This window comes from Collinsella aerofaciens (genome assembly GCF_015558785.1).
GTDB classification, from domain to species: domain Bacteria; phylum Actinomycetota; class Coriobacteriia; order Coriobacteriales; family Coriobacteriaceae; genus Collinsella; species Collinsella aerofaciens_P.
This window is the reverse complement of sequence record NZ_JADMOP010000003.1, coordinates 1-115,343: the sequence shown is the minus strand read 5'-3', so window position 1 is coordinate 115,343 and position 115,343 is coordinate 1. Positions and strand designations below refer to the sequence as shown.

Sequence of the window (115,343 nt, the reverse complement as noted above, 5' to 3'; positions counted from 1 at the left end):
CGAAAAGACTGGCATTGTCTGTGAGAAGCTCCAGCAGTCCGGGTAGAGTGCTCTGCGTTGCATAAACGGTGTCGATGGCGCAGGGGGCATTTTCGATATAAACCAAGCGCGCAACTCGTTGCACTACGGTTCCGTTGTCAATTTTGAGCTCCCGTGCAATGTGGGCATCAGCCTTGATTAAGCCTGTTTCCAAGATGGACTTGGTTGTTTTATCGCCGTATTGGGGGTCGGCGCTCAAATTGAAAATGGTGCTTGTTCCTCGTTTCAGGGTGAGCTTCGATGGGTTTACGAATGTTCCCTTGCCTCGCAGGCGGTAGAGCAAGCTTTGGTCAATGAGATTCTGTACGGCGCGTCTTACGGTGATCCTGCTTACTTTGTATTGCTTGCAAAGCTCGGTTTCGGTGGGAATCTGACTGCCGCCGGGGAGTTCGCCAGAAACTATTTTCTTGAGGATGTCGTTTTCAACGGTCTGATAGAGAAGTTCTGGCTGAGTGAACTCGTCTTTTGCTGCAGGCATGGTGGACCCCTTGGTTTTCAGTTTCTTTAGTACATAGATATACGACAACTGAGGACATCATAAGCCGTTATCTCAAAAGTTATGGAAATATCGATTTGGCGTTATTGCCGAGAGGGGATTTAAGATGGGTAGACAATACGACGAGGCGTTGATTGGTGCCATTTCCAGTCGCTCGTTTATAACCGAGAAGAGAGGGCTCGAGGTTCAAATTCGTCCGGTTCCTGATGATGAAAGAGAGCATGTGCTTGACCCACGAATTCTCGAGGTATCCCGCAAGAAGATGCGGAATGTTAGCATGTCTCCGAGCTGGACGAGCCTTATTGGAATGCGTCATCGCCCGGATAAGCCGACATACCGCCTACTCGATGGTGAGGTTCAGCGCGATGAGATCCTCATGGAGGCGGCCGATCGCTACATAGATTTATTCGTCTGGACGCCACCAAATCATAAGGAGGCAAGTCCGGCGCTTGTTTACCTGCACGGCGGCGCGTTTATGGCGGGGAATGTTCTGCAATTTGAACATCAGCTCGAGTTCATCGCCGAAAAGTCTGGTGCAGTGGTGGTTTATCCGGAATACCGCTTGGCGCCGGAGACGGCATTTCCGGGGCAGATCGAGGATTGCGTTCTTGCTCTTGATTATGTGCGCGAGCATGCCGCGGATCTCGGAATCGATCCTCATAAAATAATGGTCGCCGGCGACTCCGCGGGAGGAAGCCTTACTAATGCGTGTGTTCAGCTCAGGGGTGCTGGAGCTGTAGCCCATGCCTTCGAAATCTATCCTGAAGTCGACCTTGCGGGCGAACAGGGCGAGGGATATGAGGATTTTCCTGCGATAGCCGATCAGGAGGACGTTGCGCGTTTTCGCATCGACCATCTTCGCGATTCGGACGGTCCGATGGTCGAACTTTGCGCACACGGAAAAATGTCTCCTCATGACCCGTTGATTTCTGCGCTAATGCTTGAGGACTGCACTGATTTCTCCCCGGTGACTATCGTGACATCCGAATACGATCCGCTTCGTATCCCCGATGAAAAATGGGCTACAAAATTACGGTCTTCAGGAATCGATGTTGAGGTCATCGAATATGCCGGGTGTGACCATGGTTTTTTCGATCATTTTGGCGTGTACCCGCAATCGGAAGACGTGTGTTTGTTGATGGCCGAGAAGCTTAAAGAAATGGCTGCACAATAACGTCTCTCGGCGATAAGGGACTGAAGTCGCCTGTGTTTCTGCGTTTGTGGTTCTCGGTCTGATTATAAAAATGAGGCTTGCTCCTTGCCCGAGTGGGTGGGGAGCAGTTTGTTTTTTGTAGCGATGCGAGGCGAATGCCGCGTGCTTTAGATTGCCATTTTGCTTCGCTGTATACCACTTGACGTAATAAAAGAGGCAAGGGCGGTGCGAGGGCCAACAGTCATTCTAAGCTCGGATTCGTATCCTAAAAGGTTGTTTCTGTTGCGCGGCACAATATAGCAAAAAAGAATGATAAAATGAATTCGAAAAAGAATTCATTTTTAGGAGGTATGTATGCCTGCCTTGCAGATGCTCGACAACCTTGTTCCAATTAGCGATTTCAGCCACGGTAAGGGCTCGGCTGCCTTTTCGAAGGTTGGGGACGACAATCCTGTTGTGGTCCTCAAACACAACAAGCCAGCATTTGTGATTGTGACACCCGATGAATACAGGGAAGCGAAGCAAGCGGAGGAGGACCTCGCCTTGTTAACGTTGGCGCTTAAGAGAGTGGCTGCGACAGGTGACGATGCGCTTGTTTCCCTGTCTGATGTTATGGAAGAGCTGGGTGTGAGCCAGGACGAACTCGATCAGATGGATGAGGTCGAGTTTGAATGAGTGGGTACGAAGTCGCTTTCTACCCAGATGCTCTCAAGGATATTAAGCGTCTGGACGGCTCCCAACGAAAGATTGTCCTTAAGGCTATAGAAAAAATCAGAACGAACCCATTGCCGCAGAACGAGGGTGGATTTGGCAAGCCTCTTGGAAACAAGGCGGGTACGGATTTGACTGGCTTTATGAAAATCAAGCTCAGGGGAAGTGGCATTCGAATCGTGTACCGTCTCATCAGAATTAAAGAAAAAATGGCCATCGTAGTGGTAGGCGCTCGCGAAGACATGGAAGTCTACCGAACTGCTCAGAGACGAACACTCGATTTCGAGAAATGGGCGGAAGAGAATATCTAGCTTTAACGATGAACGACGAGTGAGCGTTGGTAGGGCCCTGACGAATTAGATTCGTCAGGGTTTTTTCTGGACCAATTGCCTTTCAGCCTCCGTTAACCTTTCTTTCCAATTCATCAGCCAACGTACGTCATGGCAATCCCCGGTAGGTCGCAGGGTGGCGGCTGAGCCTTTCCCTCGGGAAACTTCGCGAAGCCCAGTTCCCGAGGGAAAGGCTCAGCCGCCACCACAAAGACCGCAGGGACGGGAGCGGCTATACTACTCTCAGTAGTTAAGGGTCGCGGATCCGCCGCGTCACCGCTCTCAACAGGAGGTCTTTGTTTATGGCAGATCAAAAGCCGGTTGTCGGGATCATCATGGGTTCCAAGTCCGATCTGGGCGTTATGGAAGGCTGCACCGCCGAGCTCGAGGCGCTGGGCGTGCCCTATGAGCTCGTCATTGCGAGCGCACACCGCACGCCGGCGAAGGTCCACGAGTGGGCTTCGACTGCTGCCGATCGCGGTATCAAAGTGATTATCGCCGCCGCCGGCAAGGCCGCTCACCTGGGTGGTGTCGTGGCTGCCTTTACGCCGCTGCCGGTCATCGGCGTGCCTATGAAGACGAGTGACCTGGGCGGTATGGATTCGCTGCTGTCGATGGTGCAGATGCCTTCGGGCGTGCCCGTGGCCTGCGTTGCCATCAACGGCGCCAAGAACGCCGCCATCTACGCCACGCAGATTCTAGGCGCTTGCGACCCCGAGTACCGCAAGGTTATCGAGAAGATGAAGCAGGAGATGGCCGACGCCTAGGCGTTCTGCCGTTTCACCGCAGTATAAGGAGAGCCATGTCCGACTATCAGGGAAAACGATTCAAGGCTTCTCAGATTCCCGATCCGTCGAAGCCGGGTGCTGCCCATGCGGCGCAGCAGGGTCGGGCATCCTCTCCTCAGCAGCCGCGCGCGCCGCGCCCCGTGACACCGGCGACGCATCGTCGACAGGACGCGCCAGCCGCATATCGACCTTCATCTTATAGCAACGCTAAGAAGCCGCCCCGGTCTTCATCGCATGCCGCGCCGTCGGATTACACCGAGCCGCCGCGCAAAAAGCGCCGCTCCATTATTCCCATTCTGCTCATCATCATCGGCATCGGTCTGATTGTCGCCGCCGCCGCTATCTTTATTAATGCTCAGATTGGCTATAAGCAGGCGAGCGAGTCGTATCAGAAAATCGAGAAGCAATATGTAAGCGATAAGGACGCCAGCGGCGTGCCGATTATCGACTTCGATGCGCTTGCTCAGACAAACCCCGAGATTGTGGGTTGGATTTACGCGCCGGGAACCAACATCAACTATCCCGTGGTGCAGTCCAATAACAACTCCAAATACCTCAACACGCTGTTTGACGGTACGTCCAATGCATCGGGTGCGATTTTCTTGGACAGTGACGATACCGCGCCGGGAATGGTTGACCAGCAGACCACGATCTACGGCCACCACATGAACGACGGATCGATGTTCAATGTGATCTCGGATACGACCGATCAGGCGACGTTCGACAGCATAGAGTACGTGTATTACATCACGCGCGACGCCACCTATAAACTGCGACCACTGGCGACCAAAGTTGTCGAGGACACGTATGCCAAGGCGCGCACGCCCAATTTTGAGGGCGACGACGGGCTCAAGAACTACCTGTCCGAGATGCTCGACGGTGCCTCTGCCGTGGCGAGCGATGCCATCGATCGTGCCGCTTCGGCAACCAAGGTGGCAACGCTTGTGACCTGTCGTTCGTTATCGCTGAGCAACACGCGTGCCGTCATGGTGCTCACGCCGGTCGAGGAATAAGTTGTTCGAGAGTAGCTAAAAAAGCCCCGTTCCAAATTGGCTACTCGATGACGGTAAGGGAGAAATGATGCTTGAGAATGGCAAAACGATGCCTTCGGTTGATGCTTGGCTGCGCGAGGCCAAGGCCGATTCGTCGGCACCTGCGTGCGGTATGTATCTGACACATAACGGTGTGGTGCGCGCGACGCCCAAGTCCGAGGTCCGCGGGATCGAAACCGATGGCGTAGCTCCCGGGCGCAGGGTGGGCGGCATGGTGTTCGGCTTCGATGCTCAGAAAGTGCAGGCTGCTATCGAGGCCACGCGCGCGATGCCGGGTATCGGCTATGTGCGCGTGTGGCTGGCAAGCGGCGAGCTTGCCGTAGGTGACGACATCATGCTCGTGCTCATTGGCGGGGACATTCGCCCGCATGTGGTCGATGCGCTGCAGTCGCTCGTCGGCACCATCAAGAACGAGTGCGTGAGCGAGGTCGAGCGCGAGGTGTAAGGCCTCGTCGGCAATCCGAGTCTGTCTATAGCGAAAGCCCGCCGGCAGTTCATGTAGATCTGCCAGCGGGCTTTGATGTGTTGGAGCTATTTTGCTCTGGCGTTTGCTACACGCGTGTGGCGTCCTTGGGGCTCATGGTCATACTCTGAAAACGGTTCTCCATATATTCGTTATCGAAATGCTTGTCATAGAACTGTGCGACGGGAATATTTCGAACGGTTCCGTTGACGCGCTGATACCAATAGTCGAGCGATTGCAACGTCATGACGCCGTCGATCAGCATGACGGCGGTCAGGATGACGGTAGCAGAGTAGCGGCGTTTCCATGGAATCATATTGATGAGCTTAAGCAGGCGCGGCAGCAAGACCTTGATCCAGATGAGGCCACCCAGGCCCCACATGCAGGCAAACGGCGTGCATGTGCGTCCCCCGGTCAATACCGCGATGGGATCGGGCATGCCGAATAGCCTAATGTGTGAATAGCTCCACGACACCACGCCAAATGAGGTCTGCATAAACCAGCCTACAAACACCTCGAAAGCGCCGCCGATCAGGGCACTTACCAGGAAAATGATCAGAGGATTCTTTTTATAGAAGCGGTTGAGCGCCATGGTCATGAGCACCGCGCCAAATCCGTAGATGGGGCTAAAGGGGCCAAATAGCATACCGGCACGGTCCTGATAGACGCCGGGATCGACGACGACCATATGCCAGACTTCCTCGAGAATGAGACCTAACACGCTGCAGACGAAGAATACCCAGAACAGGTTGAAGTAGTTGAGCTTGATGTAGCCCTCGCCGGTTTCGTCGCGGCCGAGCATCCCCTCGGCGGCGGCATCGCGGTCGAGCACCTCTTGCAGACGGCGCTGCAGTTCGCGCTCCTGGCGTAGCGTGGGGTCGACGGCGGCCGACAGCACAATGAGGATGACAAGCTGGACGGCGGGGCGCAGCAGGAAGGGTCCGATGCCCTGGAGCATCACGTCAACTAAAAGCTCCACGACGGTAAATGCGATGAGGACGTAAGACAGGCGGGCGGCATTGCGCCGCTGGTCCTTGATGAGGTCCAGGCCAAAGACGATCAAGATGATCGCGCTTGCCGCCGAGAGCATAATGCCGGCGACGATAAGGCCAACCGCGACCAGGGTGTTATCACCGAGCTTAGCGGCGACGTTGCCGTTAATGAGTGCGGTGATGACCTGCCACATAAAGACGGCGACTGACGGGAGCGTGCCCACGCCAGATAGGGTGCACAGGACTGCGTAGACCTTGATGATAAGGGGGATCTTCTTGGCCTCCGTGGTGCTGGGGACACTGGGGTCGAGTTGATTTCGATCCATACGCTACCTTTCTCGTCTTGTAGTAGCCTACAAGGATACGCCGACGACCAGCTAAAAGACAGGACGAACGTCCCAATTGCAACAATGTAGCCCCTAGCGCGGGCGAGACACGGCGCACGGGAAGTCTTCGAGGCCGTTGCCCCTGAGAGTGGACTACCCAATAAAATGTTTGGTCGCAAAACGGATAATAAGCTCGGTGGGCTTTTAAAAAGCGCTGCTCATGCGCGGGGGAGCGCGTCGCGCCGTGCGTATAATAAGGCGGGTAACGCCAAAATACGAGGCTCTGAGGGGATGCCATGTCTCAAGAAACCATCCGCGCGGCCGAGCGTGCCGCGGGACAGGTGAACGCCATGTCGACGTATGATCCGGACTCTGACCAGCTGCATGAGGAATGCGGCGTTTTTGGTGTCTGGGCGCCCGATCGCGACGTGGCTCGACTGACGTACTTTGGCCTGCGTGCACTGCAGCATCGCGGCCAAGAATCGGCGGGAATCGCCGTTGGTGACGGCGGTACGGTTATGGTCCGCAAGGATCTGGGCCTGCTCGACCGCGTGTTCTCCAATGCCGACTTGTCGACGCTCTCCGGTCAGCTGGCCGTGGGTCATGTGCGCTACGGCACCGCCGGCGCCAAGAGCTGGGAAGCCTCTCAGCCGCACCTCTCTACCATCAATAGCGTCATTATCGCGCTCGCGCACAACGGCACCCTCGTCAACACCGACGAGCTGCGTCGCCAGCTGATCGAGCTGGGCGTACCGTTCCTCTCCAACTCGGATTCCGAGGTCGCGACCAAACTCATCGGCTACTTTACTCAGCGTACTGGCCATCTGCGCGAGGGCATTCGCAAGACCATGGAGCTCGTGCGCGGCGGCTACGCCATGACGCTCATCAACGAGCAGGCGCTCTACGCATTCCGCGATCCGCACGGCATTCGCCCGCTCGTGCTGGGCAAGCTGGTGGATGAGGGCCTGGACCAGGCCGATGCCGCATCCGTTTCGCAGCTGCCGTCGCAGGACGGCGCCGCGACGGTCGACGCCACCACCCATGTCACGCGCGCCGGCGGCTGGGTCGTTGCCTCCGAGACCTGCGCGCTCGATATCGTGGGCGCCGAGTACGTCCGCGACGTCCGTCCCGGTGAGATTTTGCGCATCAGCGCCGAGGGCCTTGTGTCCGAGCAGGGCGTGCCTGCCGCCGAAGAGCCTGCTAACTGCATTTTTGAGCAGGTCTACTTTGCTCGCCCCGATTCCATCATGAACGGCAAGAGCGTCTACGCCTGCCGTTATGACATGGGTCGTCAGCTGGCACATGAGGAGCCCGTCGAGGCCGACCTGGTCATCGGCGTGCCCGACTCCGGCCTGCCGCCCGCGGAGGGCTATTCGCACGAGAGTGGCATTCCCTTTGGCGAGGGCCTCATCAAGAACCGCTATGTGGGCCGTACGTTTATCGAGCCTACGCAGGAGCTGCGTGCCATGGGCGTGCGTATGAAGCTCAACCCGCTGCGTGACAACATCGAGGGCAAGCGCCTGGTCGTCATCGACGACTCCATCGTGCGCGGCACCACCATGGTGCAGCTCGTCAAGATGCTGCGCAACGCCGGCGCCAAGGAGATTCATATCCGCATCAACTCGCCCGAGGTCATCTGGCCGTGCTTCTACGGTATCGATACCGACGTGCAGTCGCAGCTTATCAGCGCCAACAAGACGGTCGACGAGATTTGCGAGTATATCGGCGCCGATTCGCTGGCCTTCCTTTCGGTCGAGGGCCTGCTTAAGGTCATGCCCAAGGGCGGTTACTGCGATGCGTGCTTTACCGGCCGCTACCCCGTGGCGATTCCCGAGAGCTTTGGCCGCGACAAGTTCATGGAGGGCTTTAAGCCCCGCAACCTGGACAAGCCGCTGCACTTTGATGACGACGCCGTGGTCGAGAAATACGACGATCGCAGCTGGGAAGAGGAACACGGCGAGGCCTAAAACCTGCCAAAAAGGGACAGGTTTATTTTGGTAGGTTTTACCCGCTGTTTTGTTGATATGACGGCGCGCGTTGTTATGGCGCGCGCCGAAATGAACGCAACTATGAGCACCGTTTGGCGCCCGGGCGGCGGACGGTAGTGGGAGAGGAAGGCTCAGATGAGCGACAGCAAGCATGTGACGTATGAGGATGCCGGCGTCGATACCGCCGAGGGCGGCCGCGCCGTTGACGCTATTAAGCAGATGGTTAAGGACACCAACCGTCCCGAGGTCATCGGCGGCATCGGTGGCTTTGGTGGCCTGTTCTCGGCTGCCGCGCTTAAGGATATGGAAGACCCGATTCTGATTAGCGGTACCGACGGCGTGGGCACCAAGCTCGTGCTCGCCCAGATCATGGACCGTCACGAGACGGTGGGCCAGGACCTGGTTGCTATGTGCGTCAACGACATTCTGGCTTCGGGTGCCGAGCCGCTGTTCTTCCTGGACTACGTTGCCATCGGCCACATCGAGGCCGAGCACATGGCAAAGATCATCAAGGGTGTGGCCGACGGCTGCAAGCTCGCGGGCTGCGCGCTCGTGGGCGGCGAGATGGCCGAGCACCCCGGCGTCATGGCTCCTGCCGACTACGACCTTGCCGGATTTACCGTGGGCGTCGTCGACCGTCCCAAGATGCTCGACCCTGCGAACGTCCGCCCCGGCGACGTGATCCTGGGCCTGCCTTCCACCGGCGTGCACTCCAACGGCTACTCGCTCGTGCGTAAGGTCATTGGCGTCGACGGTATTAAGCCGGGCACGCCCGAGGCCGCCGCTAAGGCCGAGGAGCTGAGCCGTCCGCTCGAGGAACTCGGCGGCGCATCGCTGGCAGACGCCCTGTTGGCCCCCACGCGCATCTATGTCAAGCCGATTCTGGAGCTGCTGCGCGGTGGCGCTCCGGTGCACGCCATCGCCCACATCACCGGCGGCGGCATCACCGAGAACCTCAACCGCGCGCTCGCCGACGACGTCGACGCCGTGGTCACCCGCAACGGCGCCGAGATGGGTTGGGACGTTCCGCCCGTCATCACCTACGTGTCGCGCCAGGCCGAGCTCGCGCCCAACGAGGCATGCAAGACCTTCAACATGGGCGTTGGCCTGTGCCTGATCGTCGCCCCCGAGGACGAGGCTGCCGTGACCGAGGCCCTGGTCGCGCTGGGCGAGAAGCCGTTCCGCGTGGGCGAGTGCGTCGAGGGCTCCGGTAAGGTCGTGTACTCCGATGAGCGCTAACGAGCAGATGGCTGCTGCCGCGAGCCTGGGCTTTGTGCCCTACACCCGTCCGACCGGCACCGATACGGCCGAGCCGCTCAAGATCGGTGTGCTCATCAGCGGTTCGGGTACCAACCTGCAGGCGCTGATCGATCTGATCGCCGCCGGCAAGCTCAACGCTTCGATTGAGCTTGTGGTGTCGAGCCGTCCTTCGGCTAAGGGTTTGCAGCGCGCTGAGCGCGCGGGCATCCAGACGCTCACGCTGTCCAAGGATGTCTATGCCGACCCCATCGCCGCCGACGAGATCATCGCGCACGAGCTGCTCGAGCGCGGCTGCGAATATGTGGTCATGGCCGGTTACATGCGCATGGTGCACACGCCGCTGCTGGCGGCGTTTCCCAACCGCGTGGTCAACTTGCATCCGGCACTGCTGCCGAGCTTTACCGGCGCGCATGCGATCGACGATGCCTTTGCGCGCGGCGTCAAGGTAACCGGTGTGACCGTGCACTTTGCCAACGAGATCTACGACAACGGCCCCATCATCGCCCAGCGCGCGCTGGCTGTCGAGGAAGGTTGGGATGTCGACACGCTCGAGGAGCACATCCACGCGATTGAGCACGTGCTGTATCCCGAGGTCGTGCAAATGCTCGCCGACGGCCGCGTCCACGTGCTGGAGAGCGGCAAGGTCGCCGTGGATCCTGTGAAATAATTACCCGCTTGTAAAGGCGGTTAGGCATATCGAAGACGCCTAACCGCCTTTTTTATTGCGCTTTATGCTGCTTGATTTAGCTGGAATTGAATAGGCTGCTCTTCTTGCCTGTCAATTACAGTAGTCGACTCTCATGTGGAATGCCGAGCTTCCGGCATGAGATTATCTGGGAAAACGACCAGAAAACTTGGCATTCGGCTTCAAATTGCGCATAATTCTATTTATCATCTATTTAACATTTTGTTATCAAAAATGAGCGCAAGGAGGCTGGCTCAATGGGTGAAGCAGATGGCATGGAGCTGATTTATTCACTCGTCGGTTATCCTGATGAAACCGAGTGGCTTGAATTTAAAGAAGGCAATAGCGATCCCGTTAGAACGGGGCGTGACATCTCGGCGCTTGCCAATGCTGCCGCTTACTGCGGCCGCGCATATGCCTATAAGATCTGGGGCGTGAGCGACGGTACGCATGAGCTTGTGGGCACCCAGTTCAACCCATATCACGCAAAGGGTAAGGGAAACCAAGAGCTTTTGATGTGGCTCAAGCTTGCGCTCTCAAACAATGCGAATTACGAGTTTGCGGTTATTGATCATGAGACAAAGCACTTTGTGGTGTTGAAAGTGCACGCCGCGAGCGCTCAGGCGGTCTATTTTGATAAGACAGCCTACATTCGAGAGGGCTCTTCGACGGCAGAACTGGTTCCCGGTAGTGCACGAGAGGCGGAGCTGTGGCGTCGCTTACAGTCAGGGAACGCGGAGCTCGCTGTAGTTGAGAGAGATCTGACATCTCGAGAGGTCGCCGAAATACTAGATGTTGATGCGTATTTTGAGTTGTGCAGATTGAGAAGACCTGTCGATTTGGACGGAGTGATGCTTGCTCTTTGTGAACAAGAGCTGATTCGTCGTCAAGATAACGGCCGATATAGTGTGACGCGCTTGGGAATGCTTCTGGTGGGAAAAAAGCTCTCTCGCTACCCGGAGCTCAGGAAACGCATGCTGCGAATCGTGCGATATGCGGGAAAAGGCAGTTTTGACATTGTCGGGGATACTGAAATCGACAAGGGCTACGCTTTGGCGCTTCCACAGGCTGAACAGCTGGTCATGTCGATGATTCCGGCTGTTGAGGCACTGGATGGCGCATTTCGACGTATTCAGACGGCTTATCCTCAAAGGGCGATTCGCGAGTTACTATCAAACGCCGTGATTCATCAAGACATTGCTGACAATACGGCGGGGCCTCTTGTTGCGATTTACGACAATCGCATTGAGTTCTCTAATCCCGGGACAACGCTTATTCCGGCAGAACGAGTGCTCAACGCCCAGCCGAAAACGCGAAATTCGATGATAGCGTCCCTCATGCGCCAAATGGATCTTTGCGAAGAAGGCGGTACAGGCTGGGATTTAATCGTAGATTCGCTCGAAAAAGCCGGCATGCCTTCACCGGTTATCAAGAGTGAGGGCGGGCTGGGAACGCTCGTGACGCTCTATTGCGACTGTCCGTATACTCGAATGAAAAAAAGTGAGCGAAAAAACGCCGTGTACTGGCATGCCTGTCTTTTGTATGCCCAAGGTGAGTCGATGAGCAATCAGTCGCTGCGAGAGCGTTTTGGACTTTCCGATGAAAAGAAAAACACGGTGGCGATGTCTCGTCTAATCAAAGAGTGCCTGGAAGAGGCATTGATAAAGGAAGAGGACGAGGACGCGGGTTCCAAATACAAAAGGTATATTCCGTATTGGGCCTAAAGACAGGGAATGAAAAGAAGGAGGCGGCTTATGTCTGGTAATAACGAAGCGCTGTTTACGCCTGAGTTGGTGTTTTTTGATTGGGAGTGTGCGACGCCGGATGAGGTGTTCGCGCGGCTTGAGGGCGAGCTTGCACCACATGGCTACATTGCATCCGGTTGGCTCGATGCCGTCCGCACGCGCGAGGATGCCTATCCCACGGGTCTCGCTATGCCGGCGGCAAACATTGCCATTCCGCATACCGATCCGGGGTTTGTGGCCAAGCCCTATATCGCGGTGGTGAAGCCCGCCGCGCCCGTGACATTTAACGCTATGGCTGGCATGGGCGCTCCGGTGCCGGCGCAGATCGTCATCAATCTGGGCATTGCCGAGCCGGGCGGCCAAGTCGAGGCCCTGCAAGCGCTCATGAACATCTTTATGGGCGCCGATGCCGCAGCCGACGTGCTCGGCCAGACCACGCCCCAGGGTATGGTCGACGCCATCCGCCGCCACTTCTAAGGTGGGGCTGAGTCGGCACTTGGGGGACGTTCCTTTTCTGTCGGCACTTGGGGGACTGTCCCTAACTGCCGGCACATAAAGAACGTCCCCAACTGCCAAGTGCCGCATCTGCCCCCTTTGCACCAAAATGGTGCAGATTAACCTGCCCCCAATGTACCAAGCGTGCCGCGGGGGCCGCGTTGTGACACAATGGCGTTTGTTCGATTCGTTATGCGAAAGGCCGACTATGGCAAATAAGAAAAAGAACTCCGAGGCCGCGCCGACGCCCGAGCAGCAGGCTCGCGCTGCCTCCAGCTCTCGCAAGAAGCAGCGCAAGACGTACGTGTCTAAGACCGTCAAGATCGTCCTGGTGGTCATCGGCGTGCTGGCGATGCTGCTTTCCGTCTCGGCGATGGCGTGCTCCGGCCTTATGTCGCGGGCTGAGGACACCTCGGGCTACAAGCTGACCGGCGGTGTTGCTGCTACTATCAACGGCACCAACCTCACCGAGGACACCGTGACCAAGCAGATCATGAGCATGCGCACGTCCTACGGCTACACCAAGGACAAGGACTGGGCGCAGTATCTGGTCGACAACGACCTCACGCCCAAGAAGTACCGCAAGCAACTCATCGACTCCTACACGCAGCAGATTCTGCTTCAACAGGCACAGAAGGAGAACGGCGTGACGGTGTCGGATGAGGAGGTCGAGAAGGCTTGGAAGGACGCGTGCAAGAGCGCGGGCGGTGCCAAGGCCTTTAAGAAGACCCTCAAGACCTACGGCTATACCGAGGACACCTACAAGGATTCGCTCAAGGAGAGTCTGGCGCAGCAGAAACTCAAGGATGCGGTAGCGCCCACAAGCAAGCCCAAGGACAGCGAGATCGTCGATTACATCAACGAGAACCTGTCTAACTACAACGATGCTCGCCGCTCGTCGAACATCCTGATCAAGGCTGATTCCGATGCTTCCGACGAGGACAAGGCTGCCGCCAAGGCCAAGGCGCAGGAGTGCCTGGACAAGATCAACTCCGGTGAGCTGAGCTTTGAGGACGCCGTTGAGCAGTACTCCGAGGACACCGGTTCCAAGGAGAAGAAGGGCGATGTGGGCTGGGATAAGCTCACCACCTTCGTCGACAGCTACCAGGCGGCGCTCGAGGGGCTCAACAAGGGCGATGTGAGCGACGTCGTCGAGTCGACCTATGGTTATCACATCATCAAGTGCACCGACTACTTCCATGTCGATAATCAGGTCGATGACATTAAGCAGGTGCCCAAGGACATCAAGAAGTACGTCTCCAACGTGGTGAAGACGCAGGCGGCAAGCACTGCGTACAGCGAGTGGCTGGAGCAGTACAAGAAGGACGCCGACATCACCGTTAACCCCATGCCCAAGGACGTGCCGTACAACGTCAGCCTGAAGGGCGTCACCAAGAGTTCGACCGACGATTCGTCGACGACTAAGTAATCATGGGGCGGTGCACGCGTGAGTACCGCCCACGCTATTGAGGAGGATATGCAGATGACCAACGAAGAGCTGCAGAAGGAAATGATTGCGGCCATGAAGGCCAAGGACAAGGTTCGCCTGTCTATCATTCGCCAGGTTAAGGCCGAGGTGAAGAATATCGAGGTCAACGAGCGTCGCGATGTGACCGAGGAAGACGTCAACAACATGATCAAGCGTCTGATTAAGCAGACGAGTGAGACACTGGAGATGTCCATTAAGGCCGGTACCGACCAGGAGCGTACCGACAACCTGACCGAGCAGGTCAAGATTCTGGAGAGCCTGCTGCCCGCGCAGGTTTCGGGCGAGGAGCTCGAGGCCCTGATCGAGCAGGTTATCGCCGAGCTGGGTGCCACGTCCAAGAAGCAGATGGGCCAGGTCATGGGCGCTCTGGGTAAGGCCACTGGCGGCAACTTCGATAAGCCGGCAGCAGCAAAGATCGTCGGCGCCAAACTCGCATAGGGGCCTAGCGGTACATAGTTGATGTTGAGGGGGCGTGGCCGTCATGGTCGCGCCCCTTTTTGCTGGCTGGGCACTCATTGGGGACGGACTTAAATGAGTGCCCAATGAGTAGGCACTCATTTAAGTCCGTCCCCAATGAGTGAGTGGAAGGTTGCGGGTTCTTTACGGGAATGTAGTGTGGGCTGCGGAAACGCGGTTCTTTCCGTACAATAGTTCAACTCGTGTAAACGCAGGGAAGGGACATTCATGGCAGACATGATCGAGATCAAGCATCTCAACAAGTACTTTGGCGACCTGCATGTGCTCAAAGATATCAATCTCACCGTCAAGCGCGGCGAGAAGCTCGTAATGATCGGGCCTTCCGGCTCGGGTAAGTCGACACTCATCCGTTGCGTCGATTATCTGGAGGAGCCCACGTCGGGCGAGGTCGTCATCGACGGTACGCCGCTCACCAAAAAGAATCACCTGGAGATGGCTCGCAAGTATAGTTCCATGGTGTTTCAGCAGTTCAACCTGTATCCCAACATGACGGTGCTCGGCAACCTGACGCTCGCGCCCATCAAGCTGCAAAAGAAGAGCAAGGAGGAGGCGACCGAGATCGCCATCGCCGCGCTCAAGCGCGTTGGCATGGCGCATAAGGCCGGCGAGTATCCGCAGAATCTCTCGGGCGGTCAGCAGCAGCGCATCGCCATCGCCCGCGCCCTGTGCACCAAGCAGCCCATCATCCTGTTTGACGAACCGACCTCGGCGCTCGACCCCGAGATGGTCCAGGAGGTTCTGGACGTTATGATTGAGCTCGCGCAGGAGGACATCACCATGATCTGCGTGACGCACGAGATGGGTTTTGCGCGTCAGGTGGCCGACCGCGTCATCTTTATGGAGGACGGCCGCATTCTGGAGGAGGGCACGCCCGAGCACTTCTTCGATAACCCCGAGAACCCGCGCTGCCGCGAGTTCCTGTCCAAGATTCTGCACTAGGCGCGGTGATGGACATGACGGATATGACGAGGACGGCCGTGTCGCGCCGTCACTTTTTGCAGCTGGCGGGCGCCGGTATGCTTGCGCTGACGGGGATCGCGCTTGCCGGTTGCGGCAACTCCACCAGCGGCGAGGACTCCGACAAGGGGTCTAAGCTTGCGGCCATTAAGTCGCGTGGCCATCTGAATGCCGGCGTTAAGAAGGACGTTCCCGGCTACGGCTATTACGACACCGCCAAGGGCCGCTTTGAGGGCATGGAGGTCGATTTGTGCTACCAGATCGCCGCTGCCGTCTTTGGCGTGAGCTACAAGGAGGCCCGCGCCCAGGAGCTTGTCGAGTTTACCGACGTAACGCCCAAGACACGCGGCCCGCTGATCGATAACGGCCAACTCGACGTGGTCGCGGCGACCTACACCATCACCGACGAGCGCAAGAAGAGCTGGGATTTCTCGACGCCGTACCGCACCGACTACGTGGGACTCATGGTCAAGAAGCGTTCGGGCTTTACCTCGATTGAGGACCTGGACGGCAAGGTCATTGGTGTGAGCCAGGGTGCCACCACGCAGGGCCTGATCGAGCAGATGATCAAGGACAACGGCTTTAGCTGTAAGCCCGAGTTTAGGGCATTTAGCGGCTACCCCATCATCAAGAGTTCGCTCGACGCCGGCAATATCGACGTCTTTGCCATGGACCGCTCCACGCTGGCCGGCTACATGAACGAGACCGTTGAGTTGTTGCAGCCCGAGGTCAAGTTTGGCGAGCAGGGCTACGGCGTGGCGACCAAGAAGGGCTGCGACCTTTCGGCCGTGGTCGATCAGGTGATTTGCGATCGCCTGGCCGACGGCTGGCTCGACCAAGAGGTCAAGACCTGGGGTCTTGTATAGGCACATCGTCCAAGGAAGGAATCAAATGCTCGAAGGATTATTTGACGCCGACCGTTGGTCGACGACATTTCAAAACATGGGGCCCTTCTGGGAGGGCTTTGGCGTGACGCTACAGGTAGTCGTTGCCGGTCTGCTGCTGTCGCTGGTGCTGGGCACGCTGCTGGGCGTGTTCTCTACCACTCGCTCGCGCGTGCTGCGCGTCATAAGCCGCGTGTACGTGGAGTTTTACCAGAACACCCCGTTGCCCGTGCAGGTGCTCTTTATGTACATGGCCGGTCCGCAGTTTTTGCAGGCCATAACCGGTGCCGACCAGCCGGTGCGCATCGCACCGTTCGTGCTGGGCTTCTTGGGCGTGGGCCTGTATCACGCGGCCTACATTTCGGAGGTCATCCGCACTGGTATCGAAGCGGTGCCGCGCGGTCAGATGGAGGCGGCCCAGAGCCAGGGCTTCACCCGTGCGCAGGCGTACTGGTACATCGTGCTGCCCCAGACGTTTAAGATCATTCTGCCGCCGCTGTGTAACCAGGCGCTCAACCTGGTCAAGAACACGTCGGTGCTGGCGCTTGTGGCCGGCGGCGACCTTATGTACCGTTCCGACAACTTTGTGAGTCTGTACGGTTACCTGCAGGGATACATCGTCTGCTGCCTTATGTACTTCATCATCTGCTTTCCGCTCGCCATGCTGGTGCAGTGGCTCGAGCGCCGCTCCAAGGAGCGTCCGCACGGCGTGAGCCTGGCCGAGCTGGGGCTCGACAACGTAGAGGAGGCCTAGCGCATGGAAATCTTCAACGCGACCAACCTGCTCTACATTTGGGGCGGCTTTGTTAAGACGATCGAGATCTCGGCGCTGTCGATCTTTTTCTCGCTCATCTTTGGCACGGTGCTGGCGCTCGTTAAGAGCTATGCGCCCCGCCCATTCCGTATTTTGGTGAGCGCCTATATCGAGCTGTTCCGTTGCACGCCGAACCTGCTGTGGATCCTGTTTATCTACTTTACAGTGCAGGGTTTGGACATTGTGATTTCGACCATCGCCTTTACGCTGTTTACCAGCGCTGTTATGGCCGAGATTGTGCGCGGCGGCCTCAACTCGATTCCGCGCGGCCAGTTTGAGGCAGCGCAGAGCCAGGGCTTCGGCTTCTTTGCCACCATGCGCTACATTATTCTGCCGCAGACATTTAAGACGATCATTCCGGCGCTGTTTAGCCAGTGCACGACCGTCATCAAGGACAGCTCGTATCTTTCGGGCATTAACGTGGCCGAGCTCATGTACGCGGCAAATGTCGTGATGGCCCACGCGATCGACCTGTCGCAGGTGCTCATGCTCTACGGCCTGGTGTTTGCGATGTACTTTGTGCTCAACTTTGGCATCTCGTTGCTGGTTCGCGCATATCAGAGGCGAATGGTGGCAGCGTAGAATGTGGCAAAGGGACAGCCCCTTTGTCACATAGAGAAAGGAATCGCGATGAGCGATCTGGAGAATAAGAAGAATCCTGTGGTCATTACCATCGCGCGCGACTTTGGCGCCGAGGGTCACGAGATTGGCCGCATGCTTGCCGACGAGTTGGGGATTCCGCTGTACGATAACGAGCTGCTGGTACGTGCGTCGCTGCGCGCGGGCGAGTCGCTTGATAAGATGGCCGCCTATGATGAGCGTCTGGCCGTGGAGAACATGGCGTTTCTGCCCGACCGCTACGATGCGCGTTCGTACTCGGATAAGTTGTTCCAAAAGATGAGCCAGGTGATTTTGGATCTGGGCGAGACCGAGAGCTGCATTATCGAAGGCCGTCTGTCCGATTACCTGCTGCGCAACAACCCCAACCACATTGCCGTGTTGGTGACCGCACCCTTTGAGGACCGCGTCGAGATTGTGCGCAAGAAGCGTGGCCTTAACAAAAAGAAGGGCGCCAAGCTGGTCAAACAGCAGCAGAAGGCGCGCGAGGCGTTCTATAAGCGCTATAGCGCCGGCAAGTGGAAGATGACGAGCGGTAAAGACATCGTCGTCAACCGCGCCAAGCTGGGCCGCGAAGGCTGCAAGGACGTCATCGCCGCAGCCTACCGCTACAAGGTGGCCCAACTCGAAGGCTAACCAGTTGAAACCACCACAAAGGGGACAGGCACCTTTGTGGTGGTTTGGGCGGCCGGCATAGAAAAAGTCCCCGCCGGGCGTGTGCTCGACGGGGACTTTGCCGTTTGGTGGCTAGCGCTGCGGGTGATTACTCGCCCAGCAGGCTCTTGGTGATGGAAGCGGCGGCCTTCTTGCCGGCGCCCATCGCCAGAATGACCGTAGCGGCACCGGTGACGATGTCGCCGCCAGCCCAGATGCGGGGATCGGTGGTCTGGCCGGTCTCCTCGTCGGCGACGATGTAGCCCCACTTGTTGAGCTCCATCTTGCCGCCGATCTTCTTTGCGAAGGGGTTGGCGTTGGTGCCGATAGCCGAGATCGCGACGTCGCAGGGGATCTCCTCGATGGCGCCCTCGATGGGCACCGGGCGACGACGGCCGGACTCGTCAGGCTCGCCGAGCTCCATCTTCTGGACCTTGACGGCGCACACGGAGCCGTCCTCGCCAGCGACAAACTCGAGCGGGGAGACGAGCGGCAGAACCTCGACGCCCTCGGCCTTAGCATGGTGCAGCTCGGCGCGACGGCAGGGCATCTCGTCCTCGGTACGACGGTAGGCGATGATGGCGTGCTCGGCGCCCAGGCGCTTGGCGGTACGGACGGCGTCCATAGCCACGTTGCCGCCACCAAAGACGACGACGTTCTTGCCGTGCTTGGTGGGGGTGTCGTACTCGGGGAACTTGTTGGCCTTCATCAGGTTCACGCGGGTGAGGTACTCGTTAGCGAAGAAGACGTTGGGCAGGTTCTCGCCGGGGACGTTGAGGAACTTGGGCAGGCCAGCGCCGGTCGCCACGTAGATGGCGTCGAAGCCCTGCTCGAACAGCTCCTCGGCCGTGGCCATGTTGCCCACGACGGAGTTGTACTCAAACTTGACGCCCATGTCCTCCAGGCCGTCAATCTCGCGCTTGACGACCGCCTTGGGCAGACGGAACTCGGGGATGCCGTAGACCAGCACGCCGCCGCCGGTGAAGAAGGCCTCAAAGACGGTAACGTCAAAGCCGTTACGGGCGAGCTCGCCGGCGCAGGTGATGCCGGACGGGCCGGAGCCGACGACGGCGACCTTCTTGCCGTTCTTGGGAGCCATCTTGGGCGTGGAGGCGAGCTCGGGGCGATCACCCAGGAAGCGCTCGAGCTGGCCGATGGCCACGGGCTCGGACTTCTTGCCACGGATGCACTTGCCCTCGCACTGGTTCTCCTGCGGGCAGACGCGGCCGCAGATGGCGGGAAGCATGGAGTCCTCGCGGATGGTATCGAGAGCGCCGCCGAAGTCCTTCTCGCGGATCTGCTCGATAAAGCGGGGGATGTTGATGTTGACAGGGCAGCCCTCAACACAGAACGGCTTCTTGCAGTTGAGGCAGCGCTCGGCCTCGGCCAGCGCCATCTCCTCGGTGAAGCCCTTGTCGACGGGGCGGAAGTCGCAGGCGCGCTCGGCAGCCGGCTCCTCGTTATCGGGGGTGCGGGGCGACTTCATATCGGCAACGAAACGACCGTTAACTAGTGGCATGCGCAGCTCTTTTCCTCATAGGCCTTGAGGGACTCGCCCTCTTCGGAACGGTAAGCGGCCTGGCGGGCACGAAGGTCATCCCAGTCGACCAGGGTGGCATCGAAGTCGGGGCCGTCGACGCAAGCGAACTTGGTCACGCCGCCCACCTCGACGCGGCAGCAGCCGCACATACCGGTGCCGTCAACCATGATGGGGTTGAGCGACGCGGTGATGGGGGTGTCGTACTTCTGGGCGGTGAGGGTCGAGAACTTCATCATCGGAACGGGACCGACGCAGAAGACCTGGCTCACGGCCTTGTCCTGCAGCAGGCGCTCCAGCGGAGCGGTGACAACGCCCTGCTCGCCGTAGGAGCCGTCATCGGTGGTGATATGGATGTGGTCCTCGTCGAGGAGCTCGCGGAACTGGTCCTCCATGAGCAGGAGGTCCTTGGTGCGGGCGCCCATGATGGCGTGGACCTCGTGGCCGGTCTCGACCAGGTGCTTAGCGACCGGGAAGGCAATTGCCAGGCCGACGCCGCCGCCAATGACGGCGCAGGGGCCCTCGGCCATCTCGGTGGGAACGCCCAGCGGGCCCACGACGTCGCGCAGCGACTCGCCGGCCTCGTAAGTGGAAAGCATCTCGGTGGTCTTGCCGATCACCATGAAGATGAACTCGACCCAGCCCTCGTCACCGTTCCAGCCAGCTAGGGTAAACGGGACGCGCTCGCCCGTCTCGTTGGCGCGAACCATGAGGAACTGTCCAGCGTGCGCATGCTTGGCGATTGCAGGCGCCTCGATGCGGAACTTGAACACCTTCTCCGAGAACTGCGTCTTCTCCAGGATCTTATACATAGAACCCCTCTCTTGTTAGGGCCGCCGAACCGTGCCTCCACGGAAATGGACGGTAGCCCGAATAAAACCGTACGCGCACAGGCGTTGTGCAGACATACGGTGCAAATTATACCCTCATGGACATGTCGCTTACGTGTATCTTCGGCGGTTGGGAGCAGGGTTTATCCGCTTCGACCTGCCAAAGGGGGAGAGGTTTATTTTGGCGGGTTTTATCAGGCAAAACGGCAAAGGAGGCCGGCCTCGCGCTTCGGTGAGGCCGGCCCCCTTTGGAGCGTTGCATATGTATAGCGGCACAGGGTTTATTGCGACGCAGCCGCCGCGGCGTTTCCGCAGATGAAACCTGCCAAAATAAACATCCCTAAATGGTAGGTTTTAGTGCTTGCCGTTGGCGGAAGCGGCGCCGTTTACGTGATCGCGGGCGTAGATTACGCCGTGGACGATGGCCAGACCGGCGGCATCTGCGGCGCGGGCGCAGGTGTCCTGGAAATCCTCGGCTTCGCGGGCGCGCAGCTGCTTGAGCACGTAGTCTGCCACGGCCATCTTGCCGGGAGGGTTGCCGATGCCGGTGCGGATACGGCTAAAGTCGCGGCTGCCCATCTTGTCGATGATGGAGCGCAGGCCGTTGTGACCGGCATGGCCTCCGCCCACCTTAACACGCACGTCGCCGGCGGGAATATCGAGCTCGTCGTGGATGACGAGCAGCTCCTCGGCCTTGATCTTGTACTCGCGGCAGAGCTTGGAGATGGGCCCGCCCGAGGTGTTCATGTACGACTGCGGCTTGACCAGTACAATCTGGCGCTTGCCGTTCTCTTCCTCGGCATCGTTGATGTTGATGAGCGCGACCTCGGCGCCTGCTTGGTTTTTCCAGTACGTGACGCCGGCCTGACGGGCCAGCTCGTCGATCGCCTTAAAACCGGCGTTGTGGCGGGTCTCGGCATACTCATCGCCAGGGTTGCCAAGTCCGGCAACCATGCGAATCTTAAGCGGCTGTGCAGCTGCCATGTTCATCCTTTCGTTACACAAAAGTTCAATCAACGACAAAGGCTACCACGCCCGCCGAAGGCGAGGAAAGGTTGCAGCAAAGTCATTTCAGAAAACAGCTGCCCCGAGACAGCAGGAAGCCCCGGACACGCCGGGAGGGGTTATCAAAGCGAACATCCCGCAGCCGCAAAGCGGCGAGGACGTTCGCGTGATAACCCCGCAGGCGTGTCCGGGGCTTCCGGAGGGATGCGAGGGTCGAGCGACTATAGCGCGAAGTCGCCGCCGACGAGCGTGGAGACGGGCTCCTCGTGGTAAACGGCGGAGATGGCCTGAGCGAACTCCTCGGCGACCGAGATGGTCTTGATCTTGCCGCCGACCTCGACGGGAATGGCGTCGGTGACGAGGCACTCGACGATCGGGGCGTCGTTCAGACGCTCGATGGCCGGACCGGAGAAGATGCCGTGGGTGGCGCATACGTAGATGTCGCCGGCGCCCATAGCCTTGAGCTCCTTGACGTTGGCGCACAGGGTGCCTGCGGTGTCGATCATGTCGTCGTTGATGATGCAGGTCTTGCCCTTGATGTCACCGATGATGCCCATGACCTCGGCGGCGTTGTGGCGCGGACGGCCCTTGTGGGCGATGGCCAGGTCGCAGCCGAGCATGTCGGACAGCTTCTTGGCGGCCTTGGCGCGGCCCACATCGGGGGAGACGACAACCAGGTTGTCGGTGTCGAAGTGCATGTCGTTGTAGTACTGGCCAAACAGCGGCAGCGCGGACAGGTGGTTAACCGGGATATCGAAGAAGCCCTGAATCTGGCCCTGGTGCAGGTCGAGGGTGATGATGCGGTTGACGCCGGCGCGCTCGAGCAGGTTGGCGACGAGGCGGGCGGTGATGGGCTCACGCGGGCCGGCCTTGCGGTCCTGACGGGCATAGCCGTAGTGGGTGATAACGGCGGTGATGGAGCGGGCGGATGCGCGCTTGGCAGCGTCGGTGGCGATGAGCAGCTCCATGAGCATGTCGTTGACGTTGCCGCCGGCCACGGACTGAATCAGGAAGACGTCGGCGCCGCGGACGGTCTCGTCGTAGCGGGCGTAAATCTCACCGTTGGCGAACTGCTTTAGCGTAAGGCCCGAAAGCTCGACCCCAAGGTACTCAGCGATCTTCTGAGCGAGGGGACGGTTGGAGGAACCGGAATACACGCGGATGGACTTGCGCATATTCTCCGACTTCTCGGGATCATTAATCGGCATTACCCTTCTCCTTTATATCGAATGCCATATAGATGCCTTGTTGCATTGTAACCGCGCGACGGGGTTAATCGGGTCTTGATAACGTCTTTACCGTCAACGGACACGAACCGACCACTCATCCTGTCGCGCAGGTCACGATAGAAAAAAGGAGCCGCCCCCATGGGAACAGCTCCTTAGATGCTTGGTAAAACGTTATACCTCGTCGTCCTCGTGCAGGCGGCGGCGATAATCGGCGGCCCAGCCCTCAATATTTACCTGACGGGCGCGGCCCAGACCGAGTGCGTCTGCCGGGACCGGCTCAGTGATGACGGAGCCGGCGGCCACGAGCGCGCCGTCGCCAATCTGGGCGGGCGCGACCATCATGGTATCGGAACCGATGAAGGCATCCTTGCCGATGACGGTTTTGTGCTTGTGTACGCCGTCGTAGTTGCAGGTGATGGAGCCGGCGCCCACGTTGACGCCGGAGCCCATGGTCGTGTCGCCGATGTAGGACAGGTGCGGCACCTTGGAGCCCTCGCCGATCGTGGACTTCTTGATCTCCACGTGCGTGCCGGCCTTGGAGCCGTCGAGCATGTGGGTACCCGGGCGCAGGTAGGCGCGCGGGCCGCAGTCGACGCCGTTCTCGATGACGGCCTCGATGGCGATGGTCTCATCGATGATGCAGCCGCTGCCGACGGTGGTGTCGGTGAGACGGCTGTTGGGGCCGAGCTGGCACTCCTCGCCCACGGTGACGTGGCCGATCAGGTGCGTCTGCGGCCACACGACGGTGTCGCGGCCGATGGTGGCGTCGGGGCCGATCCAGGCCTGCGTGGGGTCGATGAAGGTAACGCCCTCGGCCATCCAGTGCTCGTTGATGCGGTCGCGCGCGATGGCGGTGAGCTGCGCGAGCTGGATGCGGCTGTTGACGCCCAGGCCGTCGCGGTAGTCATCGCAGTGGAAGATGGAGACTGCCTGGCCGTGGCCCTTGAGGATCTCGAGCATGTCGGGCAGATAGTACTCGGACTGCGCGTTGTCGTTGCCGATCTCGTCAATGTGCGCGGCGAGCTGCGCGCCGTCGAAGGCGTAGCAGCCGGCGTTGCACTCGAGCAGCGTGGCGGCCTGCTCGGGTGTGCAGTCCTTCTGCTCGATGATGCGTTCGATCTGGCCGTCGGCACCCAGCTTGATGCGGCCGTAGCCGAAGGGGTCGGGCGGGGTCATGGTCATGACGGTGCAGGCGAGCTCGCCGGTGGCGACGGTCTGCGCGAACTTGGCGACGGTGTCGGCGGTGATGAGCGGCAGGTCGCCGTTGAGCACGACGACGGGGCCTTGCGTGATGCCGCAGGCCTCGAGCGCGACCTTCACGGCGTGACCGGTGCCCAGGCGCTCGGTCTGCTCAACGCACTCGACCTTGGTGGCGCTGTTGGCATAGGCGCCGTCGATGAGGGCGCGCATCTCGTCGGCGTGGCTGCCGATGACGACCACGACGCGGCTGCAGCCGGCCTTGATGGTGGCGTCGACGATCCACTGGACCATGGGCTTGCCCAGGATCTTGTGCGAAACCTTGCAGTGGTTCGACTTCATGCGGGTGCCCTCGCCGGCAGCGAGGATAATTGCGGTTGCGTCCATGTGATCTCCTGTTACGTTATAGAGACGTGTGTTTGGAAACGATACACGGCGCAATATGATACCGCAGGCATATGTTGAGCGCGTAGCGATTGGCTCATGGCGGCCGATGTCGGTGCCGCCGGCGTGGCGTTTGCGCTGCTTGCGTGCGGCGTTGGCGGTGCTGCGGAGCTGTCGTTTGAGCGAGGGGACGGGGGTGCCCGTGGACAACATACAAGAGGAGTTTGGCGGCGAGCCCGTCGCGGCATTCTCGATGTCGCATCCGGCTGTGCCGGCCCTCTACATGGTGCTGACGCTGGGGCTCACCATGTTCTCGATGCAGCCGGTGCTGATTGCGCTGTCACTTGCGGGCGGGCTGGCGTATGGATTTGCGACGCGCGGGGCTGCCCGCACGCTGGGCGCACTCCGCTGGCAGCTGCCGGTGATTTTGATTATCGCGCTGGTCAATCCGCTGTTTAGCGCCTCGGGCTCGACGGAGCTGTTCCGTATTGGCATGCGCGCGGTGTATCTGGAAAGCATGGTATACGGCCTGTGCATGGGCGGGCTGTTTGTGGCGAGCATGCTGTGGTTTGAGGCCGCGGCGTCGATGCTCGAATACGACAAGGTGCTCGCGCTGCTGGGCAATGCCGCACCGGTGATTGCGCTCATGATCTCGATGTGCATGAGGCTTATCCCGCAGTTTTTACGCCGCGGTCGTACGGTGCTGGCGGTGCAGGATGCGATTGATGTGCCGGGCCGCGTGCCCACCGATCCCGTGCGATCGCGCCTGCGGGCGTCGAGCGTGTTGATGGGCTGGGGCATGGAAGATTCGCTGGAGCGCGCGGACGCCATGCGCTCCCGTGGGTGGGGCGCCGCGACGCGTCGAACGACGTATGCGCGGTATCGGCTGGGGCGCGGCGATGTTGCCGCGCTGGTTGGACTTGCGCTGTTTGGCATGGCCACGACGGCAGTGGCGTGGACTGCGACGATGCAGTATTCGTTTTACCCGCAACTATCGGTGCCGGCGCCGTGGCTGGGCTATGTCGTGTACGCTGCCTGGATGATGCTGCCTTGCGCGTCGCACGCGATTGATGAGAAGAGGTTTGGCTGATGGCTCGGTTGGATAGGAGCTCGGCGGCGGGTGTGGCATATGGCTCGGCCGCGCCGGCGATTGAGGTGCGAGGCCTTAGTTTTGCCTATCCCGGGGCCGAGGCACCGGTGCTCGAGGGGCTTGATTGGCGTGTTTCCCAAGGTGCGTTTGCACTGCTTGTTGGCGGTACCGGTTCGGGCAAGTCGACGCTGCTGTCGCTGCTCAAGCCCGAGATCGCGCCGGCGGGCGAGCGCACTGGCGATGCGCGCGTGCTGGGCGAGAACGTTGCCGACATGGACGTGCGGGCATCGGCAGAGCGCGTGGGTTATGTGTTTCAGGATCCCGAGAACCAGATTGTGTGCGAGACCGTGTGGCACGAGATGGCGTTTGGCCTAGAGAATCTGGGTGTGTCGCGCGACGAGATGCGCCGTCGCGTAGCTGAGACCAGCTATTTCTTTGGGCTGGAAGATTGGCTTCACCGCGATACTGACACGCTTTCGGGTGGTCGCAAACAGTTGCTGTCGTTGGCGGCCGTTCTGGCGTTGCGCCCGCGCGTGCTGCTGCTCGACGAGCCCACGTCTCAGCTTGATCCGGTTGCGGAGAAGAATTTCCTGCACGCGCTGTTTCGTGTGAATCGCGAGCTGGGCTGCACGGTTGTTGTGGCGACGCATCAGCCGCGGCCGATGCTCGAGTATGCGACGTGTACGTACCGGATTGAGGGCGGTCGCGTGCGCGAGGTGGCGGATATGTCTTCTTTGGGACGCCGAGAATCGCTGTTTTCCGATGACATGTTGGGGTGGGGTGCCATCCGATGTGCAAAAAACGGAGTATTCAGCAGGCGTGAGGACAATTTGGGCTCTCTGGAGCCGCCCGGGGACGTATCGAGCGCGAAAAAAAGTTCAGAATTGGACAAATCGTCCGAATTTGTGGCGCAAACGTCGCTCGAGAATGGCTCGGAAGCCTTCCCGCGCACGGATGGAAGCAGAATACTCCAAAAAATGCACGGCGGGTCGGCTACCACCCTGTCGGAAGGCTGGTTTCGCTACGATCGCGCGGGCGGTTGGGTGCTGCGCGGGCTCGACGTGACGTTTTCGGCCGGTGCGGTGCATGCGATCGTGGGCGGCAACGGATGCGGTAAGTCGACGATACTCTCGGTGCTGGCGAAGACCGCCAAGCTGCAGCGCGGCCGCATGGTGCGCGGAGCGGCCTCGGCGGCGCTGCTGCCTCAGAATCCCAAAGCATTGCTGGTTGCCGATACGGTTCGCGACGAGCTGATGGAATGGGCTTCGACCTGCGGATATGACGAGAACTTGGCGCGGGAGCGTGCGGCGAGCTTGGGGTTGTCGGGTCTGGATGGACGCCATCCGTACGATCTTTCGGGCGGGCAGCGTCAACTGCTTGCATTGGCAAAACTGCTGCTAATCGGCCCCGAACTGCTATTGCTCGATGAGCCCACCAAGGGTCTAGACCTGTTCAGCCGCCGCATCATTGCCCGCGCCCTGCGTGACCATGCGAAGGCTGGCGGCACCGTCATCATGGCTACGCACGATTTGGACTTTGCCGAGCAGGTAGCCGACGACGTCGTCATGATGTTTGACGGCGAGATTGCCTGCATGGAGCCGCCGGCCGACTTCTTTGCCGATAACGTGTTTTATAGGGCGTGATGGGATGACGGATTATCGCGTCGCGCGCTTGCTTGCAAAACTGGAGGTCCCGCTGTTGTTGGCGGTGCCGGCGGTGATGGCTGCCGCGTTGCTGTCGGGTGTTGAGCAGGCAGCATTGGCCATGCTGGTTGTGGTGGCGCTGGTGCTCGCGCTGTTCTTTGCGGGTTACGAGGCATCTCGTCCGGGTTTGCGCCAGATTATGCCCACGCTGGTTCTGGCAGCATTGGCCGCGGCGGGGCGCATCTTGTTTGGCCCCATTCCCGACTTTAAACCCGTGAGTGCCATCGCCATTATCGCGGGGGCGACGCTTGGTCGCCGCAATGGTTTTATGGTCGGTGCGTTGGCGGCGCTGACCAGCAATTTCTTTTTTGGGCAGGGCATGTGGACGCCGTGGCAGATGTATGCCTGGGGGCTCGTGGGATACGTTGGCGGTGCGCTGGCGCATGCCGGCGCTTTTGATCGCGCCGATGGCACCGTGCGTATGCCGGCGCTGCTGACCTACGGCTTTGCTTCGGGTTTGCTGTACGGCGTTGTGATCAACGCCTACGACATTATCGGTTTTGTTCAACCGCTCACGTGGGCGGGTGCCATGGCACGTCTTGCCACGGCGGTGCCGTTCGATATCACGCACGGCCTTGCGACCTGCGTGTTTTTGGCCGCCTTGTACAAGCCTTGGTGCCGTCGCATTAACCGTGTCGTCGTGAAATACGGACTGTAGGGCATTTCGCGTTCCCACACGAACTTGCGGTGGAATAGTTCTCGTTTTTGGCTATTTGCTGCCCAAACAGGAACTACTCCACCGCAACTTATAGGGGGAGAGGGGTCACATGATCTGTTTTCCTCTGTCCCCCAGGAATTGCTTGGCGCTAGAGCTCTAGCGTGAGGGTGACGGGGCAGTGGTCGCTGCCGAAGATATCGCCGCGGATGCCGGCGTCGCGCACGTTGCCGGCGATTGCGTCGCTCACCAGGAAGTAATCGATGCGCCAGCCGGCGTTGTTCTTGCGGGCATTAAAGCGATAGCTCCACCAGCTGTAGACACCCTCGACGTCGGGGTTTGCCGCGCGCCAGGTATCGGTAAAACCGGCGTCGAGCAGCTCGGTAAACTTACCACGCTCTTCGTCCGAAAAGCCTGCGTTGCCGCGGTTGGACTTGGGGTTCTTAAGGTCGATCTCTTCGTGCGCTACGTTAAAGTCGCCGCAGGTCACCACGGGCTTGCCGGTCTCGCGCTCAAGCGCGCTCAAAAAGCCGCGATAGGCATCGTCCCAGGCCATGCGCACATCGATGCGCGCGAGCTCGTTTTGGGCGTTGGGCGTATAGACATCCACAAACCAGAACTTGTCGAACTCCAACGCGCAGACGCGGCCCTCGGTTGCGGCTTGGGCGACGAGCTCGGCCGCCTCGCCCTCGCCGGCGTAGGGTAACAGCGCGTCGGCGTGCAGCACGCGCAGCGGTTCCTGGCGGCTAAAGACCGCAGTGCCCGAATAGCCTTTACGCTCGGCGTAGCTCCAGGTTTGGCGATAGCCGGGCAGGTCAATATCAACCTGGCCTTCTTGCAACTTGGTCTCTTGCAACGCCAGGATATCGACGTCGAGTTCTTGCGCGATCTGGATAAAGCTCGGGTCCTTTTTGAGCACGGCGCGCAGGCCGTTGACGTTCCACGAGGCGAAAGTGTAAGTCTGAGGCATGGTGTCCTTTCGACGGGGTTGGCAGGCTTAAGATTAGCGCAACAGGGGCGGTGGTGGGCACCGCGCGTGCTGACCCAAAGGCCGCATGCTGGGACATCGCCCGACGCTGCCCGACCAACAAGGACGGAGGACTCATATGACGCAGGCGATAACGGACTCCAAACAGGCCTCCGCCGCGCTGGCGGAGCTGTTCGGCACCCACAAGCGCGTGGTCTTCTTTGGCGGCGCGGGCGTTTCCACGGCGAGTGGCATCCCCGATTTCCGCAGCGTGGACGGCCTATATCACCAACAGTTTGCCTACCCGCCCGAGACCATGCTCTCGCATAGCTTTTACGAGGCGCATCCGGCCGAGTTCTTCGACTTTTACCGCACCAAGATGATCGCGCTTAACGCTAAGCCCAACCGCTGCCACACCAAGCTGGCCGAGTTGGAGCGCGCCGGTAAGCTTGATGCCGTGGTGACGCAAAATATCGACGGTCTGCATCAGATGGCTGGCTCACAGCGCGTGTTCGAGCTGCACGGATCGGTCCATCGCAACATTTGCCAGTCGTGCGGCGCGGTCTATAGCGCCGAGTGGATTTGCTCGCGCGAGCACGAGGACGCCGCGGGCGTGCCCGTGTGTCCTGCGTGCGGCGGGCGCATTAAGCCCGATGTGGTGCTCTACGAGGAGCCGCTCGACGAGCGCGTGCTGACCGGCGCCGTCGCCGCCATTGCCGCGGCCGATGTCCTCATCGTGGGCGGGACCTCGCTCGTGGTGTATCCGGCGGCGGGCCTTACGCGCTACTTTACCGGCGATACCCTGGCCATTTGCAATCTCGCTCCCACCGATCAGGATGCAAATGCCGACCTGCTGATTTCTTGCGACATCGCGGCCGCGTTTGCGTTCTAGCCCGTGTGCGCGGATACAATAGAAAAACTGATTGCAAAGCGACCCCGCCGCCTGCGCCCGAGCGCGGTGGCGCGGGCATTTTAGGAGGATGTTCATGGCGAACGATAGCAAGACATGGCGGTGCGGAAAGTATGAGCTCAGCTTTGACCGCCCGCGCATCATGGGCGTCCTCAACGTGACGCCCGATTCGTTTAGCGACGGTGGGGAGCACTTCGACCCGGATGCCGCCATCGAGTACGGCCTGGCGATGCTCGACGCCGGTGCCGACATCATCGACGTGGGCGGCGAGTCCACGCGCCCTGGTTTTACCCCGGTCAACCCCGACGAGGAGGCTCGCCGCGTGCTGCCCGTGGTGCGTGCGCTGGCCAAAGAGGGCGCTATCGTCTCGATCGACACGCGCCACGTGGCGGTTGCCAAGGCGGCCGTGCGCTGCGGCGCCTCGATCGTCAACGACGTGACCGGCTTCACCGACCCCAAGATGGTCGAGTTTGTTAAGACGAGCATCTGCGGCGTCATCGTGATGCATGCCGGCGAGGTCGCCGCGCCCACCCGCACGCACGCAACGGTGCAGCTCGATACCTCGGCAGCGGCGTTTGTTGCCGAGAAGGCGCGCGAGGCGGCTGCCGAGGCCGCGCGTGAGGCCGAGAAGCCGGCTCGCCGCCGTCGCGGCAAGTTGCTGGGCGAGCCTAAGTCGGAGGCCAAGCTTCCGGGCGGCGTGGTGCAGCCCTCGTTGCCGTTTGGCGAACCGGAGCCCACGCCCGAGCCTTCAAGCGAGCAGGAGACGCCGGCCGCCGAGCAGGCTGCTGCCGCCGAGACTGTCGCGCCCGCGCCCGAGGCCGCGCCCGCAGCCACCGAGGCCGAATCGGAGTCCAATGACCGCCTGGCCGCCATGATGCGCCGCAGCGCCCGCCGCGAGGAGGCCTACGTGCCCACCTCTCAGCTTCGCCGCTTTACCCTGCCCGATTCGGCGCCCATCATGCGCCGTGTCATGGGCTTTCTGTCCGACCAGGCTCGTACGCTCATCCATGCCGGCGTGTCGCGCGACCGCATCTGCATCGATCCCGGTCCGGGCTTTGGCAAGACGGCCAACGAGGACATCGTCATCCAGCGCGAGACCGCCAAGATGGCGTCGCTGGGCTATCCGCTCATGTGCGCCGTGTCGCGCAAACGTTTTGTGGGCGCCATCTCGGGCGTGACCGATGCCGCCGCGCGCGATGCCGCCACGTTTGGCGTGTGCCTGGGCGCTATCCAGGCCGGTGCCAACATCGTACGCGTGCACGACGTCACCGGCTTTGCGCAGTTCCTGAACGGTTACTGGGCTGTCGCCAAGCCGCAGCCGCGCCGTGCGTTTGTGGCCGTGGGCTCCAACCTGGGGCATCGTTGCGACAACATCCGCGCCGCGCGCGACATGATCGCCGAGATCCCGCTCACCTGCGTGTCCAATTGCTCGCGTATTTACGAGAGCGAGCCTGCCTACGAGACGCGCCAGGATGCGTTTGCCAACGCCGTCATCGAGATCAAGACCGAGCTGGCGCCGCTGGTGCTGCTCGACGAGCTTATGAAGATCGAGACCGAGCTGGGGCGTGACCGCTCCAAGAAAGCCAAGGTCAACGGCCCGCGCACCATCGACCTGGACCTGCTGTGGATGGACGGCGAGACCCACGGCGGCAAAAAGCTGCGCCTGCCGCATCCGCTCATTGGCGAGCGCGACTTTGTGCTGGTGCCGCTCGAGGACCTGATGCACGACCCGGCGCGGTTCTTCCGCTACAACGGCGTCGAGGTCAAGGAGCCCGAGGACCGCGTGGGCCATATCGTGGGCGAATTGGGGCGTATGTAGATGATCGAGATGAATGCTGTTGTTGCCGGTACCGAGCTTGACGCCGCGCGCGACGCGGGCCGCGAGGGTGCGTCCGCGGGCTGGTGCGCTTGGAGCGCGGGCGATGCTTCGCTGACGTTTTCGCTGGTCGTGCGCCCGGACGTGAACATGCATGCCTTCCACGGCCTGCCGTTTGTGGCGGCGATGGGCATGATGGATGCGCTTGTGGGCACGGCTTCGACGCCGGGGTTGGGCCTTGCCGGTAAGGTGGGTATCCAGTGGCCGAGCGATATCGTGTGCGGTGCGCCTGCGTTTGAGACGTCGCTCGCGCGTGTTGCCGTGAACGGCGGTGCCGGTGCTGCGGGCATGTTCGGTGCCGTGACGGTGGATATTGAGCGTTCGGCGTTGAGCGAGCTCGGTGTGGGTGTGGCTGACGAAGCGCTGGTCGAGGCGCTGGCCGCCGCCATGCTGGCCCGCGTGGACGCCTGGGCGGTTGTTGCCAACACGCCGCAAGGCGCCGCGGGGCCGCTGGCTCCCGTGCTGGGCGAGTACTTTGACATGGTGCCACTGCTGGGCCGCCAAGTTGCGGCGGTGTCGCCCAACGGTTTGCCGCTTGCGGTCGGTGTGTTTGCGGGCCTGGACATCTGGGGTCGCGCGACCATCAAGACCGATGCCGGCGAGCAGGAGTTTCCGCCCGAGGCTGTACGAATTCGCGGGCTGTAGCGCGGGGCGCTCGCGCTCAAAGATAACGATGACAACGAAGCCCTCTTCGGCCTGTGCCGGGGAGGGTTTCGCCTGTCTGGGGAATGGGCTTGGCGAACGTTTGCGGGGACTGTGGCATCGGGCGTGCTTGACTTAAGCTCCTGCTCTATCCCAGCTTCTGCATGCGGCGGTAGATTTCGCAGATGCCCTTAATGGTGAGCTGTCCGTCGACCACGTCGAAGGCGTCGGTCGAATCGGCGACGATGCTGGCGAGACCGCCCGTGGCGATAACGGTGGCATCGTCGCGGCCCAGCTCGCGCTTCATGCGAGCGACCAGGCCTTCGGCCATGGCGGCGGTGCCCATCACGGCGCCGACCTTGATGCATTCCTCGGTGTCGCGGCCGATGGCGTGCTCGGGCGCCTCGAGCGGCACGCTGGCGAGCTTGGCGGCACGGGCGGCAAGTGCGTCCATGGAGATACGGATGCCCGGCGCGATCGCTCCGCCAATGTAATAGCCGTCCTCATCGATGACGTCGATATTGGTCGCGGTGCCAAAGTCCACCACGATCGCCGGGGCGCCGTAGAAAGTCTCGGCCGCAACGGCGTTGGCGATGCGGTCGGCACCCACAGCCTGAGGGCGTGCCGCACGCAGCTTGGTCACGGCGGCGGTCTGCGGGCCGATGACGATGGCGTCTGCCGCGATGCGGTCGGCCACGGCGTGCCACTCGCGCGAGAGCTGCGGCACCACGCCGGCAAAGGCGATCGCGTCGGCCGCGTCGAGCGAAAGGCCGTACATCTTAAAGAAGCCCATCAGACGCACGTGGATCTCGTCGGCGGTATAGGAGCGGTCGGTGGGCATGCGCCACGACTGCACCAGCTCGTTTCCGTCAAACAGGCCCATGGCCGTCTGCGTGTTTCCCATATCGATAGCGAGCAGCATGTCTACTCCCGGTGTTGGCATAAAAGGACGCGCACCATTGTATACGCGCCGTCGACGGCGCTCGGCTGCGATTCGTTTACGATGATAGGGGCTGAGGGGTTTAAATATGAAGGAATTATGCTCTACGAGATTTTCCTTGCCGTTTACCGAACTCCCACGTAATATTCTTTCTTGCGCACATGAGGCGCCCAGACATTGCGGGGTGGAGCAGTCTGGTAGCTCGCCGGGCTCATAACCCGGAGGTCGTAGGTTCAAATCCTGCCCCCGCGACCAAGAACTTGCAGCTCGTCGGCCTAGCCGGCGAGCTTTTTTGTTATTCCGGGACCGTGTTTTCGGTCCAATTCTCAGCCTCTCAAACAAGATCTCGATCTGTAACATCTAGACCCGATTTGGGCGGCTAGGTGTTACAGATTGAGATGTTGAGTTCCCGCCCGGACGGTTTGTCTAAATCTGCAACACGAGGGACGGATTTTGCCGAGTTGTTGTTACAGATTGAGATTTTCCGGCAGGCGGGTTTGGTTTGTCTCAATCTGTAACAGGTAGGGGTCAAAAGTGGGCCTAGCTGTTACAGATCTAGATTGTTGAGGATGGGTCGAGAGGAATATCTCGATCTGTAACAGTAAGACCCGGTTTTGCCGAGTAACTGTTACAGATTGAGACAAACCGACGGGCCGTCCCGCCCCATCCACCTGCCGCTACCTGTTATCCGCCGATTTCCGTTGCGCTGTTGTATTCCCATGCCATATCCTCTAGACAACTACGCGGCACCATCGCCGCCGCGCCTACAAGAGAGGAATGTCCATGACCGCACCTGCATCCAAGCTGCTCCAGCCCATTACGGTTGGCCCCCTTGAGCTCAAGAACCGCATTATGTTCCCGCCGCTTACCACCGGCTACGAGGAGCGCGACGGCTCCATTGGCGAGCGCAGCCTGGCTTTTTACGAGCGCCTGGCCCGTGGCGGCGTGAGCTACATCGTCATCGGCGATGTTGCTCCCGTTATGACCGCAAGCCCCACGCCCAAGCTTGCGACCGACGCCCAAATCCCCACGTTTAAGGCGCTGGCCGACGCCGTCCACAAGTACGGCGCCAAGGTTGCGCTGCAGCTGTTCCACCCCGAGTACGACGTGCCCGGCGTCGGTCGCATGGTCATGGGCTCCATGGCTGCCGCCAAGGCCGCGCAGGAGGCCAAGGCCGCCGGCGACGAGGAGACCTTTGCCGCCAAGATGGCCGAGTCCAACGAGATTCGCAAGCAGGCTTACGCCAAGCTGCATCACGACATGCAGCACTTTGTGAACGAGGCGAGCGTGGAGCAGCTCACCCAGATCAAGGAATCCATCGCCGCCTCGGCCGCCCGCGCGCAGCAGGCCGGCATCGACGCCATCGAGGTCCACGGCGACCGTCTGGTGGGTTCGCTGTGCTCGGCTATCCTCAACAAGCGCACCGACGAGTATGGTGGCTCGTTCGAGAACCGCGTTCGCTATGCGCTCGAGGTCGTCGCTGCCATCAAGGAAGCCGCGCCGCAGCTGATGGTGGAGTACAAGCTCCCCGTGATCATGGAGAACCCCGACGGCACGCCGCGCGGCAAGGGCGGCCTGCAGCCCGACGAGGCCTGCGAGTTTGCCAAGCTGCTCGAGGGCGCCGGCATCGACATGATCCAGGTCGCGCAGGCAAACCACACTGGCAACATGGGCGACACCATTCCGCCCATGGGTGCCATGCCCTACAACTGGACGCTGCCCGTGGCCGAGCGCGTCAAGGCCCTGGTCTCCGTGCCGGTGACAACCGTGGGCCGTGTTGTCTCGGTCGAGGCCGGCGAGAAGATCCTGGAGGATGGCTCGGCCGACATCATCGCCTATGGCCGCTCGCTCATGTGCGACCCCGACATTGCGCTGAAGGCCGCCACGGGCGAGCCCATTCGCGAGTGCCTCAACTGCAACAAGGGCTGCGTCGACGCGATTCAAAACCGCAAGTACATCTCGTGCGTGCTCAACGCCGAGAACGGCGACGAGGCGACCATCGCCATCAAGCCGGGCGAGGGCGACAAGAAGATCGCCGTGGTGGGCGGCGGTATTGCCGGCCTGGAGGCCGCGCGCGTGGCGGCCAAGCGCGGCTACGATGTGACCGTCTACGAGGCGAGCGATCATCTGGGCGGCCAGATTGTGCTGGCGGCCGCGCCTCCGCGCAAGGACGAGATCATGCGCTCGGTCGAGTATTACGAGAAGATTCTGCCTGGCCTGGGTGTGAAGGTTGAGCTCAACCACGCCGCTACCGCTGAGGACCTCAACGCCGCTGACGCCGCGATTGTGGCCGTGGGCGCGCACGACGTTGTCATCCCCGTTCCGGGTGCCGACTCGGACAAGGTCATCTCGAGCTGGGACGTGCTGGCCGGCAAGGTGGAGCTCAGTGGGCGCGTCGCCGTCATTGGCGGTGGCCTGGTGGGCACCGAGACTGCCGAGTACCTGCTGCAGCGCGGCTGCGAGGTGGCGATCGTGGAGATGCTCGACAAGATTGCCGCGGGCGAGTCCGAGACCATTCTGCCGCTGATTATGAGCGATTTTGCAGAGCACAACGTGGAGCAGCACGTGAAGACCCGTCTAACCGCCGTTACCGACGAGGGCGTGGAGGCTATTCGTACTGCCGAAGACGGCACCGAGGAGCCGGTGAAGATTGCCTGCGATTACGTGGTGATGGCCGTGGGCTCCAAGGCCAACGCGTTTGACCTGGACGGCGTGACGGTGCCCGTGACCTGTGTGGGCGACTGCTCGGGCGAGCGCACCGCCGACATCGCGAGCGCCATTCGCACGGCATATCACGCGGCCAACGAGCTGTAGTTAACTTCGCGGCCAGGCGGGGCGGTAGCACGGATCTGCCTCGCCCGACTGCGTCCCATGGGGTGTCAACCGGGGCGGGGTCTGCAAGCGCAGCAGGTCCCGCCCTTTTTGTTTTGCTCCGGTGGAGGGCAGTGCGCGGTAATCATGAGGAGTGAGGACATCTACTACCTTGCAGGCCACTCAAAATTATTGGGGGAGGGGTTAATAATTATATCCTCTATACCAAAAGACATAAAGAGATGCCAATTTTGGTGACAAGCGAATGACGATTAGCTGCGAGTCAGCTACCAGCGTAAATAATCGATAAAGAAACGTCGTAAATTGGTGCCAAATGCCCAGATAACGCCGCGTCTATTTTAATTAACTGTTTTGAGCAAACAGTAAAATGCTACTATCTAACTTGCACGTAAGAAAGCAGATTAACGGTTAAGGCTAAGAAGTGGCAGGTATGTCGGAAGCAACTAGGACTCGCACGCATGCGCCCGAGGTTAGGCAGCGCGCCGTCGAGATCCTCCAAGAGGGGGTCGGTCACCGCGCCCTCGCCGCAAAGCTTGGCATTCCCCAGGCCACGGCTCGTCAGTGGGCCCGCGCATATGCCGTGGGCGGTGCCGACGCCGTGCTCAATGCGGGCGCTCGCCATCACACCTATTCGTACGACGTAAAGCTCGCCGTGGTTAAGGACCGTCTGGAAAACGGTCTGACGGTTCGCGAAGCCATGATCAAGTATAAGATTCCAAGCGAGTCTTCGGTTAAGGCCTGGTGCCGCCTGTACCGCGATGGCGGTGAGTCCGCACTGGTCGATAAGCCGCGGGGTCGCAAGCCGCGCGTTAAGCAGGCAGAGTAGCAAGAGGGTGCGCCCACGAGGCGCATTTTTCTTGCCGCGCCAACTTTTCGAACCGCCGCGAGCCTATCGGGGCATCCTTCAACGTGGCCAATAAACCGCACACAGTGGGCCGCGCGCCCGTCGCTGCGGTAAGGAAACGTCACCCTCTACTCCAGTGCGGACAGACTCCTTACCCCGTACGCCTAAAACTCCCCAGTTGGCCGAAAATCTGCCGCCGCTACTCCTCAATTGAGCTATAACGTTAAACAATTGCAGCGTTTTTGCATGGGGGAGTGATGGTATGACGCTACTGTATTTCCTTACCCTGTTTCCGCTGGTACCGGCGCTGGGCATGCTGCTTGCGCGCGGTGACCGTGCCCGCGATGCGGTGGGGCTCATAGGCTCCGGCATTATTATGGCGGTGACAGTTGTAGTCGCCGTCATGTTTTTTGGCACGGGTCCGCAGAGCTTTGAGGTTGCCCCCGGCACCTCGCATGTGCTCTCGATCATCAGCTCCGTCATCGACGTAATTCTGTGCGCCGTCATCCTGTACAACGCGTACAAATATAGGAACGCGCTCACCACGGTGCTCGGCATAGTCCAGCTGGTGGGCTCGCTCGCCTTTGCAGCCATGACGCTGCCCGCGGCCGAAGCCGTCACGGCGACGCCGCTCTACCTGGACTACATGAGTGTGATCATGGTCCTCGCCGTCGGTATCGTCGGCAGCCTAATCTGCGTGTATGCCCTGGGCTACATGAAGGACTTCCAGGCCCACGACGAGCACGAGGCCGCGCTGCGCGGGCAGACCGCGCCCGACCGTCGCCCGCAGTTCCTGGCGCTTATGTTCCTGTTCCTCTCAGCCATGTTCGTCATCGTGACGAGCGACAACCTGGAGTGGCTGTTCTGCGGTTGGGAAATCACCACCGTGTGCTCGTTCCTCATGATTGGCTACACGCGCACGCCCGAGGCCATCAAGAACGCCTTCACCCAGATCATCCTTAACATGCTGGGCGGCATCGCGTTTTTGGCCGGACTCATGTTCCTGCGCGTTAACGGTATGCCGTTGACCATCTCGGGCATGATCGAGCTTTCCGGCGCCGGAACCGTGCAATCCGCGCTACTGGTGATGCCGGTCATCCTGCTGTCGCTCGCCGCACTCACCAAGGCCGCACAGATGCCGTTCCACACTTGGCTGTTGGGCGCCATGGTTGCCCCCACGCCCACGAGCGCCCTGCTGCACTCGTCAACCATGGTCAAAGCTGGCGTGTTCTTAATGGTCAAGCTGAGCCCGCTCTATGCCATCTATCCCGTGACCGGCTTTATGGTTACGAGTGTGGGTGCCATCACGTTTTTGCTCGCTGCCCTCATGGCCATCTCGCAGAGCAACGCCAAACGTGTGCTCGCGTACTCCACCATTTCCAACTTGGGCCTTATCAGCGCCTGCTTGGGTGTCGGCGCGCCCGAGGCCGTATGGGCCGCCATCTTCCTAATCCTGTTTCACACGGTGGCTAAGTCGCTGCTGTTCCTGTGCGTGGGCACGGCCGAGCATCATATCGGCAGCCGCGATATCGAGGACATGGATGGTATGTTCAGCCGCATGCCGCACCTGACGCGCCTGATGATGCTGGGCATCATGGGCATGTTTGTGGCGCCGTTTGGCATGCTCGTGTCCAAGTGGGGCGCCCTGGTGGCGTTTGCCCAGACCGGCAACGTGCTCATGATCATGGTGCTGGCCTTTGGCTCGGCCGCGACGTTTTACTTCTGGGGCAAGTGGCTTGCCAAGCTTTCGGGCGTCGACCCCACGGCTCAAAACGTTGAGGTCAATGTCCATAAGACCGAATGGATGGCCCTCAACACCATCGCCGCGCTGCTGATTCTGTGCTGCGTGGCGTTCCCGGTTATCTCGAGCGGTCTGGTGTCGCCTTACTTGGCCATGGTGTTTGGTCGCGTGCCGTACGTTATCGGCAAGGACGCCATGTATCTGATGGTGGTTATCGTGGCGTTTATCGCCGTGGTGCTGCTGACTTCATTCCGCGTGAGCAACAAACCGCACGTAAACGTATATCTTTCGGGCGTGGGAACCGACAAATATCGCCATTTCCGCGGCTCGATGGGACACGAGGTGAAGGCCGAAAAGCGCAATTGGTACTCGGAGGACGCCCTTGGCGAGAAGCGTATCGGCCCCGCGGGCAGCGTCGTGTGCTGCAGCATTATCTTGTTTGCGCTGCTGTGCTGCGCATGGATTGGACCCGAGCGGCTTGCCATGAGCGCGCCCTCGGTGCTGCGTGGCAAGTATTTCGAAGGCTCGGGTGTCGTGGGCATCTTTATTGGTACCGTGGTGTTTGCCCTGCTAGCGCCACTTGTGGGCGGCCTGATCGACGGCGTTGACCGCAAGCTGTCCGCCCGCATGCAGGGCCGTGTGGGTCCGCGTCTGCTGCAGCCCTTCTACGACGTTGCCAAGCTGCTGCGCAAAGCCCCTGCCAGCGTAAACACCATGGACGATACCTATATGGCGTGTGCGCTCATCTTTACCGTGGTGGGCGGCGGCATCTTTGTGTCGGGCTCCAACACGCTGCTGTGTGCGTTTATGGTGACCCTCGCCGCGATCTTTGTGGTGCTGGCGTCCGCCTCGACGCAAAGCCCGTTTGCCCAGGTCGGCGCCGACCGTGAGTTGCTGCAGGTTATGAGTTACGAGCCCGCTGTTCTGCTGATGAGCGTGGGCCTGTACCTTGCCACCGACAGCTTCGATTCCATCGCCGTGACGGGGCAGTCGGCCCCCATCATCGTGTACAGCGCACCCATTTTTCTCGCGTTGCTCGCGGTGCTTACCATCAAGCTGCGCAAGTCGCCGTTTGACCTTTCGTACTCGCATCATGCGCATCAGGAGATCGTCCAGGGCGTCGCCACTGAGATGAGCGGCGGCACGCTGGCCAAGATGACCCTTATGCACTGGTGCGAGACCGTACTGTTTTTGATGTGGGTGGGCATGTTCTTTGTCTGGGACAACCCGGTGAGCTGGGTGGTTGCCCTGGTCGTGATGGTCGCGACGTATTTTGTCGAGGTCCTGATCGACAACACCTTCGCACGCAGCACCTGGCGCAGCTGCTTTAGGCTCGGATGGGGCGTGGCGCTGGTGTTTGGCCTGCTCAACCTTATGCCCATCCTCGTCGACGTATTTATTTAGGAGGCGGCATCCATGGATCATAAAATGTCGCGCTCGCCGTGGGTTATTCATTACGACGGTTCGAGCTGCAACGGATGCGATATCGAGGTGCTGGCCGCGCTCACGCCGCTGTTCGATGCGGAGCGCTTTGGCGTGGTCAACACCGGCAACCCCAAGCATGCGGATATCTTTTTGGTGACGGGGTCGGTCAATGCCCAGAACCTGCCTGTCGTGCGCCAGATCTACAACCAGATGCTCGAGCCCAAGTGCGTGGTGGCGTGCGGCATCTGCGCGTGTTCGGGCGGCGTGTTCCGCGATGCCTATAACGTGATCGGCGGCGTGGACCGCGCAATTCCCGTGGACGTGTACGCGCCCGGGTGCGCCATTCGCCCCGAGACGGTGATCGATGCCATCGTGGAGGCGTGCGGCATCCTGGACCAGAAGGAGGCCGTGATGCGCGCCGGCGGCGACCCGCTTACCGTGGGCGGTGCCGCTACTTGGGACGGCGGCGTTGAGCTGGGCGAGGACGGGTTTGTGGCTGCTGCGGAGGCCGGCGACGCGACCGCCGCTGCAAAGGAGGCCGAGTAATGCAAAAGGCTATCTATACCACCGTCGGGATCGAGGAGCTCCTGTCGCATGTCCAGGCGCTTAAGGGCGTCGGCGCGCGCTTTGTGCAAATGCACGCTGAACGCAACGTCGACGACGGCTCGTATCGCTTGGTCTATACGTTTATCAACGTTCGTGCTGCTCAGGAGCAGATTGCGCAGGACGGCAGCTATGCGATCGAGAACCTGGTGGTTGAGGGTATCGACCAGTACCAGGAGATTCCGTCCATCAGCTCGTATTACCCCGCGGTGTTCCCGTTTGAAAATGAGGCCCACGACCTGTTTGGCCTTGCCATCACCGACATGCAGATCGACTTTAAGGGCTTTTTCTACCAGGTTTCGACTGCCGAGCCCATGAGCGTCATCACGCCCGAGGTGAAGACTGCGCGCGAGAAGGCCATGAGGGTCCGCGCCGCTGCCGAGGCCAAGGCGCGCAAGGCCGCGGCCGAGAAGGCCGCTGCGGCTGCGGCTGCTGCAGGGGAGCCCGCCGCGGGCGCCGACGATGCCGCGGGCGCCGCTGCTCAGCCCGCTGCGGCTGCCGGCTCCGATGCTCAGCACGATGAGGTCGCTGCAAAGGCTGCGCTCAAGGCCGCCGAGATGGAGGCAAAGCTCGCCGCCATGGATCCCGAGAAAGCGGCCAAGGTCCGCGCGGCGCTTGCCGCCAAGGCCGCCCGCGACAAGCAGAAAAAGGAGGCGTAAGGTCCATGGCGCATCGCTCCGTTATTCCGTTTGGCCCGCAGCACCCGGTGCTGCCCGAGCCGCTTCATCTGGACCTGGTGATTGAGGACGACCGCGTTCTCGAGGCAATTCCGCAGATCGGCTTTGTGCACCGCGGACTCGAGAAGCTCACCGAAAAGCGCGACATGCACCAGTTTGGCTACATCGCCGAGCGCATCTGCGGCATCTGCGCCGTGGGCCACAGCTGCGGCTATGCCAGCGCCTGCGAGCGCATGCTCGACATCGAGGTGCCTGGCCGCGTGCAGTATATCCGTACCATTTTGCACGAGCTTTCGCGCATTCACTCGCACCTGCTGTGGCTGGGCCTGCTCGCCGACGCCTTTGGCTTTGAGGCGCTGTTCTATCGGTCGTGGACCCTGCGCGAGCAGATTCTCAAGATCTTTGAGAGTACGTGCGGCGGTCGCGTGATTCTGTCGATCAACGAGATCGGCGGCCTTAAACACGACATTGAGGACTCCGAGCTGGTGGGCATTGTCCAGACGCTTGACGCCATGCGTCCCGACTACGAGGCCCTGGTGCATACGTTTTTGGACGACAATAGCTGCGGCGAGCGCCTGCACGGCGTGGGCGTGATCAGCAAGAAGGACGCGCTGGAGCTTTCGATGGTCGGCCCGTTCGGTCGCGCCTCGGGCGTGGACTACGACGTGCGCATGTTCGGTGACGGCGCCTATGCGGATCTGGCTGCGTTTGAGCCGATCGTTGCCACCGACGGCGACTGCTATGCCCGCTGCCAGGTGCGTTGTGCCGAGGTCACGCAGGCCATGGACATCATCAAGGAGCTTGTGTGCAAGATTCCGCACGACGGCATCGGCGGGCGCACCAAGCTTACGCCGGCCGACGGCGCGCGCGGCGAGGTTGTGATTGAGCAACCGCGCGGCGAGGCGTATTACTATGTGCGCGGCAACGGCACCAAGAATCTGGACCGTTTCCGCGTGCGCACGCCGACGTCGCAAAATCTGGCGGGTCTGACGCATGCGCTGCAGGGCGTGCTCCTTGCCAACGTGCCCATGATTATCCTGACCATTGATCCCTGCATTAGCTGCACGGAAAGGTAGGCGCGGCATGAGTTTACTGACATTTGCCAAGACGGCCTTGGGTTCTATGGTCAAGCAGCCGGTCACGGTTTGCTATCCGCAGGAGAAGCTGACGGCGCCCGAGCGCTTGCGCGGGCATATCGTCAACGACATGGACGTGTGCATTTGCTGCGGCATGTGCGCACGTCGCTGCCCGGCGGGCGCGCTCGCGGTCGATCGCAAGGGCGGAACGTGGTCGATTGACCCGTATGCTTGCGTGGTGTGCGGCGAGTGCATCGAGAGCTGCCCCAAGCGCTGCCTGACTATGGACACCGCCCGCACCCCAGTCGCAGCGGACAAGACTCCCACAGTAGAAACCAAGCCGGAATAGCGCTGGAATAGGGGCCGGTGGGGCAAAAATGCCCCGCCGGCCCCGCGCGTGAACGCGCGATTGGGCCGCCGCAAACAAAACTATGCCGGTTTACGGGGCTGGATGGCGAACCTCCGACCATACGGAAAACCACAAAAACAAAACCGCAGGTAGATGGCCTGCCATTTTTCAAAAATAGGGGGTATGGATGAGGACTCCGACTTTAGCCCCGTAATCCGGCATGGTCTTGAAATGGCGCCATATCAGTACCAGCCCTTGATCCCCCAAGGATGGAGGAAAACGGGCCCTTTTGTCCCGTCGATCTTGAGTCGCAACCGTTTTCCTGCGAAAACGCTCGTGTCTCAACTTTGGTGAGACATTTGTCTCACGCCTAAAAATGAATCTGGAACGTGTGTCACCTGCCCTAATTGTGTCTCATTTCGTAACTTTAGGCTGATGCAAGGTCTGAGCCTGCGAGAAGGGAGACGCGATGAGTAAGTACACGAGGGGTCTCTTGGCGGTGATGCTGACCGTAGTGCTGGTGTTGCCGGCTGCAGCATTTGCCATGCTGCCCGAGGCCAACGCCAGGTCCAGTACCGGAATGGACGGACCGACAATGAGCGGAAAGGTCGTCGTCGATCCCGACACCAGCGGACGCTGGGAAATCTGGGCGGCCGGTCACAACGGTAATAAAGTAACGACTCAAAACATCGGCCGAATCTGGACCGACAAGACGGTCGAGGCAACTGAGGAAAACGAAGAGTCGGATTTTCTGACCACGCTTTCGGCCATGTCCTCGACGTCTAATTCAACCGTGACGGTTACTACGCCGCTCGACATCGTGATGGTGCTGGATGCATCTGGCTCGATGGATGATCCTATGGGTGGCGGAGATCGCACCAAGCGTATCGATGCGCTGAAGAACGCTGCGAACAGCTTTATCGATACCATCGCCAAACAAAACGAGAGTATCGAGGGTGTCGATAGGCAACATAGGGTTGCCATTGTTAAGTTTGCGGGCGAGAAGTCCAACAATATCGGCAACGATACGTATGGAAGATGGTACAACTACAATTACACACAGGTAATGAAGGGCCTGACCGATTGCTCTGGCGGCAATGTGACCATTCTCCAGAACACCATTAAGAGAATTCAGCCCAGCGGTGCCACGCATGCCGACTATGGTTTGGAACTGGCTAGGGATATTCCTTCCGGTCGCGCAGGCGCCAAGAAGGTCGTTGTGTTCTTTACTGACGGCACTCCAACGAGTGACAACACGTTCGACTCTGGCGTCGCCAACAAGGCTGTGACGGCTGCCAAGAACATGAAGGACAGCAAGGCCACCGTTTATACTATCGGCATCTTTGATGGCGCGGACCCCAGCGCTGGTATCCAGGATTCGGGAAAAAGCCAAAAAGAGAACAAGTTCATGCAGGCCGTATCGAGCAACTACCCCAATGCCACGGCATGGAATGCTCATGGTGCACGCGCGGAAAACTCCGACTACTACAAGTCAGCGACCAATGCCGAAGAGCTCAAGAAGGTTTTCGACGACATCTCACAGGCCATTACGTCGGAGGCGCCTTATCCGACCGAAATTGATAAGGGCTACGACGCGACCAAGTCCGGTTACATCACGTTTACCGATGAGCTGGGCGACTTTATGCAGGTCGACAGCTTTACCGAGGTCGTCATCAACGGCACGCCGTTTACCAATCCGAGCAAGACGTTCAACAAAGAAACCAAGACCGATACGTACGAGTTCGATGGCAAAGCAAAAGACCTGCTCATTACCGTGCAGCGTGCTGGTGACGACAATCCCCAGAAGGGCGATGTCGTAACGGTCAGCATTCCTGCGTCGCTGATTCCGCTGAGCCACTTTAAGACTGTAGACGGCAAGCTTTCGGTCGACAGCGCTCAGCCTATCCGCGTGAAGTACACCTCGAGCGTGAAGAGCACTGCGCTCGACAACCTGTTTATGCCCGAGAAGGTAACGGGGTTCAAGGATTACATCGAGAACAATACGACCGTAGCCAACGGCGCCAAGACCGTGAATTTCTACGCGAACAAGTGGAGCGGCGGTGCGTTGGGTAATACGGTTGCGACCTTTGAGCCTGCCGACACCAACCGCTACTACTACTTCCAGAAGCAGACTCCTATTTACACGGATGAGGAATGCAAGCAGCCCGCAAAGAATTCGCTGGCAGATACCGGCACCTATTACTATAAGGATGAGTTTGAGGAGCAGGGTGAGAACAGCGAGGCCAAATCCGCCACTGCCGTCATCGAGTTTATCGGCGGCGACGCTGCGAAGTTTGACGGCGCGATTGTTCCCGATGAGAACGGTAACTTGGTGTTTACTGTGGGAACCGCACGCCTGGCCTTTATCGACGAGCTCCACACCACCAAGGATAACGTGGGCGGCAACAACACCGAGACCGCGAAAGACGTTCTCAACCCCAAGTGGAACAACACGTCCGCCAAGGCGACCGCGACGCATGTCAATTCCTACCTGGGCAACAACGGCAAGATCAGCTTTGCGTACAACATGACGCCGGCGACGGTGGAGACCAAGGCTAGCTTTAGCCTGACCAAGGTGCTCGAAGGCCGCGCCTGGACGAAAGAGGACACGTTTGAGTTTGGGCTGACGTCCGAGAACGGAGCCCCGATGCCTGCGGCTACGACTGCGGCTACGACCAAGAAGAACCTGGACGACAAGGGTAAGGCTGTCATCGACTTCGGTACGATCAAATACACCGAGCCTGGCACGTACGTCTACAGGGTCAGCGAAAAGAACGCCGGGACCACGGTTGACGGCATTGCCTACAGCAAGAACGTCGCGGAGATCACCGTGACGGTAACGCCCAACAAGAAGGGCGAGCTCAGCGCCGCTGTGAAGGTGACTTGGAGCGAAGCCGACGAGACCGAGTTCAAGAACGTCTACACTGCGGAGCCTGTTGAGTCCAGCGTTACCGACAAGATTGACGTGACCAAGTCTCTGACCGGGCGCGACCTTACGGCCGGTGAGTTCAGCTTTGAGCTGCGCGAGATCGTGGACAAGGAATTCAAGCCTGTCGAGACCGTCAAGAACGATGCCAACGGCAACGTGACGTTCAGCCCCATCAAGTACACCGAGATCGGTCAGCACACCTACACGCTGCATGAGGTTAAGGGTAACGCCGGTGGTATTACCTACGACGACACGGTCTACACCATCGTGACGACCATCAGCGATAACGGCAAGGGCCAGCTGGTTGCCACGCATGAGCTAAAGGATGCCAAGGACGTCAAGAGCATCGAGTTCAAGAACGCCTACACCACCAATGCCGCTGAGGCATCGCTTGCGGGCATCAAGAACCTGCAGGTCGCCAACGGCTTGACCCCGGCTGACATTGCCGGCAAGTTCACCTTTACCGTGACCGGTGAAGAGGGCGCACCCATGCCCGCGAACGCGAGCGTGACCAATGATGCCAAGGGCAAGGTCGACTTTGGCAAGATTACCTTTACGCTTGACGACCTTAACAAGGCTCTGGGCGAGAAGCCCGAGAAGCGCGAGCACACCTTTACCTACACCGTGACCGAGTCCGGCAAGGTCGCTGGCGTGACCAACGACGCCAAGCCTCCGCGTACGGTTTCCTTCACCGTGACCGATGACGGCGAGGGCAAACTGAGCGTATCCCACAAGCCGGACGGCGATGTGGCATTTACGTTCACCAATACCTACAGCGCGACGCCTGTCGAGACGAGCGTCACCGACCAGATCACCGCGACCAAGGTTCTGACCGGACGCGAGCTTGCTGCCGACGAGTTCTCCTTCGAGCTCGTCGAGGGCGAGGGCAAGGACGCCAAGGTCGTCGCCACCGGCAAGAACGCCGCCGATGGCAAGATCACGATGAGCCCCGTGAAGTACACCAAGCCCGGCAAGCACATCTACACGCTGCGCGAGCTCAAGGGCAACGCCGGCGGTATCACCTACAGCGATGCCGAGTACACCATCGAGACCACCATCGCCGACAAGGGCGACGGCACGCTCGAGGCGAAGCATGTCCTGAAGGACGCCACGGCTGCGACCTTCAAGAACACCTACAGCGTGACCCCGTACGACGCAGAGCTCGACTTTGATCTGAGCAAGGCTATCGACGGTCGCGACTGGACGGACTCCGACGAGTTCAGCTTTACCATCACCGCCGCCGAGGGCACTCCGCTGCCCGATCCTGCAACCGTGACCGTGAACAAGCACGATGCGAAGGATGGCATCGCTGCCGTCAAGTTCGGCAAGATCCGCTACACGGCTGCCGGAACCTACACGTACGAGATCCGCGAGAACGCGGGTAACGCGGCCGGCATGGCGTATGACGGGCATGTCGCGACCGCCGAAGTGACCGTGACTGAGGACGGCGAGGGCAAGCTGACCGCCAATGTCACCAAGAAGGAAAACGGACGCTTCACCAACACGTACCGCACTGAGCTTAACTACACCGCGGCCGGCGGCCTCAAGCTCAGCAAGAGCCTCTCCGGACGTCCTATGACCGAGGGTCAGTTCACGTTTACCGTGACGCCTGCCGACGAGGCCTCGGCCAACGCGCTTGGCCTGCTGCCCGGAGCCAACAACTTCAAGTCCCCTGCGACGGCAGAGGCAACAGTCGGCCTGATCGACATCCTGGCTGGCCATGAGGTCAAGTTTACGCAGGCTGACGCCGGCAAGACCTTTACGTACACCGTGGCCGAGAAGAACGACGGCCAGCCCGGTTACACCTACGACGACGCCGTGCGCACGGTGACGATCGCCATCGCCGACGACACCGCCGGCACGCTCACTGCTACGACGACCGTTTCCGGCGGTCCCGGGGGCACGCATGAGACGGTCCACAAGAGTGGCGAGAACAAGGTCGAGAAGGCCCTGGTGCCGTTCCACAACAGTTACAGCGCTACGACCAACACGCCTGGCGGCACCGCCGCTCAGGTCGTTGCCACCAAGACTCTGACCGGCCGCCCGATGGCCGACGGCGAGTTCTGGTTCGGCATCGCCTATCAGGGTGAGCTTGTGGCATACGAAAACCTCAAGCCCAATATCGGCGGGCACGTGAGCTTTGATACGCTGCACTACGACACTAAGATGCTTGCTAATCTTGAGGCTGCTGGGCTTGCTTATCGTACCGATAAGGACGGTAAGCTTGCCTGGACCATTAACTACACGGCCTACGAAGATTTATTCGGGCTGCCGAATGGCGTTTCCGCTACAACGTGGAGCTTTGGCTTTAAGGTTATCGTCGTCGACAACGGTGACGGTACCCTGACGGCAACGGTCGACTACGGCGGCGTCGAGCCCTTGTTCGAGAACGTCTACGGCGCCGACGCCGTTGACGCTGCGCTCGCTGGCACCAAGAAGCTCCAGGCTGCCGAGGGCCTGACCCCGGCCGACATCACGGGTAAGTTCACCTTCACCGTGACCGCCGATGAGGCGGGTGCCCCGATGCCCGAGCGCACGACCGCAACCAACGACGCGGCCGGCAACGTGGACTTTGGCAAGATCCACTTTACGCTCGAGGATCTCAACCGCGCCATGGGCGTGACGGACGATGCGACCGATAAGGCCGAGGCGGACGAAGCTGACGAGGCTGAGGCCGACGAGGCAGAGGCTGAAGAGGCCGACGCCGGCGCTGATGCCGACACCGACGAGTCCAACGACGAGTCCGAGCCCGCAGCCCCCACCGCTCCGCGCTCGCACACCTTTACTTACACGGTGACCGAGTCCGGTGGCGCCCCTGGCGTGACCAACGACGCCAACGCCACGCGCAAGGTTTCCTACACCGTGACTGACGACGGTGTCGGACATCTGAGCGTCATGCACGAAGGCGATGACGGTGCGGCCTTCACATTCACCAACGCCTACAGCGTGACGCCCACCGATTCTTCCGTGACCGATCAGGTCAAGACGGTCAAGCGTCTGACCGGCCGCGACCTTGCAGCTGGCGAGTTCACGTTTGAGCTGCTCGAGGACGACGTGGTTGTCGCTAACGGCACCAACGACGCTAACGGCACCGTGACGCTGAGCCCGATCCGCTACGAGGCACCCGGCACGCACACGTACACGCTGCGCGAGGCTTGCCCCAACGCGCTCGGCCTGTACAAGGGCGTCACCTATGACGGCACGACCTACACCGTCGTGACCACCGTCTCCGACAACGGCGACGGCACGCTGACCGCGACGCACAAGCTCGAGGGGACCACCGAGTCGGCTGGCTTTACCAACAAGTATCACGCCATGCCTACGCAGGTTTCCATCGGCGCTATCAAGGTGCTCGAGGGACGCGAACTCAAGAAGGACGAGTTTAGCTTTAAGCTCGTTGGCGAGGACATCGAGTCTACGGTTACCAACGATGCCGACGGCAAGATCAACTTTGACAAGTTTGAGTACGACGAGCCCGGTACGCACGCCTACACCATCAGCGAGGTCAAGGGCGACGAGGTCGGTATGACCTACGACAAGTCCGTCTTTACCGTGACCGTCAACGTGGTCGATGACGGCGAGGGCAACCTCAAGGCGAACGTCGCCTTTACCAAGGGCGACAAGAGCGTCGAGGGTATCGTGTTCAACAACACGTACAAGAAGCCCGAGACGCCCGTGCCGACGCCCGATCCCGGCACGCCTAAGACCGTGACGAACATCGTCAAGACGGTCAAGGGTTTCCTGCCCACCACAGGCGACCAGCAGACTGCCGCATTGCTCATGGCATTCGTCATTGCCATGGCCGGCGTCGGTGCCCTGGTCTGGGGTATCCGTAAGCGCTAGGCACGCTGGCAGCGCCCGGGGCCAAAAGGCCCCGGGCGGCCGGCGGGGAGCCAGAACATAGCCCCCACCCCCACCCCCAGTCGCCACGGAGGTATCTCCCTCCTCCGTGGCGGCGCTTTTGTGCGTAGGCGAGAAGGGTTCGCCACGAAACCGGCCTATCTACTACGTTTAGCCCCTTACCCCCAACCATGCCAAAAAACGCGAAAACAAAACCGCAGGTAGAACGCCTGCGGTTTTGTTCAAAACGAAGGTATGGTCAGGGGTATCGAGTCAAACGTAGTAGATGGGCCGATTTCGTGGCGAGCGGTTCCGGCTGATCCCTTGGGGACGGAGGAAAACGGATCATTTTGGTCCCGCGAGGCTGGCGGAGACACTCGTGCAGAGCTGCCCGAACAAAACTATGCCGGTTTACTACGATGAATCCGAGATTCCTGACCACACCCGCATTTTTGCAAATATCGCAAGTGTTCTATCTGCGGTTTTGTAAGTGCGCAATTTGCCGTGGTCGGAGATATGCGGTTCATCGTAGTAAACCGGCATAGTTTTGAAATGGCATCAAATTGGCGGCAGCCGGCGGCTAGCCTCGCAGGTAGGCGATGGCGATTTGGGTGCGGTTGCGCAGGCCCATTTTGGCCAGGATCGAGCTGATGTGGTTGCGCACCGTGCCTTCTCCCATATAAGCCGTGGCGGCAATCTCCTTGTTGTCGAGGCCGCGGGCGATGAGCTCGGCGACCTCGAACTCGCGGTCGGTCAGGCTGACAAAGGCCGCGGGCCGGCGAGACGTGTCGGCCTCGACGCCCGCCCCATCAAAGTCGATATCCTCTATCGCCTTACCCTCGAGTACGTGTTTGCCGTCCATGACCTGCGCCAAGGCTGGAGGAATGGCGGCGACATCGGTCTTGATCAGATAGCCACGGGCGCCTAGCTTGAGCGCCGACACAATGTACTCGTCATCTGAGAATGTCGTCAGAAACACCACGCGTGCCGCGGGGTCGTGCTCAAGGATTTCGCGCGCCGCCGAAAGGCCGTCGCGCCCTGGCATCTGAATGTCGAGCAGCGCGATATCGGGTGCGTGCTCGGCGTAGAGCGCCACCGCGTCGTCGCCGTTGGCGCCGGTGCCCGCCACCTCGATCTGTGGCTGGGCGCCCAGGATAATCTTGAGCGAATCGACCACCAAGCGGTCGTCGTCGACAACTATGAGCCTCATCGACTCTCATCTCCTTGCCGTTTGGGAACGGTGGCAAACACACGCCAGCCGCCGGCGCCGGCGCGCGGGCCGGCGGTGAAGGTGCCGTCAAGCGCCTCGACGCGCTCACGCATGGAGCCGAGCCCCATGCCTTCTGTGGCGTTGCGGGTACTCGCCCGAACCTCGCCAATACCATCGTCGGTAACAATGAGCTGGTAAAACGACGGATGTTCCATGCACCGTACGGTGACAGCATGGGCGCAAGCGTGGCGCATGGTGTTGGAGAGCGCCTCGCGCAGGACCGCCGCAAAGCAGTTGGCGACATTTGCGGGCGCGTGCTCGGCCATAACTTCAAGCTCAATCTGCGGGCCGCCGTCCGAGCGCGTGCCTTCAACAATGCGTTCGAGCTGCACGGAAAGGTCGACGGCGTTGTCGTTGAGCGCATGGACGCTGGCGCGTACGAGCTGGAGCGCCTCGTCAACCGTGCGTTTGACGTCGGCGAAATCGGCGGCGACGCCGGGCTCGTCGGCGTGGACCACGCGCAGGGCCTCGGTCTGTAGCGAAGCGCGCGTGAGCTGGTGCCCGACGTTATCGTGGATCTCGCGCGCGATGCGGGCGCGTTCGGCGAGCGTCGCGAGCTCGACTTCGTAGTCCTGGCGGTCGGCAAGATCGCGGTTGCGCGCCTCGAGCGCGAGGGCTCGTTCCTGCAGCTCGTCGCGGGTACGGCGCATGCGCTGCTGCTCGCGCTCCAACTGGGCGGTACGTAGCGACAGCAAGGTGGCGGCAACCGAAAGGATGGCGGTCAGCAGGAGCGTTCGGGCGGTGAGCGCGTCGGTGCGAAGGTCTGCGACGAGTGCAAAGACAAAGGTGGCGCCAATGCCCAGCGCGACCCAGGCGTGCTCACGGCGCACCCGCCGCGCGATGTCATAGAGGGCGAGAGGCGCAAACGGCACAAACGGCGGCACGAAGACAGCCGCGATGATGTAAGCGTAACTTGCGGCCTCGCATATGCGGCGCGTACGTTCCTCCTGTGTAACCTCGGCCAGCGAGGTGGCAATAACGCCAAGGCAAAACGCCGCGACCAGGTGAGCGTCCGCAGCAAGGCCCGTGGCGGCTGCGATACAGCACGCCAGCACGATCGATTTGTCGAAAAGCCTGTTCATACGGGTATTGTACGCGAAGTCGCGTGTGGTGGAGGGGCCGCCCGCGCAACCGTGACATTCCTCCTGTACGGTAAATTGGGAGCGCCGGCGGGCCATGCGGCCAAGCCCCGCACTCGTGACAAAGCTCACTGGCGCGCGCCGGCGGCTCCTGCGATGATGCAATCGTACCGGGCCATGACCAACAGAAGGGCCGCCTCATGACAGACATCGTCCACGTCGAAAACCTCGTCAAGCGCTACGACGATCTTATCGCGCTCGACCACTTTAACCTGAGCATCGCCCCCGGCGAGATCTTTGGCCTGCTCGGCCCCAACGGCTCGGGCAAAACCACGTCCATCAACTGTATCCTGCAGCTGCTTGCCTACGATAAGGGCACCATCGAGCTCTTTGGCGAGCCCATGACGCCCGCCCGCTACGACCTCAAGCGTCGCATCGGCGTGGTGCCGCAACAGGTGGCGGTGTTCGATGAGCTCACCGTGCGCGAGAACATCGACTATTTCTGCAGTCTCTACGTCAACGACCGCAAACGCCGCCGCGCGCTGGTGGACGATGCCATCGACTTTGTCGGCCTGGGCGACTTTACCAAGTTTCGCCCCGGCAAGCTCTCGGGCGGCCTGGCGCGTCGCCTCAACATCGCTTGCGGCATCGCGCACAAGCCCGAGCTCATCTTCTTTGACGAGCCCACGGTGGCGGTCGACCCGCAGAGCCGCAACGCCATCCTGGAGGGCATCTGCCGCCTGCGCGACGAGGGCGCCACGGTGGTGTATACCAGCCATTACATGGAGGAAGTCGAGCAAATCTGCAGCCGCATCATGATCATGGACGGCGGCCGCGTGCTGGCGCAGGGCACCAACGACGAGCTCAAGCGCATGATTCAGATGGGCGAGCGCGTGACCGTCGAGGTTGGCGCCGTCGAGCTCGCCACAGTCGAGCGGCTGCGCGCCCTTGAGCACGTGCTCAGCGTCGAGCTGTCCGGCGGCGAGCTCGTCTGCACCTGCGAAGCGAGCCCGCACAATTTGGTCGACATCCTCGACACGCTGCGCGCCGCCGACGTTGCGCTCGGCCGCGTGTGGAGCGAGCCGCCGACCCTCAACGACGTGTTCCTCGAGATCACCGGCCGCGAGCTGCGCGACTAGGGGGCAGCCATGTTCAACACCATTATCATTACGGTCAAGACGCTGCTGCGCCGGCCGAGCACGTGGGTTTGGGGTGCGGTCTTTCCCGTCGCGCTTTCCACGATGTTCATGTTTATGTTTGCGAACCTCAGCTCCGACGGCACGGTCGACCCGGTGCCGGTGGCCGTCGTAGCGGATGAGGCCTGGGACGCCTCGACCTTTAAGAACGTGGCGACGTCGCTTGCCAAGGAAGGCGACGACCAACTGCTCGAGATCCACGAGTGCGATAACGCAGCCGATGCGAACCGTGCGCTTAAGGCCGGCGAGGTCGCGGGCATCTATACGGTCGACGCCGAAGGCACGCCCAAACTCACGTTGCTTTCGAGCTATGACGGCTCGCGTGCGTCGTCGGTGCTCACCGACCGCAGCATCCTGGAGACGGTGGCAAGCTCGTATACGCAAAATGCCGAGCTCATGCGCCAGATTGCCCAGGACAACCCGGCGGCGCTCGCCGACCCGGAGGCGGTTGCGCGCGCCCTGTCGCTCGAGGGCGGTACCCGCCGCGTAAGCCTGACACGCACCACGCCCGATGGCACGGTCATTTACTACTACGCGCTTTTTGGCCTGGTCGCGATGATGTCTGCCGAGTTTGCCGCCTTGAGCGTCGTCGATTTGCAACCCAATCTGTCCGGCCTTGGCGCGCGTCGCTGCGTGGGCGGCCTTTCCAAGACGGCGTCGCTGGCCGGCATCTTTGTGGGCTCGTGGCTGGTCTCCTTTGCCTCGATGACGATCGCGATCGGCTACGTGCGCCTGGTTGTAGGCGTCGACTTTGGCGGGCGCGAGGGGCTGTGTCTGGTGGGCGCCGCCGCTTCCGCGCTTGCCGCCACGGGCTTGGGGCTCTTTGTGGGCACGCTTCCCGTTAAGGGCGGCAAGGCGTCCAAGTCGGGCATCCTCACGGGCTTTGCTACCACGTGCGCCCTGTTCGCCGGCCTCTACGGCGAGCCGGCGATGGCGCTTGCCGACGACGTCGCCCGCGCCTGCCCGGCCGAGTGCTGGCTCAACCCCGTCAAGCTCATCTGCGACATGTTCAACCGCCTGTATTTCTTTGAGGACCTGAGCCCCTTTGCCGTTCGCGCCGGCGCGCTCGTCCTGATGGCCCTGGTGTTTGTCGCCGCCGCCACGCTGATCTTTGGAAGGAGCCGCTATGAGCACCTTTAAGACCGCGCTTCGTATGGCGCTGGCGCACCCGTTCTACCTGCTCATCTATACGGTGTTCATTTCGCTGATGGGCGTGTTCATTGCTGCCTCGGTGAGCTGGAACTCGTCGCAGCTCACCGAGTACAAGCCCTACGATGCCAACGTGATCGTGGTCGACCGCGACGACAGCGACCTTTCGCGTGCGCTCACCAAGCACCTGGGGTCGCGTTTTGAGCTGGTCACGGGCATCGGCGACGATACGTACGACCTTGCAGACGCGCTCTCCAAGAGCAACAGCGCCAAGGGCAGCGCCGACTGCGTGTTCTTTATTCCGGAGGGGTTCGAGGACGACCTTATTGCGACTGCCCGTGCGGGGGAGACATTGCCCAAGCTCGACGTGACATACGGCTCCGGCACCATGGCGGCGGCGCTTTCGTCTGCCGAGGCCTCGCGTTGGATTTCGCTCGCGGGCGCTGCGGCGGCGCTTGAGCCCGCTGCTTCTAACGGCGACGTTGCCAAGGCCGCCGAGCATGCCGCTGCAAAGCGCGCGGAGGTCCAGATCGAGCAGGTCAAGGTCGACTCGACGGCTGCCGCCACGCTCGAGTCGTATTTCAACTTTGGCGCGTACGCGATTATCTCGTCGGTCATCGTATCGGTGGGGTTGGTGTTCTCGGGCATGAACGAGCCCGAGCGCGTGCGTCGTATGGATGCCGGCCCGGTCTCCGAGCGCCAGCGCTCGCTTGCCGTGTTCGCGGCTGCCGCAGTGCTCACCGTCTGCATCTGGTTTGTGTCGAGCATGATGGGCGTCGTGGGCTTTGCCGGCGCGGTTGCCGAGGTCGGCGTGGGTCGTGTGTGCCTGGCGCTGGCGGCGACGTTTGCCCTGGCGTGCACGCCTCTGGCCGTTGGCTTTGCCCTTTCGAGCCTGGGTGCGCGTGAGGAGCTGCTCAACGGTGTGGGCAACCTGCTCGGCATGCTCATGACGTTTTTGGGCGGCGCTTGGATGCCGCTGTCGCTCATGGGCTCGGCCGTGCAGACGGTGGCGCACTTTGTGCCGACGTATTGGGTGAACGACGCGATTGGCAAGGCGCTCGCTTCGGACCTGACGTCTGCCGTGTTGGGCGACATCGCCTGCGACCTGGGCGTCACCGTGCTCTTCGCCGCCGCCATTGCCGCCGTAGGCCTGGCCCTCTCACGCGCCAAATCCCGCGCCTAGTCTGAAATAAATCCTAGGCCTCGCCCCAAAATAGTTCGCCAAGGTTTACTATTACGTTCATAAAGTAGTACGAGGCTAACAATGGGGGATACCATGGCAACGCAGGAAGCCTACGTCCAGGTTAAGGATCTCAAAAAGCACTACGGCGACGGTGATGCGCGCCTGACGGTACTCGATGGCATCGACGCGTCCATCAACCGCGGCGAGATCTGCGTCATGCTGGGGCCCTCGGGCTCGGGCAAGTCGACCTTTCTCAACCTGATCGGCGGCCTGGAGGATGCTGACGGCGGCTCCATCATGGTGGACAGCTGCGACCTCACGGTGCTCAAGCCTGCCGACCTGGGCGAGTATCGCCGCCGTGAGCTGGGCTTTATTTTCCAGTTTTACAACCTGGTGCCCGATCTCACCATCAAGGAGAACATCGAGGTCACGGCGCACCTGTCCAAAAAGCCACTCAACATCGACGACCTGCTGCGTTCGCTGGGTCTCTACGAGCACCGCAACAAGTTCCCGCGCCAGGTCTCGGGCGGCCAACAGCAGCGCTGCGCCATCGGCCGTGCGCTCGTCAAAAATCCGGGCCTGCTGCTGTGCGACGAGCCCACGGGCGCGCTCGACTACAAGACGTCCAAGGAAATCCTGCAGCTCATGGAGGATGTCAACCGCACCTACGGCTGCACCATCATCATCGTCACCCACAATGCCGCCATCGCGCGCATGGCCAATCGCGTGCTGCGCCTGCGCGACGGGCGCATCGTCGAGGATGAGCTCAACGAGTCGCCCGTCGCGGCCGCCGAACTCGATTGGTAGGCGGCGCCATGACACCTCTCGCAAAACGTCTCCCGCGCGAGCTGCGCCGCAATATCGGCAAGTACCTGGGCATCTTTTTGCTTATGTGCGGAAGCATCGCTCTCACCTCGGGCTTTTTGCTCGCGGCGCATTCCATCGGTTGTCTTATCGACGACATGCGCGATGCGTACACGATTGAGGACGGCCGCGTGACCACCTCCTTCGAAGCCACCAAAGACCAGCTCAAGGCCGCCGAGGACGCGGCCAGTGACGTCGGCGGCGTCACGCTCTACAAGAATTTCTCCATCGACGCCATCATCAAAAAGGCGTCTGGCGACGACGGCACCAAGCGCACGCTGCGCACCTATGCGCACCGCACCAAGGTCGATATCGCGTCCTACTGTGAGGGCAAGGAGCCCAAGACGGACGATGAGGTGGCTATCGACCGCGTCTTTGCCACCAACAACGACCTTGCCGTGGGCGATAAGGTCGAGCTCGAGGGTCGCACCTACACCATCTGCGGCATCATGACCCAGCCCGATAGCCAAGCGCTGTTCCTCAACAATTCGGACTTTACGGTGAACACCATCACGTACGGCGTGGCCGAGGTCACCGATGCCGGCTTTGCCGCGCTCGAGGATGCCGGTGGCGCACCCGCCTACACCTACTCCTTCACCTTTGCCGATCGCGATCTCTCCACTGCAGACCGCATCGACGCCGAGCAAGATATGGTCGAGGCACTGACCGACGCCGATACGCGCGTGGACGATCTTGTCGACGCCGATTCCAACCAGGGCATTGGCTATGCGCGCGACGACGTGGACGGCGACTCCATGATGTGGATGACGCTGCTCGACATCATCATCGTGATCATGGCGTTTGTCTTTGTGGTGCTCACTGACGCCACCATCGAGGAGGAGAGCGCCATCATCGGCACACTGCTCGCCAGCGGCTATCGCCGTCGCGAGATCGTCCTGCACTACCTGGCGCTTCCCGCCATCGTGGGCGTGCTCGCGGCGCTTTTGGGCACCGCGCTCGGCATTGCGTTCTTTACCGAGCCCATGCGAGGCCTCTATTACGGTTCGTACAGCCTGCCGCCCTTCCAGGTGTACTGGAGCTGGGAGATTTTTGTGAAGTGCGCCGTGGTCCCCGCCGCTGCGCTCATCCTCATCACGCTGGTGGGCCTGCTTCGCAAGATGGGCAAGACGCCGCTGCAGTTTCTTCGTCACGAGGCGAGTGGCAAGTCTGGCACCAAGCGCGGCCTGCAGCTGCCGGAGCGCATGGGCTTTGTCTCGCGCTTCCGCCTGCGTATCTTCCTGCGCAACCTGGGCAACTTCGCCACGCTCTTCGTGGGCATTGCGTTTGCCTCGCTGCTGCTGCTCTTTGGCCTGGCGATTCTGCCCACGATGACGCACTACGCGGACAACCTCGAGACGAGCCTGGTCGCCGAGCACCAGTACACGCTCAAGGCTCCGCTGGAGCTCGAGGGCACTGCCGAGGAGCGCGAGCAGTGGTCGGCACTCGAGTGCTTGCAGTCGGTTGACGGCGCGCTGCTTTCTGCCGCCCAAGATGCCGATGACGAGCTCGACGACGCGGCCGATGCGGCGCAGACGGCAGCCGATGCCGCGACCGCATCTCCGTCTGCCGAGAGCCTGACTGCGGCGCAGGATGCGCTTACCAAGGTCCAGGACAAGAAGGATGCGCTTTATGCGCGCCTCGATGACCTTGCCGATATCCTCGGCTGCAACCGCGACGAGGCTATCGACCTGATTGACAAGGCCTCTAAGATCGACACCGACAACGACGACATTCACCCGGTCAACACGATTGACAACGGCGCGGGCGCAATCGCGCAGGCCGAGAAATACGCCGTTTACCAGCTGCAATACGACCGCGGCGATGGTAATGGCGAGGAGACGATTTCTGTCTACGGCATCTCGCCCGATTCGTGCTATTGGAAAGACCTCAACGTTGGCGATGGGCGCGTCGTCTTTGGCGGCGGCCTGCTCGACAAGTTTGGCTGGAGCGAGGGGCAGAAGGTCACGTTCCACGACAAGTATGAGGGCGAGAATTATTCCTTTGAGTACGTGGGCAAGGACTGTGCCTGGGGCTCCAAGTCGGACATGAATATCTATATGAGTATCGAAGACTTTAACGAGCTGTTCGACAACGACGCCGCCTACTTTAACGGCTATGTGAGCGACGAGAAGCTCGACCTCGACGCGCGCTACCTTGCCGGCGACACCACGCCCGACGACATGCGCGCCGTGGGCGACCAGTTCATCGGCATGATGAGCAAAATGATCGGCATGATGGTCGGGCTCGCGGTGTTTATCTTCCTGCTGTTTATGTACCTGCTGACCAAGGCTGTGATCGACCACAGCGCCCGTTCGATTAGCTACATGAAGGTCTTTGGCTATCGCGATGGCGAGATCTCGCATCTGTACATCCGCTCGATCACGCTGTGCGTGGTGGCGTCGCTCGTGCTGAGCCTGCCGGTCATTATTGGCTCGCTCACGGCCATCTTCCGCTCGATGTTGCTCGCCTACAACGGCAATATCGAGATCTACGTGCCCGCTTGGTCCATGGCGGCGTGCGCAGGAATCGGCTTTGCGACCTACCTGATCGTGGCACTGCTGCACACGCGCTCCATCAAGCGCGTCAGCTTGGCCGAAGCCCTCAAAGTGCAGGAGTAGCCATCGGGGACAGTCCTTGCCATTCGTCGGCTCGCCGGCCGGCTGGCAAGGACTGTCCCTAACTGCCGGGCGGCGAAAGAGTGTCCCTTGCGACTGGTCATTTAAGAACGTTCCCAATGACTAGGTGCCGTACTTGACTTTAACTCTGCTTTAACTGGTACCATCCTCTTATGTCTGTAACGCCATATAGACCGAGGGGATAGATCTATGACCGCAACTGCACCCGCAGCACCCGCTAAGGTGTACTTCACCAACCTGCGCACGCATGCTCGCGAGAGCCAGCTCGACAAGCTCAAGCGCCTCATCCGTCATGCCGGAATTGAGCAGATCGACTTTGAGAACAAGTTCGTCGCCATCAAGATTCACTTTGGCGAGCTGGGCAACCTGAGCTTTTTGCGCCCCAACTACGCCCGCGCCGTCGCGGATGTCGTGAAGGAGCTGGGCGGCAAGCCCTTCCTCACCGACTGCAATACGCTCTATGTGGGTAGCCGCAAAAACGCGCTCGAGCACATCGATACCGCCTACCAGAACGGTTTTACCCCGTATGCCACGGGCTGCCAGATCATCATCGCCGACGGCCTCAAGGGCACCGACGAGGCGCTCGTCCCGGTCGAGGGCGGCGAGTACGTGCGCGAGGCCAAGATTGGTCAGGCTCTCATGGACGCCGATATCGTGATCAGCCTCACCCACTTTAAGGGCCATGAGCAGGCCGGCTTTGGCGGCGCCATGAAGAACCTGGGTATGGGAGGCGGCAGCCGTGCCGGCAAGATGGAGCAGCATGCCGCCGGCAAGCCGAACGTCTCGACCGAGCACTGCGTTGGCTGCCGTGCCTGCGAAAAGATTTGCGCGCACAACGCTGTCTCGTTCGACGGCACCCGCGAGCGCGAGCTTGCCAGCGGCGCTACTCGCACGGTGCACGTGGCCACCATCGACCACGATCGCTGCGTGGGCTGCGGCCGCTGCATTGCGGCGTGCAACCAGGACTGCATCAAGCCCGGCTATGACGCCGCGGCCGACGTGCTCAACTGCAAGATCGCCGAGTATACAAAGGCCGTTGTCGACGGCCGCCCGAGCTTCCACATCTCGCTTGCCATGGACATCAGTCCCAACTGCGACTGCCATCCCGAAAACGATACGCCTATCGTCAACGATATCGGCATGTTCGCGAGCTTCGACCCGGTCGCCATCGACCAGGCCTGCGCCGATGCCGTCATGGCATCCGAGCCGCTGCCCAACACCGAGCTCACCGATAGCGCGGCCAAGATGGAGCACAACCACGAGCATCTGGAGGGCGAGCAGGCCAAGGACCCCTTCTGCATCACGCATCCCGACACCGACTGGCGCGTGTGCATCGCGCACGCCGAGAAGATCGGCCTGGGCACGAGCAAGTACGAGCTCATCGAGGTCAAGTAGCACCTGTCCATTGGACATATCGAGCGCTTTTGTAGCGCAACGTTAGCAAAAGCCGCCCGCGAGCACAGCTCTCGCGGGCGGCTTTCCGGAAGTATGCGGTAAATTTCGAGACCGCCGAGCACACGACATTTTTTGGCAACAAAACCCCTGATAAATTGTTGGTAAAACTGCGGTCTGGTCGACAGTTCCAGATTTTGCCGCATACTTCCGAAAATAGGTGGTCAGATAAAGCCCCAGACGTTGCTTTTTGCCTAAAAATACTCGTCGAGGAAGTCATCGACCGTGTTCCAGTAGAGCTCGGGGTCAACTTGCGCACTCTTGGCGTGGGTGGCGCCATGGATGGTGAGCTTTTGCTTGACTTTGCTGGCGCACGCGTCGTAGTTTTGGTCGAGCATGTCGTACGGCACAAAGGTGTCCTGGTCGCCGTGGATAAACAGCATGGGAACCGTCGCGTGTTTGAGTTGCTCCACACTGCTCGCCGTATGAAAGTCGTAGCCCGCGCGCACGTTGCACACCAAGTTTGCTACATCGAGCAAGGGAAAGCTGGGCAGGCCGAACACGTCCTTGAGCTGCAGGGAAAACTCGTCCCAAACACTCGTATAGCCGCAGTCCTCGATAATGCATTTCACGTTTGCGGGCAGAGATTCCCCCGCGACGTTCATGGCGGTTGCCGCACCCATCGACTCGCCAAAGACCAGGATGCGCGCCTCGGGGTCAGCCTGAACGATCCGCCCAATCCATGCGACGACATCGAGCCGCTCGGGCCAGCCCATGCCGATATAGTCGCCGCCGGAGCGCTCGTGGGCGCGGGCGGCAGGCGCGAGCACGTTCATGCCGCGGTCGTGGAAGCGCTTGGCGTATCGGGCCATGCCGATGGGCTCGTTGGTATATCCATGCAGGCAGACGGCGTAATCGTGGGTGTTCTCCGAGGCGGCAAAATACCAAGCGGCGAGCTCGGTTCCGTCATCTGCGGTAAGGCTGCTGCTCTTGCGGTTTTCTTTAAACCATGCCCGCGCCTCGGTTTCCTCGGCATCCGGCTGCTCGCCTTCTTTGTCGTTCTTGCTATCCTGCATCATCTTCATGGTGTACGGCGCTTGGGGGTTCAGCGCGAAGTCAAACAGAAAGTTGCCGGCAAATCCGAGCAGCACAACGACAGCCACCAGCGCAGCGACGCCGGCTATCTTGAGCTTTCGATGGGAACGTGCGTTTTGAGCCATGCGGTATTCTCCTATAAGATGTTAATACGTCAACATTCAATGCAAGCGCATTATGGACGTTCGCCGTTGATGCGTCAACAGGCAAAGAATGGGTAAACAAAGGGTCGCGTATGGTGCAAATTTCGCACGTACCTAGACGCTTTGATATAGTGTTGAGAACTCTTTACGTTGGAGGATGTAACCGGCATGTCCGATTCGAGCGACAGTTCCAAGCCGCGACCCAAGACCGCGGCCGTTCCACACTACACGGTGGGCGAGGAGATCATGAACTCCGTCACCCATGGTGTCGGCTGCCTGCTGGGTATCGCGGGTCTGGTGCTCTTGATCGTATTCGCCGCCCTGCGCGGCGGAGGTCCGGCCCACATGGCCGCGGCGATTGTCTATGGCGTCAGCATTATCCTCGAATACCTAGCCTCCACGCTCTACCACGCGATTCAGCCCGCGCGCGCCAAGCGCGTGTTCCGCATTATCGACCACAGCTGCATCTACCTGCTCATAGCCGGCAGCTATACGCCGTTTTGCCTCATCACACTCGCAAATGACGGCGGTCCTATGCTGTTCTTTGCCGTATGGGCCATCGCCATTATCGGCATCGCCCTCGAGTGCTTTATGCGCGAGCGTCAACCGCACTGGGTAAGTGGCTTGGTCTACCTGCTGATGGGCTGGCTCGTTGTCTTTAAGCTGCCCGAACTTGTGGAGCTGCTCAACCCCGTGGCGCTTGCCCTGCTCGCCGTCGGCGGCGTGTGCTACACCGCGGGCGTGCCGTTCTATATCGCCAAAAACGTGCGCTATCTGCACAGCGTGTTTCACCTGTGGGTGCTCGCCGGCAGCATCTTCCAGTTCATGGCGGTGATCCTCTTCGTAATCTAGCGACCATGCCTGCGCGCCCGCGTTCTCGTTTGGGCGCCGGCGCAATTGCCGTATCCGCCATCAATGTTTTACCCTGACGCCCGAATCTTGGAGGTTCGAGAAACTCCCGATGGACATAACCATCTCCCTTATCACCACCCTCGTTTTGACCCTCATCAACGGCTACTTTTCTATGTCCGAGATGGCGCTCACCACGGCAAAGCGCGCTGTGCTGGAGCACGAGGCCGAGGAAGGCGACAAACGCGCCGAGCACGCCATTAAGCTGGCCGCCGATTCCGATCAGCTGCTCGCTACCATCCAGGTCGCCATCACGCTCGTGGGCTTTGCCTCGTCCGCCGTCGCCTCGACGAGCCTGTCCGACCCGCTTGCCACGTGGCTCATGAGCTTTGGCATCGCGCCGCTTTCCGCCATCGCGCGCGGCCTGGCGCCGGTCATCATCACCGTCGCCGTCGCCTTTGTGTCCATCGTGATTGGCGAGCTCGTGCCCAAGCGCATCGGCCTCGCTAACGCCGAGGGCGTATCCAAGCAGGTCGTGGGACCGCTCTCCGTATTTCAAAAGATCGCCCGTCCGCTCGTGTGGCTGACCGGTGCCTGCTCAGACGGCTTGGCCCGCATCCTGCGCATCAAGAGCGCCGATGACCGCCAGAACGTCTCGGAGGAAGAGATCAAGTACATGGTCTCGGAGCAGGACGACCTGCTCGACGAGGAAAAGCGCATGATCCACGAGATCTTCGACCTGGGCGACACCGTTGCCCGCGAGGTCATGGTGCCGCGCGTGGACACCACCATGTGCGAGGACGACGAGACGGTCGCCGACGTGCTGTCCGCTATGCGCCAGACCGGCTTTAGCCGCATCCCCGTCTATCATGAGGATCCCGACAACGTCGCCGGCATCGCGCACATCAAGGACCTGATTCAGCCTTCGCTCGACGGCAAGGGTGACCAGCCCATCGCCGACTTTTTGCGCGACGCCACCTTTGTGCCCGACACCAAGGACATCCTGCCGCTGCTGTCCGAGATGCAGACCTCGCACGACCAGATCGTAGTGGTCGTGGACGAGTACGGTGGCACGGCCGGCATCATCACCATCGAGGACATTGTCGAGGAGATCGTGGGCGAGATTGAGGACGAGTTCGACCCCGACAACAAGTACCTCACGCGCCTTTCGCGCCGCGAGTGGCTTGTCGATGGGCGTTTTTCGTGCGATGACGCGATTGAGCTTGGTTGGCCGCTCGAGGAAAGCGATGATTATGAGACCATCGCCGGCTGGATTTTGGAGCTTTGCGACTCGGTGCCCGATATCGGAGAGGTGTTTGAGGTTGCGGGGTACAAGTTCAAGGTACAGTCGATGCGTGGCCAGCGCATCTCGCTCATTCGCGTGATCGCTCCGGCCGAAACCGATAAGAAGGATTCCGAGTCCTCGGCAGATAAGCCGGCGGCGCCGGACGCGGGTTTTGCGGACCCGCACGACGGCGACGAGTAGGGCAAGGAAGAGTAGGGGAGAGTTATGGCAGGCCTGTTCAACATCCTTAAGGTCACCGTCAGCGAGGACAAGATCTGCGCGCATGTGCTGGTGAACCCCGGCATGCCGCTCATGACCTCGGAGGACATCGAGGCCACGGCGCGCGTGTACTACCTGGTACCCGCGATTGCCAAGCATCTGTGCCTGGGCGATTCCGGTCGCGAATTCCAGGACTGCATGGGCCAGACCGAGCTTTGCCATCTGCTGGAGCACGTGACGGTCGAGCTCATGAACGAGACCGGGCTTGCCGGCAGCATTTCGTGCGGCCGCACCCGCGTAAGCGAGCACGACGAGCGTGTCTTTGAGGTCGAGCTTTCGTGTCCCGACGACGCGCTGGCCATCGGCGCGCTGTCTTCGGCGACCTTTATGATGGATTGGGCCTATCTGCATGCCGACCAGCCCGCTCCCGATGTGGACGGTACGGTTGCGGGATTGCGCAACCTGGTGCTGGGCATGCGCGCCGAGGCCGAGGGCAAGGACCCGCACGAGGCCGTCGCCGCCGCGAATGCCGAGGGCGAGGCCGGGGACGCGAACGAGGGCGAGGCGCCTGCCGAGGAGGCCGTCGAGGCCGAGCCCGCGGAGCCCCAGGGCGTCCCGAGCTTTGACGACGAGCCGCAGGAAGTAATCGATACCGAGGGCGCGACCGCCGAGAGCCATGAGGCCCCCGCTGCCGTCTACGGTGGTGCGGCGACGGCTCCGGTTGCCCCTGCGCGCGAGGGAGCGCTGCCGCTCGTTGACGGCGCCGGCGAGGACCCGGCCGCCACGGTGGCCATGCCTGCCATGCCGCAGGAGTAGGCTCACCCGCTTATCACCATCATGTACCTGCGCCTTTACCGTACGCAGATGAGCAAGACGGCAAGCGCTGTGCTGCGGGTATAATGGACAGCATTCAAACGGTGGGCGCCGAGGTGCCCGCAGGAGAGGAATGAACATGGGTAAGACTTTCAACTTTATCTCGGGTGCGCTCTTCGGTGCCGCCGCCGGCGCCATTATCGGTGTCGCCCTGGCTCCGCGCTCGGGCGCCGAGACCCGCGCCATGGCTGCCGATATCGCAAACGACGCCTGGGATAACATGCGCGACACCTACGAGCACGGTGCCGAGGAGGCCCGCGCTGCGGTCAACGATTTTGGCCCGATGGTCGATGCCAAGACCGATGACCTGCGTGCCAAGGTTGACCTTGCCCGCGAGCGCATGGACCAGCTGCGAGAGCAGCTCAACGACGCCATCTCGGGCGGCAACGTGACGCCCGCCGCCGATGTCGTGGTCGAGAACGCCGTCGAGGCTGACGCCGAGGCCGCGGAGCCTTCGACCGAGGCATAATGCGCGCCGGGGATTTTGTCGGTGCTAAAATCTATCGCAAGCCTACCGAGGATAAGCGCACCAAAAAGGACGGCACGCCGCGCAGCCCTAAAAAGCTCGGCAAGATTCACTTTCCGGTCTTTACCCCGGGCGGTACGCGCGTGGTGGGCTTTATGGTTCGCCAGTCCGATATCGCGGGTATGATCGAGCGCCCCGACCGCTTTGTGGCGCTCGATGCCATTGGCGTCTACGAGGGCGCCATCGCAGTTGACGACGTCAAGGGCACCTACGATGCCGCTGCGGCCAAGCGCCTCGACATCAACCTGGACGATTGCATTATCTGGGTTGGCATGGACGTGCGCACGGAGTCGGGCGATGCCGTGGGCTATTGCTCGGATGTGGAGTTCAAACCGCGTTCGGGTATCGTGCAGACATTCTATGTGACCGCCAGCGCCGCATCGAGCATGCTGGTGGGCGACACGCAGGTGCCGCCGACGATGCTGCGCGGCTACGAGAACGGCGCGATGATTGTCTCGGACGAGGTCAAGTCGCTCGGGTATTCGGGCGGCGCCGCCGCAAAGGCTGCCGAGGCAAGCGTCGTGGTGGGCGATAAGGTCAAGAAGGGCGCCAAGGTGCTCGATGACAAGGGTTCGGTCGCCGTGGACAAGGGCAGTCGCGCGCTGGGCAAGCAGCTCGGCAAGACGCGCGGTATGTTCAAGGCCTTTAAGGACGAATATCAAAAGGCGAGCGGGGGCTCGTCAAAAGCTAGCAAATAGCGACGTACCAAATGATGGGAGGCGAGCCGGAGACATGTTGCTCCGGCTCGCTGTGTTTATGGGGGAGGGCACATGCGCCAAAACGGATCTAACTTAAACGGACGCTCGGGCGCGCGTCCGACGGCGCGCCGCGATCTGGGGCAGTTGCCCAGCGGTCAGCGCAAGCGTCACCGTAAGCCCGGTGCGATGTATCTCAACCATAGCCGCGGCTTTAGCGACCGAAGCGCTCGCATCGGCAGCGGCCGCACGCCCCGCCGTCCGTCTCGCCTGCCCTATGCGCTCATCGCCGTGGGCTGCGCACTCGTGCTGTTTATCGCTGCCGTCGTGGGCTACCTCAACCGCAGCGTGGATGTCGTCCTCAACGGCCAGGAGACTGCGGTGCGCGTCGGATCTACGCTGCAAAATCTCATCGACGACCAGGAGCTGACCGATACCTACGACGCCGGGGACTTGCTGGCCGTTGACGACAGCGTGCTTACTCGCCATGGCGGCGAAAAGCTGTCGGTAAAAGTGGACGGCAAGCGCATAAAACAGGGCAAGTGGAAAAGCCGCGAGCTTACGGGCGGCGAGAAGGTGACGGTCAAAGACGGCCGTGACATGTACGAGAAGCACGAGGTCCAGGCGACGGTTATCGAGCCCAAGCTCAAGGTCGAGGGCACGGGTGCCATCGAGTACGTTAAGACGTGGGGTATCCAGGGTCGCTCCGAGGTGTGGGTCGGCGAGCAATCGGGTAAGACGCAGGACCGCGGCGAGGTCGTGCCCGCCACCGATTGCGTGGTCGAGTGCGCGAGCGTGGCGCCCAAGGGCAACGAAAAGTACGTGGCGCTGACGTTTGATGAGGGCCCGAGCGGAGCGACCAAGCAGATCTTGCAGGTGCTCAAGGAAAAGGGCGTCACCGCAACGTTCTTTCTGTCGGGCGATGCGGCCGAGGCCTCGCCTGCCACGGCCAAGGCGATTGTCGATGCCGGCTGCGAGGTCGGCTCCAACAGTTACAGCGACGAATCGCTCAAGGGCAAGGACCGCGATGCAGTGCGCGAGCAGGTTTCGAAGGGCACCGAGGCGATCAAGTCCGCGACCGGAACGTCGACGATGCTATTGCGTGCTCCCTACGCAGCCTTTGACGAGCAAAACTGGATCGATGCGATGGACCTGGTGTCTGCCGTGGTCTCGTGGAATATCGATTCGGGCGACTGGCTGCTCAACGGTGCCGACGAACAGGTCTCGACGGTGCTCGATTCGGTGACGCCGGGCAACATTGTGCTGCTGACCGATAACGATGAATGTGCCGAGCAGACGCTCGAGGCGCTGCCGCAGATTATCGACGGGCTTATTGCCGACGGCTACAAAATCGTGACATTGAGCGATCTGGTCAAGACGGATACATCGCTGAGCAAAAAGCTCACCTCGCTGACGAAGGTCACCATGCCCAAAAATGCCGTGTTCCCCCAGCTCGCCGAAGATGACGACACCACAGACTAGTCGCTTAAGAACGTCCCCAATGGCTATGTCACGGATACGTCAGCGTTTGGTATGCCTGCAATGTGCAGCGCATAAATTCGATGCCGCAGGGCGATGCTGATGCTATAGTTACTGCGGTTAATGAGGGTCAAGAGAAAGGTTACAGGTGAAATCCAAACCTCGACCATACAGTCGATGACCCCATGCAGGTGCTTTTTGCGCATGCACGGGGTGTAAGCGTCGAGCGGCGTGCCGCCCGCGCATGCGTATACATATCCAGAAGCCCCCGGACGTCGCACATGCGGCCGCGTTCGGAGGAATAATGATGGGGAGCACCATTGAATTATCTGAGTGAGATGCTCAAATTGCCGGTCTTGGACGTCGATGGCGAAAAGCTCGGCGTGGTCAACGATTTTGGCATTGCTACCGGCGAAGTTTTTCCGCACGTGACGTCGCTCGCGTTCCGCGGACCCGGCAAGACGCCGTTTATGATCAGCTGGCGCAAATGGGTCGACCGTATCGACGAGACGGGTGTACACCTTAAGACGTCGGCCACCGAAATCCGTTTTTCGTACCTGCAGCCGACCGAACTCTTGCTTGCCCGCGACGTGCTCAACAAGCAGATTGTCGACACGCAGGGCATGAAGGTCGTGCGCGTAAACGACATCAAGTTTTCCATGTCGGGCGAAAACCAGCTGCGCCTGCTGGGCGCCGAGGTCGGTGCTCGCGGTCTGCTACGCGCCATCAGCCCCGCGCTCGAGCATATCGTCGAAGGCTTTATGAAGCACCTGGGCAAGCCACTCAGTGAGGACATCATCGCTTGGTCCTACATGGACCTGCTCGACCGCTCGACCAAGAACATTCAACTCTCGGTGTCGCACAAGACGCTCGGCGAGCTGCACCCTGCCGACATCGCCGACATTATCGAGCAGCTCGACCCGCGCCTGCGTGCGCAGGTGTTTGCACAGCTCGATACTGCCCAGGCCGCCGAGGCCATCTCGGAGTTCGATGACGACGAGCTTATGACCGAGATGCTCGAGGGTCTGTCCGACACGGACGCATCGTCGATGCTGGCCATGATGGACCCGGACGACGCCGCCGACCTGATCGACGAGCTCGATTACGAGAAGGCCGAGAAGCTCCTGCGCCTGATGGGCGTCAAGGAGGAGAAGGCGATTCGTAACCTGCTGGGCTATGAGGACAACACCGCCGGCCGCATCATGACCTCGGAGTTTGTCTCGCTGCCCGCCACGGCGACGGTCGGCGATGCCATCGAGGCGATTCGCAAACTCGATGAGGACTTCGAGAGCGTCTACTACGTCTATACCGAGGATCCGAGCGGCATGCTGACCGGCGTGCTTTCGCTGCGCACGCTGATCGTAGCCGACCGCGACGCCACGCTGGGTCAGCTGGCCTATCGCGACCTGGTCTATGTGTCGCCCGACGAGGACCAGGAAGACGTGACGGACGAGATGACCAAGTACGACCTGGTTGCCATCCCTGTCTGCGACGAGAACCGTCATATCCTGGGTATCGTGACCTTCGACGACGCCATGGACGTTATCGCCGAGGAGCATCAGGAGGACCTGCAGATCGCCGGTGTCGGCTCGGGCGATAGCGCGTCGGACGACTCGACGAACGTGCTCAGCTGGTTCGTGCATCGTCAGTACTGGGTCGTCGTGTGGGGCATCGCCTCGTGCATTATGGCGACGGTGCTGGGGACGGCGCTGGGCTCCGCGCATCTGGTGGTGTTCCCCATGTGCGCCATGCCGCTCGTGCTGCTGGCGGCCTCGCGCATGGTGTCGTTCGTCAAGAACTACTTCCTCGAGTACGACGGTCACGACGACGAGCCCAAACCGTACCTGGGATTCTTCTTCCAGAGCACGGGTATGGGCCTGATCCTTTCGCTTGTTACTTACCTGTGCGCGCAGCTGGTGCGCACTGCCGCGTTCCCCGATGCGCCCATGTTTGAGGAGCAACTCTTTACCGGGTGCTTTAATATCGCTGCCATCATTTGCCTGGTTGGCAACATGAGCGCCGTGATTTACCTGATGGTGCTGTTCTGGCGTGACGAGCATGACCTCAACACGTCGGGCACCGCCATGAACGTTATTGCCGTCATGATCTCGTGCGTAGCGTACTGCGCCGCTGCGGTGCTGCTCACCATGTCGGTCATGGGTTAGGTGGTCGCGTGCAAAATACCAAGCAAAAGTCGGGCACCAAGCAAAAGTTGACCATCGCGGCCATCTTTGGCGCTATGGGTCCCGGTCTGCTGGCGGCGCTTTCGGGCAATGACGCCGGCGGCATTGCAACGTATTCCAGCGCGGGCGCCAGCTATGGCTACAAGATGCTCTGGATGCTTCCCGTCATGACTGTGCTGCTCATCGTGACGCAGGAGACCGCGGCACGCTGCGGCTGCGTCACGGGCAAGGGCCTGGCATCGCTCATTCGTGAGCGCTTTGGCGTGCGCAAGAGTGTACTTGCTATGGCGGCGCTGTTGATCGCCAACACGGCTGTTACCATTTCGGAGTTTGCGGGCATCGCCAGCGGCCTTGCTCTCTTTGGCGTGCCGGCGAGCATTTCGGTGCCGTTGGTGGCGCTGCTGGTGTGGATGCTTACCATGTCGGGTAGTTTCCAGCGCATCGAGAAGATTCTGCTGCTGGTGAGCTGCGTGTTCGTGACCTATATTGTCGCCGCGTTTATGGCTGGCCCCAACTGGGGTGAGGTCGCGGTCGACCTGGTCGTGCCTAACATTCAAAATGACCCCAGCTACGTGTCGCTCGTGGTCGCGACGATCGGTACCACCATCGCGCCGTGGATGATTTTCTTGGCGCAGAACAACGTGGTCGATAAGAACGCGGGCGAGGACGATATCGTGCTGCAGCGCATCGATACCGTGAGCGGCTCGCTTGCTGCCGATGTCATTGCCGGCTTTATTATCATCACGACCGGTACGGTGTTGTTCCCGGCGGGCATTCAGATTAGCGATGCTGCCGATGCTGCCCGCGCGCTGGAGCCTATTGCGGGTCAGTGGTCCACGGTACTGTTTGCCTCGGGCCTGGTCGCGGCGAGCTTCTTGGCTGCCTGCGTGCTGCCGGGCGTTACGTCGAGCGCTATCTGCGAGGCATTTGGCTGGGAGCGCGGTGCCGACCGCAGCTGGGACGAGGCCCCGGTCTATCGCGGCATCATTACGGCCATCATCGGTATCTCTGCCGTGCTGGTGCTTATGCCCGGCGTCGATCTGTTCCAGATTATGATGACCTCGCAGGTCATCAATGGCGTGCTACTGCCCGTGGTTCTGGTGTTCCAGGTGGTTATCGCCGCCGACCGTCACATTATGGGCGCCAACCGCAACGGCCGCGTGTGGAACGTGCTCACTTGGGCGACTATCGGCGTGATTACGGCGCTCACGGTCGTCATGTTTGTCCTGCAAGCGATGGGCTACAGCGCTTAACGCCCACTTTTGCTTCCGAACAGGCCGCAGCGATGGACTGCGGCCTGTTTTTTGCCCGCGACCTCTTGGGGCCGGCTCGAAAAGAGTGATTTTGGGTTGTTTGCTGCGGGCTATTTGTCGGTGCCCAGCTTGTGCGGCTTGAAGGCAAGCGCATTGACGAGTGCGTCGGTGGCAGACTTGACGGCTGCCGGCTGCGGATCGTTGACGTGATCCTCGGGATGCACGGGCAGGTCCTTCTTGACGGCATCGTGGATCAAGTTGAGGTACTCAGTCACGCCAGTGGTCGATAGGTGCGTGCCATCGCCATCGAACAGGTCGTTGCGGTTGGCGCTGTATCCGTACCAGTCGATAACGCGCACGTTCTTGTAGCGCGTAGCGGCGTTAGCGATGGCCTGGTTGGTAGAGCCAACCCACGGCTGCGGGCTGCGCGTGTTCACAAACACCACAATACGCTTATCTCCTGCATCGTCCATGATGGCGTCGATCTGGTCGTCGGTTACCAAGCCGTTGGTGCCCAGTGCAAAGACCACGATCTTGCCGGCAAGGTTCTGCTGGATATAGCCCTCAAATGTCGCGCGGCCCGCATCAAACTGGCGGCCCTTTTCGGCATCGATATGGCTGTGCGAGAACACACCGTCAAAGGTGTCTACGGCACGCAGCGACACGGAGTCGCCGATCATAAGCAGATCGTAGGAGCCATCGGGGAAGCCGTCGTTGTCCTTGTCGGTGTCGTCGGCCGCCTGCTGGTCGGTGGGCGCGGTGTTCTTGGCTTCCTTGTTGAGGACTTCGGCGCCCTCGCCGCTCAGCGCAGACGTCTCGGGCACAAAGATCAGGCCGCCCAGTGCAACGACCAATACGACAGCGCAGGCTGCGCAGACGGGGACGTGCGTGCGTGCCCAGTTGGCGGGCGTGGTGGTGCCATCGCGGAATTCGGCAACGGTGCGCCCAAAGGCGCCCTTCCTAAACGGCGTCTCGATAAAGCGATATGAGCATTCGGCCACGGCGACCACCAACAGCACCTGCAAAATGTACTGCCACCACGGTGTATCGTTGATGTTGGCGACCGGGTTCATGAGCAACAGCAGGGGATAGTGCCACAGGTAGATGCTGTACGAGCGCTTGCCAACCCATACGAGCGGCTCGGCGGACAGCGCGCGGGCAACCATTCCCTGGGGCTGCACGCAGGCCGCGATGACCATGAGTGTGAGGATCGAGCACAGCAGCGTGCCTCCGCGATACTGGAACGCGGTGTAGCCGTTGGTGAGCGCGACCATGGCGGCAAGGCCAACCAGACCCACGAGGCCCAACACATCGATGGATGCGGGCGAGGACCAAAAGCGCACGAGGGCGCTCGGCTGTGCCGGGCCGGTCTCGGCTGATTCGTCGGCCTTCTCGCCAGGCTTGCCCTCGGCGTTCTTGCCGTGCTTGGCGGCGCCGGCCAGGCGATTGAGCCCCAAACGACGAGCGAGACGCACCGGCGCCAGGTCGCGATCGGGGATAAAGGCCATCCAGGCACCCAGCAGCAGCGAGAACACGCGGGTGTCGGTGCCGTAGTACACGCGGCTGGGGTCGGCGGCAGGGTTGTAAAGCACCATCATGGCAAGGGCAGATACCGCGGCAAGGCCCAGAACCACGCGGCGCGTGTTGGGCTTGCTCATGTGCATGGATACCATAGCGAGCAGCAGCGGGGGCCAAACCAGGTAGAACTGTTCCTCGATGGCGAGCGACCAAAAGTGCGTAAGCGGCGAGGGATCGCCCAGGGCGTTGAAGTACGAGACGTTTTGGGCAATCTGCCACCAGTTGTTGAAGAACAGCAGCGACGGCAGGATATCGGGGCGCATCTTGGTGAGCATCACGTGGTTGAAGACGGTGCACAGCGCACAGGTCACCACCACGACGGTCACCACGGCGGGGACCAGGCGACGGATGCGGCGGATCCAGAAGCTCTTGAGGTCGATACGGCCGGTCTTAGCGACTTCGTTGAGTAGCAGGCGTGTGATCAGATAGCCCGAAAGCACAAAGAAGATCGTGACGCCGAGCAGACCGCCCTGCGCCCACGTGAGGTTGAGGTGATAGAGCACCACCGCGACGACGGCAAGCGTGCGCAGGCCGTCAAGGGCAGGGATGTAGCGGGACTTGGGGCGAGCAGGCGTCTGCTCCGCGGCGGGAGTGTTGGCGCGGCCCGCGTTGTTGGCAGAAGCGCGATGGGGGCTCGTGGTGCGTCGCGGCTCGTTGGCACGGCGTTCGCTCTTCACGCGTTCGTGCGGCGCCGGCTCGTTGCCCGTGCGGCGTCGACCGCGCGAGCCCGATTGCGAGAATTGTTCCATAAAACATCATCCAATGACGAGAATAATCAGCACGTATTCATTGTAGCTGCCTGCTCCTGTGAATGCTTGCTGCTGGCGCAACCTCAAGGGTGCGTTCACATCAAAGTGAACTAAAGTTATAGAGGTGCGAAGGCGCGCAATCGACGGTCGACGGTGGGTGCAAAGCCCGCAGATGAGGAGGTTTCCATGGCAGATCGCGGCATCGTTGCGGTGTTCGGCAGCATGAACATGGACCTTTCGGTGGCGTGCGAGCGCATACCGCGCGCGGGCGAGACCGTCGGCGGCAGCGGGTTTATCACCAACGCCGGCGGCAAGGGCGCCAATCAGGCCGTAGCTGCCGCGCGTATGGGCGCGTGCACGCACATGATCGGCGCGGTCGGTCGCGACGCGTTCGGCGCGTCGCTCGTGGTGGGGCTCCAAGACGCCGGCGTGGACTGTGACTTTGTAGTGCATCGCGATGACGTGGAGACGGGAACGGCGACCATCATTCGCTGCGAGGGCGACAACCGCATCGTACTGTCACCGGGCGCCAACCATGCGCTTGCGGGCGCGGACGTTGCCTGCGCGCTGAGGCGTCTGGTGGCTCATGAGCTCGACGGCGACGCCAGCGAGATTGCCCCGGCTGCCGGAAGCGTCTTTATCGCCCAGGGCGAATGTGACCTTGCAGCGACGGCCGAGGCGCTTGTTTGCGCTCACGAGCTGGGGTTCTATACGGTCTTTAATCCAGCGCCCGCCTGCGAGCTGCCTGCGGAGGTCTGGCCTGCGGTCGACTTGGTCTGCCCCAACGAGACCGAGTGCCAGGTGCTGACGGGCATTCTGCCCACGGATGACGCGAGTTGCGTCACCGCGCTCAATGCGCTGCTCGACAAGGGTGCCGGAGCTGCGGTCATCACGTTGGGCGGTGCCGGCTCGGTTACGCTCGGCGATGGCGGTGAGCTGCTGCGCATGCCGGCACTTTCGAGTACGGTAGTCGATACCACGGCCGCCGGCGATACGTTTATCGGCGCGTTGGCGGCGGCTCGCCTAGAGGGCTTGCCGCTCTTTGAGTGCATGGCCGCGGGTGCTCGCGCCTCGGCAGTGACGGTGTCGCGCCTGGGCGCTCAGCAATCGATTCCCACGCGCGCCGAAGTTGAACATTGGTTTGGTTAAACGATAAAGACGGAGAAGCGGAGTAGAACAATGGCAATCAAGAAGCTGATCCTTGATCTGGATATGGGTGTTGACGATGCGATGGCGCTGGCCTATGCCATCGCGAGCCCCGAGGTGGAGCTCGTGGGCATCACCACGTGCTTTGGCAACGTGCGCGTCGAGCAATCGGCGCACAACTGCCTGGCGGTGCTCGATCTGCTGGGTCGCCCCGAGGTTCCGGTGTACCTGGGTGCCGACCGTCCTCTGCAGGCGACTGAGCCCTATACGCCGCCGGCGTCCACCGCGCTCATTCACGGCAAGAACGGCATCGGCGGCGCGAGCGTGCCCGCGTCGCCCTACGAGCCGGTGGGGGCGACCTCGGCCGACGGCAACGCCGCGGTCGATTATCTGATCGATGCCGCGCGCACCTATGGTCCCGATCTGGTCTACGTAGCGACTGGCCCGCTCTCCAACCTGGCGCTCGCCCTGGAGCGCGATGCGGCGGCGATGATGTCCATCGGCCGTGTGGTCGTGATGGGCGGCGCCCTTACCGTGCCCGGTAACGTGAGCGCGGGCGCCGAGGCCAACATGGCGAGCGACCCCGAGGCAGCCGACGCGGTGCTGCGCTCGGGCCGTAAGCTCACCATGGTGGGTCTGGACGTGACGCATCGCGTGGTGCTCACACGCCGCGACATTGCCGGCTGGACGGGCTCGGGCACCATGGCGGGCTGCGCATTTGCGAGTATGGTGGAGCACTACATTGGCTCGTACGAGATGAACGCCCCCTACCTGGGTGGCTGCGCGCTGCACGATCCGCTGGCGGTTGCCGTGGCGATTGATCCCACGCTCGTGGGCGCGCTCGGCTGCAACCTGCGTGTTGATCTGCTGGGCGAGTACCGCGGTCGCACCATCTGCGATGAGCGCCGTCTGTCCGACCCCGACAAGAGCGCACTCGTGGCGCTGACCGTCGACGCCCCGCGCTTCCTGTCCGAGTTCAAGGCGCGCATGGCCCGCGTTCTGGGCTAAGTTGTCTTTTTGGGACGGGGCTTTTTTGACTGGTATGATTGGTGCGACCATTCGAACCAGCTAAAAGAGCCCCGTCCCAATTTGACTATCGAGAGGATCTGCCATGGAGCGCATCGCGAGCTTTTCCGTTGACCATCTGCTGCTTGAGCCCGGCGTGTATGTGAGCCGCATCGACCGCGATCCGGCGACCGGCGTCGCCGTCACCACGTTTGACCTGCGCCTGACCACGCCCAACAAGGAGCCGGTCATGAACACGGCCGAGTGCCACACCATCGAGCACCTGGGCGCGACGTTCCTTCGCAATCATGCCGAGTGGTCGAGCCGCATTGTCTACTTTGGCCCCATGGGCTGCCGCACGGGCTTTTACCTGGTTGTCTTTGGCGAGCTGACGAGCGAGAAGATCTTGCCGCTCGTCCGCGAGCTGTTTGAGTTTGTCGCCGACTTTGAGGGCGATGTCCCCGGTGCCGCTCCCGAGGAATGCGGTAACTACCTGGACCAGAACCTCCCCATGGCCAACTGGCTTGCGCGCCGCTACCTCGACCGCGACCTGGCCGATATCGACGAGAAGCACCTGCACTATCAGCAGGCGTAAGGGCTTTATCGCCCAAAACGCGCGCATTGGGCGCCTTCGCTTATGCGGGGGTGCCTTTTTGCTGAGTGGTCGGGACGAGTGTTTAAAATCGCTTATGTTTGTTCTAGAATGTTCATACTGTCACATAAACGAACAGGAGCGAACATGCATATCTACTCTGTCAACGATCCCGAGTTCAAGTCCTATGGCAACGTTTGGGATAACGTTCCGTCCGAGCTTACGTCGCCCGTGCTCGAGGCGCTCTCTGCCACGCCCATTCCCGAGGGCAGCAAGTACGTTGCGAGTGCGCCGGAGCTCGAGGACGTCAAGGATGCCGACAAGCTTGGCTTTCTCATGTTTGGTGGCCGTCCCTTCCAGCTCGGCTGGTGCAACGGCCACAATACACGACTCAACTGCCTGGAGTATCACCGCGCGAGCGAATTCAACTTGGGCGCTCGCGACTTTATCCTGCTCGTGGCGCATCGCTGGGAGATCGAGGACGGCAAGCTCGACACCGCGTGCGTCAAGGCGTTTCGCGTGCCGGCGGGTACGGTCGTCGAAGTCTTCAACACCACGCTCCACTACACGCCGTGCATGGTCGACGACGGTGGCTTCCAGGTGATGGTGGCGCTGCCCGCCGGCACCAACGGCCCGCGCCCCGAGGCTGCGGCCGACATGCCCACGGCCGGCGACAGCTACTGCTACTGGAAGGCCGACAAGTGGGTCCTCTGCCATGCTGACAGCCCCAAGGCAGCCGAAGGCGGCTACGTAGGCCTCATCGGCAAAAATCTCGACATCACCGTGGACTAGCGCATCGCCCCAAACCACCACAAAGGTGCCTGTCTCCTTTGCGGTGGTTTGGGGCGGGCGGATATCGGGAAGTGCCAGACGGGGGAGGCTGCCGGGCGCCTTGCCGTCTGCGGATTTTGGGACATGCGGCCCGCTTTTTCGACCCATCTGTCGGTACACTAAAAGCACTATGGGTACCCGCGAGCGACATATCGGCCACGCGGCCGCCCGATCCGCACCCGTGGCGGATCCCAGGGGTGGCAGGCTCTTCGCCATGCCGCGATTCCTTGTTGGCATAACACATCGGATGTACCGCCACCGCGTCTTTGCTATCGCCGGCGTCATCACTGCGCTGTTCCTCATACTTTTGGCAGTCTTGCCGGCACTGTTCGCCTTCGACCCCAAACTTTCTAACGCCGCGCCCGCCTATAGCGAGGTGTCCGAAGAGGTCGCGGATGCGCTCGTCCATTCGAGCTCTCTCCCGCTGCTTGTCTCCGCAATTGTATTTTCAATTTGGGGCGTATCGGTCTATCTGCGCTGTTTGGACTATGTGCTGCGCCGCCGCCTTGTTGCCATCGCCACCATCTGCGCCCTGTGGATGATCGAAGTCATTCTCAAGTACAAGTCGTTCACGCCGTTCTATGCCACCGTGCTGTGGTACCTGTACTACGTGCCCATGACGCTCATTCCGCTGCTCTACCAGTTGTGTGGTTTGCGCCTTGCGGGTCTGGAGCAACACCGCCTGGGTCGCCGCTACTGCGCTGCGCTGTGGATTATGGCTATCCTGCTTATCGGATTTGTGCTCACCAACGATTTTCACCAGCAGGTCTTCCACTTTGACCGTACAAGCGACACCTGGAGCAACGATTACACGTACGGCTGGGGTTATTTCGCCGTCCTCGTGTGGACGGCCTTTAACTTTGTGGCCTTTTTTATCCTGGTGGGCCGGTCCTCGTCCTTTCGCATCCAACGTTTCTCGGGCACGGCGGCGCTCGTGCTGCTGGGCGGCGCGTTCTTTGCCATTTCATATGCGTTGCGCGTGCCCTGGGCATGGAGGCTCAACTTCTCGCTCGTCTATTGCGTCTTGTGCGTGGTGGCGATGGAAATCTGTCTCGATTGCGGTGTCGTTCCGTCATATCACGACATCGCCGGCATTTTCGACACCTTGCCGCTTGACCTCAAAGTTCTAACGCGCGACCTGCAGGAGGTCTATGCCACGCCGGTGTCAAAGCCAATGCCGGCGGGCGTGTGCGAAGAGCTGCGAGCCCAGGAACACGGGCATGCCCATGCCTTTGCCGTGAAGTCCAATCCCGATGTGATGTACCGTGCCTTTCCACTGCTGGGCGGATCGGCCCTGCTTGCCCAAGACGTGTCGGATCTCAACGAGCTTAACCGTGAACTGGCACATCGTCGTATGGAGCTGCAGCGTCAAAATGAGCTGCTCGCCGCCGACTACGACCTTAAGACGCACCTGGCAGACCAAGAGGCCGAGACCTTGCTGGTCCAAGACGTGGACCAGGCGCTTGCCCGCGCGCTCGAAGGGATGTACGACCTGCTGAGCTCGCTGCCGCCGTTGACCGATGAATCGTCTTCGCACGAGCGTTACCGCATGCTGCAGCGCGCCAAGATGCTCGTCGCCTATTGCAAGCGCAAGGGGTCGCTCACGTTGGCACAGCACGGGGAGAGCGGTTTTGATCGCGACCGCATTCAGCTCATTGCCAACGAGCTCGCAAGCGACCTGCGCACCATCGATATCGATTGCGCCTCGATTATCGCCATACGGCGCCCGATGCACGCCAGTACGGTAAGCGCCCTGTACGACTGCGTGTATGACTTTGCGTTTTTTGCCTACACCACCGACCATCCGGCGCTTATGTATCACTTGGGCGACCATGACCGATGCAGTGTCGAGCTACGCGCCACGCTTTTTTCCAACGATGATGCAGATCTTTCGCAGACGCCCGCTGCGCAAGAGCTCGATAGCGCTCTGCAAGGGCGCAACGTGGCATACCGCCTTGAGGGCGAGCCCGGCCAGCTGCGCATGATCGTCTTGATGCCGAGGGCGGGTGAGTGACGATGCAGATTTCGCTCATTCTTCCCCAAATCGTTGCGCTCGATGTTGTCTTTGCCCTGGCTGCGTGTCTGCAGACTATCCACGTCCCGCTCATCGCATCGCGCCGCTCGTCCTATAACCGTAAGGTGATTTGTGCCTACGAGGCGAGCCTTGTGCTTCACCTAGTTATTTCGGCGCTCATCTTGTTCGCGTCGTCTGGCTCATATCTGGTGGCGCCGCTTGACGTTTGCGCCAGGGCAATGGGCGGAGCGTTGTGGCTCAATGCCGTGATCTTTGCCTACGGCGTGGTGCTTATGGTGCGCTATCGTCGCCCCGTCATGCTGGTCGAGCTGCTGCTTGTTGTCACCGTTACACCGCCGGTGGTTTTTGCCATGGGCTCGGCGTGGACCGTTGTCCTTATCGCAGAGGGAGCGTTCTTCCTGTTCCGTTCCATCGCGGCGCTCTTGATGGATGTCCGCAACCGCCAGGAGGATATCACCATGTTCTCGACGATCGAGACCATCAACGTGATTCCCGTGGGCATCCTGTATCTGGACCCGAGGGGCCGTCCGCTGCTCATGAACCGCTGCATGCGCAAAAACCTGGTGGAGCTTCATATGCCCACCGACCTAGGCGATATGAGCGGTACATGGAACGGCCTGCGCAAACTCAGCATGCAAATGCCCGAAAGCAGCCAGAACCGTGTGCGGATTAATCTGGACCGCTTTGGTGAGGCGCGGGCGGTGGTCGAGGTTTCTCCCGCCGAGATTCGCTTGTTTGTGCACGATGACGTTATGGTTTCGGGCCGCCTCTTTGAGCGCATTATCGGCCTGGATGTAACAGAGTATGCGCATGCTCATGATCGCCTAGCGCAAGCCAACCACCTGCTTGAGCTTGCGGGCCAAGAGCTCCAAGCCCAGATCGAAGAAGTCAAAAAAGTTGCTGACAATGCGGCCTATCTGCGTATGCGCGCTCGCGTGCACGACGTGATCGGGCAGCGCCTGTCCATCCTCCATCGTTATCTGGAGGAGGGGCGCCTGGATGACGAGTCGCTCGAGCAGATCGACCCGCTGCTGCGCTCAATTGCCGCCGATTTGCGCAGTGGCGGTGCCAGCGAGCCTGCAGAGCAGCTGGGTGATATCGTCCATGCCTTTGGCCTGGTGAGCGTGCAGATCGATGTGGAGGGCGAGCTGCCTGAGGACGCGCGTGTCGCCGCAGCCTTTCTGCAGATTATCCGCGAAGCCTCGACCAATGCCACCAAGCATGCACAGGCCCATCGGGTCCATGTGCGCCTGTGGCGGGAGACGTCGGAAGGCAGCGCTGTTGCGCGGATGACCGTTTCTAACGACGGCGCGCCTGCACCCGTATCGTATCGCGAGGGAACGGGTATTCCAGGTATGAGGCATGTCGCGCAAGATCTGGGCGGCTGCCTGGAAATCCATGCCGCCCCGCCCTTTACGCTTGCGGTGTCCATCCCGCTCAACGCCAGCGCCACAGCTCAAAGGAGAAACTCATGATTCGCGTCCTTATCGTCGAAGACCAGGCTATCTTGCGCGAGAGCCTGGCGCGCTCCGTTGGCGACCAGCCCGATATGACCGTTGTTTCCGCCATTGCCGATGCTTCCGAGGCCTTGGGTGTCGCGCTCAAGGAGCGCCCGGACATGATACTGATGGACGTATGCACCGAGCATGATTCCAACGGCATCGTGGCGGCGGCGCGCATCAAAGAACAACTGCCCGAGTGCCGCGTCATTATCATGACGACCATGCCCGAAATCACCTTTGTGGACCAGGCGCGCGAGGCGGGCGTCGACAGCTTTGTGTACAAGAACGTCGGTATCGACGAGCTATTCGCCGTGATGCGCTCCACGCTGGCGGGTTACTGCACGTTTCCTAAGCCGCCCGAGAGTATTTTTTCGGGCACGGCGGCCCTCGACGATGTCGAGCTGTCGATTTTGCGCCTTGCCTGCGAGGGCAAGAGCCGCCGCGAGATTGCGGCCGAGCTGTTTATGAGTGAGGGCACCATCAAGCGTCGCATCTCGGAGATCCTGAGCAAGACCGGCTACGACAACATCATGCGCCTGGCCGTGCACGCGGTGACCGAGGGCAGCATCGTTCCCAACATGGAGCGCTAAAGCTCGTCGCGCATCGGCATAAAAACGGCGGGGTCGCAGGATTAACTCCTGCGGCCCCGTCTGGTGTGCGCGGATGTGTCCGCCAATCCGCGGCTGATGTTACATGCCGCTACGCGATGGTTGCGCTGTAGGAGGCGACGTCCTCGTAGGAATCGGTCAGGTAGGCGTCGATGCCGATGGTCGTGTTGACCAGGTCGTCAAGGCTGTCAAGCTCGCCGCTCGAGAATGTGAATTCCTCAGTGGCGTTGGTGCCGGGCATCAGGTGAGCCGAGAACCAGGGGTCCTTCATGGTGCCGTTGACATTGGTCTTGCCGGAGGGAGCGTAGAAGGTCAGGTCCTTGTCGCTCTTGTTGGTGATGTTAACAACAAAGCCGATGTCGCCCCAGTCGTCCTTGAACTTCTCGGTGATGGTGATGGTGATGGTGCACAGGTCGTCATCGGCGACGGTGACGGCGGGGGAGATTTCGATGCTCTGGACGTCGTCGTCTTCGACGGCCTCATCGATCTCTTCTTCCTTCTCGGCCGCCTCGCGATCCTTCTTCACCGTGCCGGACAGGTCCTTGTCGGACTTGGTAAAGATGAGCTTGTCGCCGTCCACCTCAAGGACGAGCTTGTCGTCCTTGAGCTTCAGATCGTGCGACTCATCTTCGGCGGTGATCGTTACGGTGGTGGCGTCCTTGGCTTCCCATTTCAGGTCGGCGACCTCAAGGAACATATCGAGGACGCCTGTGCCGTCCTCGTCGAGGATCAGGACGCAGTTGAGGCCCCACTCCTTGAGCATATCCATGTACTCATCGGTGAGCTCTTCGCCATCCAAGGTTCCACCCGAGTACTGCCAGCTGCCGACGAAGTTGGCCTTGGGGTCCTTGCCGCCGCCGCTGCAGCCCGTCAGGGCAAAGGCGAGCGCCAGGACGCATGTCAGAAATGCGAGTACGGACTTTTTGAACGTTGTCTTCATGGTGTCCTCCTTTATCGAACGAAACCCATAGAAGCAAATGCGGGGGTGGCGGATCCCCCGCCAATTACCAGATAGAGGGGCTAGGGCCGGGGCGTTCCGCAGTTGCTGCAGAACTTGCCGCCGTTTTCGCTGCCGCAGTTGGGGCAGAACCACTTTGCCGGTGCCGGGGCGGGTGCGGGACTGCCGCACTCGGAGCAGAACTTGCCGGTGTTGGTGGCGCCGCAGCTGCAAGTCCACGTGCCGGCCGCAGGTGCGGCGGCGGGAGCCGGTGCGGGGGCGGGAGCCGGAGCCGGCTGCGGGGCGGCCTGCTGCTGTGCCTGGCCGGCGGCGAACAGCTGGCTGGCGTTCATGCCGCCCATGCCACCTGCCATGCCCATGCCCATAAAGCCTGCCATCGCGCCGTTGGGGTTGGCGGCTGCCGCGCGCATCGCATCGCTCTGGGCGCTGGCGATGTTGGCTGCCGCCATGGTGGGATCGCGCATGACCGCGGCTTTCTGCAGGTCCTTGATCATCTGCTCGTCTTCTTGCGAGGCGGCGATGGAGTTGACGCCAAAGCTTACGATCTCAACGCCGCGCAGGTCACGCCAGTCGGCAGAGAGGACCTCGTTGAGCGCGCGGGCGAGCTCGGTGGTGTGGCCGGGGATGGCGCTGTAGCGGATGCCCATCTCCGAGATCTTGGCAAAGGCGGGCTGCAGGGCGGTGAGCAGCTCGGACTTAAGCTGGCTGTCGATCTTGTCGCGCGCGTAGCTATCGGTCACGTTGCCGCACACGTTGGTGTAGAACAGCAGCGGGTTGGTGATGCGGTACGAATACTCGCCGTTGCAGCGCACGGAGATGTCGACGTCCAGACCGATGTTGTTGTCGACCACGCGGAAGGGCACGGGCGAGGCGGTGCCGTACTTGTTGCCGATGATCTCCTTGGTGTTGATGAAGTAGACGCGCTGGTCTTTGCCCGCGTCGCCGCCAAAGGTAAAGCGGCTGCCGATATTGGCAAAGGTTTCCTTGATGGAGTCGCCCAGGTTGCCGCTAAAGACGCTCGGCTCGCTGCCGGTGTCAAAGACGAACTCACCGGGCTCCAGCGCGACTTCGATGATCTTGCCGTTTTGCACCACGAGCATGCCCTGGCCGTCGTTGACGGCGATGACCGAGCCGTTGGAGATGACGTTGTCCTCGCTGCGCGTGTTGGAGCTGCGGCCGCCGGTGCGCTTGCTGCCCTTGCAGGCCAAGACGTCAGCGGGCATCGATTCGCAGTAGATAAATTCCTTCCACTGGTCGGCCATGACGCCGCCGGCAGCACCCAATCCAGCTTTCAAGAGTCCCATGGTGATCTTCCTTTCTCGTCAAAGGCCGGGTGGTATTGGTCAGGATGGTTAATCGTCCTTGTCGTCCTTCATGACAACGGTGGTCTCGGTGTGGCTGAAGGTGTCGTGCTTCTCGGTCAGGTCGAGCTCGCCACAGTAGCAATCGGCGTGGGTGGCCTCGTTGGCCGTCTTGAGCTGGCCCACCAGCAGCACGTCTGCGATGACCACGATGATCAGCGGCGCGACGATGTTGATGAGGATGCCCTCGATATCAAAGGTGAGGTAATCCGGATCGAAGGCGTTCTCACCCATGAAGAGGATCTGGGAGAGGACAAATCCGATCACAAAGAACAGCACCGAGGCGATAGCGAGCTTGGGCTTGGAGCAAGGAAGCTCGCCGACCATACGGCTGGTTTGGCCGTTCATGGCAAACAGGTAGCTCTTGCCGTTCCACGAGGTGGAAAGCATCCACACGGGGAACAGGGCATAGTCGCTGTCTTCCCAGGTGTAGTCGAGCTGCTTGCTTTCGACCGTGGCATCGTCATATTCGTCGACGACGGTTTCGCGCAGGGCCGAGATCGTGCTTTCCTCCATGCGGCGTTCGGCGCGCGCCTTGCAGGTTTCGCAGTCCTCGTCGTAGCGGTTGGCGATGTAGCCGGGCATATACGCGACCGAAAACGGGCGCAGGGCATCGTAGTCAAACGGCTCGATGGCGTCCATGTGGCCGTCGGGCATCTTGGACGATCCGTCGACGGGCACGCGCTTAAACGAGATGTTTCCCTTGCGGTAGGCGTCGTAGTGGTCGGTGGTCGTGACGGTGCGGTCGGATTCCTCGGTCACGGTCTCGTTGGTCGCATCGAAGCACACTTCGCCGTCCACGCGGGCGCCGTAAAGCCAAAACGGCACGTAAACGCCTTGGACTTCGTCGATGTGGTTGCCGGTGACAAAGCTCTTGGGCAGCAGGATCTTGCCCTTGTAGTGCTCTTTGAGCGCGGCCATAACGTCGTCGCGGCCGAGCTTAAACGGAATCACCAGGTCGGGTGAGAAGTCGCCCGAGAGCTGACCGGGTGCCACGGCGGGGTTGCCGCAGTACGGGCAGGTGGTAACGGCGACGGTGCCATCCGAGATTAGCTCGGCTCCGCACGACGAGCAGATATAGCCAGCGTTTTGGGCGAGCTCCTGCACCGCAGCGTCGATCGCGGGCTTGGGTGCCGCCGCTGCGGCGTCGGCTTTGGCGTCTGCCTTGTCCTGGCGCTCGCGATAGAGGGCCTCGACCTCTTCGACTTCAAAACGCGAATCGCAGTAGTCGCAGACGAGCTTTTGCTCGGCACTGGCAAAATGCAGGGGGCCGCCACACGCGGGGCACTGATAGTTGACGCTCTCGAAGGCCATGATCGGTCCTTTCGCTGCCGGAGGCTATGCGCCGATGGCGCCGCCGCAGTATTCGCAGCGCCCACTGGCATCGGGAATGGTGGTGGCTCCGCAGAAGGGGCAGGTGACCGCGGTCTTGGGAGCCTTGGCGGCCACGACACTGTCGCGCGTTTCCTGACGCAGCTGCACCAAGGCGTCGCGAACTTCGGTTGCCTGGCGCTTGGCCTCGCGGTATTCGATGGAACCGCGCTGATCGATGGTGGAGTCGTTCACGCGCAGGTTGATCTCGGTAAAGTACGGCGTGTTGACGTGAATGGTCAGGTTAAAGTCGTAATCCAGGTCGTAGCGCGGCGGGTTGTAGCTCTCGCGCTCGCCGTCCTTGGTCTCGCGATAGATCTCGGTGCGCTGCTCGTCGATATCCATATCGCAGCCGAGTACCTGCGAGAACTCGATGATGTCGGGATTGGCGTCGCGCCAGCGGCTCTGCGAAGTGATGATCAGCAGGCCCGCGTCCTCATCGAGCATAATATTGGTGCGCCCGGCAGAAAGCGTGCGCGTGGGGTTGAACGAAGACAGGCGCTCGGCGTTGGCCTCGCGGTAGGCGAGTTGCTCACGGATATCGTCCGCGGTGCTGGAGCGATAGCCGTGAAAGTAGGGGGAGAGCTTGCCGGCGCACTCTTTCTTCTCGAACATCTTGTCAAAGAAGCCCATGGCTGCCTCCCATCAACAGGTAGCGTGTGTCACTTTTGATGATGGGGGAGTGCGCGATCCTTCGCGATACCCAGACGGCTCAAGGAGTCTCCACAACTGGGACACATGGCCCATTTTGACTAGTCATTGGGGACGTTCTTAAACGACTAGTCGCGGGGGACACTCTTCGGCCACTCATTGGGCACTCATTGGGGACCACTCATTGGGGACGTACTTAAATGAGTGGTAGTTGGAGACACTCCTGGCCGAGCTAGAGATCGCGCGTGTCCCTTCTGGTCCATGCGGCTCAAAATCGCGGCGTGATGTGGACGGCTGGGGTCGAATTGGCAGCATTTCGAGCCTGGCTTCGATATTGAGACTGGTTCTTTATTAAAATAGATTTCCAGACAATTGAGCGACTGGGGGTTAACCATGAGGGGCATGGGAGACACAACCGCATATTTGCGTCGGGGCATTCGGGAGATTATATGCCTGGCGCTGTTCTTCTTCACGTTTTTGGCGTGCGAGTATCTTTTTGATGTGCGCATGGCCGAGTTCGTGTCTCCGAACGAGGTCGTTATTTATGAGAGCCTTGTCATCGGCGCGAGCGTGATTGGCTTCTTTGTGCGTCCCATTCTGTACTATCGCCGTCCCCATGCTATCGACGCAACGAGTGACGTCACGGGCGTTTTGCTGGTGGCGGCATTGCTGCTGTTGATTATGGCGGTTCAGGTTGAGGTGGTAATTGCCGGCGGTTTGGTGGCGTGCTGCGCGCTGGGCTACTGCGGATCGACTGCTCATGCAAATTTTGCGAGGCGCTTTGCGCGAACGCCCTGCTTGGCGCGCGCCGCCGCACTTTCTTACGCCATGGGCGTTCTGGTGCAGGTTCTCAACCACATGGTGATGCCTGTCGGCATTCCTCAGCAGGCTGTTCTGGTCGTCTGTGCGATCGCGCAGGTGGCGTTGCTCCACGGTGCCCGACGCGCCAAGCTGCGCGACGAGTCCGATCCCAGCTTTGAACCCAGTGCTGCCGGGCTTTCGGTAGATGCTCTGGAATATGGCGCCAAGTGGCATGACGATCCCGAGGCAAAGGCGGCATTCCGTCGCGCCGTAGTTCGCCTGACCGTGGCGACGGCGTATCTTTCCGGCGTATTCGCCGCTCTCAACGCGGGTCTCACAACCTTGCATGCTACCGGAGCCGTTGATTTGGGCGATTGGCCGCGCCTGCTGCTTGTCGTGAGCTCGTTGGTCGCTGGCGCACTATTTGACCTGCACGGCCGCTCGTATATGAATATCGGCATGACATGTGCCGCCATACTGTCCACGCTTTCGTTCTTTGTGCTCATCGTCGATGGCAATGGCGGCAACGAGCTTGCTGCCACGATCATCTTTTATCTGGGCTCGGGCTTTTTCGTGGTGTTCTTTACCACAAAATATGCCGCCGTCTCGCTCTATGCGCGCTGGTCATATTTTTGGCCGTGCATGGGTCGCGTCGTCAACAACGTGTGCTCGATGTTCGTGACGGCGCCGGCAGTGGCGATTATCTCGAGTCAAAATGTGCTGGCTGCGGTCGGTGCGGCGCTCGTGATGTTTGTGGGCATTGCGATTACGCTGCTGGGGCAGTTGGGGCAACGAGCCGATGATGCCGCGATGCGGGACGGACTGCCGCTTGCCACCGACGATCTTGGTGGGGATCTTGCGCCCACATGCTCCGACCCTGAGCCCGTGGAGGCAGCGGAGCTCACGTCCGATGAGCGCCTCGATGCCTTCGTCGCCACCTTTGGGCTTACGGAGCGCGAGCGCGATATTCTTGAGGTCTTGGTCGTTTCGGACCAGAGCGTTCAGGACATCGCCACAACGCTCTTCCTTTCGCGCTCCACGCTCTATCGTCACATTTCCTCGATCAACAAAAAGACCGGCACCGCCTCGCGCGTGGCCCTCATCAACTTCTTCTGGTCCTAGACACCCAAGGACTAGCTAATCTCCCAATAAGTTGCGGTGGAATAGTCCCTAAATTAAAGTCACGGGGCTTTAAACAGGAACTATTCCACCGCAACTGCTGGGGGGATAGACTGCGGCGGCGGCAGAGGCAACGGCAGCGGCGTTGGCAGCTGTGGTAGTGGCAACGGCAACTGGCAGGGTGTTTTCCGTCTGCTTGCTACAGCAGCTCGCCGTGGCGTGCAATGTAGCGGCGCTTTGCCAGCTGAGTGAGCGCGATGTAGGCGGTGACGATGCCGACGAGCAGCGCGAAAAAGCTCGCGGGCAGTGCCATGAGGCCGAGCGCATCGGCGATGGGGCTTGCCGGCAGCCAGGTGACGAGCGCCAGGCCCAGCACGGTAAGAACGCACAATGCGGGCGCGGCGTGGTCGCGCGGGCTCGGCAGATGCGGGGAGCGCAACATGTGGACCACGAGTGTCTGCGACCACATGGACTCGACAAACCAGCCGCTCTGGAAGAGCGCAGCAAAGGTCGCCATACCCGTGACGTCGCCCGCAGCGGCAAGCTCGGACCAGCTTGCGTCCACGGCGGCGGGGCACACGACAAAGAAGAGCGCGGCGAAGGTCACGATGTCAAACAGCGAGCTCACGGGGCCCAGCTCGAGCATAAAGCCCTTGATGGACGCGGCGTCCCAGGCACGCGGGCGGGCAGTCCAGGCGTCATCGACGGTGTCCCACGGCAGTGCGATGCACACGATCTCGTAGACCAGCGACAGCAGTACCAGCTGCAGGGCGCTCATGGGCAAAAACGGCAAGAACAGGCTCGCGACGGTCACGGACAGCACATTGCCAAAGTTGGAGCTCACCGTGGTCTTGAGGTACTTGAGCAGGTTGCCGTAAGTGCGGCGGCCTTCGATGATGCCGCGCTCGAGCACGCCCAGGTCCTTCTGAAGCAAGATGATATCGGCGGATTCCTTGGCAATATCGACGGCCGAATCGACCGAGATGCCGCAATCGCTCGCACGCATGGCGGCGGCGTCGTTGATGCCGTCGCCCATAAAGCCCACGGTGTGGCCGAGCATCTCGCGCATGACACGTACCAGGCGCGCCTTCTGCAGCGGCGAGAGCTTGGTGAAGAGGTGGGTTTTCTCGGCGCGCTCGGCAAGTTCGGCGTCATCGAGCGCATCGATCTCGGAGCCGAGCAAGACGTTGCTCGCATCGATACCAATCTGTTCGCAGACGGTGGCGGCGACGCGGTCGTTGTCGCCGGTTAGGACCTTGACCGCCACGCCCTTGGCCTCGAGGGTGGCGACGGCGCCCGCGGCACTTGCTTTGGGCGGATCGAGGAAGGCCAAAAAGCCCATCAGCACCATGTCGCACTCGTCGGCGATGCCAAACTCGCCCACGCAGCGCGGATTGGTCTTCTGCGCCACGGCAATCACGCGTAGGCCCTCGGCGTTAAGTCCGGCGACCTGCTTGCGAATCTGGGCGAGGTTCTCGTTGGTGAGTGGCTGGGCGATGCCATCGACCTCGACAAAGGAGCAGATCTCGAGCATTTCCTCGGCAGCTCCCTTGGTAACCATCTGGGTTTTGCCTTGGGCGTCGGCGACAACTACGCTCAGGCGGCGGCGCGAGAAATCGAAGGGAACCTCGTCGACCTTGGTATAGCGGTCGCGCAGACTCTGGCCCAGCATAGAATCGGGCACGACGGTCGAGGGCGTCACATCGGCACGGTCGATTACGGCCAGGTCGATAAGGTTTTTGAGACCGGTTTGGAAGAAGCTATTCAAAAATGCATGGCGCAGCACGCGTGCGTCTTCGTTGCCGTCGGTGCTGAGATAGCGCTCGAGCACGATGCGGTCTTCGGTGAGGGTGCCGGTCTTGTCGCAGCACAGGACGTCCATCGCGCCGAGGTTTTGAATCGCCGGCAGCTCCTTGACGATAACCTGGCGACGGGCGAGGTCCTTGGCGCCCTGCGATAGGCTCGTGGTCACGATGACGGGAAGCATTTGCGGCGTGATGCCCACGGCCACGCTCGTGGCGAACAGCAGCGCGTCGGTGACGTTGCCCTTGGTGGCGGCGTTGATGGCAAAGACGGCCGGCGTCATAACGAGCATGAGGCGTACGAGCAACATGGAGACGCTCGAGACGCCGCGGTCAAACGCGCTCTTTTCGCCGCGCCCGTTGAGCATCTTGGCGATGCCGCCCAGGTAGGTGTCCGAGCCTGTGGCAACGACAAGCGCCATGGCGGCGCCGTTTTGCACGGAGGTGCCGGTAAAGACGATGTTCTTGCAGGCAGAGAGTGGCAGTGCGGAGCCGTCGGCGCCCTCGACGACGGTGGCGGCGGTGGTCTTCTCGACGGCCTCGCTCTCGCCGGTGAGTGCGGACTCGATCACAAACAGGTCGCGCGCGGTGATGATGCGGGCATCTGCCGGCACCATATCGCCGGCAGAGAGGCGGATTACATCGCCGGGGACGAGCTCATCGAAGGGTATCTCGATGCGCTCGCCGTCGCGCAGGGCGGTGCAGGTGTTGGAGACCAGGTCCTTGAGGGCCTCGGCCGCATTGCCGCTGCGGGCTTCCTGGATAAACTTCATGCCGCCCGATACCAGCAGCATGATGCCGATGACGATGACCGTGGAGGGGTCGCGCTGCGGCTCGGGCACGGCGAGCACGTCGATGTAGAGCGAGACCAGCGCGAGCGCGGCGAGGATGCCGGCGAAGGGATCGATGAACGCGTCAGCGATGCGGCGGGCGAGCGTTTTGGTCGTTGCCTCGATGGTGTTGGGGCCGACGGCGTTCAGGCGCTCAGTTGCCTGCTCGACGGTGAGGCCGTTTGCCGTGGCGTCAAGCAGTACGAGGGCGTCCTCGGCACTATGGGTGGCGGCGAATATGGTGTTCTTGGACAGGCCGGTGCGAGCGGCAGGGCGCGCCGTGCGGCGACGCTTGGAGATGGCTTCGAGTACCGTGACGGTTTTGAGCATCAGCATAGGGTCCTCCTTGTTGAAGGGAGTTAGCGTACGTGTCGTATTTGCTTCAAAAAACCTAGATGTCGCTCACGTCAAGCTCTTGAGCCCACAAAGGGTGCAGCGCGCCTTTGTGGTGGTTTTGGCGATCTGCCGGTGGCGTTTATGCGTGTGCGGAGTCCTCGCGGCGTGCCGAGGGCGACATGCAGGTTTTTCGACTAGGACTGCCTTCCATGGCACACCTCCTAAAGGCTGAGCGCAGCGCGCTTTGGGTATCTCGTACCCCTTTTTAATCCGCTCGTATTCTTGATGAGGGGGTTTGCCATGTCAACCCCATTGTTCGGAAAACCATTCCCCCTGACAAAGCTTTTACAGAATGCCGTGGCTCCAAAGCGCGCCCACATCGACGCCTCGCCTGCGCTAAACTGAAGAGCACGTACGCAATTACGAGAGGAGCCCGCATGGAGGCTTACAAGCAAGAGTTCATCAAGTTCATGGTCGAGTCCGACGTTCTTAAGTTCGGCAGCTTTACGCTCAAGAGCGGCCGTCAGTCCCCGTTCTTTATGAACGCCGGCGCTTACGTGACGGGCTATCAGCTCAAGAAGCTGGGCGAGTATTACGCCCAAGCCATCCACGATAACTTTGGCGACGACTTTGATGTGCTGTTTGGACCGGCCTACAAGGGTATTCCGCTGGCCGTCGTGACCGCAATTGCCTACCACGAGCTGTACGGCAAGGAGGTCAAGTACTGCTGCGACCGCAAGGAGGCCAAGGACCACGGTGCCGATAAGGGCAACCTGCTGGGTTATGAGCCCAAGGACGGCGACCGTGTGGTCATGGTCGAGGACGTTACCACCAGCGGCAAGTCCATCGACGAGACCTATCCCAAGGTCAAGGCTGCTGCCGATGTCGAGATCAAGGGCCTGATCGTGTCCCTCAACCGCATGGAGGTCGGCAAGGGCGGTGTGACCACCGCGCAGAAGGAGATCGAGGCCAAGTACGGTTTCCCCGTCGCGAGCATCGTCTCCATGGCTGAGGTCGTCGAGACCCTCTACAACCACGAGATCGACGGCAAGGTTGTCATCGACGACGAGCTCAAGACCGCCATCGACGCCTACTACGAGCAGTACGGAGCACGTTAGTTACGGCGTTTTACCAAACGCCGTAACTGCTCGACGCTGCGCGGGCCGCATTTGGACAATCTGACGTTCAACTTCAAGGGCGCGACCAGAAGGTCAGCGCCCTTTTGTTTCACGTCACCTTGTCACAAATGCGACCCGCTCGCTGTCCGTTCTCTACCTGCGGCGTCGTCTTGCTCCGAATGCGGCCCGTTCGCTGTCGTTGCCGAAACATCGGCGATGCCGGAGTAGTCATTGGGGACGTTCATAAATGACTACTCAGGAATGAGCGTGGATAATCTCCCGGTTTTGGCCTGTGTGCGGGCTCAAAGTGGGAGATTATCCACGCTCGTTTTAATTTGCCTGGGCTGCGATGCCTATCTAATCGGCTCGGCGTCTTCCCTGAGAATCGAAAGATACTCTTCATACCCGTACTGCCGGTATCTCTGTCTTGACTCGTCGAGAGGACGGAGGATACCCAATTCTTCAAATGATTTGACGAGCGAGCTCGCGGTACTCCTGCCGATATCGAGTTGGGCAGCGATGAATGCGGTGTCGACGATGGGGTGCTCTTCAAGAATGCCCAACAGCCTTTGCCCGTTTGCAGCAGTCCTTCCGAGATTTTCGGTAATGGTTGCTGTGGAACGGTTATGGAGGTCAACAAGGTTTTTTAAGGACCCTACCGAGTCCTTCGCACTTTCGAGAAGACTGTTGCAGAAAAACTCTATCCATTCCTCGTAAGTGCCTCTCTCCCTTACGGATGTGAGTTGCCGGTAGTACTCGCTTCGATTTTTCTTGAACTGGAACGATGGATAGAACAAGCAAGAATGAAGAACGCCATCATTGATGAGCATAAGTGTGATGAGAAGCCTGCCCAGGCGACCGTTTCCGTCTAGGAATGGATGGGCAGTTTCAAATTGGTAATGGACGAGCGCCGCCCGCACAATCGGATCCATTTCGACTTGAGGCTCATTGATAAAGCGTTCGAGGTCCTGGAGCGTGTTACTCAAATCTTCAATGTTTGGAGGGACAAACGATGCGGTTGCAATGGTGCAGCCTGAGGGGCCAATCCAGTTTTGTGAGGAGCGCAGCTCGCCTGGATTCTTCTCCGTTCCGCGCACTCCGTCCAGCAGGACCGCATGAACTTGCCTAAGAAGTCTCGTGCACAAGGGCATCTTTTTGAGCAGTTCTACGCCGCGGTCGACAGCACGGACGTAATTCACGACGTCTGCGACATCTTTATGATGGAGTTGTGTTTGCGATGGACTAAGTAGGTCGTCAAACGTGCACTGGGTTCCCTCAATTTGCGAAGAAAGGAGTGCTTCTTTGCGCACGTACATTGTCAGATACATGTCGGCGTTGGGAACAAAGTAGAGCATGCCTTCAAGCTCTCCAAGCTTTCGTGAGCATGCGGAAAGCGTGCGATAGGTTTCCTCGGTGAGGTTTAGCTGCCTCAATGATTGCAAGGGCGTTGGAAAAAACGAATAGTAAGCCAATTTCCCCGATAAATTATTGCGGAGCGTTCCCTGGCCGTTCTCCTCGATTTGCATCGCGCCCTCCATATCTTTAGTGCCGGAAACTCGTTATTAGGCTAATCATATCAATTCTAATAACGAGTTTAAGGATTAAATAGTTATTAGAATTGATGTAAACAATCTAATGATGAGAAGTCGTTATTACTTGACCATGGAGCTCGGCTTGGTACAAGGGGGGTTATCCAAAATGAGAGCGGATAATCTCCCGTTTTTGGCTCGGTGACGGCCTCAAAGTGGGAGATTATCCACGTTCGCTAGTTAAGCGTCCAAAAATCCACACTCGCCAAACCTACCAAAAAGGACAGGTTTATTTTGGCACGCTTCGGTCGGTGTCAGGAAGTGTTAGGGACAAGGCGGCGACAGGACTCGAGAGCGAAAAGAAGTGTCGGGTTTGGTGCGCCCGCTTCTGCCCGTCCCGTGCGCGGGCGATACTCGGCTTATCGACCAGCGATGCAAAGGAGATGCTCGTCCCACGAGCACTACCGGGAAGGGCTCGCGATTCGAGTCCCCACCTTAGCATTTGAACCATTTGGCACTATAATTACCGTAGGCATGCGCACAACGTTGCGCTTAATCAAGAGGAGAAAACGTATGGGTCTGTTTGACATGTTCAAGAAGAAGGCTGAGCCCGCGGCTGCCGCTGCTCCGGCCTCTATCTCTGCTTCTGCTGGCGCCGACGTGCTGTGCTCGCCCGTCAAGGGCAAGGTCATCAAGATGGCTGACGTGCCCGATCCCGTCTTTGGTGGCGAGGTTCTGGGCAAGGGCTGTGCCGTGTGGCCCGAGGACGATCTGGTCTACGCTCCCTGCGACGGTAAGGTGACCGTCACCATGGGTCACGCCGTGGGCTTGCAGTCCGATAGCGGCATCGAGGTTCTGGTGCACGTTGGCGTCGATACCGTCAACATGAACGGCGACGGCTTCGAGGGCTTCGTCAAGGCCGACGACGTCGTGAAGGCCGGCCAGCCCATTCTCAAGATCGACCGTGCCAAGATCGCTGCTGCCGGTTACAAGGACTGCGTCGTCGTGGCCGTGTCCAACACCGCCGAGTTTGCCGATGTCGAACTCGCCGTCGAGGCCGACTCCGCTGTCGCCGCCGGTGACGCCATCGTTAAGGTCGTCCGCAAGTAAATTGCGGCATCCAAAGGATGTGCAAGGGTGGTCGGGTTATCCGGCCACCCTTTTTATTGCACCGCGGGGAAGCGTTATATTGCACGTTGGGCGGGCTTGCAAACCGTTCGGATGCTAAAACGAACCGACCGCGCCTTCGCGCTGCCGAGAGTGTTCATAAGTGGATAGTATGGGCTTACTTATTACAACGTGCGCCGTGTCTGGGAAGCACGGTGCCGCTTATTGGGAGGAACAACATGAAAAAGAAGCTGCTGCTTGCGCCCCTCATGGCCGTCTTGGTTGCATGCGTGGTCTTGCTTTCCGGTTGCGGAGGCCCTTCGATCGAGGAACTCATTACCGAGGATCTTACGACGCAGTTTGACGAGGTCAAGAACGGTGGCGAGGACTTCCTCTCTGGCCTAGAGGAGGCTTCGGGCGACGAGTTCGAGCAGCTGGGTATCGATCCCAAGGAGTATGCCAAGACCTATCTCGAGGGCTTTGACTACAAGATCGGCGACGTGACGGTCGACGAAGACAAGGGTGTCGCGACCGCCGAGGTCTCCATCACCTGCAAGTCTATGAACAAGATCGTCGAGGACTTCTCCACCCAGTATCAGGAGAAGGTCGCTGCGCTTGACACGGTTCCTTCCGATGACGAGCTGTACAAGATGGCCGGTCAGGTTATGGTCGATGTGACCAAGGCCACCGAGCCCAGGAAGACCACGGTTATCTTCAAGTACACCTGCAACGACGATGGCGAGTGGTCTGCCGACGACTCCGTCAACTCCGAGATGATGGATGCAATGCTGAGCTAGTTCGTTGCGGCGTTTTACCAAACGCCGCAACTGCTCGACGCTGCAAGCCCGCCAGAGCGGCAATCTGCCTTTCAACTTCGGCGGCATGACCAAAAGGTCAATGCCGCCTCGTTTCAAGGCACCTTGCTCGCTCTGGCGGGCTTTCGCTGTCGTTGCCAAAACAACGTCGTTCCCTTGGATGGCTTAAAGTGGCACTTTTACCTGCGACGTTGCCATCGCTGAAGTAGTCATTGGGAAGGCGGCAGCTGGGGACGTTCCTTTTCTGCCGGTAGTTGGGGACACTCCTTGTGCCAGCGTTGCATCGAGTGCTTGGGAAGATGCGACCCGGTTTTTGGCCGAATAGTGGGTCGCATTTTCCGGATGGGGTGGGTTGCGGAAAGTGCGACCCGGAATATTGCTCTGAAACGGGATGCGGTTTCCCTGATGCGCCTCAAACGGAAAGCATATCCCATTCCGGAGCTCCAAAACGGGATGCGCTTTCCGCGCGGAAGAATTGTCGCAGCTGCGTTAAGCAGTGTCGCTCGTTACTCGCCCAGAATCAGCGCCGCTAGCTCGTCCTGGGTGTCCACCACGTAGTCGGCGCCGGCGGACTCCAGCTCTGCGCGGCCGCGGAAGCCCCAGCTGACGCCTGCACTCTTAAGGCCGGCGTTGTGACCGGTCAGGATATCGACATTGGAATCGCCCACATAGAGCGTGGTCGACGGATCGGCGCCCAGCTCTTCCATCACATGCAGCGTAACAGGCGCCTCGGGCTTGGGCGGAAACGCATCGACGCGGCCCTGCACCAGCGCAAAGCGCTCGGAACCAAAATACTTCTCGATAAGCGGAGCCGCCGAGACGTGGTCCTTGTTGGTGAGCACGGCAAGCTGAACGCCCGCGGCGCGCAAGCGGTCGAGCATCTCGATCGTGCCGGCATAGGGAGCGGTGTGGTCTTCCTTGTGCTCGCCGTAGTAAGCCCTAAACTCGGCAAGCGTCTGCTCAAACATGCGGCCGTCGCCTGCGTACTCGGCGGGCATAAAGCGCTCAACCAGCTTGAGCATGCCGTTTCCCACCTTGTAGCGGTACTCGTCAACGGCAAACGTGGGCCAGCCGTGCGCCTCGCAGGTATGGTTGCCGGCGGCCGCCAGGTCCTCGAGCGTGTTGAGAATGGTGCCGTCCAGGTCAAAGATCACATGGGAAAAAGCTGCTGCCATGGGTGCTCCTGCCGTTTGAGTTGTAAAACGCACCCCATGATACTGGGCATGCGTGCCGGGCATGTTTGGAATCTGAATATCTTTAATAGCCCTGAGCCTTTGTCGTTAGCAAATTCTCGGCAGCTGCTCTCCTACGAGCATGTCGAGGATGCGGGTCGAGCCCCAGCCGGTACGTACGCGCACGGCGGGTCGAGCGTCCGATCCAAGTGGCAGCACGCGGCCGATAATCGCGGCGTTCTCGCCGTAGCGGGCGGCGCGCATGGCGGCCAGCGCCGCATCGGCTTGTTCGGCCGGCACGACGGCAACCATCTTGCCCTCGTTTGCCACCTGCAACACATCGTAGCCGAGCATCTCGCAGGCGGCCTGCACGTCGGGACGCACGGGCACGGCATCCTCGTCGACCTCCATGGCAACGCCGCTGGCCTGTGCAAACTCGTTGAGTGTGGACGCCAGGCCACCGCGCGTGGGGTCGCGGAAGCAACGTGTGTCGGGTGCTGCGGAAAGCACATCGGCAATCAGGTGGTTGAGCGGCGCGGCGTCGCTTTCGATGGTGCTCGAAAACGCCAGACCCTCGCGCTGACTCATGATGGCGATGCCGTGGTCACCCAGTGTGCCCGACACCAGGATGACGTCGCCGGGCCGGCAGTTTGCGCCGCTGAGTGCCACGCCCGCGGGTACCTCGCCCACACCGGCGGTATTGATATAGACGCCGTCGGCCCCGCCGCGCTCGACCACCTTAGTGTCGCCCGTGATTATGGACACGCCCGCTTCGTGCGCCGTTTCGGCCATCGTCTGCACAATCTGGAGGAGCTTATCCATGGGATAGCCCTCTTCGAGGATAAAGCCGCACGATAGGTAGCGCACGTTGGCGCCCGAGGTCGCGACGTCGTTGACGGTTCCGCACACGGCGAGGCGGCCGATGTTGCCACCGGGGAAGAACTGCGGCGAGACTACAAAGCTGTCGGTCGACATGGCGATGCGCCCGCTCGCGGGCAGCGCGGCGACGCCGGCGTCGTTGCCTTCGAGCAGCTCGGGCGACCCAAAGGCATCCAAAAAGACCTCATCGATGATGCGCTTCATCATCTGTCCGCCGGAGCCGTGGCCCAGCAGGACGGTGCTATCGGTAACGCTATGGGACATATCGAAAACTCCAATCGTGGGTGGAATTATATGGGTGAGGCGCAGCGTCGACTGGTCCGCCGTTCGTTAGAACGGCGGAACCTATTAGCCTCGGTAGCGGAAATATGCTGCGCAGCTGCCCTCGGAGCTCACCATGCAGGGGCCGACGGGATGCTCGGGCGTACAAGCGTGGCCGAACAGGGGGCAGTCGCTCGGCGTAATGGCCCCGCGCAGCACGTCGCCGCAGCGGCACCCGCGTGGCTCGACCGTCGCCTCAACGGGCACGTCAAAGCGAGCGCGGGCATCAAAGCGCGAGAACTCGGGGCGGATGGAAAGGCCCGAGTTGGCAATCAGCCCCAGCCCGCGCCATGTGGTATCGCACGGCTCAAACACCTGCTCGACCAGCTGGCGCGCCACGGGATTGCCGTCTGCGTTGACGCCACGGCGGTAGGCGTTGTCAATCACCGGCCTGTCCTCAACAACCATCTGGACCAGCATGCAGATACCCTGCAAGATGTCGACCGGCTCAAATCCCGTTACCACGCCTGGAGTCTTAAACTCGTCGACCAAAAAGCTAAAGGGCGCCAAGCCCGTGATGGTGGCGACGTGGCCCGGCAGGATAAAGCCGTCGATGGCGGTCTCGGGGTCGTTGGCGATGGCGCGCAACGCCGGCGGCGTGGTCTTGTGGGCGCAATAGACCGAGAAGTTTTGGAGTCCGCGTGCATCGGCCTCCAAAATGGCGGCGGCGATGGTGGGCGTTGTGGTCTCAAAGCCCACGCCCATAAAAATGACCGGGCGATCAGGGTTTTGCTCGGCGATATCGAGTGCATCGAGCGGGGAGTAGACGATGCGAATATCGCGCCCCGCCGCCTTTTGCGCAGCGAGCGAGGTGGATGATCCGGGCACGCGCATCATGTCGCCAAAGGTGGTGATGATGGCGCCGTCTATGTTGGCGAGCGCGATTGCGTGGTCGATGTCGCGGTTGGCGGTGACGCAGACGGGGCAGCCCGGGCCGCTCAGCAGCTTGAGCCCGGCCGGCATAATGGAGCGAAAGCCATAGCGCCCGATGCTCACGGTATGTGTGCCGCAGACTTCCATAAGGTTGATGGCGCGGTCGCCGACAAGCTCATGAATGCGCTCGATGAGCTCGCGAGCCAGCTTGGAATCGCGAAATGCCGAAAAGTCGATACCGGAGCGCGCCGGCTGTCCGGCCGCCACTAGTATGCCTCGGCCGGGTTGCTGGCCAGTTGGTCTTCTTCGGCCAGTTCGGTCATGGCATTAACGAGCTCGAGCGTTTCTTGCGCTTCCTGCTCGTCGACGATCTGGATGCCAAAGCCGGCGTGTACGAGAATATAGTCGCCTACCTGCGCCGTCGGCACGAGTCTCAGCGACACGGGGCGCTCGATGCCCATCATGTCGACGGTGGCCTTGAGGTCGTCGTCGCGTTTGACTACTTTGCCGGGAACGGCAAGGCACATATTGTTCCCCTTTTATACGCTTTGCGCTGGATAGGCGCTCAATAATCCATCAGTTGATGGTAGCGCTCGCGGGCGCTGCGGGCAAACGCGCTACACCTGTGAGACGGCGGCTTGCGGGCTGGCCGAACAGCCTACTGCGATGCAACCTGCGCAAGACGAGCGCTTGCGACTGCCGCCTGACCGTAGGCGATGCAGCCGTCATTGACGGGTACGGTGTGGGGGACAAGGACAGTAAGGCCTGCGCTTTTGAGCTCGCGGGCGAGGAGCTGAAGCAGAAGTCGGTTCATGAAGACGCCGCCCGAGAGCGCGACGGTGTCGATGCCCTCGTGCACGCAGATATCGCTGGCGATGCGCGCCGAGGAGCGCGCGACGGAGACATGGAAATCGAGTGCGAGCCTGTCGGCGGGCGCTCCGGCTTCAATTCCTCCCAAAAGTGCCTCAAAGAGTGCTTTCTGGTCCAGAACATAGGGGCCGTCCAGCCACGATGGGCCAGATGCGAAATAGCCGGCGTTGTTGTCGGGAAAATGGGCGATTTCGTTGTCGAGCGCGCGCCAGGCGGCAGCCTCAAGCTCGATGGCGGGTTCGCCCTCGTAGGTTGCCTTGTCGCAGATGCCCAGAATTGCTGCCGCGGCATCAAAGAGACGCCCCATGCTGCTGGTACGCGGGCTGTTGATGCCGCGCTCGATCATGGTGGCTGTCACGCTGCGCGTTTGCTCGTCGAGGCTGTCCAAAAGCCGAGCGGCACCTGGGTGCTCGAGCAGACCGAGCTCACTGAGCAGGGCAAAGGCGTTGCGGCGGGCGTCGCGCACGGAGGCCGCCCCACCGGGGAGCGCCCAGGTGCGCAAATGCGCGGCGCGCTCAAAGCCGCCAAGGCTGGCAACAAGAAACTCGCCGCCCCAAATGGTCCCATCGGTGCCGGCGCCGGTGCCGTCAAAGGCGATGCCAAGGACGCGCGCGTCGGTTGTAAGCTGGCCAGCGGCGATGGCCTCGGCCATTACGCTCGCGATATGTGCATGATGGTGCTGCACCTCGACGAGCGGCAGATTGCATTTTCGCGTCTGCTCGCGCGCCCACTGGCTCGATAGATAGCTGGGGTGCACATCGCAGGCCAAAGCGGCGGGCGCCAAGTCAAAGAGATCTTCCAAGCGCGTGCGCGCGGCGTTCCAGGCATCGAAGGTTTCGCCGTTTTCAACATCGCCGATATGCTGCGACACAAAACAGGTCGCTTCGCCGTTCGTCCCTTCACGCGTGAGCGCAATCGTGGCCTTTTGTTGCGGCCCGCAGGCGAGTACGCAGGACGGAGCGCCGTCGAGCGCCGGCAACGACAGCGGTTGCGGCGCATATCCGCGTGCACGACGTACGGGCATGACGTCGCCGTCGACCACGCGTACCACGGAGTCGTCGTAGCGCGACAGGATCGCGCGGTCGTTGCCGAGCAGCGCGTCGGCGATGCCGGCGGCAACGAGATGCTCCCATGCAAGGGCGTCGTCGGTCTCGATGGGCTCTTCGCTCAGGTTTCCGCTGGTCATGACCAGCGCGTGCATGTCATGCGACGCGGCAGCTGCAAGCAGCAGATGTTGAAGCGGTGTATAGGGGAGCATGACGCCGAGCTCGGGCAAGTCGTGCGCGACAGATGGTGCGAGGGCGAGGATGTCGGGGGAACCGCCGTTGCCCTCGCCAACAGTGCACCGGCGCAGCAGCACAATGGGGCGGATACTGCCGGCCAGCAAGCCGCGCTCAGCGTCGTCGATATGGCACAGGCGCCCGGCATCGGCAAGACTGCGCATCATGACGGCAAGCGGCTTGTTGCTGCGGCGTTTGCGGCGGCGCAGCTCGGCCACCGCCTGCTCGTTGGAGGCGTCGCATGCCAAGTGAAATCCGCCCAGTCCCTTGATGGCGACGATACCGCCGTTGGCCAGCAGCTCAACACAGCGGTCGATAATGGCGTCGCTGGCCTCGCGTGTGGTGCCGACGGCCGGTGTCGCGGACGAATTCCCGCACGCATTGCCGTTTACAGCCTCGCGCCACGTAATATGCGGCCCGCAATCAAAGCAGGCATCGGGCTGCGCGTGAAAACGCCGGTCGAGTGGGTCGACATACTCCGCAGCGCACTTGGGACACATGGGAAAACAATCCATCGACGTGGCCGCTCGGTCATAAGGCAGCGATCGGATGATGGTAAAGCGTGGGCCGCAGTTAGTGCAGTTGATAAAGGGGTAGTGATAGCGTCGGTCGGCGGGATCGAACAACTCGCGCAGGCAATCGTCACAGGTGGCGATATCGGGCGAGACGAGCGTCGTGTGCGCGGTCTGGTCCTGCGACGCCACAATGTGAAAGCCCTGCTCATCGGCAGCGCTCCAGCCGCCAGGCTCCAAATCCGCAATATCGACTCGCTCAACGCGAGCTGCCGCAGGCGCATGCTCAGAAAGCGCGGCAACAAAAGCATCGAGCGCATCGGCCAAAGCGTGCGCCTCGATATGCACGCCGTCGCCCGCATTGAGCACCCATCCACAAATGCCATGTGCCATGGCCTCGCGATACACAAACGGTCGCATGCCAACGCCCTGCACAATGCCCGTCACATGAATATGCGCATGCCGCATGCGACACCCCTCATCAAAACCGACCAAAAAGGGACAGGTTTATTTTGGTAGGTAAAACTTCTAAACCTGCCAAAACAAACCTGTCCCTATTTGGCAGGTGCGCTGCGGGAAATCCCGCTACAGCCCCAGGCTCTGCTTGGTGGCGGCGCACGTGAGCTCGCCGTGCTTAACGCCGCGCAGGCCCAGCAGGCGGTCGGCTAGTTCGTAGACGCGCTCGCCGCGACCCTTGAGTGCCAGGATTTCCAAGCAGTTGTGGTGATCCAAATGCACGTGCATCGTCGATACGATCTCGTCGGTGTAGTCGTGCTGCACCTCGTCCAGGCGGCGCGTCAGATCGCCGGTGTGATGGTCGTAGATCATGGTGAGCGACCCGATAACGTGCTCATCGGGCGTGCGCATCTGCTCCTTGGCGATCGAGGCGCGAATCAGGTCGCGCACGGCCTCGGATCGGTTGGCCACGTCGCCGCGGCGTGCGATCTGCTCGTCAAAACGGCGCAGCAGGTCGTCGGGTGCGGTAACCGAAAAACGGACCAGCTCGGAGCCGGAGCCACTACAGTGGCAGCCCGCGTCACCGTCCGCCCCGTGCGGATGCTCGTGCTCGTACCCGCAGCCGTGCTCGTGTTCGGCCACCTTACACCAGCTTCACGGAGCCGACGGAGTTGTGGTCGGCCTCGATGGCTTCCTCGTAGCCCTCGAGTGCGTCGTGGGCCTCGTGCAGCGCGGCCATGGCGGCCTCGAGCTTGGCGCCGATGCGCTCCATGTCAAAATTCTCGGTCGCATGCAGCAGCTGATGGCTCCACTCGTGAGCGAGCTCGATGGTGTCGTCGACCTGCTTGACGCTCATGGCAAGCTGGCTCATGTTCATTCCAACATCATGCATGGGAAATCTCCTTTTGTATGGGGCAGTTCAGTGGTTCAGATTTTACTACGCCCGCTCTGCGCGCAGCTGCATAAGAAAACGGGTACGAGTCTGTGCGACCCGCACCCGTTCACTGGGGGCTGTTTGTGACTACCATACTATCCGTGGTTGCACTCGGTGCATCCAGAAGTCCGGCGAGCGGTGCAAAAGCGCTCATAGACGGCGGGTAAGTAACAAGCGTATTACAGATGCTTTTCCAGCAGCGCCTGCAGCCTCGCCTTGGGCAGAGCGCCAACCGAGCGGTCAATCTCCTCGCCGTTCTTAAACACAATCAGCGTGGGGATGCTCATGACGCCATACTTCATGGCCAGGTCCTGGTTGTCGTCGACGTTGCACTTGGCAACGGCGAGCTTGCCCGCCAGCTCATCGGCAACCTCGTCAACGATGGGCGAGAGCGATCGGCAGGGCCCGCACCAGGGCGCCCAAAAATCGACTAGCACGGGCAGGCCGTCGTTAACGATGGAATCGAAGTTCTCGGGGGTAATCTGCTTAATGTCAGCCATGGTGACCTCCATAATGCGACGCGGCTCAGCCGCGTAAAACTCAGTACGACCGTGCTTATACCCAGTGGCCCGCAAAGCAACCACTCGCGGGCAGCTCTTTTATATAATGGTGGGCACGCAAACGATTGGAGAGCGCATGCCCACGTCACAAAGCCAGAAAAAAGAAGCCATCGCCCAGGCGACCGAGCAGGAGCTCGCATCGCTCGCGGGTCGTGGCGTGCGTATCGCGGGCAACGCGTGCTCGCCGATCGTGCTGGTCAAAGGCGATTTGGACGAGGCCGAGCGTTCGGGTGGCGAGCTTGCCGCCGGCCCGGATGGCGCGGCGTTGCGCAAGGCGCTTGGGGCCATCGGCTACGCGCCCGAGGATTTTTGCGTGCTGGCAAGCGTCGCAGGCGTGGGTGACGGAGCGGTCGCGGTGGGCGAGACTCTGCCGTGCGAGCTGTTCCGTGAGGCGCTTGAGGCTTTGGACCCCGAGGCGGTGCTACTGCTCGACAACAACGCGGCTGACGCCATGCGCGAGACCTACGCCGATATGCTCGTGGCAATCGATGACTTCGACACCGCCATGCTCAAGCCCGGCTTGGTCGCCCATGTGCAGGGTCGCCGCGTGCTCGCGCTCGACGGTTTTGAGGCGGCGCTCACTGACAAAGCCGCCAAGCAGCGCATGTGGGCATACATCAAGCAGCTGACCCCGGCGGCCGCTCCGCTGTAGCGGATTGGCGCCGGTGAGCGATTGCCTGGCGGGCAAGACACGCCGCGAGATCGGCGCCGCACTTCTACATCACAGCGCGCAGCTCAAACCGATCGCCGTTAATGCGGAACTGGCAGTTGCCGTTCATGCGTTCGACGGCAAGCTTAATGCTCTTGGTTCCAAAGCCGTGCCCGGTGTGCCCGGCTACGGGCATGCCGTCGACCATGCGCGGCGCGCGGTCAAACGTGTTGGAAACTAACAGCAGCAGCTGGCCGTCCTCTAATCGCAGGTCAAAGTCGACGAATCGCTTTCCCTGGGGCGCGGCGCTTGCGGCGGTGATAGCGTTTTCCAAGGCATTTGAGAGCACGCTAAACAGGTCGGCGTCACCTACGTGGATGGTTTCGGGTACGGCGGCGCGCAAGTTGGCGGTAATGCCGTTTCTATTGATATCCGAGTTAAATGACGAAAGCGCGATGTTTACGGTCTCGTTGGCGCAGAAGCGGCGTACGGCGGTGCGGTCGCCGGCTTCGCAGAGTTCGTCGATGCGATCGAGCGCCTCGTCGGTGTGGCCCTCTTCAATTAAAGCGGCCAGGCCGCGTAGAAAGTGGCGCATGTCGTGGCGAAGAATCGACAGCTCGCGCCCAGATTGACGCCAAGCCTCGAGCTCTTTGATGGCGACGCTGTCGCGGGTTTCGAGCATCCAGCGCTCTCTCTCGGCGGTTTCCTTTTCTTCGTATTCACGCAGGTAGACGGCGAGGAACATAAGGTAGAACGCGCAGAGCGCAAAGGCCAAAAACTCAACCGTCACCACCGAGCCCGAGTGGAACAGCGTGGTGTAGACGTTGGTGGCATAGTCAAAGACGTAATAGACGAGCGGCAGGATTAAAAGGATGCCCAGCTCGGTGGTGCTTTTAATCGCCAAGCGCGGACCGATGTCGCCGGCCCAATGCAGCAGGACGGCAAAGACGGCGAGTGTGGTCGCGATGCGCGCCAGATAGTACGCGATCTGAGAATCGGTTGCGGCAAATGCGGCGATGCCCATCCAATTGCTGAACTGGCAGCTCAGATAGGCACTCGTAATGCCGAGCACGGCAAGCAGCGGGCTCAGGCGGTAGCGCGCGCACAAATAGATGACGAGCGGCAGATGCACGACGAGCGGATATACCTGGCGGGCGAAAAGCTCGCCGCCGACGGCATTGGCGATCGAAAAGGCAGCGCCGGTCACGACGCCGACCAGCACCAGTTCAAGCGCATGACGCCGGTTGATCTCGACACCGCACAGCGCCGCCGAGGCAAAGACGCCAAAGAGCAGCGTCGTGGCGTGGTGGATTGCCCAAAGGACCATTTCGACCGAGGAGACCATCAGTGTCTCCCACCCTCAAAGCGCACCGCAAAGTAGGCGTCTTGGAATCCCTGCTTGCAGCTGCGCGAAAGCGGGATGCACGCGCCCGAGCGCATGACGATGTCCGTGCGGTCAAAGTGATCGATATTGCGCAGGTTGACCTGGTAGCTGCGGTGGCATTTAAAGAAGACCGCGTTTTGCTCCAAGCGGTCCTCGACGCTGCGGAACGACTCGAGTGCCTCGATATCGCGTCCGTCGCGCAGGTGGAAGACCACGTGCTTGTTGCGCGCCTCGGCATATTCGATGTCGGACAGGCGCAGGGCGTGGTAGCCAAAGGAAGTTTTGATCACGAGCTCGTCGGTTGCCGCCGGGCGCATGCTCGAAAGCTCGTCGAGCAACTGCGCCAGGCGCTCGTAGGCCACGGGCTTGAGCAGATAATCGAAGGCGCGGACCTCGTAGGACTCCAGTGCAAACTCGGGCGATGAGGTGAGGAACACCAGGCGCACGGCGGTATCGGCCTGGCGCAGTTCGCGCGCGGTGTCCATGCCGTTGACGAGCGGCATGATCATGTCGAGCAGGATGATGTCGGCGCGCGACGCGGCATGGCGCGCCAGCAGGTCCTCGCCGCGCGTGACGAGCGCAACATCGACCGCCGTGCCCGTCTCGCTCGACCAACGGTCGATCATCCGGTGCAATCTATCTAGAAAAGCGACGTCGTCGTCGCAGGCAATAATCTTGAGCATTCTGAGCCCCCTTAGTAGTTCGATTTTGCCACATTGGGTGCGGACCGCTCGCGGAGGCGTGTCCCATTTGCGCCCCACGTCGCGCAACTCGCGCCGAGCGGTATTGCGGTGGCGAAAGATGCCTCCTGCGCTATCGAGAACTCGGCTATCCTCAGCTTGCCAGTTCGAAAATGGACCTGACACATGATTGAATCTTTATTTCAGCTTTACACCTAGGTTTACAGCTGTCTTGTCAGCTGTAAACCTAGGTGTCATACTAAAGCCCCAAGATTCGCCAAAAGAGAGGGGCCTTGATGGCACAGAGCGCGAACATGGATGCGTCGGAGCTTGCACGCGATATCGCGGCCGGCCTAGCATCGGCAACGACGGCAACGGAGCGCGCGGCACTGGTGCCCGCAGAGCTCGTCGAGGCCATTCAGCAACTAAAAACCCAACGTGACGCGGTAATCCTGGCGCACTATTACGTGGCGCCCGAGGTGCAGGCCGTGGCTGATTACGTCGGCGACAGCTTCTACCTGGCCAAGCTCGCCAAGAGTCTGCCGCAGCAGACCATCGTGCTGTGCGGCGTGGAGTTTATGGGCGAGAGCGCCAAGCTGCTCAATCCCACTAAGACCGTGCTGCTGCCCGAGCCGGGCGCGGACTGTCCCATGGCGCACATGGTCAAGCGCGAGACGGTCGACGCGGCGCGCGCCGAGTACGGCGACGACCTGGCTGTCGTCTGCTACGTCAACTCCACGGTCGAGATCAAGAGCTGGAGCGACGTGTGCGTCACCAGCTCCAACGCCGTCAAGATCGTGTCCGAGCTGCCGCAGCAGCATATCCTGTTCATTCCCGACCAAAACCTCGGTCGCTTCGTAGCCGAGCAGGTGCCGCAAAAGCACGTCATCCTCAACAACGGCTACTGCCCGCGCCATCACATCATCGCCGTCGAGCAGATCGTCGACGCGACGGAGGCCCACCCCGACGCGCTCGTGCTGGCGCATCCTGAGTGCAAGGCCGACGTCCTGGCCGAGGCCGACTACATCGGCTCCACCGCCGGCATCATCAAGTATGCCGAGGAGTCGGACGCGAGCGAGTTCATCATCGTGACGGTCCGCGGCGTGCTCTACGAGCTCGAGCGCCGCTGCCAGGGCACCGGCAAGAAGTTCTACTTCCCCGCGGTACAGCCCACCTGCGTCAACATGGATCTCATCACGCTCGAAAAGCTCGTGCGCTGCCTGGAGTCGGGCGAGGGCGAGGTACAGATCGGCGTCTCGGACGAGGCAGCAGACCAGGCCAAGCTCACGCTCGACCGTATGCTCGAGTACGCAGCACGCTAGAACAATGTTGCATGAGGGACGGTCCCTTATGTCACATTCAAGGGAGAGGATTCCTGTGGAAACCAAGCAATACCCCGATATGGAGTGCGACGTCGTCATTGCCGGCTGCGGCGTGGCGGGTCTGTACGCGGCCCTCAATCTGCCGACGAGCACGCGCGTGATCATGCTCTCCAAGGGCGCGGTCGATGAGTGCGATTCGATGCTCGCGCAGGGCGGCATTTGCGTGCTGCCCGAAGGCTCGGACTACGATGCCTTCTTTGAGGACACCATGCACGCCGGCCACTACGAGAACCGCCGCGAGAGCGTCGACATCATGATCCGCTCGAGCCGTTCGGTCATCAACGACCTGCTAGCGATGGGCGTGGATTTTGAGCGCAAGGCCGACGGCAGCCTCGACTTTACCCGCGAGGGCGCGCACAGCCGTCCGCGCATTGCCTTCCATGCCGACATTACGGGCAAGGAGATCACGACCAAACTGCTCCAGGCCGTTCGCAAGCTGGACAACGTGCAGATTTTGGAGCACGTGGCCATGACCGACATCCTGACGGGCGAGCGTGACGGCGCCACGGTGTGCACCGGTATCGTCGCCGTTCCCGTGGACGAGAACAACTCGGTTCGTCCCGCCGACGAGCTGGTAAATGCCGCCGAGGGCGCGCATGCCGGCGAGCCGTTTAAGATCCATGCCCGCCACACGCTGTGGGCAACGGGCGGCATCGGCGGCGTATACGACCATTCGACCAACTACCCGCAGCTCACGGGCGATGCCTGCTACATTGCTCAGGAGCATGGCATTAAGATGGAGCACCTGGACTACGTGCAGATTCACCCCACGGGGCTGTTCTCGCCGCAGCCGGGCCGCACCTTCCTGATCAGCGAGAGCTGCCGCGGCGAGGGCGCGATTTTGCTTAACGCCGCCGGCGAGCGCTTTACCGATGAGCTCCAGCCGCGCGATGTGGTCGCCGCCGCTATTCGCGAGCAGATGAAGCAGGACGGCACCGAGCACGAGTGGCTGAGCTTTGCCCCCGTCGAGCGCGACGTGGTGACCGGGCACTTTGCCAACATTCGCGCGCGCTGCCTGGAGGACGGCCGCGACATCTTGGACGAGCCCATTCCCGTTACGCCGACGCAGCACTACTTTATGGGCGGCGTGTGGGTCGACAAGGACGGCCGCACCTCGATGCCCGAGCTCTACGCCGCGGGCGAGACGGCCTGCAACGGCGTTCACGGCAAGAATCGCCTGGCTTCCAACAGCCTGCTCGAGGCGCTGGTCTGGGGTCGTCGCGCCGCGTGGTACATGCGCACCGGCGAGTCGCTCGCAGTGGAGCAGGCGGGCGATCCCGCGCTCGATGGCCGTCATCGCGCCCTGGGCGCCGACTCTCTGGCAATCGATGATTTGGCCCGTGCCGCCAGCACGCAGGCCGTGGAGGAGTAGACCATGAATCCCATTACCATGAAACTCGTCGTCGATGATCTGATTCTGCAGGCTCTGCGCGAGGACATTACGTTTGAGGACGTGAGCACGGCGAGCGTGTGCCCCACGGCGCGTCCCGCTACCGTTGAGCTTATCGCCAAGGCCGATGGCATCATCGCCGGCTTGGATGTGTTCGCCCGCACCTTTGAGCTGCTGGATTCGCAGAGCTCGGTGCTGCTCGACGTTGCCGATGGCGACGAGGTGCACGCCGGCGACCATGTGGGTCAGGTGCGCGGCGATGCGCGCGTGTTGCTTTCGGGCGAGCGCGTGGCGCTCAACTACCTGCAGCGCATGAGCGGCATCGCTACCTACACGCACAGCATGGCCGCGGCGCTCGAGGGAACCAAGACCGTGCTCGTCGACACGCGCAAGACCACGCCGGGCATGCGCGTCTTCGAGAAGGCCGCGGTCGAGATCGGCGGCGGCAGCAACCACCGTTACAACCTGTCGACGGCCGTCATGCTCAAGGACAACCACATCGATGCCGCCGGTGGCGTGATGCGTGCGATCGAGATGGCGCGCGCCCATGCATCGTTTACCACGACGGTCGAGATCGAGTGCGAGAACCTGGACATGGTGCGCGAGGCCGTGGAGGCCGGCGCCGACATCATCATGTTCGACAACATGGCCCATGACGACATGGCCGCCGCTATCGAGCTTATCGCCGGTCGCGCCAAGACCGAGTGCTCGGGCAACGTGGACGCCAGCAATATCCGCGCCCTGGCTGATCTGGGCGTCGACTACATTAGCTCGGGCGCCCTGACGCACTCCGCGCCGATCCTCGACCTCTCGCTTAAGCACCTGCGTCTGCTGGACGGTAAATAATGGACGCCCGCGAGCGTCGCCGTGCCATCATGGCCGTGCTCGAGGGGGCCAAGGGGCCCGTATCGGGCAGCACGCTTGCCCGCGAGGTGGGTGTGAGCCGCCAGATCGTGGTGCAGGACATCGCCCTGCTGCGCGCTGATGGGCACGATATCGTGGCGACCAACCGCGGCTACGTGTTGCAGGAGGCGCCCAGCAGCCCCGCCGTGCCTACGCGCTTGGTCAAGGTTCGCCACGGCGTGGAGCAGGCAGGCGATGAGCTCACGAGTATCGTCGACGCCGGCGGCGCCGTGCTCAACGTAATCGTCAATCACCGCGTGTACGGTAAGATTACGGCCGACCTGGACATCCGCAATCGTCGCGATGTCGAGCGCTATCTGCGCGATATCGAGAGTGGCAAGAGCTTTCCGCTGCTAACGGTGACGAGCGGCTATCACTTCCATCGCATTGCGGCGGAGGACGAACAGACCCTCGACGAGATCGAGGCGATGCTCAAGGAGAAAGGCTACTTGGCAGACCTACTGCCCTACGAAGACGACCTATCGTAGCCGACGCTGCAAACGTCCCTAAGCGGCAATCTGACGTTCAATCGTCGGTCGCGTACAAAAGTACGCTTCCCTCCTCTTTCACGTCACCTTGCTCGCTTAGGGACGTTTTCGCTGACGTGAGCTCAACCTGCGACGGTGTCAAATTAGTTATCCGCACAAAAAAGGAGGCCTCCGCGGCGATGCGGAGGCCTCCTTTTTTGTGCACGGTGTACTTTTGAGTGTGCAGGTGGGGGAGTTGCTACTCCTCGACGATCTCGGTGATCGCGCCAGCGGGGCAAGCGTCCTGGCAAGCGCCACAGGCGACGCAGGAGTCCTCGTCGGCGACGGTAGCGACGTCCTGGAGCTCCAGAACGCCAGCGGGGCAGGAGTCGACGCAAACGCCACAAGCGATGCACTCGTCGGCATCAATTACGGGATGAGCCATGGTAGTTTCCTCTCTGTTGACCGACGCTACAGACGATGCGCGCCGGTTTGATTCGGGCAAAAACATACCACGGGAGCGACCGTTTGCAATACCCTCTGGCCGGCATCTTCATACCGTTCGCCGAGTATGCCAAGGTTTACTAAAAAACGCGCAGGTGGGGCCGTTGAGCTGCGCAAATGTTAGCTAAAGGTGACTTGAAATATTGAGCTATTGAGCGCGCCTGCGGAAAGGGCATCCCGTTATTTGGCCGAAAACCGGGTTACAGTTTCCGGTTGGGCCCGCTAGCGGAAACTGCGACCCGGTATCAGCTCTCAAAACGGGCCGCGGTTTCCGGTTGAGCCTTCAGACGGAAACCGCGGCCCGGAATCCACGCTCAAAACGGGACGAGCTTTCCGCAAGGCAGCCCCAGGCACCCTCGGACCCAAGCCTCAGCCATCTCTACATAGATCTCGATAGATTTGCCTAGAACTCAAACAGCGCATCTACCTGCGCATTTAAGAACCTAAACTCTCGGCAATAAGAAATCTTATATGAATTGACTTAGATTTTGTATATTCCGGCCCATAAGGGGATACACTACATCCTGAAAGACAAGCCGAAACACCGCTCGGCAGACCGCCGAGTCGGTGCAAACGCACAAGAGAGAGGGAATTTCTAATGGGCAAGATTCTTGGTATCGACCTTGGTACTACTAACTCCGCAATGGCCGTTCTCGAGGGCGGTTCTCCGACCATTATCGTGAACGCCGAGGGCGACCGCACCACCCCGTCCGTCGTGGGCTTCCGTGCCGACGGCGACCGCGTCGTGGGTAAGGCCGCTAAGAACCAGGCTGTCACCAACCCCAAGAACACCGTGTTCTCCATCAAGCGCTTCATGGGCCGCAAGTACTCCGAGTGCACCTCTGAGATCAAGACCGTGCCGTATGAGGTCAAGGAGGGCCAGGGTGGCCGTGCCGTCGTCGACATCGAGGGCAAGGATTACACCGCTGAGCAGGTGAGCGCCATGACGCTCGCAAAGATGAAGGCCGACGCCGAGAAGTATCTGGGCGAGACCGTCACCGACGCCGTCATCACTGTCCCGGCCTACTTCAACGACGCCCAGCGTCAGGCCACCAAGGACGCCGGTAAGATCGCCGGCCTCAACGTCAAGCGTATCGTCAACGAGCCGACCGCTGCTGCTCTGGCCTATGGCTTGGACAAGCAGGGCACCGACCAGCGCATCCTGGTCTTCGACCTGGGCGGCGGTACCTTCGACGTCTCCATCCTCGACCTCGCTGACGGCGTGTTTGAGGTTCTGTCCACCTCGGGCGACAACCACCTGGGCGGCGACGACTGGGATCAGCGCGTCATCGACTGGATGGCCGATAAGTTCCAGCAGGAGAACGGTGTCGACCTGCGTCAGGACCCCATGGCCCTGCAGCGTCTGAAGGAGGCCGCCGAGAACGCCAAGAAGGAGCTTTCCGCCGCCCAGCAGACCACCATCAACCTGCCGTTCATTACCATGAATCAGTCTGGCCCGCTGCACCTCAACTACACGCTGACCCGCGCCGAGTTCGAGAAGATCACCCGCGACCTGCTCGAGCGCTGCAAGCAGCCTGTCACCAACGCCCTGCGCGACGCCAAGCTTAAGCTCTCCGACCTGACCGAGGTCATCCTCGTCGGCGGCTCCACCCGTATGCCCGCCGTCCAGGAGCTCGTCAAGACGATGACCGGCAAGCAGCCCAACATGTCCGTGAACCCCGACGAGGTCGTTGCCGACGGCGCTGCCGTCCAGGGCGGCGTGCTCACCGGCGACGTCGAGGGCATCCTGCTGCTCGACGTTACCCCGCTGTCGCTGGGCGTCGAGACCATGGGCGGCATCATGACCAAGATGATTGACCGCAACACCACGATCCCGACCTCCAAGACCGAGGTTTACTCCACCGCTGCCGACAACCAGACCAGCGTCGAGATCAACGTGCTCCAGGGCGAGCGCGAGCTTGCCCGCGACAACAAGTCGCTCGGTAAGTTCCAGCTGACCGGCATCCCGGCTGCCCGCCGCGGCGTGCCGCAGATCGAGGTCACCTTCGACATCGACGCCAACGGCATCGTCAAGGTCTCCGCTAAGGACAAGGGTACCGGCAAGGAGCAGCAGATCACCATCTCCGGCTCCACCGCGCTTTCCGACGACGAAGTCGATCGCATGGTCAAGGACGCCGAGGCTCATGCCGAGGAGGACAAGAAGCAGAAGGAAGAGGTCGAGGTTCGCAACCAGACCGACAGCCTGTGCTACTCCACCGAGCAGACCCTCAATGAGCTCGGTGACAAGGTTTCCGCCGACGTGAAGTCCAAGGCCGAGGCCGCTATCGCCGACGCCAAGAAGGCGCTCGAGGGCTCTGACGTCGAAGCCATCAAGGCCGCCGGCGAGTCCCTGCAGTCCGTGGCCTACGAGCTGGCCCAGGTTGTCTACGCCGACGCTCAGCAGCAGACCGACGGTGCCGCCGGTGCCCAGCCTGCCGACGATGACGTTGTCGACGCCGACTACGAGGTTGTGGACGACGAGGACAAGTAATCATGTCCGCCCGTAAAGCTCGCACGGAGGCGGCTGCCGCTGGCGCCGCCCCCGTTGACTCTGAGGAGAAGGACGTGAAGATTCCCGTAGAGGCCGTCGACGATACCGAGGCCAACGAGGCCGAGGCCGCCGAGGCTGCCGAGAACCAGGTAGAGGATTCCAACAAGGAGGCGACGATGACCGAGGACGAGATGGTGGAAGCCGCTATCCGCGCCGGTGAGGAAGCCGCCGACAACGACTTTAAGCTCAAGTTCGAGCAGGCCCAAAAGGAGCTCGCCGACGTGCGCAATGAGCTCGATGCTGCGGCAGAGGCTCAGAAGGTCGCCGAGGACAAGGCAAAGGACGCCACTGAGCGTACCGCCCGTCTTCAGGCCGACTGGGAGAACTTCCGTCGCCGCACCGCCAATGAGCGTATCGCCGAGCGCGAGCGCGCGACCGAGAAGCTCGTCACCGCGCTGCTGCCGGTGGTCGACGATATCGAGCGTGCGATCGACCATGCCCGCAGCCAGGAGCTTGCCGACGACTTTAAGCAGTTCGTCGACGGCGTCGACGCGGTGCATGCCAAGCTGCTCGATGTGTTTGCGCACGAGGGCGTTGAGCCCATCGACCCCAAGGGCGAGGCGTTCGATCCGCTCGAGCACCAGGCCGTGGGTCGCGTCGAGGACGCGTCGCAGTACGACGAGACCGTCAACGACGTGTACCAGAAGGGCTACCGCATGGCGGATCGCATCCTGCGTTCCGCGATGGTGACGGTGACCTACGGCGGCGAGAAGCGCCCCGCACCGGAGCCCGAAGCGGCGCCCGAGGATGCTGCGGCCGATACGGCCGAGAGCACCGAGGAGTAATTGAGAAGGGCCCCGGGGCAACACCCGGGGCCCTTTCTGGCCTAGTGCCATATGAAAGCATGAGCCGCCGCCCGCTGGGCGGCGGATGAAACAGGAGAGGAGCTACGATGGCTGCAGGCAAAACCTTCTATGACATCCTGGGCGTATCCAAGAGCGCCTCCGACAAAGAGATCAAGAGCGCGTTTCGCAAGCTCGCGCAAAAATATCACCCCGATGCCGGCGGCGACGAGGCCAAGTTCAAGGAGATCAGCGAGGCCTACGAGACGCTTTCGGACGAGAAGAAGCGCAAAGAGTACGACCAGATGCTCATGTTTGGCGGCATGCCGGGCGCGGGCGGCGCGTATGGCGGCGGCTACGGTGCCGGCGCGGGTGCCAGCGGCTGGGGCGACATCTTCGACAGCATCTTTAGCGGCAACGGCGCCTGGGGCAGCGATTGGGGCTCGGGCTTTGCCGGGGCTGCGGGCGCTGCCGGTGCCGGCGCGGGCCGCAGCCGTGCTCGCAAGGGCGGCGACCTGTCGCTGACTGTTGATGTGACGGCCGAGGACGCGTTTCGCGGTGTGACGCACAAGGTCACCTATCGCATTCCCTCGACAGGCGAGCAGCAGACCATTACGGTCTCGGTGCCCGCGGGCGCGGTCGACGGCGGCAAGCTACGCTACAAGCGTCGCGGCGAGTATGGCGTTGCCGGCGGCGAGCGCGGCGACCTGGTCGTGACCACGCATGTGGAGGAGCACCCGCTGTTTAAGCGCAAAGGTGCCGACGTGACCATGGAGGTGCCGATCTCGGTCTACGAGGCGGCGCTCGGCTGCACGGTTGATGTGCCCACGCCCGGCGGCGCGACGGTTCGTCTGAAGGTGCCCGCTGGCACCCAGACGGGCAAGAAGTTCCGCTTTAAGGAGATGGGTGCGCCCGACGTTAAGCACCGTGGCCGCACAGGCGCGCTGCTCGTCGAGATCAAGGTGCAGGTCCCCACGAACCTATCCGATGACGAGCGCGATGCCATGACCAAGCTGCGCGAGGCCGACACACGCGACTATCGCGAGAAGGTCAACCGTTACAAGGCGACGTACTAGGGCGGTCGCGGCGCACGACCACGCCCGCGGGCTTATGATGGACGATAACGAGACGGAAAGGGGTCAGGTAGCATGGCCGAGGACAATAGGAACAAACCGCTGTACATGATCAGCGTGGCGGCCGAGCTGACCGGCATGCATCCGCAGACTCTGCGCGTCTACGAGTCCAAGGGCCTGGTGAACCCCCAGCGCTCGGGCGGCAACACGCGCCTGTATTCGCGTGCCGATATCGAGCGCCTGGAGCTCATCAACCAGCTGACCGACGAGGGCATCAACCTTGCCGGCGTGGTGCGCATCCTCGATATGAAGGAGCGTGCCGAGGAGCGCGAGCGCGAGAACGAAAAACTCCGTGCCCGCGTGCGCCAGCTCGAGGACGAGCTGCACGAGTACAAGATACAGAAGAAGATCACCGCCCTGGCCCCGCGCGATGGCTCAGTCAACCCCGAGCAAGTCATGCGCAAGCTGCTGGGCGCCGGCGGGGATCTCTAGGTTACGGCGTTTTACCAAACGCCGTAACCGGCCGACGCTGCGCGACGTCCAGAGCGACAATTTGTCATTCAAAAGGCGAGGCATGACCAGAAGGTCAATGCCTCGCCTTTTTCATGCCAACTTGTTCGCTCTGGACGTCGCTCGCTGTCCGTCCTCTATCTGCGGCGTTGCCTTGCTCCGGATGCGGTAGTCATTGGGGACGTTCTTAAATGACTGGTCAAAGGGGACATTCTTGCGGCACTTGGCAGTTAGGGACGTTCCTTTTAATATGAGCAGGACATTGTCAAGAGGCAAAATCGGGCCTGGCCCCAACGATATGG

The 115,343-nt window shown here is 61.0% G+C and carries 96 protein-coding genes and 1 tRNA gene (1 of these 97 running past the window's edge); 67 read left to right on the top strand and 30 right to left on the bottom strand.

The annotated features are described in order from the left end of the window. Positions 1 to 517, bottom strand: partial view of a GntR family transcriptional regulator gene (locus tag I2G40_RS02455; RefSeq protein ID WP_195239959.1) — the 5' portion only. 239 nt of this gene lie to the left of the window's left edge; the window shows 517 of its 756 coding nt (coding positions 1-517); its start codon is at positions 515 to 517; its stop codon lies off the left edge, out of view. Positions 518 to 641: 124 nt separating this feature from the next. Here I2G40_RS02455 and I2G40_RS02450 point away from each other — a divergent pair, with 124 nt between their 5' ends. The 6 genes from I2G40_RS02450 (at position 642) to I2G40_RS02425 (ending at position 5,013) form a co-directional block, all read left to right on the top strand. Further along, positions 642 to 1,709, top strand: coding sequence for an alpha/beta hydrolase (locus I2G40_RS02450; protein ID WP_195239957.1), 1,068 nt, complete (start codon positions 642 to 644; stop codon positions 1,707 to 1,709). Between the two features lie 333 nt (positions 1,710 to 2,042). Next, entirely contained in the window at positions 2,043 to 2,363 is a 321-nt protein-coding gene (locus I2G40_RS02445) for a type II toxin-antitoxin system prevent-host-death family antitoxin (RefSeq protein WP_195239955.1), read from the top strand. Beyond that, positions 2,360 to 2,710 (top strand): type II toxin-antitoxin system RelE family toxin, encoded by a 351-nt coding sequence (locus I2G40_RS02440; RefSeq protein WP_195361675.1) that lies wholly within the window; start codon positions 2,360 to 2,362, stop codon positions 2,708 to 2,710. Before I2G40_RS02445 ends, I2G40_RS02440 begins: the two co-directional genes overlap by 4 nt. A 320-nt stretch (positions 2,711 to 3,030) precedes the next feature. Further along, complete coding sequence (gene purE, locus I2G40_RS02435; RefSeq protein WP_006235810.1) at positions 3,031 to 3,495, top strand: 5-(carboxyamino)imidazole ribonucleotide mutase; 465 nt, start codon at positions 3,031 to 3,033, stop codon at positions 3,493 to 3,495. 35 nt (positions 3,496 to 3,530) lie between these two features. Continuing rightward, positions 3,531 to 4,529: a class B sortase gene (locus tag I2G40_RS02430; RefSeq protein ID WP_195544078.1), complete on the top strand. Its 999-nt coding sequence runs from the start codon at positions 3,531 to 3,533 to the stop codon at positions 4,527 to 4,529. A 67-nt stretch (positions 4,530 to 4,596) separates the two neighbouring features. Then, on the top strand, positions 4,597 to 5,013 hold the full coding sequence (locus I2G40_RS02425; RefSeq protein WP_229090617.1) for a molybdenum cofactor biosynthesis protein MoaE: 417 nt from the start codon (positions 4,597 to 4,599) through the stop codon (positions 5,011 to 5,013). A gap of 106 nt (positions 5,014 to 5,119) precedes the next feature. Here the strand turns inward: I2G40_RS02425 and I2G40_RS02420 are convergent, their stop codons facing one another. Then, positions 5,120 to 6,349, bottom strand: a complete 1,230-nt coding sequence (locus I2G40_RS02420) for a putative ABC transporter permease (protein ID WP_195544077.1) — start codon at positions 6,347 to 6,349, stop codon at positions 5,120 to 5,122. Between the two features lie 296 nt (positions 6,350 to 6,645). Between I2G40_RS02420 and I2G40_RS02415 the strand changes: the two genes are divergently transcribed. From I2G40_RS02415 to I2G40_RS02360, 12 genes are all read left to right on the top strand, one after another. Then, positions 6,646 to 8,316, top strand: a complete 1,671-nt coding sequence (locus I2G40_RS02415) for an amidophosphoribosyltransferase (protein WP_148331751.1) — start codon at positions 6,646 to 6,648, stop codon at positions 8,314 to 8,316. A 156-nt stretch (positions 8,317 to 8,472) separates the two neighbouring features. Next, the gene (gene purM, locus I2G40_RS02410) at positions 8,473 to 9,576 is read left to right on the top strand and encodes a phosphoribosylformylglycinamidine cyclo-ligase (RefSeq protein ID WP_117655823.1); all 1,104 of its coding nucleotides are present in this window, start codon (positions 8,473 to 8,475) and stop codon (positions 9,574 to 9,576) included. After that, positions 9,566 to 10,264 carry a phosphoribosylglycinamide formyltransferase gene (gene purN / locus I2G40_RS02405; protein ID WP_195544076.1) on the top strand — a complete coding sequence of 233 codons (699 nt, stop codon included), beginning with the start codon at positions 9,566 to 9,568 and terminating at the stop codon, positions 10,262 to 10,264. The genes purM and purN overlap by 11 nt, the downstream gene beginning before the upstream one ends. Positions 10,265 to 10,539: 275 nt before the next feature. Next, positions 10,540 to 12,006: an ATP-binding protein gene (locus tag I2G40_RS02400; RefSeq protein WP_195544075.1), complete on the top strand. Its 1,467-nt coding sequence runs from the start codon at positions 10,540 to 10,542 to the stop codon at positions 12,004 to 12,006. A gap of 30 nt (positions 12,007 to 12,036) precedes the next feature. Next, a complete protein-coding gene (locus tag I2G40_RS02395; protein WP_195246382.1) occupies positions 12,037 to 12,504 on the top strand; it encodes a PTS sugar transporter subunit IIA in 468 nt (155 codons plus the stop codon). Positions 12,505 to 12,730: 226 nt separating this feature from the next. Beyond that, on the top strand, positions 12,731 to 13,951 hold the full coding sequence (locus tag I2G40_RS02390; RefSeq protein WP_195544074.1) for a peptidylprolyl isomerase: 1,221 nt from the start codon (positions 12,731 to 12,733) through the stop codon (positions 13,949 to 13,951). A gap of 54 nt (positions 13,952 to 14,005) precedes the next feature. Next, a complete protein-coding gene (locus I2G40_RS02385) occupies positions 14,006 to 14,449 on the top strand; it encodes a GatB/YqeY domain-containing protein (protein WP_117769746.1) in 444 nt (147 codons plus the stop codon). 246 nt (positions 14,450 to 14,695) lie between these two features. Further along, positions 14,696 to 15,427: an amino acid ABC transporter ATP-binding protein gene (locus I2G40_RS02380; protein WP_022094215.1), complete on the top strand. Its 732-nt coding sequence runs from the start codon at positions 14,696 to 14,698 to the stop codon at positions 15,425 to 15,427. A gap of 8 nt (positions 15,428 to 15,435) precedes the next feature. Then, a complete protein-coding gene (locus I2G40_RS02375; protein WP_152068574.1) occupies positions 15,436 to 16,311 on the top strand; it encodes a transporter substrate-binding domain-containing protein in 876 nt (291 codons plus the stop codon). Positions 16,312 to 16,336: 25 nt separating this feature from the next. Then, complete coding sequence (locus I2G40_RS02370) at positions 16,337 to 17,083, top strand: amino acid ABC transporter permease (protein ID WP_195544073.1); 747 nt, start codon at positions 16,337 to 16,339, stop codon at positions 17,081 to 17,083. A gap of 3 nt (positions 17,084 to 17,086) precedes the next feature. Next, the gene (locus tag I2G40_RS02365) at positions 17,087 to 17,725 is read left to right on the top strand and encodes an amino acid ABC transporter permease (protein WP_055310278.1); all 639 of its coding nucleotides are present in this window, start codon (positions 17,087 to 17,089) and stop codon (positions 17,723 to 17,725) included. 48 nt (positions 17,726 to 17,773) lie between these two features. Then, on the top strand, positions 17,774 to 18,397 hold the full coding sequence (locus I2G40_RS02360; RefSeq protein ID WP_055251542.1) for a cytidylate kinase-like family protein: 624 nt from the start codon (positions 17,774 to 17,776) through the stop codon (positions 18,395 to 18,397). Between the two features lie 127 nt (positions 18,398 to 18,524). Here I2G40_RS02360 and gltA read toward each other — a convergent pair whose 3' ends face one another. The 5 genes from gltA to glmU form a co-directional block, all read right to left on the bottom strand. After that, positions 18,525 to 19,934, bottom strand: coding sequence for an NADPH-dependent glutamate synthase (gltA, locus tag I2G40_RS02355; protein ID WP_006235794.1), 1,410 nt, complete (start codon positions 19,932 to 19,934; stop codon positions 18,525 to 18,527). Then, positions 19,925 to 20,764 carry a sulfide/dihydroorotate dehydrogenase-like FAD/NAD-binding protein gene (locus tag I2G40_RS02350; RefSeq protein ID WP_006235793.1) on the bottom strand — a complete coding sequence of 280 codons (840 nt, stop codon included), beginning with the start codon at positions 20,762 to 20,764 and terminating at the stop codon, positions 19,925 to 19,927. Before I2G40_RS02350 ends, gltA begins: the two co-directional genes overlap by 10 nt. A gap of 372 nt (positions 20,765 to 21,136) precedes the next feature. Then, positions 21,137 to 21,766 (bottom strand): aminoacyl-tRNA hydrolase, encoded by a 630-nt coding sequence (gene pth, locus I2G40_RS02345; protein WP_022094030.1) that lies wholly within the window; start codon positions 21,764 to 21,766, stop codon positions 21,137 to 21,139. A gap of 242 nt (positions 21,767 to 22,008) precedes the next feature. Further along, positions 22,009 to 22,995 (bottom strand): ribose-phosphate diphosphokinase, encoded by a 987-nt coding sequence (locus I2G40_RS02340; protein WP_022094252.1) that lies wholly within the window; start codon positions 22,993 to 22,995, stop codon positions 22,009 to 22,011. A 192-nt stretch (positions 22,996 to 23,187) separates the two neighbouring features. Continuing rightward, positions 23,188 to 24,600: a bifunctional UDP-N-acetylglucosamine diphosphorylase/glucosamine-1-phosphate N-acetyltransferase GlmU gene (gene glmU, locus I2G40_RS02335; RefSeq protein ID WP_195544072.1), complete on the bottom strand. Its 1,413-nt coding sequence runs from the start codon at positions 24,598 to 24,600 to the stop codon at positions 23,188 to 23,190. Positions 24,601 to 24,799: 199 nt separating this feature from the next. Between glmU and I2G40_RS02330 the strand changes: the two genes are divergently transcribed. From I2G40_RS02330 to I2G40_RS02320, 3 genes are read left to right on the top strand one after another with little or no spacing between them, the layout of a single operon-like run. Beyond that, positions 24,800 to 25,687, top strand: coding sequence for an energy-coupling factor transporter transmembrane component T (locus tag I2G40_RS02330; protein WP_324252558.1), 888 nt, complete (start codon positions 24,800 to 24,802; stop codon positions 25,685 to 25,687). Next, positions 25,687 to 27,330 carry an ABC transporter ATP-binding protein gene (locus I2G40_RS02325; RefSeq protein ID WP_195544071.1) on the top strand — a complete coding sequence of 548 codons (1,644 nt, stop codon included), beginning with the start codon at positions 25,687 to 25,689 and terminating at the stop codon, positions 27,328 to 27,330. Before I2G40_RS02330 ends, I2G40_RS02325 begins: the two co-directional genes overlap by 1 nt. Before the next feature lie 4 nt (positions 27,331 to 27,334). After that, positions 27,335 to 28,048, top strand: coding sequence for a DUF6580 family putative transport protein (locus I2G40_RS02320; protein ID WP_006235785.1), 714 nt, complete (start codon positions 27,335 to 27,337; stop codon positions 28,046 to 28,048). Positions 28,049 to 28,196: 148 nt separating this feature from the next. Here the strand turns inward: I2G40_RS02320 and I2G40_RS02315 are convergent, their stop codons facing one another. Next, positions 28,197 to 29,015 carry an exodeoxyribonuclease III gene (locus tag I2G40_RS02315; RefSeq protein ID WP_117746195.1) on the bottom strand — a complete coding sequence of 273 codons (819 nt, stop codon included), beginning with the start codon at positions 29,013 to 29,015 and terminating at the stop codon, positions 28,197 to 28,199. A gap of 136 nt (positions 29,016 to 29,151) precedes the next feature. Between I2G40_RS02315 and I2G40_RS02310 the strand changes: the two genes are divergently transcribed. The 3 genes from I2G40_RS02310 to I2G40_RS02300 all read left to right on the top strand — a co-directional run bounded on the left by I2G40_RS02310 (position 29,152) and on the right by I2G40_RS02300 (position 32,443). Continuing rightward, complete coding sequence (locus tag I2G40_RS02310) at positions 29,152 to 29,904, top strand: NAD-dependent protein deacylase (protein WP_195544070.1); 753 nt, start codon at positions 29,152 to 29,154, stop codon at positions 29,902 to 29,904. A gap of 94 nt (positions 29,905 to 29,998) precedes the next feature. Continuing rightward, positions 29,999 to 31,741, top strand: coding sequence for a dihydropteroate synthase (gene folP / locus I2G40_RS02305; protein WP_195544069.1), 1,743 nt, complete (start codon positions 29,999 to 30,001; stop codon positions 31,739 to 31,741). Next, the gene (locus tag I2G40_RS02300) at positions 31,742 to 32,443 is read left to right on the top strand and encodes a hypothetical protein (RefSeq protein ID WP_195544068.1); all 702 of its coding nucleotides are present in this window, start codon (positions 31,742 to 31,744) and stop codon (positions 32,441 to 32,443) included. 145 nt (positions 32,444 to 32,588) lie between these two features. On the opposite strand, the gene I2G40_RS02295 is transcribed toward I2G40_RS02300, so the two are convergent. Next, positions 32,589 to 33,362, bottom strand: a complete 774-nt coding sequence (locus tag I2G40_RS02295; RefSeq protein WP_195544067.1) for a type III pantothenate kinase — start codon at positions 33,360 to 33,362, stop codon at positions 32,589 to 32,591. 196 nt (positions 33,363 to 33,558) lie between these two features. Here I2G40_RS02295 and I2G40_RS02290 point away from each other — a divergent pair. From I2G40_RS02290 to I2G40_RS02250, 9 genes are all read left to right on the top strand, one after another. Next, positions 33,559 to 33,635 (top strand) — tRNA-Met (locus I2G40_RS02290). Positions 33,636 to 34,163: 528 nt separating this feature from the next. Further along, on the top strand, positions 34,164 to 36,194 hold the full coding sequence (gene bilR, locus I2G40_RS02285) for a bilirubin reductase, long form (RefSeq protein WP_229090616.1): 2,031 nt from the start codon (positions 34,164 to 34,166) through the stop codon (positions 36,192 to 36,194). Positions 36,195 to 36,642: 448 nt separating this feature from the next. Beyond that, on the top strand, positions 36,643 to 37,038 hold the full coding sequence (locus I2G40_RS02280; RefSeq protein ID WP_195544065.1) for a helix-turn-helix domain-containing protein: 396 nt from the start codon (positions 36,643 to 36,645) through the stop codon (positions 37,036 to 37,038). Between the two features lie 280 nt (positions 37,039 to 37,318). Continuing rightward, positions 37,319 to 40,201, top strand: a complete 2,883-nt coding sequence (locus I2G40_RS02275; RefSeq protein WP_195544064.1) for a proton-conducting transporter transmembrane domain-containing protein — start codon at positions 37,319 to 37,321, stop codon at positions 40,199 to 40,201. A gap of 12 nt (positions 40,202 to 40,213) precedes the next feature. Further along, positions 40,214 to 40,768, top strand: coding sequence for an NADH-quinone oxidoreductase subunit B family protein (locus I2G40_RS02270; protein ID WP_195544063.1), 555 nt, complete (start codon positions 40,214 to 40,216; stop codon positions 40,766 to 40,768). Continuing rightward, the gene (locus I2G40_RS02265) at positions 40,768 to 41,484 is read left to right on the top strand and encodes an NADH-quinone oxidoreductase subunit C (protein WP_195544062.1); all 717 of its coding nucleotides are present in this window, start codon (positions 40,768 to 40,770) and stop codon (positions 41,482 to 41,484) included. The genes I2G40_RS02270 and I2G40_RS02265 overlap by 1 nt, the downstream gene beginning before the upstream one ends. A 5-nt stretch (positions 41,485 to 41,489) precedes the next feature. Then, entirely contained in the window at positions 41,490 to 42,578 is a 1,089-nt protein-coding gene (locus tag I2G40_RS02260) for a hydrogenase large subunit (RefSeq protein WP_195544061.1), read from the top strand. Between the two features lie 7 nt (positions 42,579 to 42,585). Beyond that, the gene (locus I2G40_RS02255; protein ID WP_195544060.1) at positions 42,586 to 42,927 is read left to right on the top strand and encodes a 4Fe-4S dicluster domain-containing protein; all 342 of its coding nucleotides are present in this window, start codon (positions 42,586 to 42,588) and stop codon (positions 42,925 to 42,927) included. Positions 42,928 to 43,396: 469 nt separating this feature from the next. Beyond that, complete coding sequence (locus I2G40_RS02250) at positions 43,397 to 49,699, top strand: Spy0128 family protein (RefSeq protein ID WP_195544059.1); 6,303 nt, start codon at positions 43,397 to 43,399, stop codon at positions 49,697 to 49,699. A 577-nt stretch (positions 49,700 to 50,276) separates the two neighbouring features. On the opposite strand, the gene I2G40_RS02245 is transcribed toward I2G40_RS02250, so the two are convergent. Both I2G40_RS02245 and I2G40_RS02240 read right to left on the bottom strand, forming a co-directional pair. Further along, on the bottom strand, positions 50,277 to 50,906 hold the full coding sequence (locus I2G40_RS02245) for a response regulator (protein WP_195544058.1): 630 nt from the start codon (positions 50,904 to 50,906) through the stop codon (positions 50,277 to 50,279). Continuing rightward, positions 50,903 to 52,048 (bottom strand): sensor histidine kinase, encoded by a 1,146-nt coding sequence (locus tag I2G40_RS02240; protein WP_195544057.1) that lies wholly within the window; start codon positions 52,046 to 52,048, stop codon positions 50,903 to 50,905. Before I2G40_RS02240 ends, I2G40_RS02245 begins: the two co-directional genes overlap by 4 nt. A gap of 197 nt (positions 52,049 to 52,245) precedes the next feature. Between I2G40_RS02240 and I2G40_RS02235 the strand changes: the two genes are divergently transcribed. The 6 genes from I2G40_RS02235 to I2G40_RS02210 all read left to right on the top strand — a co-directional run bounded on the left by I2G40_RS02235 (position 52,246) and on the right by I2G40_RS02210 (position 60,468). Beyond that, the gene (locus tag I2G40_RS02235) at positions 52,246 to 53,184 is read left to right on the top strand and encodes an ABC transporter ATP-binding protein (RefSeq protein WP_195544056.1); all 939 of its coding nucleotides are present in this window, start codon (positions 52,246 to 52,248) and stop codon (positions 53,182 to 53,184) included. Positions 53,185 to 53,193: 9 nt separating this feature from the next. Beyond that, positions 53,194 to 54,381, top strand: a complete 1,188-nt coding sequence (locus I2G40_RS02230; protein ID WP_195544055.1) for an ABC transporter permease — start codon at positions 53,194 to 53,196, stop codon at positions 54,379 to 54,381. Continuing rightward, positions 54,368 to 55,573 carry an ABC transporter permease gene (locus tag I2G40_RS02225; RefSeq protein WP_195544054.1) on the top strand — a complete coding sequence of 402 codons (1,206 nt, stop codon included), beginning with the start codon at positions 54,368 to 54,370 and terminating at the stop codon, positions 55,571 to 55,573. Before I2G40_RS02230 ends, I2G40_RS02225 begins: the two co-directional genes overlap by 14 nt. Positions 55,574 to 55,666: 93 nt before the next feature. Next, complete coding sequence (locus I2G40_RS02220) at positions 55,667 to 56,380, top strand: ABC transporter ATP-binding protein (protein WP_229090615.1); 714 nt, start codon at positions 55,667 to 55,669, stop codon at positions 56,378 to 56,380. An 8-nt stretch (positions 56,381 to 56,388) separates the two neighbouring features. Next, a complete protein-coding gene (locus tag I2G40_RS02215; RefSeq protein ID WP_195544052.1) occupies positions 56,389 to 59,055 on the top strand; it encodes an ABC transporter permease in 2,667 nt (888 codons plus the stop codon). A gap of 207 nt (positions 59,056 to 59,262) precedes the next feature. Then, the gene (locus tag I2G40_RS02210; protein WP_195544051.1) at positions 59,263 to 60,468 is read left to right on the top strand and encodes a DUF362 domain-containing protein; all 1,206 of its coding nucleotides are present in this window, start codon (positions 59,263 to 59,265) and stop codon (positions 60,466 to 60,468) included. Between the two features lie 251 nt (positions 60,469 to 60,719). On the opposite strand, the gene I2G40_RS02205 is transcribed toward I2G40_RS02210, so the two are convergent. Then, entirely contained in the window at positions 60,720 to 61,685 is a 966-nt protein-coding gene (locus tag I2G40_RS02205) for an alpha/beta hydrolase (RefSeq protein ID WP_195544050.1), read from the bottom strand. 186 nt (positions 61,686 to 61,871) lie between these two features. On the opposite strand from I2G40_RS02205, the gene trhA reads away from it, so the two are divergent. The 8 genes from trhA (at position 61,872) to I2G40_RS02165 (ending at position 71,065) form a co-directional block, all read left to right on the top strand. Then, positions 61,872 to 62,555, top strand: coding sequence for a PAQR family membrane homeostasis protein TrhA (gene trhA, locus I2G40_RS02200; protein ID WP_195544049.1), 684 nt, complete (start codon positions 61,872 to 61,874; stop codon positions 62,553 to 62,555). Between the two features lie 109 nt (positions 62,556 to 62,664). Further along, positions 62,665 to 64,038, top strand: a complete 1,374-nt coding sequence (locus I2G40_RS02195) for a hemolysin family protein (protein ID WP_195544048.1) — start codon at positions 62,665 to 62,667, stop codon at positions 64,036 to 64,038. A 24-nt stretch (positions 64,039 to 64,062) separates the two neighbouring features. Further along, positions 64,063 to 64,872 (top strand): cyanophycin synthetase family protein, encoded by an 810-nt coding sequence (locus I2G40_RS09575; protein ID WP_229090614.1) that lies wholly within the window; start codon positions 64,063 to 64,065, stop codon positions 64,870 to 64,872. Positions 64,873 to 65,008: 136 nt separating this feature from the next. After that, positions 65,009 to 65,398: a YtxH domain-containing protein gene (locus tag I2G40_RS02185; RefSeq protein ID WP_118080297.1), complete on the top strand. Its 390-nt coding sequence runs from the start codon at positions 65,009 to 65,011 to the stop codon at positions 65,396 to 65,398. Further along, positions 65,398 to 66,153, top strand: a complete 756-nt coding sequence (locus I2G40_RS02180; RefSeq protein ID WP_195544047.1) for a PRC-barrel domain containing protein — start codon at positions 65,398 to 65,400, stop codon at positions 66,151 to 66,153. Before I2G40_RS02185 ends, I2G40_RS02180 begins: the two co-directional genes overlap by 1 nt. A gap of 72 nt (positions 66,154 to 66,225) precedes the next feature. Beyond that, entirely contained in the window at positions 66,226 to 67,632 is a 1,407-nt protein-coding gene (locus I2G40_RS02175) for a polysaccharide deacetylase family protein (RefSeq protein ID WP_229090613.1), read from the top strand. A 317-nt stretch (positions 67,633 to 67,949) separates the two neighbouring features. Then, a complete protein-coding gene (locus I2G40_RS02170; RefSeq protein ID WP_117758587.1) occupies positions 67,950 to 69,794 on the top strand; it encodes a magnesium transporter in 1,845 nt (614 codons plus the stop codon). 74 nt (positions 69,795 to 69,868) lie between these two features. Next, entirely contained in the window at positions 69,869 to 71,065 is a 1,197-nt protein-coding gene (locus tag I2G40_RS02165; RefSeq protein WP_195544103.1) for an Nramp family divalent metal transporter, read from the top strand. 110 nt (positions 71,066 to 71,175) lie between these two features. Here I2G40_RS02165 and I2G40_RS02160 read toward each other — a convergent pair whose 3' ends face one another. Next, on the bottom strand, positions 71,176 to 73,392 hold the full coding sequence (locus I2G40_RS02160; protein ID WP_195544046.1) for an acyltransferase family protein: 2,217 nt from the start codon (positions 73,390 to 73,392) through the stop codon (positions 71,176 to 71,178). 186 nt (positions 73,393 to 73,578) lie between these two features. Between I2G40_RS02160 and I2G40_RS02155 the strand changes: the two genes are divergently transcribed. The 7 genes from I2G40_RS02155 (at position 73,579) to I2G40_RS02125 (ending at position 81,093) form a co-directional block, all read left to right on the top strand. Continuing rightward, a complete protein-coding gene (locus I2G40_RS02155) occupies positions 73,579 to 74,541 on the top strand; it encodes a ribokinase (RefSeq protein ID WP_161144657.1) in 963 nt (320 codons plus the stop codon). Positions 74,542 to 74,571: 30 nt separating this feature from the next. Further along, on the top strand, positions 74,572 to 75,546 hold the full coding sequence (locus I2G40_RS02150) for a nucleoside hydrolase (RefSeq protein ID WP_022094391.1): 975 nt from the start codon (positions 74,572 to 74,574) through the stop codon (positions 75,544 to 75,546). 103 nt (positions 75,547 to 75,649) lie between these two features. Further along, positions 75,650 to 76,138 carry an S-ribosylhomocysteine lyase gene (locus I2G40_RS02145; RefSeq protein ID WP_195544045.1) on the top strand — a complete coding sequence of 163 codons (489 nt, stop codon included), beginning with the start codon at positions 75,650 to 75,652 and terminating at the stop codon, positions 76,136 to 76,138. A 144-nt stretch (positions 76,139 to 76,282) separates the two neighbouring features. Next, complete coding sequence (locus I2G40_RS02140; protein ID WP_195544044.1) at positions 76,283 to 76,927, top strand: DUF4867 family protein; 645 nt, start codon at positions 76,283 to 76,285, stop codon at positions 76,925 to 76,927. A gap of 253 nt (positions 76,928 to 77,180) precedes the next feature. After that, positions 77,181 to 78,980, top strand: coding sequence for a histidine kinase N-terminal 7TM domain-containing protein (locus I2G40_RS02135; protein ID WP_195544043.1), 1,800 nt, complete (start codon positions 77,181 to 77,183; stop codon positions 78,978 to 78,980). Beyond that, the gene (locus I2G40_RS02130) at positions 78,977 to 80,476 is read left to right on the top strand and encodes a sensor histidine kinase (RefSeq protein WP_195544042.1); all 1,500 of its coding nucleotides are present in this window, start codon (positions 78,977 to 78,979) and stop codon (positions 80,474 to 80,476) included. The genes I2G40_RS02135 and I2G40_RS02130 overlap by 4 nt, the downstream gene beginning before the upstream one ends. Continuing rightward, positions 80,473 to 81,093 carry a response regulator transcription factor gene (locus I2G40_RS02125; protein WP_195544041.1) on the top strand — a complete coding sequence of 207 codons (621 nt, stop codon included), beginning with the start codon at positions 80,473 to 80,475 and terminating at the stop codon, positions 81,091 to 81,093. Before I2G40_RS02130 ends, I2G40_RS02125 begins: the two co-directional genes overlap by 4 nt. A gap of 109 nt (positions 81,094 to 81,202) precedes the next feature. Here the strand turns inward: I2G40_RS02125 and I2G40_RS02120 are convergent, their stop codons facing one another. The 4 genes from I2G40_RS02120 to I2G40_RS02105 form a co-directional block, all read right to left on the bottom strand. Next, positions 81,203 to 82,051 (bottom strand): hypothetical protein, encoded by an 849-nt coding sequence (locus tag I2G40_RS02120; RefSeq protein ID WP_195544040.1) that lies wholly within the window; start codon positions 82,049 to 82,051, stop codon positions 81,203 to 81,205. Between the two features lie 80 nt (positions 82,052 to 82,131). Continuing rightward, on the bottom strand, positions 82,132 to 83,373 hold the full coding sequence (locus I2G40_RS02115; protein WP_195544039.1) for an SPFH domain-containing protein: 1,242 nt from the start codon (positions 83,371 to 83,373) through the stop codon (positions 82,132 to 82,134). A 48-nt stretch (positions 83,374 to 83,421) separates the two neighbouring features. After that, on the bottom strand, positions 83,422 to 84,744 hold the full coding sequence (locus I2G40_RS02110) for a hypothetical protein (protein WP_195544038.1): 1,323 nt from the start codon (positions 84,742 to 84,744) through the stop codon (positions 83,422 to 83,424). 24 nt (positions 84,745 to 84,768) lie between these two features. After that, positions 84,769 to 85,434: a hypothetical protein gene (locus tag I2G40_RS02105; protein WP_195544037.1), complete on the bottom strand. Its 666-nt coding sequence runs from the start codon at positions 85,432 to 85,434 to the stop codon at positions 84,769 to 84,771. A gap of 420 nt (positions 85,435 to 85,854) precedes the next feature. Here I2G40_RS02105 and I2G40_RS02100 point away from each other — a divergent pair, with 420 nt between their 5' ends. Continuing rightward, entirely contained in the window at positions 85,855 to 87,375 is a 1,521-nt protein-coding gene (locus I2G40_RS02100; protein ID WP_195544036.1) for a helix-turn-helix transcriptional regulator, read from the top strand. A 196-nt stretch (positions 87,376 to 87,571) separates the two neighbouring features. Here the strand turns inward: I2G40_RS02100 and mgtA are convergent, their stop codons facing one another. Further along, positions 87,572 to 90,340 carry a magnesium-translocating P-type ATPase gene (mgtA, locus tag I2G40_RS02095; RefSeq protein ID WP_195544035.1) on the bottom strand — a complete coding sequence of 923 codons (2,769 nt, stop codon included), beginning with the start codon at positions 90,338 to 90,340 and terminating at the stop codon, positions 87,572 to 87,574. Between the two features lie 437 nt (positions 90,341 to 90,777). Between mgtA and pyrE the strand changes: the two genes are divergently transcribed. Next, on the top strand, positions 90,778 to 91,458 hold the full coding sequence (gene pyrE, locus I2G40_RS02090) for an orotate phosphoribosyltransferase (RefSeq protein WP_148332521.1): 681 nt from the start codon (positions 90,778 to 90,780) through the stop codon (positions 91,456 to 91,458). A 353-nt stretch (positions 91,459 to 91,811) separates the two neighbouring features. Here the strand turns inward: pyrE and I2G40_RS02085 are convergent, their stop codons facing one another. Further along, the gene (locus tag I2G40_RS02085; protein WP_035136612.1) at positions 91,812 to 92,984 is read right to left on the bottom strand and encodes a Fic family protein; all 1,173 of its coding nucleotides are present in this window, start codon (positions 92,982 to 92,984) and stop codon (positions 91,812 to 91,814) included. Between the two features lie 576 nt (positions 92,985 to 93,560). Between I2G40_RS02085 and I2G40_RS02080 the strand changes: the two genes are divergently transcribed. Both I2G40_RS02080 and I2G40_RS02075 read left to right on the top strand, forming a co-directional pair. After that, positions 93,561 to 94,097: a PTS sugar transporter subunit IIA gene (locus I2G40_RS02080; RefSeq protein ID WP_055285321.1), complete on the top strand. Its 537-nt coding sequence runs from the start codon at positions 93,561 to 93,563 to the stop codon at positions 94,095 to 94,097. A gap of 236 nt (positions 94,098 to 94,333) precedes the next feature. Then, positions 94,334 to 94,891 (top strand): hypothetical protein, encoded by a 558-nt coding sequence (locus I2G40_RS02075; protein WP_195544034.1) that lies wholly within the window; start codon positions 94,334 to 94,336, stop codon positions 94,889 to 94,891. 524 nt (positions 94,892 to 95,415) lie between these two features. On the opposite strand, the gene I2G40_RS02070 is transcribed toward I2G40_RS02075, so the two are convergent. The 8 genes from I2G40_RS02070 to trxA all read right to left on the bottom strand — a co-directional run bounded on the left by I2G40_RS02070 (position 95,416) and on the right by trxA (position 102,706). Then, positions 95,416 to 96,084 (bottom strand): HAD family hydrolase, encoded by a 669-nt coding sequence (locus tag I2G40_RS02070; RefSeq protein ID WP_195544033.1) that lies wholly within the window; start codon positions 96,082 to 96,084, stop codon positions 95,416 to 95,418. A gap of 105 nt (positions 96,085 to 96,189) precedes the next feature. Continuing rightward, positions 96,190 to 97,224 (bottom strand): hydrogenase expression/formation protein HypE, encoded by a 1,035-nt coding sequence (gene hypE / locus I2G40_RS02065; RefSeq protein ID WP_195544032.1) that lies wholly within the window; start codon positions 97,222 to 97,224, stop codon positions 96,190 to 96,192. A gap of 84 nt (positions 97,225 to 97,308) precedes the next feature. Continuing rightward, on the bottom strand, positions 97,309 to 98,421 hold the full coding sequence (gene hypD, locus I2G40_RS02060) for a hydrogenase formation protein HypD (protein ID WP_324252557.1): 1,113 nt from the start codon (positions 98,419 to 98,421) through the stop codon (positions 97,309 to 97,311). Next, entirely contained in the window at positions 98,421 to 98,681 is a 261-nt protein-coding gene (locus I2G40_RS02055; protein ID WP_022094793.1) for a HypC/HybG/HupF family hydrogenase formation chaperone, read from the bottom strand. Before I2G40_RS02055 ends, hypD begins: the two co-directional genes overlap by 1 nt. A gap of 131 nt (positions 98,682 to 98,812) precedes the next feature. Continuing rightward, positions 98,813 to 101,284, bottom strand: coding sequence for a carbamoyltransferase HypF (gene hypF / locus I2G40_RS02050; RefSeq protein WP_195544031.1), 2,472 nt, complete (start codon positions 101,282 to 101,284; stop codon positions 98,813 to 98,815). A 117-nt stretch (positions 101,285 to 101,401) separates the two neighbouring features. Next, complete coding sequence (gene nikR / locus I2G40_RS02045; protein WP_118205863.1) at positions 101,402 to 101,914, bottom strand: nickel-responsive transcriptional regulator NikR; 513 nt, start codon at positions 101,912 to 101,914, stop codon at positions 101,402 to 101,404. A gap of 1 nt (position 101,915) precedes the next feature. Next, a complete protein-coding gene (locus I2G40_RS02040) occupies positions 101,916 to 102,164 on the bottom strand; it encodes a hypothetical protein (RefSeq protein ID WP_006235225.1) in 249 nt (82 codons plus the stop codon). Between the two features lie 221 nt (positions 102,165 to 102,385). Beyond that, positions 102,386 to 102,706 carry a thioredoxin gene (trxA, locus tag I2G40_RS02035; protein WP_138375299.1) on the bottom strand — a complete coding sequence of 107 codons (321 nt, stop codon included), beginning with the start codon at positions 102,704 to 102,706 and terminating at the stop codon, positions 102,386 to 102,388. A 136-nt stretch (positions 102,707 to 102,842) separates the two neighbouring features. Here trxA and I2G40_RS02030 point away from each other — a divergent pair, with 136 nt between their 5' ends. After that, the gene (locus I2G40_RS02030; protein ID WP_022093991.1) at positions 102,843 to 103,418 is read left to right on the top strand and encodes a hypothetical protein; all 576 of its coding nucleotides are present in this window, start codon (positions 102,843 to 102,845) and stop codon (positions 103,416 to 103,418) included. Positions 103,419 to 103,482: 64 nt separating this feature from the next. Here I2G40_RS02030 and I2G40_RS02025 read toward each other — a convergent pair whose 3' ends face one another. After that, positions 103,483 to 104,760 (bottom strand): sensor histidine kinase, encoded by a 1,278-nt coding sequence (locus I2G40_RS02025; protein ID WP_195544030.1) that lies wholly within the window; start codon positions 104,758 to 104,760, stop codon positions 103,483 to 103,485. Continuing rightward, positions 104,760 to 105,482, bottom strand: coding sequence for a LytR/AlgR family response regulator transcription factor (locus I2G40_RS02020; protein WP_195544029.1), 723 nt, complete (start codon positions 105,480 to 105,482; stop codon positions 104,760 to 104,762). The genes I2G40_RS02025 and I2G40_RS02020 overlap by 1 nt, the downstream gene beginning before the upstream one ends. 293 nt (positions 105,483 to 105,775) lie before the next feature. On the opposite strand from I2G40_RS02020, the gene nadA reads away from it, so the two are divergent. The 4 genes from nadA to I2G40_RS02005 are packed head-to-tail and all read left to right on the top strand — an operon-like array spanning position 105,776 to position 109,642. Further along, the gene (gene nadA / locus I2G40_RS02015) at positions 105,776 to 106,801 is read left to right on the top strand and encodes a quinolinate synthase NadA (protein ID WP_195544028.1); all 1,026 of its coding nucleotides are present in this window, start codon (positions 105,776 to 105,778) and stop codon (positions 106,799 to 106,801) included. A gap of 28 nt (positions 106,802 to 106,829) precedes the next feature. Continuing rightward, positions 106,830 to 108,233, top strand: a complete 1,404-nt coding sequence (locus I2G40_RS09570; protein WP_411266841.1) for an L-aspartate oxidase — start codon at positions 106,830 to 106,832, stop codon at positions 108,231 to 108,233. 3 nt (positions 108,234 to 108,236) lie between these two features. Further along, a complete protein-coding gene (nadC, locus tag I2G40_RS09565) occupies positions 108,237 to 109,097 on the top strand; it encodes a carboxylating nicotinate-nucleotide diphosphorylase (RefSeq protein ID WP_229090611.1) in 861 nt (286 codons plus the stop codon). After that, on the top strand, positions 109,097 to 109,642 hold the full coding sequence (locus I2G40_RS02005) for a transcription repressor NadR (protein ID WP_195544027.1): 546 nt from the start codon (positions 109,097 to 109,099) through the stop codon (positions 109,640 to 109,642). The genes nadC and I2G40_RS02005 overlap by 1 nt, the downstream gene beginning before the upstream one ends. A gap of 238 nt (positions 109,643 to 109,880) precedes the next feature. On the opposite strand, the gene I2G40_RS02000 is transcribed toward I2G40_RS02005, so the two are convergent. Continuing rightward, a complete protein-coding gene (locus tag I2G40_RS02000; RefSeq protein ID WP_006235216.1) occupies positions 109,881 to 110,066 on the bottom strand; it encodes a DUF362 domain-containing protein in 186 nt (61 codons plus the stop codon). Positions 110,067 to 110,723: 657 nt separating this feature from the next. On the opposite strand from I2G40_RS02000, the gene dnaK reads away from it, so the two are divergent. The 4 genes from dnaK to I2G40_RS01980 all read left to right on the top strand — a co-directional run bounded on the left by dnaK (position 110,724) and on the right by I2G40_RS01980 (position 115,023). Beyond that, positions 110,724 to 112,616, top strand: coding sequence for a molecular chaperone DnaK (dnaK, locus tag I2G40_RS01995; protein ID WP_006235214.1), 1,893 nt, complete (start codon positions 110,724 to 110,726; stop codon positions 112,614 to 112,616). Positions 112,617 to 112,618: 2 nt separating this feature from the next. Continuing rightward, a complete protein-coding gene (locus I2G40_RS01990) occupies positions 112,619 to 113,461 on the top strand; it encodes a nucleotide exchange factor GrpE (protein WP_195544026.1) in 843 nt (280 codons plus the stop codon). Positions 113,462 to 113,568: 107 nt separating this feature from the next. Further along, a complete protein-coding gene (locus I2G40_RS01985) occupies positions 113,569 to 114,534 on the top strand; it encodes a DnaJ C-terminal domain-containing protein (RefSeq protein WP_035136622.1) in 966 nt (321 codons plus the stop codon). Between the two features lie 72 nt (positions 114,535 to 114,606). Then, entirely contained in the window at positions 114,607 to 115,023 is a 417-nt protein-coding gene (locus I2G40_RS01980) for a heat shock protein transcriptional repressor HspR (protein ID WP_195544025.1), read from the top strand. Positions 115,024 to 115,343: the final 320 nt, after the last annotated feature.

Excerpts from the sequence above, each read along its gene's own strand:
- I2G40_RS02450 (WP_195239957.1), top strand. The coding sequence starts at position 642 with ATGGGTAGACAATACGACGAGGCGTTGATTGGTGCCATTTCCAGTCGC.
- I2G40_RS02445 (WP_195239955.1), top strand. The coding sequence starts at position 2,043 with ATGCCTGCCTTGCAGATGCTCGACAACCTTGTTCCAATTAGCGATTTC.
- I2G40_RS02440 (WP_195361675.1), top strand. The coding sequence starts at position 2,360 with ATGAGTGGGTACGAAGTCGCTTTCTACCCAGATGCTCTCAAGGATATT.
- purE (WP_006235810.1), top strand. The coding sequence starts at position 3,031 with ATGGCAGATCAAAAGCCGGTTGTCGGGATCATCATGGGTTCCAAGTCC.
- I2G40_RS02430 (WP_195544078.1), top strand. The coding sequence starts at position 3,531 with ATGTCCGACTATCAGGGAAAACGATTCAAGGCTTCTCAGATTCCCGAT.
- I2G40_RS02425 (WP_229090617.1), top strand. The coding sequence starts at position 4,597 with ATGCTTGAGAATGGCAAAACGATGCCTTCGGTTGATGCTTGGCTGCGC.
- I2G40_RS02420 (WP_195544077.1), bottom strand. The coding sequence starts at position 6,349 with ATGGATCGAAATCAACTCGACCCCAGTGTCCCCAGCACCACGGAGGCC.
- I2G40_RS02415 (WP_148331751.1), top strand. The coding sequence starts at position 6,646 with ATGTCTCAAGAAACCATCCGCGCGGCCGAGCGTGCCGCGGGACAGGTG.
- purM (WP_117655823.1), top strand. The coding sequence starts at position 8,473 with ATGAGCGACAGCAAGCATGTGACGTATGAGGATGCCGGCGTCGATACC.
- purN (WP_195544076.1), top strand. The coding sequence starts at position 9,566 with ATGAGCGCTAACGAGCAGATGGCTGCTGCCGCGAGCCTGGGCTTTGTG.
- I2G40_RS02400 (WP_195544075.1), top strand. The coding sequence starts at position 10,540 with ATGGGTGAAGCAGATGGCATGGAGCTGATTTATTCACTCGTCGGTTAT.
- I2G40_RS02395 (WP_195246382.1), top strand. The coding sequence starts at position 12,037 with ATGTCTGGTAATAACGAAGCGCTGTTTACGCCTGAGTTGGTGTTTTTT.
- I2G40_RS02390 (WP_195544074.1), top strand. The coding sequence starts at position 12,731 with ATGGCAAATAAGAAAAAGAACTCCGAGGCCGCGCCGACGCCCGAGCAG.
- I2G40_RS02385 (WP_117769746.1), top strand. The coding sequence starts at position 14,006 with ATGACCAACGAAGAGCTGCAGAAGGAAATGATTGCGGCCATGAAGGCC.
- I2G40_RS02380 (WP_022094215.1), top strand. The coding sequence starts at position 14,696 with ATGGCAGACATGATCGAGATCAAGCATCTCAACAAGTACTTTGGCGAC.
- I2G40_RS02375 (WP_152068574.1), top strand. The coding sequence starts at position 15,436 with ATGGACATGACGGATATGACGAGGACGGCCGTGTCGCGCCGTCACTTT.
- I2G40_RS02370 (WP_195544073.1), top strand. The coding sequence starts at position 16,337 with ATGCTCGAAGGATTATTTGACGCCGACCGTTGGTCGACGACATTTCAA.
- I2G40_RS02365 (WP_055310278.1), top strand. The coding sequence starts at position 17,087 with ATGGAAATCTTCAACGCGACCAACCTGCTCTACATTTGGGGCGGCTTT.
- I2G40_RS02360 (WP_055251542.1), top strand. The coding sequence starts at position 17,774 with ATGAGCGATCTGGAGAATAAGAAGAATCCTGTGGTCATTACCATCGCG.
- gltA (WP_006235794.1), bottom strand. The coding sequence starts at position 19,934 with ATGCCACTAGTTAACGGTCGTTTCGTTGCCGATATGAAGTCGCCCCGC.
- I2G40_RS02350 (WP_006235793.1), bottom strand. The coding sequence starts at position 20,764 with ATGTATAAGATCCTGGAGAAGACGCAGTTCTCGGAGAAGGTGTTCAAG.
- pth (WP_022094030.1), bottom strand. The coding sequence starts at position 21,766 with ATGGCAGCTGCACAGCCGCTTAAGATTCGCATGGTTGCCGGACTTGGC.
- I2G40_RS02340 (WP_022094252.1), bottom strand. The coding sequence starts at position 22,995 with ATGCCGATTAATGATCCCGAGAAGTCGGAGAATATGCGCAAGTCCATC.
- glmU (WP_195544072.1), bottom strand. The coding sequence starts at position 24,600 with ATGGACGCAACCGCAATTATCCTCGCTGCCGGCGAGGGCACCCGCATG.
- I2G40_RS02325 (WP_195544071.1), top strand. The coding sequence starts at position 25,687 with ATGGCTCGGTTGGATAGGAGCTCGGCGGCGGGTGTGGCATATGGCTCG.
- I2G40_RS02320 (WP_006235785.1), top strand. The coding sequence starts at position 27,335 with ATGACGGATTATCGCGTCGCGCGCTTGCTTGCAAAACTGGAGGTCCCG.
- I2G40_RS02315 (WP_117746195.1), bottom strand. The coding sequence starts at position 29,015 with ATGCCTCAGACTTACACTTTCGCCTCGTGGAACGTCAACGGCCTGCGC.
- I2G40_RS02310 (WP_195544070.1), top strand. The coding sequence starts at position 29,152 with ATGACGCAGGCGATAACGGACTCCAAACAGGCCTCCGCCGCGCTGGCG.
- folP (WP_195544069.1), top strand. The coding sequence starts at position 29,999 with ATGGCGAACGATAGCAAGACATGGCGGTGCGGAAAGTATGAGCTCAGC.
- I2G40_RS02300 (WP_195544068.1), top strand. The coding sequence starts at position 31,742 with ATGATCGAGATGAATGCTGTTGTTGCCGGTACCGAGCTTGACGCCGCG.
- I2G40_RS02295 (WP_195544067.1), bottom strand. The coding sequence starts at position 33,362 with ATGCTGCTCGCTATCGATATGGGAAACACGCAGACGGCCATGGGCCTG.
- bilR (WP_229090616.1), top strand. The coding sequence starts at position 34,164 with ATGACCGCACCTGCATCCAAGCTGCTCCAGCCCATTACGGTTGGCCCC.
- I2G40_RS02280 (WP_195544065.1), top strand. The coding sequence starts at position 36,643 with ATGTCGGAAGCAACTAGGACTCGCACGCATGCGCCCGAGGTTAGGCAG.
- I2G40_RS02275 (WP_195544064.1), top strand. The coding sequence starts at position 37,319 with ATGACGCTACTGTATTTCCTTACCCTGTTTCCGCTGGTACCGGCGCTG.
- I2G40_RS02270 (WP_195544063.1), top strand. The coding sequence starts at position 40,214 with ATGGATCATAAAATGTCGCGCTCGCCGTGGGTTATTCATTACGACGGT.
- I2G40_RS02265 (WP_195544062.1), top strand. The coding sequence starts at position 40,768 with ATGCAAAAGGCTATCTATACCACCGTCGGGATCGAGGAGCTCCTGTCG.
- I2G40_RS02260 (WP_195544061.1), top strand. The coding sequence starts at position 41,490 with ATGGCGCATCGCTCCGTTATTCCGTTTGGCCCGCAGCACCCGGTGCTG.
- I2G40_RS02255 (WP_195544060.1), top strand. The coding sequence starts at position 42,586 with ATGAGTTTACTGACATTTGCCAAGACGGCCTTGGGTTCTATGGTCAAG.
- I2G40_RS02250 (WP_195544059.1), top strand. The coding sequence starts at position 43,397 with ATGAGTAAGTACACGAGGGGTCTCTTGGCGGTGATGCTGACCGTAGTG.
- I2G40_RS02245 (WP_195544058.1), bottom strand. The coding sequence starts at position 50,906 with ATGAGGCTCATAGTTGTCGACGACGACCGCTTGGTGGTCGATTCGCTC.
- I2G40_RS02240 (WP_195544057.1), bottom strand. The coding sequence starts at position 52,048 with ATGAACAGGCTTTTCGACAAATCGATCGTGCTGGCGTGCTGTATCGCA.
- I2G40_RS02235 (WP_195544056.1), top strand. The coding sequence starts at position 52,246 with ATGACAGACATCGTCCACGTCGAAAACCTCGTCAAGCGCTACGACGAT.
- I2G40_RS02230 (WP_195544055.1), top strand. The coding sequence starts at position 53,194 with ATGTTCAACACCATTATCATTACGGTCAAGACGCTGCTGCGCCGGCCG.
- I2G40_RS02225 (WP_195544054.1), top strand. The coding sequence starts at position 54,368 with ATGAGCACCTTTAAGACCGCGCTTCGTATGGCGCTGGCGCACCCGTTC.
- I2G40_RS02220 (WP_229090615.1), top strand. The coding sequence starts at position 55,667 with ATGGCAACGCAGGAAGCCTACGTCCAGGTTAAGGATCTCAAAAAGCAC.
- I2G40_RS02215 (WP_195544052.1), top strand. The coding sequence starts at position 56,389 with ATGACACCTCTCGCAAAACGTCTCCCGCGCGAGCTGCGCCGCAATATC.
- I2G40_RS02210 (WP_195544051.1), top strand. The coding sequence starts at position 59,263 with ATGACCGCAACTGCACCCGCAGCACCCGCTAAGGTGTACTTCACCAAC.
- I2G40_RS02205 (WP_195544050.1), bottom strand. The coding sequence starts at position 61,685 with ATGGCTCAAAACGCACGTTCCCATCGAAAGCTCAAGATAGCCGGCGTC.
- trhA (WP_195544049.1), top strand. The coding sequence starts at position 61,872 with ATGTCCGATTCGAGCGACAGTTCCAAGCCGCGACCCAAGACCGCGGCC.
- I2G40_RS02195 (WP_195544048.1), top strand. The coding sequence starts at position 62,665 with ATGGACATAACCATCTCCCTTATCACCACCCTCGTTTTGACCCTCATC.
- I2G40_RS09575 (WP_229090614.1), top strand. The coding sequence starts at position 64,063 with ATGGCAGGCCTGTTCAACATCCTTAAGGTCACCGTCAGCGAGGACAAG.
- I2G40_RS02185 (WP_118080297.1), top strand. The coding sequence starts at position 65,009 with ATGGGTAAGACTTTCAACTTTATCTCGGGTGCGCTCTTCGGTGCCGCC.
- I2G40_RS02180 (WP_195544047.1), top strand. The coding sequence starts at position 65,398 with ATGCGCGCCGGGGATTTTGTCGGTGCTAAAATCTATCGCAAGCCTACC.
- I2G40_RS02175 (WP_229090613.1), top strand. The coding sequence starts at position 66,226 with ATGCGCCAAAACGGATCTAACTTAAACGGACGCTCGGGCGCGCGTCCG.
- I2G40_RS02165 (WP_195544103.1), top strand. The coding sequence starts at position 69,869 with ATGGGTCCCGGTCTGCTGGCGGCGCTTTCGGGCAATGACGCCGGCGGC.
- I2G40_RS02160 (WP_195544046.1), bottom strand. The coding sequence starts at position 73,392 with ATGGAACAATTCTCGCAATCGGGCTCGCGCGGTCGACGCCGCACGGGC.
- I2G40_RS02155 (WP_161144657.1), top strand. The coding sequence starts at position 73,579 with ATGGCAGATCGCGGCATCGTTGCGGTGTTCGGCAGCATGAACATGGAC.
- I2G40_RS02150 (WP_022094391.1), top strand. The coding sequence starts at position 74,572 with ATGGCAATCAAGAAGCTGATCCTTGATCTGGATATGGGTGTTGACGAT.
- I2G40_RS02145 (WP_195544045.1), top strand. The coding sequence starts at position 75,650 with ATGGAGCGCATCGCGAGCTTTTCCGTTGACCATCTGCTGCTTGAGCCC.
- I2G40_RS02140 (WP_195544044.1), top strand. The coding sequence starts at position 76,283 with ATGCATATCTACTCTGTCAACGATCCCGAGTTCAAGTCCTATGGCAAC.
- I2G40_RS02135 (WP_195544043.1), top strand. The coding sequence starts at position 77,181 with ATGCCGCGATTCCTTGTTGGCATAACACATCGGATGTACCGCCACCGC.
- I2G40_RS02125 (WP_195544041.1), top strand. The coding sequence starts at position 80,473 with ATGATTCGCGTCCTTATCGTCGAAGACCAGGCTATCTTGCGCGAGAGC.
- I2G40_RS02120 (WP_195544040.1), bottom strand. The coding sequence starts at position 82,051 with ATGAAGACAACGTTCAAAAAGTCCGTACTCGCATTTCTGACATGCGTC.
- I2G40_RS02115 (WP_195544039.1), bottom strand. The coding sequence starts at position 83,373 with ATGGGACTCTTGAAAGCTGGATTGGGTGCTGCCGGCGGCGTCATGGCC.
- I2G40_RS02110 (WP_195544038.1), bottom strand. The coding sequence starts at position 84,744 with ATGGCCTTCGAGAGCGTCAACTATCAGTGCCCCGCGTGTGGCGGCCCC.
- I2G40_RS02105 (WP_195544037.1), bottom strand. The coding sequence starts at position 85,434 with ATGGGCTTCTTTGACAAGATGTTCGAGAAGAAAGAGTGCGCCGGCAAG.
- I2G40_RS02100 (WP_195544036.1), top strand. The coding sequence starts at position 85,855 with ATGGGAGACACAACCGCATATTTGCGTCGGGGCATTCGGGAGATTATA.
- mgtA (WP_195544035.1), bottom strand. The coding sequence starts at position 90,340 with ATGCTGATGCTCAAAACCGTCACGGTACTCGAAGCCATCTCCAAGCGT.
- pyrE (WP_148332521.1), top strand. The coding sequence starts at position 90,778 with ATGGAGGCTTACAAGCAAGAGTTCATCAAGTTCATGGTCGAGTCCGAC.
- I2G40_RS02085 (WP_035136612.1), bottom strand. The coding sequence starts at position 92,984 with ATGCAAATCGAGGAGAACGGCCAGGGAACGCTCCGCAATAATTTATCG.
- I2G40_RS02080 (WP_055285321.1), top strand. The coding sequence starts at position 93,561 with ATGGGTCTGTTTGACATGTTCAAGAAGAAGGCTGAGCCCGCGGCTGCC.
- I2G40_RS02075 (WP_195544034.1), top strand. The coding sequence starts at position 94,334 with ATGAAAAAGAAGCTGCTGCTTGCGCCCCTCATGGCCGTCTTGGTTGCA.
- I2G40_RS02070 (WP_195544033.1), bottom strand. The coding sequence starts at position 96,084 with ATGGCAGCAGCTTTTTCCCATGTGATCTTTGACCTGGACGGCACCATT.
- hypE (WP_195544032.1), bottom strand. The coding sequence starts at position 97,224 with ATGTCCCATAGCGTTACCGATAGCACCGTCCTGCTGGGCCACGGCTCC.
- I2G40_RS02055 (WP_022094793.1), bottom strand. The coding sequence starts at position 98,681 with ATGTGCCTTGCCGTTCCCGGCAAAGTAGTCAAACGCGACGACGACCTC.
- hypF (WP_195544031.1), bottom strand. The coding sequence starts at position 101,284 with ATGCGGCATGCGCATATTCATGTGACGGGCATTGTGCAGGGCGTTGGC.
- I2G40_RS02040 (WP_006235225.1), bottom strand. The coding sequence starts at position 102,164 with ATGCATGATGTTGGAATGAACATGAGCCAGCTTGCCATGAGCGTCAAG.
- trxA (WP_138375299.1), bottom strand. The coding sequence starts at position 102,706 with ATGGCTGACATTAAGCAGATTACCCCCGAGAACTTCGATTCCATCGTT.
- I2G40_RS02030 (WP_022093991.1), top strand. The coding sequence starts at position 102,843 with ATGCCCACGTCACAAAGCCAGAAAAAAGAAGCCATCGCCCAGGCGACC.
- I2G40_RS02025 (WP_195544030.1), bottom strand. The coding sequence starts at position 104,760 with ATGGTCTCCTCGGTCGAAATGGTCCTTTGGGCAATCCACCACGCCACG.
- I2G40_RS02020 (WP_195544029.1), bottom strand. The coding sequence starts at position 105,482 with ATGCTCAAGATTATTGCCTGCGACGACGACGTCGCTTTTCTAGATAGA.
- nadA (WP_195544028.1), top strand. The coding sequence starts at position 105,776 with ATGGCACAGAGCGCGAACATGGATGCGTCGGAGCTTGCACGCGATATC.
- I2G40_RS09570 (WP_411266841.1), top strand. The coding sequence starts at position 106,830 with ATGTCACATTCAAGGGAGAGGATTCCTGTGGAAACCAAGCAATACCCC.
- nadC (WP_229090611.1), top strand. The coding sequence starts at position 108,237 with ATGAATCCCATTACCATGAAACTCGTCGTCGATGATCTGATTCTGCAG.
- I2G40_RS02005 (WP_195544027.1), top strand. The coding sequence starts at position 109,097 with ATGGACGCCCGCGAGCGTCGCCGTGCCATCATGGCCGTGCTCGAGGGG.
- I2G40_RS02000 (WP_006235216.1), bottom strand. The coding sequence starts at position 110,066 with ATGGCTCATCCCGTAATTGATGCCGACGAGTGCATCGCTTGTGGCGTT.
- dnaK (WP_006235214.1), top strand. The coding sequence starts at position 110,724 with ATGGGCAAGATTCTTGGTATCGACCTTGGTACTACTAACTCCGCAATG.
- I2G40_RS01990 (WP_195544026.1), top strand. The coding sequence starts at position 112,619 with ATGTCCGCCCGTAAAGCTCGCACGGAGGCGGCTGCCGCTGGCGCCGCC.
- I2G40_RS01985 (WP_035136622.1), top strand. The coding sequence starts at position 113,569 with ATGGCTGCAGGCAAAACCTTCTATGACATCCTGGGCGTATCCAAGAGC.
- I2G40_RS01980 (WP_195544025.1), top strand. The coding sequence starts at position 114,607 with ATGGCCGAGGACAATAGGAACAAACCGCTGTACATGATCAGCGTGGCG.